This window comes from Hoeflea prorocentri, from assembly GCF_027944115.1.
GTDB lineage: Bacteria > Pseudomonadota > Alphaproteobacteria > Rhizobiales > Rhizobiaceae > Hoeflea_A > Hoeflea_A prorocentri.
In genome coordinates, this window is sequence record NZ_JAPJZI010000001.1 from 1,430,724 (window position 1) to 1,544,274 (window position 113,551).

Annotated in this window: 107 protein-coding genes and 3 tRNA genes (2 of these 110 only partly in view); 64 read left to right on the top strand and 46 right to left on the bottom strand. The window is 57.3% G+C overall.

Features of this window, described 5'->3' with window-relative positions:
* The 3 genes from OQ273_RS06595 to OQ273_RS06605 all read left to right on the top strand — a co-directional run.
* Positions 1-833, top strand: partial view of an O-acetylhomoserine aminocarboxypropyltransferase gene (locus OQ273_RS06595; protein ID WP_267989675.1) — the 3' portion only. The gene continues 451 nt to the left of window position 1, outside the view; the window shows 833 of its 1,284 coding nt (coding positions 452-1,284); its start codon lies off the left edge, out of view; its stop codon occupies positions 831-833.
* A 155-nt stretch (positions 834-988) separates the two neighbouring features.
* Positions 989-1,144, top strand: coding sequence for a DUF5993 family protein (locus OQ273_RS06600; protein WP_267989676.1), 156 nt, complete (start codon positions 989-991; stop codon positions 1,142-1,144).
* A 10-nt stretch (positions 1,145-1,154) separates the two neighbouring features.
* A complete protein-coding gene (locus OQ273_RS06605) occupies positions 1,155-1,736 on the top strand; it encodes a disulfide bond formation protein B (protein ID WP_267989677.1) in 582 nt (193 codons plus the stop codon).
* A 12-nt stretch (positions 1,737-1,748) separates the two neighbouring features.
* Here the strand turns inward: OQ273_RS06605 and OQ273_RS06610 are convergent, their stop codons facing one another.
* Both OQ273_RS06610 and OQ273_RS06615 read right to left on the bottom strand, forming a co-directional pair.
* Complete coding sequence (locus tag OQ273_RS06610) at positions 1,749-2,993, bottom strand: cytochrome P450 (RefSeq protein ID WP_267989678.1); 1,245 nt, start codon at positions 2,991-2,993, stop codon at positions 1,749-1,751.
* 154 nt (positions 2,994-3,147) lie between these two features.
* Entirely contained in the window at positions 3,148-4,212 is a 1,065-nt protein-coding gene (locus tag OQ273_RS06615) for a glycosyltransferase family 2 protein (RefSeq protein WP_267989679.1), read from the bottom strand.
* A gap of 272 nt (positions 4,213-4,484) precedes the next feature.
* On the opposite strand from OQ273_RS06615, the gene OQ273_RS06620 reads away from it, so the two are divergent.
* From OQ273_RS06620 to OQ273_RS06640, 5 genes are all read left to right on the top strand, one after another.
* Positions 4,485-5,120: an ATP-dependent Clp protease proteolytic subunit gene (locus OQ273_RS06620; protein WP_267989680.1), complete on the top strand. Its 636-nt coding sequence runs from the start codon at positions 4,485-4,487 to the stop codon at positions 5,118-5,120.
* A 276-nt stretch (positions 5,121-5,396) separates the two neighbouring features.
* Positions 5,397-6,674: an ATP-dependent Clp protease ATP-binding subunit ClpX gene (gene clpX, locus OQ273_RS06625; RefSeq protein WP_267989681.1), complete on the top strand. Its 1,278-nt coding sequence runs from the start codon at positions 5,397-5,399 to the stop codon at positions 6,672-6,674.
* A gap of 405 nt (positions 6,675-7,079) precedes the next feature.
* Positions 7,080-9,494 (top strand): endopeptidase La, encoded by a 2,415-nt coding sequence (gene lon / locus OQ273_RS06630; RefSeq protein WP_267989682.1) that lies wholly within the window; start codon positions 7,080-7,082, stop codon positions 9,492-9,494.
* Between the two features lie 196 nt (positions 9,495-9,690).
* Entirely contained in the window at positions 9,691-9,966 is a 276-nt protein-coding gene (gene hupB / locus OQ273_RS06635; protein ID WP_267989683.1) for a DNA-binding protein HupB, read from the top strand.
* Between the two features lie 180 nt (positions 9,967-10,146).
* Complete coding sequence (locus tag OQ273_RS06640) at positions 10,147-11,553, top strand: MATE family efflux transporter (protein WP_267989684.1); 1,407 nt, start codon at positions 10,147-10,149, stop codon at positions 11,551-11,553.
* A 39-nt stretch (positions 11,554-11,592) separates the two neighbouring features.
* On the opposite strand, the gene OQ273_RS06645 is transcribed toward OQ273_RS06640, so the two are convergent.
* Positions 11,593-11,668 (bottom strand) — tRNA-Val (locus OQ273_RS06645).
* A gap of 212 nt (positions 11,669-11,880) precedes the next feature.
* Here OQ273_RS06645 and OQ273_RS06650 point away from each other — a divergent pair.
* The 22 genes from OQ273_RS06650 (at position 11,881) to OQ273_RS06755 (ending at position 32,114) form a co-directional block, all read left to right on the top strand.
* Positions 11,881-11,957: transfer RNA gene (locus OQ273_RS06650), tRNA-Asp, on the top strand.
* A 263-nt stretch (positions 11,958-12,220) separates the two neighbouring features.
* The gene (locus OQ273_RS06655; RefSeq protein WP_267989685.1) at positions 12,221-13,078 is read left to right on the top strand and encodes a DUF6492 family protein; all 858 of its coding nucleotides are present in this window, start codon (positions 12,221-12,223) and stop codon (positions 13,076-13,078) included.
* A 385-nt stretch (positions 13,079-13,463) separates the two neighbouring features.
* The gene (locus OQ273_RS06660; RefSeq protein WP_267989686.1) at positions 13,464-13,829 is read left to right on the top strand and encodes an NADH-quinone oxidoreductase subunit A; all 366 of its coding nucleotides are present in this window, start codon (positions 13,464-13,466) and stop codon (positions 13,827-13,829) included.
* Positions 13,820-14,401: a NuoB/complex I 20 kDa subunit family protein gene (locus OQ273_RS06665; RefSeq protein WP_267989687.1), complete on the top strand. Its 582-nt coding sequence runs from the start codon at positions 13,820-13,822 to the stop codon at positions 14,399-14,401. The genes OQ273_RS06660 and OQ273_RS06665 overlap by 10 nt, the downstream gene beginning before the upstream one ends.
* 9 nt (positions 14,402-14,410) lie before the next feature.
* Positions 14,411-15,013, top strand: a complete 603-nt coding sequence (locus OQ273_RS06670; RefSeq protein WP_267989688.1) for an NADH-quinone oxidoreductase subunit C — start codon at positions 14,411-14,413, stop codon at positions 15,011-15,013.
* A gap of 23 nt (positions 15,014-15,036) precedes the next feature.
* Positions 15,037-15,495, top strand: a complete 459-nt coding sequence (locus OQ273_RS06675) for a GFA family protein (protein WP_267989689.1) — start codon at positions 15,037-15,039, stop codon at positions 15,493-15,495.
* Complete coding sequence (locus tag OQ273_RS06680) at positions 15,488-16,678, top strand: NADH-quinone oxidoreductase subunit D (protein WP_267989690.1); 1,191 nt, start codon at positions 15,488-15,490, stop codon at positions 16,676-16,678. Before OQ273_RS06675 ends, OQ273_RS06680 begins: the two co-directional genes overlap by 8 nt.
* A complete protein-coding gene (locus OQ273_RS06685; RefSeq protein WP_425493351.1) occupies positions 16,675-16,935 on the top strand; it encodes a hypothetical protein in 261 nt (86 codons plus the stop codon). The genes OQ273_RS06680 and OQ273_RS06685 overlap by 4 nt, the downstream gene beginning before the upstream one ends.
* Before the next feature lie 2 nt (positions 16,936-16,937).
* Positions 16,938-17,903, top strand: a complete 966-nt coding sequence (nuoE, locus tag OQ273_RS06690) for an NADH-quinone oxidoreductase subunit NuoE (RefSeq protein ID WP_267989691.1) — start codon at positions 16,938-16,940, stop codon at positions 17,901-17,903.
* Positions 17,904-17,914: 11 nt separating this feature from the next.
* Entirely contained in the window at positions 17,915-19,216 is a 1,302-nt protein-coding gene (nuoF, locus tag OQ273_RS06695) for an NADH-quinone oxidoreductase subunit NuoF (protein ID WP_267989692.1), read from the top strand.
* A gap of 53 nt (positions 19,217-19,269) precedes the next feature.
* Complete coding sequence (gene nuoG / locus OQ273_RS06700) at positions 19,270-21,351, top strand: NADH-quinone oxidoreductase subunit NuoG (RefSeq protein ID WP_267989693.1); 2,082 nt, start codon at positions 19,270-19,272, stop codon at positions 21,349-21,351.
* 13 nt (positions 21,352-21,364) lie between these two features.
* Positions 21,365-22,417, top strand: coding sequence for an NADH-quinone oxidoreductase subunit NuoH (nuoH, locus tag OQ273_RS06705; protein WP_267989694.1), 1,053 nt, complete (start codon positions 21,365-21,367; stop codon positions 22,415-22,417).
* Positions 22,418-22,434: 17 nt separating this feature from the next.
* Positions 22,435-22,923, top strand: coding sequence for an NADH-quinone oxidoreductase subunit NuoI (gene nuoI / locus OQ273_RS06710; RefSeq protein ID WP_267989695.1), 489 nt, complete (start codon positions 22,435-22,437; stop codon positions 22,921-22,923).
* A gap of 124 nt (positions 22,924-23,047) precedes the next feature.
* Positions 23,048-23,662 (top strand): NADH-quinone oxidoreductase subunit J, encoded by a 615-nt coding sequence (locus tag OQ273_RS06715; protein WP_267989696.1) that lies wholly within the window; start codon positions 23,048-23,050, stop codon positions 23,660-23,662.
* A 16-nt stretch (positions 23,663-23,678) separates the two neighbouring features.
* Entirely contained in the window at positions 23,679-23,987 is a 309-nt protein-coding gene (gene nuoK, locus OQ273_RS06720; protein WP_267989697.1) for an NADH-quinone oxidoreductase subunit NuoK, read from the top strand.
* Positions 23,988-23,994: 7 nt separating this feature from the next.
* Complete coding sequence (gene nuoL / locus OQ273_RS06725) at positions 23,995-25,980, top strand: NADH-quinone oxidoreductase subunit L (protein WP_267989698.1); 1,986 nt, start codon at positions 23,995-23,997, stop codon at positions 25,978-25,980.
* Positions 25,980-27,488: an NADH-quinone oxidoreductase subunit M gene (locus OQ273_RS06730; protein ID WP_267989699.1), complete on the top strand. Its 1,509-nt coding sequence runs from the start codon at positions 25,980-25,982 to the stop codon at positions 27,486-27,488. The genes nuoL and OQ273_RS06730 overlap by 1 nt, the downstream gene beginning before the upstream one ends.
* Positions 27,489-27,505: 17 nt before the next feature.
* Positions 27,506-28,957 (top strand): NADH-quinone oxidoreductase subunit NuoN, encoded by a 1,452-nt coding sequence (gene nuoN, locus OQ273_RS06735; protein WP_267989700.1) that lies wholly within the window; start codon positions 27,506-27,508, stop codon positions 28,955-28,957.
* 4 nt (positions 28,958-28,961) lie between these two features.
* Complete coding sequence (locus OQ273_RS06740) at positions 28,962-29,729, top strand: biotin--[acetyl-CoA-carboxylase] ligase (protein ID WP_267989701.1); 768 nt, start codon at positions 28,962-28,964, stop codon at positions 29,727-29,729.
* 5 nt (positions 29,730-29,734) lie between these two features.
* On the top strand, positions 29,735-31,402 hold the full coding sequence (locus OQ273_RS06745; protein WP_267989702.1) for a ribonuclease J: 1,668 nt from the start codon (positions 29,735-29,737) through the stop codon (positions 31,400-31,402).
* Positions 31,403-31,428: 26 nt separating this feature from the next.
* The gene (mce, locus tag OQ273_RS06750) at positions 31,429-31,833 is read left to right on the top strand and encodes a methylmalonyl-CoA epimerase (RefSeq protein ID WP_267989703.1); all 405 of its coding nucleotides are present in this window, start codon (positions 31,429-31,431) and stop codon (positions 31,831-31,833) included.
* 5 nt (positions 31,834-31,838) lie between these two features.
* Positions 31,839-32,114, top strand: a complete 276-nt coding sequence (locus tag OQ273_RS06755; RefSeq protein WP_267989704.1) for a DUF1467 family protein — start codon at positions 31,839-31,841, stop codon at positions 32,112-32,114.
* Here the strand turns inward: OQ273_RS06755 and OQ273_RS06760 are convergent.
* Complete coding sequence (locus tag OQ273_RS06760) at positions 32,111-32,563, bottom strand: GNAT family N-acetyltransferase (RefSeq protein WP_267989705.1); 453 nt, start codon at positions 32,561-32,563, stop codon at positions 32,111-32,113. The two genes, OQ273_RS06755 and OQ273_RS06760, sit on opposite strands and share 4 nt — an antisense overlap.
* Before the next feature lie 506 nt (positions 32,564-33,069).
* On the opposite strand from OQ273_RS06760, the gene proS reads away from it, so the two are divergent.
* From proS to OQ273_RS06775, 3 genes are read left to right on the top strand one after another with little or no spacing between them, the layout of a single operon-like run.
* Positions 33,070-34,407 (top strand): proline--tRNA ligase, encoded by a 1,338-nt coding sequence (proS, locus tag OQ273_RS06765; RefSeq protein WP_267989706.1) that lies wholly within the window; start codon positions 33,070-33,072, stop codon positions 34,405-34,407.
* Positions 34,404-35,714, top strand: coding sequence for a lipoprotein-releasing ABC transporter permease subunit (locus tag OQ273_RS06770; protein WP_267989707.1), 1,311 nt, complete (start codon positions 34,404-34,406; stop codon positions 35,712-35,714). Before proS ends, OQ273_RS06770 begins: the two co-directional genes overlap by 4 nt.
* A gap of 9 nt (positions 35,715-35,723) precedes the next feature.
* Positions 35,724-36,407, top strand: a complete 684-nt coding sequence (locus OQ273_RS06775; RefSeq protein WP_267989708.1) for an ABC transporter ATP-binding protein — start codon at positions 35,724-35,726, stop codon at positions 36,405-36,407.
* A gap of 324 nt (positions 36,408-36,731) precedes the next feature.
* Here the strand turns inward: OQ273_RS06775 and OQ273_RS06780 are convergent, their stop codons facing one another.
* Positions 36,732-37,883 (bottom strand): benzoate/H(+) symporter BenE family transporter, encoded by a 1,152-nt coding sequence (locus OQ273_RS06780; protein WP_267989709.1) that lies wholly within the window; start codon positions 37,881-37,883, stop codon positions 36,732-36,734.
* Between the two features lie 201 nt (positions 37,884-38,084).
* Here OQ273_RS06780 and dnaE point away from each other — a divergent pair, with 201 nt between their 5' ends.
* Positions 38,085-41,576 (top strand): DNA polymerase III subunit alpha, encoded by a 3,492-nt coding sequence (dnaE, locus tag OQ273_RS06785; protein WP_267989710.1) that lies wholly within the window; start codon positions 38,085-38,087, stop codon positions 41,574-41,576.
* Positions 41,577-41,591: 15 nt separating this feature from the next.
* Here the strand turns inward: dnaE and OQ273_RS06790 are convergent, their stop codons facing one another.
* The 3 genes from OQ273_RS06790 to OQ273_RS06800 all read right to left on the bottom strand — a co-directional run bounded on the left by OQ273_RS06790 (position 41,592) and on the right by OQ273_RS06800 (position 43,955).
* Positions 41,592-42,941 (bottom strand): DNA polymerase IV, encoded by a 1,350-nt coding sequence (locus tag OQ273_RS06790; RefSeq protein ID WP_267993040.1) that lies wholly within the window; start codon positions 42,939-42,941, stop codon positions 41,592-41,594.
* Positions 42,942-43,002: 61 nt separating this feature from the next.
* On the bottom strand, positions 43,003-43,653 hold the full coding sequence (locus tag OQ273_RS06795) for a hypothetical protein (protein ID WP_267989711.1): 651 nt from the start codon (positions 43,651-43,653) through the stop codon (positions 43,003-43,005).
* Positions 43,650-43,955: a DUF3572 domain-containing protein gene (locus OQ273_RS06800; protein ID WP_425493352.1), complete on the bottom strand. Its 306-nt coding sequence runs from the start codon at positions 43,953-43,955 to the stop codon at positions 43,650-43,652. The genes OQ273_RS06795 and OQ273_RS06800 overlap by 4 nt, the downstream gene beginning before the upstream one ends.
* 122 nt (positions 43,956-44,077) lie before the next feature.
* On the opposite strand from OQ273_RS06800, the gene OQ273_RS06805 reads away from it, so the two are divergent.
* Both OQ273_RS06805 and OQ273_RS06810 read left to right on the top strand, forming a co-directional pair.
* Positions 44,078-44,449 (top strand): response regulator, encoded by a 372-nt coding sequence (locus OQ273_RS06805; protein ID WP_267989712.1) that lies wholly within the window; start codon positions 44,078-44,080, stop codon positions 44,447-44,449.
* A gap of 20 nt (positions 44,450-44,469) precedes the next feature.
* Positions 44,470-45,840: a PleD family two-component system response regulator gene (locus OQ273_RS06810; RefSeq protein ID WP_267989713.1), complete on the top strand. Its 1,371-nt coding sequence runs from the start codon at positions 44,470-44,472 to the stop codon at positions 45,838-45,840.
* Positions 45,841-46,248: 408 nt separating this feature from the next.
* On the opposite strand, the gene rpmG is transcribed toward OQ273_RS06810, so the two are convergent.
* The 9 genes from rpmG to OQ273_RS06855 form a co-directional block, all read right to left on the bottom strand.
* Entirely contained in the window at positions 46,249-46,416 is a 168-nt protein-coding gene (gene rpmG, locus OQ273_RS06815) for a 50S ribosomal protein L33 (RefSeq protein ID WP_267989714.1), read from the bottom strand.
* Between the two features lie 132 nt (positions 46,417-46,548).
* A complete protein-coding gene (locus OQ273_RS06820) occupies positions 46,549-47,301 on the bottom strand; it encodes an NUDIX hydrolase (protein WP_267989715.1) in 753 nt (250 codons plus the stop codon).
* Complete coding sequence (locus OQ273_RS06825) at positions 47,291-47,731, bottom strand: DUF983 domain-containing protein (RefSeq protein ID WP_267989716.1); 441 nt, start codon at positions 47,729-47,731, stop codon at positions 47,291-47,293. The genes OQ273_RS06820 and OQ273_RS06825 overlap by 11 nt, the downstream gene beginning before the upstream one ends.
* Before the next feature lies 1 nt (position 47,732).
* On the bottom strand, positions 47,733-50,024 hold the full coding sequence (gene rnr, locus OQ273_RS06830) for a ribonuclease R (protein ID WP_425493353.1): 2,292 nt from the start codon (positions 50,022-50,024) through the stop codon (positions 47,733-47,735).
* Positions 50,021-52,648: a type I DNA topoisomerase gene (gene topA, locus OQ273_RS06835; protein ID WP_267989718.1), complete on the bottom strand. Its 2,628-nt coding sequence runs from the start codon at positions 52,646-52,648 to the stop codon at positions 50,021-50,023. The genes rnr and topA overlap by 4 nt, the downstream gene beginning before the upstream one ends.
* A 256-nt stretch (positions 52,649-52,904) precedes the next feature.
* Positions 52,905-54,059: a DNA-processing protein DprA gene (gene dprA / locus OQ273_RS06840; protein ID WP_267989719.1), complete on the bottom strand. Its 1,155-nt coding sequence runs from the start codon at positions 54,057-54,059 to the stop codon at positions 52,905-52,907.
* Positions 54,059-54,673: a glycerol-3-phosphate 1-O-acyltransferase PlsY gene (plsY, locus tag OQ273_RS06845; protein WP_267989720.1), complete on the bottom strand. Its 615-nt coding sequence runs from the start codon at positions 54,671-54,673 to the stop codon at positions 54,059-54,061. Before plsY ends, dprA begins: the two co-directional genes overlap by 1 nt.
* 115 nt (positions 54,674-54,788) lie before the next feature.
* Positions 54,789-56,066, bottom strand: a complete 1,278-nt coding sequence (locus OQ273_RS06850; RefSeq protein ID WP_267989721.1) for a dihydroorotase — start codon at positions 56,064-56,066, stop codon at positions 54,789-54,791.
* Complete coding sequence (locus tag OQ273_RS06855; protein ID WP_267989722.1) at positions 56,063-57,001, bottom strand: aspartate carbamoyltransferase catalytic subunit; 939 nt, start codon at positions 56,999-57,001, stop codon at positions 56,063-56,065. The genes OQ273_RS06850 and OQ273_RS06855 overlap by 4 nt, the downstream gene beginning before the upstream one ends.
* 149 nt (positions 57,002-57,150) lie before the next feature.
* On the opposite strand from OQ273_RS06855, the gene OQ273_RS06860 reads away from it, so the two are divergent.
* A complete protein-coding gene (locus tag OQ273_RS06860) occupies positions 57,151-58,803 on the top strand; it encodes an acyl-CoA dehydrogenase family protein (RefSeq protein ID WP_425493355.1) in 1,653 nt (550 codons plus the stop codon).
* On the opposite strand, the gene OQ273_RS06865 is transcribed toward OQ273_RS06860, so the two are convergent.
* The gene (locus OQ273_RS06865; protein ID WP_267989724.1) at positions 58,785-59,720 is read right to left on the bottom strand and encodes an AEC family transporter; all 936 of its coding nucleotides are present in this window, start codon (positions 59,718-59,720) and stop codon (positions 58,785-58,787) included. The two genes, OQ273_RS06860 and OQ273_RS06865, sit on opposite strands and share 19 nt — an antisense overlap.
* Positions 59,721-59,960: 240 nt before the next feature.
* On the opposite strand from OQ273_RS06865, the gene OQ273_RS06870 reads away from it, so the two are divergent.
* Positions 59,961-60,320: a DUF6105 family protein gene (locus OQ273_RS06870; protein ID WP_267989725.1), complete on the top strand. Its 360-nt coding sequence runs from the start codon at positions 59,961-59,963 to the stop codon at positions 60,318-60,320.
* Here the strand turns inward: OQ273_RS06870 and ruvX are convergent.
* Positions 60,269-60,751, bottom strand: a complete 483-nt coding sequence (ruvX, locus tag OQ273_RS06875) for a Holliday junction resolvase RuvX (RefSeq protein WP_267989726.1) — start codon at positions 60,749-60,751, stop codon at positions 60,269-60,271. The two genes, OQ273_RS06870 and ruvX, sit on opposite strands and share 52 nt — an antisense overlap.
* A 95-nt stretch (positions 60,752-60,846) precedes the next feature.
* Between ruvX and OQ273_RS06880 the strand changes: the two genes are divergently transcribed.
* The 5 genes from OQ273_RS06880 (at position 60,847) to OQ273_RS06900 (ending at position 65,653) form a co-directional block, all read left to right on the top strand.
* The gene (locus OQ273_RS06880) at positions 60,847-61,554 is read left to right on the top strand and encodes a metal-dependent hydrolase (RefSeq protein WP_267989727.1); all 708 of its coding nucleotides are present in this window, start codon (positions 60,847-60,849) and stop codon (positions 61,552-61,554) included.
* Positions 61,555-61,662: 108 nt separating this feature from the next.
* Complete coding sequence (gene gatC / locus OQ273_RS06885; protein WP_267989728.1) at positions 61,663-61,950, top strand: Asp-tRNA(Asn)/Glu-tRNA(Gln) amidotransferase subunit GatC; 288 nt, start codon at positions 61,663-61,665, stop codon at positions 61,948-61,950.
* A 54-nt stretch (positions 61,951-62,004) separates the two neighbouring features.
* The gene (gene gatA / locus OQ273_RS06890; protein ID WP_267989729.1) at positions 62,005-63,486 is read left to right on the top strand and encodes an Asp-tRNA(Asn)/Glu-tRNA(Gln) amidotransferase subunit GatA; all 1,482 of its coding nucleotides are present in this window, start codon (positions 62,005-62,007) and stop codon (positions 63,484-63,486) included.
* A gap of 50 nt (positions 63,487-63,536) precedes the next feature.
* Positions 63,537-63,953 carry a PaaI family thioesterase gene (locus OQ273_RS06895; RefSeq protein ID WP_267989730.1) on the top strand — a complete coding sequence of 139 codons (417 nt, stop codon included), beginning with the start codon at positions 63,537-63,539 and terminating at the stop codon, positions 63,951-63,953.
* Positions 63,954-64,123: 170 nt separating this feature from the next.
* Positions 64,124-65,653: an ankyrin repeat domain-containing protein gene (locus OQ273_RS06900; RefSeq protein ID WP_267989731.1), complete on the top strand. Its 1,530-nt coding sequence runs from the start codon at positions 64,124-64,126 to the stop codon at positions 65,651-65,653.
* 45 nt (positions 65,654-65,698) lie between these two features.
* On the opposite strand, the gene yghX is transcribed toward OQ273_RS06900, so the two are convergent.
* On the bottom strand, positions 65,699-66,604 hold the full coding sequence (gene yghX / locus OQ273_RS06905; protein ID WP_267989732.1) for a YghX family hydrolase: 906 nt from the start codon (positions 66,602-66,604) through the stop codon (positions 65,699-65,701).
* A complete protein-coding gene (locus OQ273_RS06910) occupies positions 66,601-67,533 on the bottom strand; it encodes a DUF1194 domain-containing protein (RefSeq protein WP_267989733.1) in 933 nt (310 codons plus the stop codon). Before OQ273_RS06910 ends, yghX begins: the two co-directional genes overlap by 4 nt.
* A gap of 39 nt (positions 67,534-67,572) precedes the next feature.
* Between OQ273_RS06910 and OQ273_RS06915 the strand changes: the two genes are divergently transcribed.
* Positions 67,573-69,465: a PhoX family protein gene (locus OQ273_RS06915; protein ID WP_267989734.1), complete on the top strand. Its 1,893-nt coding sequence runs from the start codon at positions 67,573-67,575 to the stop codon at positions 69,463-69,465.
* Between the two features lie 140 nt (positions 69,466-69,605).
* Complete coding sequence (locus OQ273_RS06920; RefSeq protein WP_267989735.1) at positions 69,606-70,016, top strand: GFA family protein; 411 nt, start codon at positions 69,606-69,608, stop codon at positions 70,014-70,016.
* 7 nt (positions 70,017-70,023) lie between these two features.
* Here the strand turns inward: OQ273_RS06920 and sigJ are convergent, their stop codons facing one another.
* The 3 genes from sigJ to OQ273_RS06935 all read right to left on the bottom strand — a co-directional run bounded on the left by sigJ (position 70,024) and on the right by OQ273_RS06935 (position 72,359).
* On the bottom strand, positions 70,024-70,899 hold the full coding sequence (sigJ, locus tag OQ273_RS06925) for an RNA polymerase sigma factor SigJ (protein ID WP_267989736.1): 876 nt from the start codon (positions 70,897-70,899) through the stop codon (positions 70,024-70,026).
* Between the two features lie 2 nt (positions 70,900-70,901).
* Complete coding sequence (locus tag OQ273_RS06930; protein ID WP_267989737.1) at positions 70,902-71,345, bottom strand: carboxymuconolactone decarboxylase family protein; 444 nt, start codon at positions 71,343-71,345, stop codon at positions 70,902-70,904.
* 111 nt (positions 71,346-71,456) lie between these two features.
* Positions 71,457-72,359 (bottom strand): hydrogen peroxide-inducible genes activator, encoded by a 903-nt coding sequence (locus OQ273_RS06935; RefSeq protein WP_267989738.1) that lies wholly within the window; start codon positions 72,357-72,359, stop codon positions 71,457-71,459.
* A 186-nt stretch (positions 72,360-72,545) separates the two neighbouring features.
* Here OQ273_RS06935 and katG point away from each other — a divergent pair, with 186 nt between their 5' ends.
* Entirely contained in the window at positions 72,546-74,708 is a 2,163-nt protein-coding gene (katG, locus tag OQ273_RS06940) for a catalase/peroxidase HPI (RefSeq protein ID WP_425493408.1), read from the top strand.
* Between the two features lie 81 nt (positions 74,709-74,789).
* On the opposite strand, the gene OQ273_RS06945 is transcribed toward katG, so the two are convergent.
* The gene (locus OQ273_RS06945; protein WP_267989740.1) at positions 74,790-75,620 is read right to left on the bottom strand and encodes a hypothetical protein; all 831 of its coding nucleotides are present in this window, start codon (positions 75,618-75,620) and stop codon (positions 74,790-74,792) included.
* A gap of 203 nt (positions 75,621-75,823) precedes the next feature.
* Positions 75,824-77,230, bottom strand: coding sequence for a 1-acyl-sn-glycerol-3-phosphate acyltransferase (locus tag OQ273_RS06950; RefSeq protein WP_267989741.1), 1,407 nt, complete (start codon positions 77,228-77,230; stop codon positions 75,824-75,826).
* 222 nt (positions 77,231-77,452) lie between these two features.
* Between OQ273_RS06950 and OQ273_RS06955 the strand changes: the two genes are divergently transcribed.
* On the top strand, positions 77,453-77,752 hold the full coding sequence (locus tag OQ273_RS06955; RefSeq protein WP_267989742.1) for a hypothetical protein: 300 nt from the start codon (positions 77,453-77,455) through the stop codon (positions 77,750-77,752).
* Here OQ273_RS06955 and OQ273_RS06960 read toward each other — a convergent pair.
* A complete protein-coding gene (locus OQ273_RS06960; protein WP_267989743.1) occupies positions 77,749-78,210 on the bottom strand; it encodes a CAP domain-containing protein in 462 nt (153 codons plus the stop codon). The two genes, OQ273_RS06955 and OQ273_RS06960, sit on opposite strands and share 4 nt — an antisense overlap.
* A gap of 306 nt (positions 78,211-78,516) precedes the next feature.
* Here OQ273_RS06960 and OQ273_RS06965 point away from each other — a divergent pair, with 306 nt between their 5' ends.
* The 3 genes from OQ273_RS06965 (at position 78,517) to OQ273_RS06975 (ending at position 80,819) form a co-directional block, all read left to right on the top strand.
* Positions 78,517-78,993, top strand: coding sequence for a DUF302 domain-containing protein (locus OQ273_RS06965; protein ID WP_267989744.1), 477 nt, complete (start codon positions 78,517-78,519; stop codon positions 78,991-78,993).
* 114 nt (positions 78,994-79,107) lie between these two features.
* A complete protein-coding gene (locus OQ273_RS06970; RefSeq protein ID WP_267989745.1) occupies positions 79,108-79,881 on the top strand; it encodes an SDR family NAD(P)-dependent oxidoreductase in 774 nt (257 codons plus the stop codon).
* A gap of 446 nt (positions 79,882-80,327) precedes the next feature.
* Positions 80,328-80,819, top strand: a complete 492-nt coding sequence (locus OQ273_RS06975) for a hypothetical protein (protein ID WP_267989746.1) — start codon at positions 80,328-80,330, stop codon at positions 80,817-80,819.
* Positions 80,820-80,851: 32 nt separating this feature from the next.
* On the opposite strand, the gene OQ273_RS06980 is transcribed toward OQ273_RS06975, so the two are convergent.
* On the bottom strand, positions 80,852-81,508 hold the full coding sequence (locus tag OQ273_RS06980; RefSeq protein WP_267989747.1) for a hypothetical protein: 657 nt from the start codon (positions 81,506-81,508) through the stop codon (positions 80,852-80,854).
* Between the two features lie 484 nt (positions 81,509-81,992).
* On the opposite strand from OQ273_RS06980, the gene OQ273_RS06985 reads away from it, so the two are divergent.
* A complete protein-coding gene (locus tag OQ273_RS06985; protein WP_267989748.1) occupies positions 81,993-82,832 on the top strand; it encodes a methionyl-tRNA formyltransferase in 840 nt (279 codons plus the stop codon).
* Positions 82,833-82,926: 94 nt separating this feature from the next.
* Here the strand turns inward: OQ273_RS06985 and OQ273_RS06990 are convergent, their stop codons facing one another.
* The 3 genes from OQ273_RS06990 to OQ273_RS07000 all read right to left on the bottom strand — a co-directional run bounded on the left by OQ273_RS06990 (position 82,927) and on the right by OQ273_RS07000 (position 85,313).
* A complete protein-coding gene (locus tag OQ273_RS06990; RefSeq protein ID WP_267989749.1) occupies positions 82,927-83,643 on the bottom strand; it encodes an META domain-containing protein in 717 nt (238 codons plus the stop codon).
* 53 nt (positions 83,644-83,696) lie between these two features.
* A complete protein-coding gene (locus tag OQ273_RS06995; protein ID WP_267989750.1) occupies positions 83,697-84,461 on the bottom strand; it encodes an amidohydrolase family protein in 765 nt (254 codons plus the stop codon).
* 177 nt (positions 84,462-84,638) lie between these two features.
* Positions 84,639-85,313, bottom strand: a complete 675-nt coding sequence (locus OQ273_RS07000) for a metal-binding protein ZinT (protein ID WP_267989751.1) — start codon at positions 85,311-85,313, stop codon at positions 84,639-84,641.
* A gap of 323 nt (positions 85,314-85,636) precedes the next feature.
* Here OQ273_RS07000 and OQ273_RS07005 point away from each other — a divergent pair, with 323 nt between their 5' ends.
* From OQ273_RS07005 to OQ273_RS07015, 3 genes are all read left to right on the top strand, one after another.
* Positions 85,637-86,983: a hypothetical protein gene (locus OQ273_RS07005; protein WP_267989752.1), complete on the top strand. Its 1,347-nt coding sequence runs from the start codon at positions 85,637-85,639 to the stop codon at positions 86,981-86,983.
* A 181-nt stretch (positions 86,984-87,164) separates the two neighbouring features.
* A complete protein-coding gene (locus OQ273_RS07010) occupies positions 87,165-87,416 on the top strand; it encodes a DUF1344 domain-containing protein (protein WP_267989753.1) in 252 nt (83 codons plus the stop codon).
* Positions 87,417-87,535: 119 nt separating this feature from the next.
* Positions 87,536-88,180, top strand: a complete 645-nt coding sequence (locus OQ273_RS07015; protein ID WP_267989754.1) for a cyclic nucleotide-binding domain-containing protein — start codon at positions 87,536-87,538, stop codon at positions 88,178-88,180.
* 9 nt (positions 88,181-88,189) lie between these two features.
* Here the strand turns inward: OQ273_RS07015 and OQ273_RS07020 are convergent, their stop codons facing one another.
* Positions 88,190-89,032 carry a sulfurtransferase gene (locus tag OQ273_RS07020; protein WP_267989755.1) on the bottom strand — a complete coding sequence of 281 codons (843 nt, stop codon included), beginning with the start codon at positions 89,030-89,032 and terminating at the stop codon, positions 88,190-88,192.
* A gap of 230 nt (positions 89,033-89,262) precedes the next feature.
* Here OQ273_RS07020 and trhA point away from each other — a divergent pair, with 230 nt between their 5' ends.
* Complete coding sequence (gene trhA / locus OQ273_RS07025) at positions 89,263-89,937, top strand: PAQR family membrane homeostasis protein TrhA (protein WP_271292093.1); 675 nt, start codon at positions 89,263-89,265, stop codon at positions 89,935-89,937.
* Between the two features lie 82 nt (positions 89,938-90,019).
* Here the strand turns inward: trhA and OQ273_RS07030 are convergent, their stop codons facing one another.
* The gene (locus tag OQ273_RS07030) at positions 90,020-90,301 is read right to left on the bottom strand and encodes a hypothetical protein (RefSeq protein WP_267989757.1); all 282 of its coding nucleotides are present in this window, start codon (positions 90,299-90,301) and stop codon (positions 90,020-90,022) included.
* A gap of 451 nt (positions 90,302-90,752) precedes the next feature.
* Between OQ273_RS07030 and OQ273_RS07035 the strand changes: the two genes are divergently transcribed.
* Positions 90,753-91,352: a hypothetical protein gene (locus tag OQ273_RS07035; RefSeq protein WP_267989758.1), complete on the top strand. Its 600-nt coding sequence runs from the start codon at positions 90,753-90,755 to the stop codon at positions 91,350-91,352.
* 51 nt (positions 91,353-91,403) lie between these two features.
* Here OQ273_RS07035 and OQ273_RS07040 read toward each other — a convergent pair whose 3' ends face one another.
* Genes OQ273_RS07040 through OQ273_RS07050 form a run of 3 tightly spaced genes read right to left on the bottom strand, consistent with a single transcriptional unit; the run spans position 91,404 to position 94,562 of the window.
* A complete protein-coding gene (locus OQ273_RS07040; RefSeq protein WP_267989759.1) occupies positions 91,404-92,087 on the bottom strand; it encodes an STM3941 family protein in 684 nt (227 codons plus the stop codon).
* A gap of 36 nt (positions 92,088-92,123) precedes the next feature.
* Entirely contained in the window at positions 92,124-92,798 is a 675-nt protein-coding gene (locus OQ273_RS07045) for a transposase (protein ID WP_267989760.1), read from the bottom strand.
* A gap of 27 nt (positions 92,799-92,825) precedes the next feature.
* Complete coding sequence (locus tag OQ273_RS07050; RefSeq protein WP_267989761.1) at positions 92,826-94,562, bottom strand: hypothetical protein; 1,737 nt, start codon at positions 94,560-94,562, stop codon at positions 92,826-92,828.
* Positions 94,563-94,764: 202 nt separating this feature from the next.
* Here OQ273_RS07050 and OQ273_RS07055 point away from each other — a divergent pair, with 202 nt between their 5' ends.
* The gene (locus tag OQ273_RS07055) at positions 94,765-96,495 is read left to right on the top strand and encodes an AIPR family protein (RefSeq protein WP_267989762.1); all 1,731 of its coding nucleotides are present in this window, start codon (positions 94,765-94,767) and stop codon (positions 96,493-96,495) included.
* Positions 96,496-96,547: 52 nt separating this feature from the next.
* Here OQ273_RS07055 and OQ273_RS07060 read toward each other — a convergent pair whose 3' ends face one another.
* The 4 genes from OQ273_RS07060 to OQ273_RS07075 form a co-directional block, all read right to left on the bottom strand.
* The gene (locus OQ273_RS07060) at positions 96,548-100,300 is read right to left on the bottom strand and encodes a vitamin B12-dependent ribonucleotide reductase (protein WP_267989763.1); all 3,753 of its coding nucleotides are present in this window, start codon (positions 100,298-100,300) and stop codon (positions 96,548-96,550) included.
* 637 nt (positions 100,301-100,937) lie between these two features.
* Positions 100,938-101,852 (bottom strand): haloalkane dehalogenase, encoded by a 915-nt coding sequence (locus tag OQ273_RS07065; protein WP_267989764.1) that lies wholly within the window; start codon positions 101,850-101,852, stop codon positions 100,938-100,940.
* A gap of 80 nt (positions 101,853-101,932) precedes the next feature.
* Complete coding sequence (gene gpt, locus OQ273_RS07070) at positions 101,933-102,430, bottom strand: xanthine phosphoribosyltransferase (protein ID WP_267989765.1); 498 nt, start codon at positions 102,428-102,430, stop codon at positions 101,933-101,935.
* Between the two features lie 191 nt (positions 102,431-102,621).
* On the bottom strand, positions 102,622-103,461 hold the full coding sequence (locus tag OQ273_RS07075; protein WP_267989766.1) for a universal stress protein: 840 nt from the start codon (positions 103,459-103,461) through the stop codon (positions 102,622-102,624).
* A 294-nt stretch (positions 103,462-103,755) separates the two neighbouring features.
* Between OQ273_RS07075 and OQ273_RS07080 the strand changes: the two genes are divergently transcribed.
* Positions 103,756-103,908, top strand: coding sequence for a DUF1127 domain-containing protein (locus tag OQ273_RS07080; protein ID WP_276562306.1), 153 nt, complete (start codon positions 103,756-103,758; stop codon positions 103,906-103,908).
* Between the two features lie 85 nt (positions 103,909-103,993).
* Here OQ273_RS07080 and OQ273_RS07085 read toward each other — a convergent pair whose 3' ends face one another.
* A complete protein-coding gene (locus OQ273_RS07085) occupies positions 103,994-104,743 on the bottom strand; it encodes a competence/damage-inducible protein A (protein ID WP_267989767.1) in 750 nt (249 codons plus the stop codon).
* A gap of 399 nt (positions 104,744-105,142) precedes the next feature.
* Between OQ273_RS07085 and OQ273_RS07090 the strand changes: the two genes are divergently transcribed.
* Positions 105,143-105,751 (top strand): GNAT family N-acetyltransferase, encoded by a 609-nt coding sequence (locus tag OQ273_RS07090; protein WP_267989768.1) that lies wholly within the window; start codon positions 105,143-105,145, stop codon positions 105,749-105,751.
* Positions 105,752-106,134: 383 nt separating this feature from the next.
* Here the strand turns inward: OQ273_RS07090 and OQ273_RS07095 are convergent, their stop codons facing one another.
* A complete protein-coding gene (locus OQ273_RS07095; RefSeq protein ID WP_267989769.1) occupies positions 106,135-106,419 on the bottom strand; it encodes a hypothetical protein in 285 nt (94 codons plus the stop codon).
* Between the two features lie 61 nt (positions 106,420-106,480).
* On the bottom strand, positions 106,481-106,921 hold the full coding sequence (locus tag OQ273_RS07100; RefSeq protein WP_267989770.1) for a helix-turn-helix domain-containing protein: 441 nt from the start codon (positions 106,919-106,921) through the stop codon (positions 106,481-106,483).
* A 237-nt stretch (positions 106,922-107,158) separates the two neighbouring features.
* Here OQ273_RS07100 and OQ273_RS07105 point away from each other — a divergent pair.
* A tRNA-Leu gene (locus OQ273_RS07105) sits at positions 107,159-107,245 on the top strand.
* Between the two features lie 68 nt (positions 107,246-107,313).
* On the opposite strand, the gene OQ273_RS07110 is transcribed toward OQ273_RS07105, so the two are convergent.
* A complete protein-coding gene (locus OQ273_RS07110; protein ID WP_267989771.1) occupies positions 107,314-107,997 on the bottom strand; it encodes an SOS response-associated peptidase in 684 nt (227 codons plus the stop codon).
* 98 nt (positions 107,998-108,095) lie between these two features.
* Here OQ273_RS07110 and OQ273_RS07115 point away from each other — a divergent pair, with 98 nt between their 5' ends.
* The 3 genes from OQ273_RS07115 to OQ273_RS07125 all read left to right on the top strand — a co-directional run bounded on the left by OQ273_RS07115 (position 108,096) and on the right by OQ273_RS07125 (position 111,045).
* Positions 108,096-108,305 (top strand): hypothetical protein, encoded by a 210-nt coding sequence (locus tag OQ273_RS07115; protein WP_267989772.1) that lies wholly within the window; start codon positions 108,096-108,098, stop codon positions 108,303-108,305.
* A 222-nt stretch (positions 108,306-108,527) separates the two neighbouring features.
* Positions 108,528-109,775 carry a threonine ammonia-lyase IlvA gene (gene ilvA / locus OQ273_RS07120; RefSeq protein ID WP_425493409.1) on the top strand — a complete coding sequence of 416 codons (1,248 nt, stop codon included), beginning with the start codon at positions 108,528-108,530 and terminating at the stop codon, positions 109,773-109,775.
* An 82-nt stretch (positions 109,776-109,857) separates the two neighbouring features.
* Positions 109,858-111,045 (top strand): MFS transporter, encoded by a 1,188-nt coding sequence (locus OQ273_RS07125; protein WP_267989774.1) that lies wholly within the window; start codon positions 109,858-109,860, stop codon positions 111,043-111,045.
* Here OQ273_RS07125 and OQ273_RS07130 read toward each other — a convergent pair.
* Both OQ273_RS07130 and OQ273_RS07135 read right to left on the bottom strand, forming a co-directional pair.
* A complete protein-coding gene (locus OQ273_RS07130) occupies positions 111,042-112,037 on the bottom strand; it encodes an alpha/beta hydrolase (RefSeq protein ID WP_267989775.1) in 996 nt (331 codons plus the stop codon). The two genes, OQ273_RS07125 and OQ273_RS07130, sit on opposite strands and share 4 nt — an antisense overlap.
* Positions 112,038-112,080: 43 nt before the next feature.
* Positions 112,081-112,551 (bottom strand): Lrp/AsnC family transcriptional regulator, encoded by a 471-nt coding sequence (locus OQ273_RS07135; RefSeq protein WP_267989776.1) that lies wholly within the window; start codon positions 112,549-112,551, stop codon positions 112,081-112,083.
* 157 nt (positions 112,552-112,708) lie between these two features.
* Between OQ273_RS07135 and ald the strand changes: the two genes are divergently transcribed.
* Positions 112,709-113,551: the 5' portion of an alanine dehydrogenase gene (gene ald / locus OQ273_RS07140; RefSeq protein ID WP_267989777.1), read on the top strand. 276 nt of this gene lie beyond the right edge of the window; the window shows 843 of its 1,119 coding nt (coding positions 1-843); the start codon lies at positions 112,709-112,711; the stop codon falls past the right edge of the window.

Sequence of the window (113,551 nt, forward strand, 5' to 3'; positions counted from 1 at the left end):
CCATTTTCATCGAGAGCCTTGCCAATCCCGGCGGGACGTTTGTCGATATCAAGGCGATTGCCGATATCGCACACAAGCACGGTATTCCGCTGATCGTCGACAACACCATGGCCAGCCCCTATCTTCTGCGGCCGATTGAGCACGGCGCCGATATCGTGGTCCACTCCATGACGAAATTCATCGGCGGGCATGGCAACTCCATGGGCGGCGTGATTATCGACGGCGGCACATTCGACTGGTCGGCCACTGCCAACTATCCGATGCTTTCGGAGCCGCGTCCCGAATATGGCGGCCTCGTGCTGCACGAAACCTTTGGCAATTTCGCCTTCGCTATTGCCTGCCGCGTGCTGGGCCTGCGCGACCTCGGACCATCCATTGCCCCGATGAATGCCTATCTGCTTTTGACCGGTGTCGAGACGTTGCCTTTGCGGATGCAAAAGCACTGCGACAATGCGCTGGAAGTCGCGCGCTGGCTGAAGAACCACGACAAGGTTGCATGGGTTTCCTATTCCGGTCTTGAGGATGATGAGAACCATGCCCTTATGAAGGCCTACTCGCCCAACGGGGCAGGTGCAGTCTTCACGTTCGGGCTCAAAGGTGGCTACGATTCAGGCGTCAAGTTCGTGGATGCGCTTGAGGTCTTCTCGCATCTTGCCAATATTGGCGATACGCGCTCCCTTGTCATTCATCCGGCGTCCACAACCCACCGCCAGCTCTCGCCGGAACAGCAGGTTGCTGCCGGTGCAGGGCCCGATGTGGTGCGCCTTTCGATCGGCATTGAAGATGTCGCCGACATTATTGCCGATTTGAGCCAGGCGCTGGACAAGGCCTGACCCTCATTTTTCAATTGCCCGAAAGGCCCGGCCGCGCTTGTCGCGCGCCGGGCCTTTTACGTTGATCTGGAGCTACGGTGCGACCCCAGGGTTCTGACTTGCGGGCGACTCGGCTAGTATCAGGAGCGTGACGCCTGTTTGACGGAGGCTGACTGATGATTGCCCTGCTTTTTGCACTCCTTGCCATCGCCATGGTCCTGGCCTGGGATGACCGCTGGCGCTGGTCCTTCGTTGTGTTTGCCATCGTTCTGGTCATGAGCATCTACTGGCTGGATTTTCATGCGACCACACCGCTGAAGATCAAATTGTGAGGGTGCGGTCATGATTGTAGCGCCACATCCGTCCAGAACCCTCAACGCCATCGGTCTCCTGGTTATCTGCGGTGTGTTGATTGCCGCCTACGTCTTCCAGTTCACGCTGGACGAACTGCCATGTCCGCTTTGCCTGCTACAACGTGTCGGGCTTGTCATGGTCGGCTTCGGACTGTGCCTTAATCTTGTCTACGGAGCCAAACCGCACCACTACGGGATCATGCTGATCGGAGGCCTTTACGGTCTTTCGGTCTCCGTTCGGCAGATACTTCTGCACATCGTGCCGGGGACGGGGGCCTATGGCTCGCCGGTCCTTGGGCTTCATTATTACACCTGGGCGGGGATTTGTTTTTTCCTTGTACTGGTCGGAACGGCGATCATGTTGTTGTTTGAGGGGCAATATAAAAGTCTGGTCGATGAACCCGGACACGAAAAATTCGGCGGCCACCGGCTCGCCAAGTTCGCCTTTTTCCTGATGCTTGCACTGACAGCCGGAAACGCCGTCTCCACGTTGCTTGAATGCGGCCCGACCGTGTGTGCCGATCCGCCGACGCAATACAAGCTTATCGAGGATTTGGAAAAGAGCGGTTAGTGCGGATTTGCTCTAGGCGGGCAACCAGGCAAGATCCAGCCGTTCCAGGCCGTGAAAGTGATAGGCATCGCGATAGCGTGGTTCACCTTCGAGCCTCAGTCCCGGAAGCCGTTCGAACAGGATCGGCAGCGAAACCTGCAACTCGAGCCGCGCAAGCGGGGCGCCGATGCAAAAATGGATACCCGCGCCGAAGGTGACATTGGCTTGTCCGGGCCTGTCCGCCATGAAAGAGGCAGCGTGATCAAACTGCTTCGGGTCGCGGTTGGCAGCGCCGAGCATCAACCCGATCTGCTCGCCTTTCCTGACGGTGATGCCGGTTTCAAGGTCCAAATCTTCCAGCGCGTAACGGGTGAACATGTGAAGCGGCGCATCATAGCGCAGGGCCTCTTCGATCGTGGCTGCCGTTGAGGCGTCGTCCTTGAAGAGCTTCCTGTGATCGAGGCCGTTTTCAAGGATTGCCTTGACCGCATTTCCGGTCTGGTGGACCGTTGCCTCATGTCCCGCGTTGAGCAGAAGGACGCTGGTTGAGATTAATTCGTCGTCGCTCAAACGGTCGCCCTTGCGGTCCGAGAGGATCATGTGGCTGATCAGATCGTCGGCGGGGGCTTTGCGCCGCTCGGCGATCAGTTCGCGCAGACAGGCGGCAAAATCGCGGGCCGCCGTGTTCGCAGCGTTGACGGCATTCGTATCGGCATCGAACATGTACATGCGTACCATGGCGTGCGACCAGTCAAGAAGATCATCGCAACGTTCCTGAGGCACGCCAAGCATGCGGGCGATCACCGAGACCGGGATCGGTTCGGCAAACGCCTTGATCAGTTCCACATGACCATCGGCGGCAAAACGATCGATCGTGCGGTGGGTGAGGGCGGCGATCTCCGGGCGGAGCTTTTCGACCTGTCGGGACACGAACGCCCTGTTGACGAGCGTTCGCAAGCGCGTGTGCGCGGGAGGTTCCAGCTCCAGCAGCGAATGCGCCTCTACCGCATTGAAATCCTCAAGATCGGGATTGGGAACGGCCAATCCGAGCTCTTCGCGCGTTGCGACATGCAGGATCTGACGACCGAAGCGCTTGTCGCGCAAAAGTCGGTTGACCTCGGCAAAACCGGTGAAGCACCACATGCCGTAGTCGTTCCAGTAGACAGCCGGTCCGCAAGCCCGCATCGCATCATAATGCGGATAGGGGTTCAGATAGAATTCCGGGTCCCGCGGATTGAGGTCAATCGCGGTCGATTGCTGTCGGCTGTTGACTGGCACTGCGAAGGTATCCCCTGGTGTGTTTTCGGATTCTGGCGATATTGATGCGAATATGGTTTTAACTCAACAGATCCTTGGGGGATCGCCTCGCACCGTTGCGATTGCATCGGAATTCACGACTTGACCACGTTACGCCAGCGTCTGTCGTATACACTTACTCTTCCATGGACAGCAGATAATCGCTTGTTTCTTTGGAGATATGCGCAAGTCCGGCTTTATAGAGGTCTTGCATGCCTTGAAATCTGATTGAGCGGGCGTTGGCGAATACGGTTTCCGGCAAAGTGTCCAGGCTGCTTTTGTAAGACGCATATTCGATGGAACCCTTGTGGTGCTGCTTGCGTTCGACGGCGGTACGCACCTTTTGCTCAAAGTCCTGCAGGAACTTGAAATGCAGTACGGTACAAAGATCCTCACCAATACGGCACGATCCTCGTAACCTGTGCGCCCCCTTGTCAATCGAGTATCCTTCTTTCCAGCGCAAAAGAGGTATTTTACACAGTTCCGGACTATCCGGATCCGGGATTTTTCTAAGCAGTTGGCGGACGATTCTGTAGAGCAGGTTCTTCCGGAAAGGATAGGGATGCATTCCCGGGGAAAGCATGGCGTTTCTGAACCTGGTCTTGAACTTATCCTGATTTGGCCAGAACAAACGCTCCCGCACGCCTCCTTTAAGCGAGAAGTTCGGATGTTGGCCGTTGTCGTCAGACCAGACACCGGCAAGATAATAGCTGTCACCGTCAAAGCAGGAGCATGTGTCCAGCAACGGTGTGCCAGGTTCATAGGCGATATTTTTGAACGGCAGGTGCGAATAGAGATCAACCAAAGTTGCCGCCAGGGCATCAATTCCAAGGCGGTTCCAGTGATCCGTCAGGGCGGCCAGAGATTTGTCCGGCCAACCGGGATATACGAACTGTTCATCTGCATCCACGAACAAAGTCCACCGGCCAACCGCGTATCGGTTTGCAATCTCATTGTACCAAAGAGACTTGTAATCTTTGAAGGGCTGGCTTGACGGAAGGCATGTGACGTCTGCCTGTTGTGTCAAAAATTCTCCTGTTCCGTCAGTGGACCCGTTGTCGACAACAAAAAAATGCTTGATGCCGATCGATCTGTGATGCGCCAGCAATGACTCCATGCGAAGCATTTCATTGTGAACAGCGAGGATCGCTATCGGACCGTTGGCAACATCCACGCATGGGGGAGGCTGAAGATCAAACATCACGTCTTCCACGCTTTTGAAGTCCGTGGAGGCGGCCTATGTTGGATATTCCTGGCATTGGCGGCTTCTACTGGTCTCTGTTTCATTGAGGGATTGTTGATGTTCGGAGAACCGGTCCAGCCTTAACCATCTTGACTGCAATAGGCAGCGTAAAGGCCCTTGATTGTCAACATCTCTTGAACCGCCGGGCCAACGCATTTTATGTAGGCAGTAAGAAATGTCATCCGATTCTCGATCGCCACCAGATCGGGACAGCACAAAAAGGCTAACTAATGTCCAATCCCGTCGATACCGCGCTGTCGCTTGTTCCCATGGTCGTTGAGCAGACGAACCGGGGCGAACGTGCCTTTGATATCTTTTCGCGGCTTCTGAAAGAGCGCATCATTTTCATCACCGGTCCGGTCGAGGACAATATGGCGATGCTGGTGTGCGCGCAGCTTCTTTATCTGGAAGCCGACAATCCGAAAAAAGAGATCGCGCTGTACATCAATTCGCCGGGCGGTGTCGTGACGGCCGGCATGGCGATCTACGATACGATGCAGTTCATCAAGCCGGCGGTTTCAACGCTGTGCATGGGGCAGGCGGCCTCCATGGGGTCACTGTTGCTGTGTGCCGGACACAAGGATATGCGCTTTGCCACGCCGAATTCCCGTATCATGGTTCACCAGCCATCGGGCGGCTTTCAGGGACAGGTGTCCGACATCGAACGCCATGCTCAGGACATCATCAAGCTGAAACGCCGGCTCAATGAAGTATATGTGGCGCATACAGGGCAGGACTACGAGACGATCGAGAACACACTGGACCGTGATCATTTCATGACCGCTGACGAGGCCATGGAATTTGGCCTTATCGATCGGGTGATTTCCACGCGCGAGGCCATGGAAGGGGAAAGCAAGGACGACTAGTTCGCCGTCAGATCAACACATTGGTGCTGCAAAACGGCAACAGATTGGCCTATTTGGGGCTGGAAGACGCGCTCTGGAACGTTAATTTCGAGCGTTAAGGTTATTTTCAAGACAAAGCGCATAGCTTTGTTTTTGGTGCTCTGTATATTGGCGTTGGGATATATCCTGTGGGCACCGTCTTGAGGTGTCCTGATTTGGCCGCTTTCTGGCCGGATCAAGGCAGGTGGCATGGAGAACGGGCCTGGTGTCAGTACGGGCCTTTGGAAGGAATTGAATATGAGCAAGGTCAGCGGTGGTAGCGGCGGCGACTCAAAGAACACGCTCTACTGTTCGTTTTGCGGCAAAAGCCAGCATGAGGTTCGCAAGCTGATCGCAGGTCCGACCGTCTTCATCTGCGATGAGTGTGTCGAGCTGTGTATGGACATTATCCGCGAGGAAAACAAATCCTCGATGGTGAAGTCGAGCGATGGTGTTCCGACACCGCAAGAAATCATCGATACGCTTGATGAGTATGTCATCGGTCAAGGACAGGCCAAACGCGTCCTGTCGGTTGCCGTGCACAACCACTACAAAAGGTTGGCGCATTCGAGCAAAAGCAATGATATCGAGCTGGCCAAGTCCAATATCATGCTTGTCGGGCCCACTGGTTGCGGCAAGACCTATCTGGCTCAGACGCTGGCGCGTATTATCGATGTGCCGTTCACCATGGCCGATGCGACAACGCTGACGGAAGCCGGTTATGTCGGTGAGGATGTCGAGAACATTATCCTGAAATTGCTTCAGTCGGCGGACTACAATGTCGAGCGCGCCCAGCGCGGCATCGTCTATATTGACGAGGTCGACAAGATTTCGCGCAAGTCCGACAATCCGTCGATTACCCGTGACGTATCGGGTGAAGGCGTCCAGCAGGCGCTTTTGAAAATCATGGAAGGAACGGTTGCGTCCGTGCCGCCCCAGGGTGGACGCAAGCATCCGCAGCAGGAGTTCCTGCAGGTCGATACAACAAACATCCTGTTCATCTGCGGCGGCGCCTTTGCGGGCCTCGACAAGATCATTTCGGCCCGTGGTGAAAAAACATCGATTGGTTTCGGTGCGACCGTGAGAGCGCAGGACGAACGCCGTGTTGGTGAAATTTTGCGTGAGCTTGAGCCGGAAGACATGGTCAAGTTCGGTCTCATTCCGGAATTCATCGGTCGTCTGCCGGTGATTGCGACGCTGGAAGATCTTGATGAAGACGCGTTGATTTCGATCCTGTCGGAGCCGAAAAACGCTCTTGTGAAGCAATATCAGCGCCTGTTCGAGATGGAAGATGTCGAGTTGACTTTCCATGAGGATGCATTGCGCGGCATCGCCCGCAAGGCAATCGCCCGAAAGACGGGTGCGCGTGGCTTGCGGTCGATCATGGAGAAAATCCTGCTCGACACAATGTTCGAGTTGCCGTCACTTGAGGGTGTTCAAGAGGTTGTGATCTCGGATGAAGTCGTGTCCGGGTCGGCTCGCCCGCTCTACATCTACTCAGAGCGGGAAGAGGAAAAGGGTAATGCGACTGCGTAAGCCTGTGTGAGAAAACGACGAATTTAGAAGAACCCGCCATGAGGCGGGTTTTTTTGCTTTCAGGGTGCAAGGAAGCGCCTCAACACGCCGTTTTTGCTGCTCTAGCGGTCGATTGGCTTGACTCCGACAGAACCTGATCCCTAGAACGCGTTGCCAATTCTCCACAGTCGGAACGGTTCTGCAAGCTGGCTGGGGTTAATCAATTTGCCTGTTTGACACAGCGTTTTACCGGGCTAATGCTGAGGTAAGACACTGGTTGAGATTCGCCTGTTACGCGTTGGTCCGCGCATTCCTACCTCTTTCATGCGGGCTTGAAACGACAATTTGAACACTCCACTTAGGAGACAAGTGAAGTGTGGGCCGTTGGGCACCGGTTTTCGCCGGTGGAGGCCGAAAGGAAACAAGATGAATGAAATAACCACCCAACCCAACGATGCAGCCACCTATCCGGTGCTGCCGCTGCGCGATATTGTGGTCTTTCCTCACATGATCGTGCCGCTGTTCGTCGGGCGGGAAAAGTCGATACGGGCGCTGGAAGAGGTGATGGGCGCGGACAAGCAGATTCTGCTTGCAACCCAGATCAACGCCGGCGACGACGATCCCGAGACCGAAGACATCTATGATGTCGGAACCGTTGCCAATGTGCTGCAACTGCTGAAACTGCCGGACGGAACCGTCAAGGTTCTGGTCGAAGGCAAGGCGCGTGCACGGATCACCGGTTTCGAGCCGAATGAAGAATTCTATTCAGCCTTTGCCGATACCCTGCCGGAGCCTGATGAGGACCCGGTGGAGATTGAGGCGCTTTCCCGCTCGGTCGTTTCCGAGTTCGAGAACTACGTCAAGCTGAACAAGAAGATATCGCCTGAGGTTGTCGGTGCTGCCAGCCAGATTGATGATTATTCGAAGCTTGCAGATACCGTGGCGTCGCATCTTTCGATCAAGATTCCCGAAAAGCAGGAAATGCTGGCAACCGTCAGCGTCCAGGAACGGCTTGAACGGGCGCTCGGCTTCATGGAAGGCGAGATCTCGGTCCTGCAGGTCGAAAAACGCATCCGTTCGCGCGTCAAGCGGCAGATGGAGAAGACGCAGCGCGAATATTACCTCAATGAGCAGATGAAGGCGATCCAGAAGGAGCTCGGTGACGGCGAAGAGGGCCGTGACGAGATGAGCGAACTGGAAGAGCGCATCGAAAAGACAAAGTTGTCCAAGGAAGCCCGGGAAAAGGCCGATGCAGAGCTGAAAAAGCTCAAGCAGATGAGCCCGATGTCCGCAGAGGCGACGGTGGTGCGCAACTACCTCGACTGGTTGCTGGGTATTCCGTGGGGCAAGAAGTCCCGCATCAAGGTCGACCTGAACAAGGCCGAGGGCATTCTCGAAGCCGACCATTACGGGCTTGAGAAGGTCAAGGAGCGGATCCTTGAGTATCTTGCCGTGCAAAGCCGCTCCAACAAGATCAAAGGGCCCATCCTTTGTCTTGTCGGACCTCCGGGCGTCGGCAAGACGTCTCTGGCCAAGTCGATTGCCCGGGCAACGGGGCGCGAATATGTTCGCATGGCGCTTGGTGGCGTCCGCGATGAAGCGGAAATCCGCGGCCACCGGCGGACCTATATCGGATCGATGCCGGGTAAGGTCATCCAGTCGATGAAAAAGGCCAAGAAGGCCAATCCGCTGTTCCTGTTCGACGAAATCGACAAGATGGGCATGGATTTCCGCGGTGATCCGTCTTCGGCGCTGCTGGAGGTTCTGGACCCGGAACAGAATTCGACGTTCATGGATCACTACCTCGAAGTTGAATACGACCTGTCCAACGTGATGTTCATCACCACGGCGAACACGCTGAACATTCCAGCGCCGCTGATGGACCGTATGGAGATCATCCGGATTGCCGGCTACACGGAAGACGAGAAGCTGGAAATCGCCCGTCGGCACCTCCTGCCAAAGGCCTTGCGTGACCATGCGCTGCAGGCGAAGGAGTTCTCCGTCAGCGATGATGCGCTTCGCGAGATCGTGCGGCGTTATACCCGTGAAGCCGGGGTCCGTAATTTTGAGCGTGAGTTGATGTCGCTGGCGCGCAAGGTGGTGACCGAGATTCTCAAGGAAGGCGTTGAGGCCGTCGATGTGACCGACAAGAACCTCGACAAATATCTGGGTGTTCCGCGGTTCCGCTACGGCGAAGCTGAGCGCGACGACCAGGTTGGTGTCGTGACCGGTCTGGCATGGACCGAGGTTGGCGGCGAACTGCTGACGATCGAAGGCGTCATGATGCCGGGCAAAGGCAAGATGACGGTGACCGGAAATCTGCGCGACGTGATGAAGGAATCGATTTCCGCGGCAGCATCCTATGTGCGTTCGCGGGCTGTCGATTTCGGCATCGAGCCGCCATTGTTCGACCGCCGCGATATTCACGTCCACGTGCCGGAAGGGGCAACGCCGAAAGACGGTCCGTCGGCCGGTGTCGCCATGGCGACCTCGATCGTGTCCATCATGACGTCGATCCCGGTTCGCAAGGACGTAGCCATGACCGGTGAAATCACCTTGCGTGGACGCGTCTTGCCGATCGGTGGATTGAAGGAAAAACTTCTTGCCGCATTGCGTGGTGGTATCAAGACCGTTCTTATTCCTGAGGAGAACGCTAAGGATCTGGCCGACATTCCGGACAATGTTAAGAACGAACTGGAAATCATCCCGGTCTCGCGTATGAGCGAGGTGCTTGAAAAAGCCCTGACGCGGCAGCCTCAGCCGATTGAATGGGATGCGACTGACGCACCCATTCCGGCGGATCAAAGCGGCGATGATGCCAATACATCGGTTGCGCACTGATTCTGTAAAAATCTACTGGTGAAGCGGTTTGGAAGCGGGCGAAAGCCCGCTTCCTGCATTTTCCGGGGTAAAAACCTAAAAAAACGCCGCAATCGCGGGGTTTTCTGCACTCAATCGTTGTGATTTTGCGTTAGCGACGTACAATTCCCTGCGACTTCGTACTGAGTCGTTTCTTACACACTGAGAGGGTTGGAAAATGAACAAGAACGAACTGGTGGCTGCCGTGGCTGACAAGGCAGGTATGAGCAAGGCCGATGCCGGCTCTGCGGTGGAAGCAGTCTTCGACACCATCACGTCCGAGCTGAAAGGGGGCGGGGACGTTCGTCTGGTGGGTTTCGGAAACTTTTCCGTTTCGCATCGCGATGCTTCTAAAGGGCGCAATCCAATGACTGGCGCGGAAGTTGATATTCCAGCCCGCAACGTTCCGAAATTTTCGGCAGGCAAGGGTCTGAAGGACGCTGTTAACAGCTGATCCATCACTGACATCTAGCTGTTTTGACATGAAAAGCCCGGCACATGTGCCGGGCTTTTCCTTTGCCCGTGCGTCGCAACCATGCGCGATGATTGCCGCAGTTGCCTGTTTGCACTATGGATGAATCCAAAGCAGGCAAATTTCTGTGCCGCGAACAAACGCTCTGCGGATTGGTGAATTATGGACGTCACGCACGACCCGGACGGGAAGGGCAGTGCAGCCCCGCTTTCCTGGCTCGGTCATACCCGGGCCACTTTGGTGCTGGGCGTTCCGCTGATCGGGGCGCAGCTGGCTCAAATTGCCATCAATGTGACCGACACGATCATGATCGGTTGGCTCGGGGCACCCGAGCTTGCCGCCGGCGTTCTGGCAACCCAGACCTTCTTCCTGTTCTTCATCTTTGGTTCCGGGTTTTCGCTTGCAGTCATGCCGCTTGCCGCACAGGCGCATGGCCGGGACGACGTGCGGGGTGTCAGGCGTTCGGTGCGGATGGGGATGTGGGTGATCCTCTGCTACAGCGCCATTGTGATGGTTCCGCTGTGGATGACGGAATCGATCCTGTTATTGCTTGGTCAGCCGGCGGAGACCGCGGCACTTGCAGGGGATTATATGCGTGTCGCGCAATGGGCGATGGCCCCGGCCTTGATCATCATGGTATTCCGCTCGTATCTGAGCGCGCTGGAGCGCGCGCAGGTGGTGCTTTGGGCAACTGTGGCCGGAACGATTGCCAATGCCTTTCTCAACTACATGTTCATCTTCGGCAATTTCGGCGCACCTCGTCTCGGCGTGGTGGGGGCGGCGGTTGCCTCCCTTGGCACCAGTACCGTTACCTGCCTGCTCCTTGTCCTTTATGCCGTGACCAAGAAGGAGCTTGTCCGCTACGAGCTGCTGGTTCGGTTCTGGAGGCCGGACTGGCAGGCGTTCAATGAGGTTCTCAGGCTTGGGTGGCCGATAAGCACCACCATTCTGGCTGAAGTCGGCCTGTTTGCAGGAGCCTCGGTCATGATCGGATGGATCGGTACGATCGAACTTGCCGCCCACGGGGTTGCGATCCAGCTTGCCGGGATTGCATTCATGTTTCCGCTAGGCCTTTCAAGCGCTGCGACCGTCAGGGTCGGCAAAGCCTATGGCCAGGGTGATTGGGTCGGCCTTGGGCGAGCCGGCAACGTGGCGCTGCTTCTTGCTGTTGCAATCACGCTCCTCCTGGCGATTGTATTCTGGACTGTACCGGAAGTCCTTGTCGGCTGGTTTCTGGACGAGAGGAACCCCGATGCTTCGCTGGTTCTTCAGCATGCGGTACCGCTGCTGGCTGTCGCGGCGGCCTTTCAGCTTTTTGACGGACTTCAGGTTATGGGCTCCGGACTGCTGCGCGGGCTGAAAGACACGAAGGTGCCGATGTTCTATGCCGTGATCAGCTACTGGGCCATGGGGATGACGGCTGCCTATTTCCTTGCCTTCTGGGCTGGGCTCGGCGCCGTTGGCGTGTGGTGGGGGCTTGCTCTCGGCCTTGCCGTCGCGTCGGTTCTGATGAACTGGCGCTACTACCGGCGCGAGAAACTCGGTCTCGTTGGCGCCGTGCCGGCCTGATGCCGAAAACGGCGAAGTCTGTATCATCCGGGAGATTGATGGTGGGCGGTGAGAGACTCGAACTCCCGACATCCTCGGTGTAAACGAGGCGCTCTACCAGCTGAGCTAACCGCCCCCTGAAAAATCTTGGCACCGTTTAGGCGCTTCGCTGGCCGAGTGCAAGGAAAAAGACGTGCGCGTGCGCAAGTTTTTGGCGATTATGAGCGCATTGGCGGCAATCTGATAATTTGTCGAAGGATTGTCGTAAAAGCGTCTGATCGGCGCTTGACAGGTTGCGGGGAACAGCTTAATTGACCGCTCACGTTTTGCAGCAATGCAAGGCCTCGCGCGGGTGTAGCTCAGTTGGTTAGAGTGCCGGCCTGTCACGCCGGAGGTCGCGGGTTCGAGCCCCGTCACTCGCGCCATTTTTTCAACAACTTATGTCGCCGACGCATCCGGAAATATGAAGCCGGAGGCGGGTGTTTGAGTTTATGTACCGGTCTGCCTGCCCCAAAGGGGTAGCGTTGGCCGTTTTCCACTTCTGAAACCGGAAAATCATCAAAAACTGCCTGTCTAGTCTCGCTGATTTATTTATGTAATATCGGCGATTACTTTGTAATGTTCACATTGCATCTGTATCTCGGCCTTATAGATGGTCGGATACTCAGTTTCAGCAGGCAGACGGGTGATGACCGATATTGATCATGTTGTTTGTGTCGCCTCCCTGTCGGATTTGGACATCTGGCGGCATTCACATCACTACATACTGAATCATATCGGTGCGCGCCATTACACTGTTTATGTACCGGCAGCAGACCTTTTGGAGTTTCGCGCGGCGACGGATGCCAGGTTTGGTGTAAGCTGTGAGCTTGAAGTTCTTGACGGCGAAGACAAAACATCGATCGCGTCCAGATTGCCCGATATGCTGAAACCGCGTGCCGGCTGGTATCTACAGCAATTCGTGAAGTTGAGAGCGCTCAGGCAAGGTGGAGAAGATGCGGTAAATCTGATTTGGGATGCCGATACGCTTCCGGTCAGAAACCTGCAGTTCGTAACCGAAGGGCGACTTTTGGTTTACAAGGCTCGTGAATATCATCAGCCCTATTTTGACACGATCCAACGTCTCACCGGCCTGCATCGCACCGTTGATTACTCTTTCATCGCCCAGTGTCTGGCGGTCAAAAAACACTGGGTCGACGACCTTTGTCACTTGATTGAAATGAGAACCGGAATGGATTTGATCGAGGCGGTGATGTCCAATCTCGACCATAAGAGCGGCTCTGAATTCAGCGAGTATGAAACGCTGGGGACCTACATGTCCGTTCGGCATGAAAAAGAATACACGCTGACCGACCATCAATGGGAACGCTATGGTTACTCTCTTTTCAATGGTCCACAGAAGCTGAGTGCCCGCAAGGTTAAGTGCCTGAGCAAATATGTTGATTTTGTAGCATTTGAGAAGTGGGACCGGCGCAAACGACTTCATAGCCGGATAGCGCGCCGCGCCGTATCGCCATATTGGTACAAGACCGTATTCGCTGCGTGAAGCTTGGGCCCCGTCAAGCGGGGTCTTACGCAGGTCGAGAAGATTTCCTGAAATGGTTTCGTTTCAGTCGCGAAATGAGATTGCCGACGACCGAACGCGGATAGCTATAATTGGGGCGGTGGCCCAAAGTTGACTCGCGTGCAGCCTCGGAGACATTTGCCAACACCGTCTTTCGATGCTGTGCTAGTTTGCAAAGGGGCTGATTCCGGCTGTTCGAGGGGCAGGGCAGTTTGAGGAGATTTCCGTTGCGGCGGGGTCTCGGTCAATTCGTCGCATTTATGTGTTTCCGAACCGCCATTTGCGTTGACTGCATCGGCTTAATGTGTAAACCCGCACATTGGAATTGTTCGCAACCGCACGGGTGCGAAAATGCAAGGAAACCAAGATGACTGAACTGCTCAGTTCATACCTTCCCATTGTGGTTTTTCTCGGAATTTCGCTGGTTATCGGTTTGGCGCTCCTGATTGCGCCCTTCGCAGTCGCCTACAAGGCGCCCGATCCGGAAAAGCTGTCGGCCTATGAATGCGGGTTTAACGCATTTGACGATGCGAGAATGAAGTTCGACGTACGCTTTTATCTGGTTGCGATCCTGTTCATCATCTTCGATCTGGAGGTTGCATTCCTCTTCCCCTGGGCTGTTTCTTTCAACGATGTGGGCTGGTTCGGATTCTGGTCCATGATGGTTTTTCTGGGAATCCTTACGGTCGGCTTTATCTATGAATGGAAGAAGGGAGCTCTGGAATGGCAGTAGGCGACCGACATTCGACGCTGGTGGCTCAGCAGCCCCGCGGCATCCTTGATCCGGCGACCGGCAAGCCGGTTGGAGCGGACGATCCGTTTTACGGTGAGATCAACAACGAACTTGCCGACAAGGGTTTTCTGGTCACATCCACAGACGAGCTGATCAACTGGTCACGCACCGGTTCGCTTATGTGGATGACGTTCGGTCTTGCATGCTGCGCCGTTGAAATGATGCAAATGTCGATGCCGCGCTACGATGCCGAACGCTTCGGCTTTGCGCCACGCGCATCGCCGCGCCAGTCGGACGTGATGATTGTCGCAGGTACATTAACGAACAAGATGGCGCCTGCGCTGCGCAAGGTCTACGACCAGATGCCCGAACCCCGTTACGTCATCTCCATGGGATCCTGCGCCAATGGCGGCGGCTACTATCATTATTCCTATTCGGTCGTCAGGGGTTGTGACCGGGTTGTGCCGGTCGACATCTATGTTCCTGGCTGCCCGCCGACGGCCGAAGCTCTGTTGTACGGCGTTCTTCTGCTTCAAAAGAAGATACGCCGCACCGGAACAATCGAGAGATAGGGGTGGCAGATGAGCGAAGCGCTTGAAGAACTGGCCTCTTATCTGGAGGAGCGCAAGGGTGAAGCCATCACGGGAACCCAGCTTGCCTTCGATGAACTGACAATCGGCACCACCGCGCAGCAGGTGATATCGCTGCTTACCTTCCTGCGCGACGATGCGCAGTGCCAGTTTGTCAATTTTACCGATTTGTGCGGTGTCGACTGGCCTTCGCGGGTGCGGCGCTTCGATGTCGTTTATCATCTGCTCTCTCCGCGCCAGAACTTGCGCATTCGCGTGAAGCTAGAGGTTGGCGAAGACGAAACAGTACCCTCCGTTACGCCGGTTTATCCCGGCGCAGACTGGTTCGAGCGGGAAGCCTATGACCTTTACGGCATCCTGTTTACAGGCCATCCGGACCTGCGGCGCATTCTCACGGACTACGGGTTCGAGGGGCATCCGCTGCGCAAGGATTTTCCGACCACCGGGTTTGTCGAAGTGCGCTATGACGATGAGGTCAAGCGTGTGGTTTACGAGCCGGTTCAGTTGAAGCAGGAGTTCCGCAACTTCGATTTTCTGTCGCCGTGGGAAAGCGCCGAATATGTGCTGCCCGGTGACGAAAAAGCGAGTGAATAAGAGAGATTGGACCAACAGGCGCAATGACCGAGACACATTCTTCATCTGACGGCGAGAGACTGAGCGCGCGATGCCTTTGTGGCAGCGTACGGTTTTCGGCTGCTCCCGTGAAGGCGGAAACGGGTGTGTGTCATTGCGGCATGTGTCAGCGCTGGGCGGCCGGGCCTTTCTTTGCGGTTGATTGTGGCGACAGCGTTGTTATCGAGTCCGGCGACGATCTTGAGCGTTACGGCTCGTCCGAATGGGGTGAGCGTGGGTTTTGCCGCAAATGCGGTGCGTCCCTTTTCTGGAACATGAAGGGCCATGGCGCCTACCAGGTTTCACTGGCCGCTTTCGAGACGCGGCCTGACGTCCGGTTCACGTCCGAAATCTTTATAGACGAGAAGCCGCACTGTTACGATTTTGCCAACGATACCGAGAAGCTGACCGGAGAGCAGGTGTTCGCGCTGTTCGCCGCTGGGCAGGAAGAATCTCATGACTGAGCACAGCGTACGCAACTTCAACATCAATTTCGGTCCGCAGCACCCGGCTGCGCATGGTGTTCTGCGGCTGGTGCTGGAGCTTGACGGTGAGATCGTCGAGCGGGTGGATCCGCATGTCGGACTGCTTCATCGCGGCACAGAGAAGCTGATCGAGACGAAGACCTATCTTCAGGCCGTTCCCTATTTCGATCGCCTCGACTATGTGGCCCCAATGAACCAGGAACATGCCTTTGCGCTGGCGGTGGAAAAACTTGCCGGCGTTGAAGTGCCGAAGCGCGGGCAGCTCGTGCGTGTTCTTTATTCCGAGATCGGCCGCATCCTTTCGCATCTTCTCAATGTGACGACGCAGGCGCTCGATGTCGGCGCGCTGACCCCGCCGCTGTGGGGTTTTGAGGAACGCGAAAAGCTGATGGTGTTCTATGAGCGGGCATGCGGCGCGCGGTTGCACGCCGCCTATGTGCGGCCCGGCGGCGTTCATCAGGATATTCCGGATCAACTCGTTGAGGATATTGGCAATTGGTGTGATCCGTTCCTCAAGGTGGTCGATGAAATTGAAGCCCTGTTGACCGGCAACCGAATTTTCAAGCAGCGCAATGTCGATATCGGCGTGGTCGAGCTTGACGATTGCTGGGCCTGGGGATTTTCGGGTGTGATGGTTCGTGGATCGGGCGCGGCCTGGGATCTACGCCGCTCCCAGCCCTATGAATGCTACAGCGAGCTGGATTTTGACATTCCGATTGGCAAGAACGGTGATTGTTACGACCGCTATCTCATTCGCATGCAGGAGATGCGCCAGTCCGTCAGGATCATGAAACAGTGTGTCGAGCGTCTTCTCGGTGCTGAAAAGACCGGACCCGTAACATCTATCGACGGCAAGATCGTGCCGCCCAAGAGAGGTGAGATGAAGCGCTCCATGGAAGCGCTGATCCACCACTTCAAACTTTATACCGAAGGCTATCACGTGCCGGAAGGTGAGGTTTACGCCGCCGTTGAAGCGCCCAAGGGCGAGTTCGGCGTCTATCTCGTTTCCGACGGAAGTAACAAGCCATATCGATGCAAGATCAAGGCGCCGGGCTATGCTCATCTGCAAGCCATGGACTTCATCTGCCGCAACCACATGCTGGCTGATGTGTCCGCGATCCTTGGCTCGCTCGACATCGTGTTTGGGGAGGTGGACCGATGATCATCAGAACGTTGTTTACGGCAGTGTTGAGCGTTGTTATGGGATTTGGCGCGGTGCAGGTCGCGGCGGCACAGTCAAGCAGTGGCAGTGGTGTTTCGATGCGGACACTGCTGCAACGCGGATTTGAGATCAAGGCGGCCGCTCCGAATGGCAGCCAATATGTGGTTTTCCTGCAGAAGGGAAAAGCCGCTTATGCATGCGAATTCAAGACTTTAACGTCCTCGCGCTGCGGTGCGATCAATAGCGAGAGCGAATAAGAATGTCCGTACGCCGTCTTGCCGAGGATTCCATTCAGCCAGAGCAGTTCCGGTTCAGCCGGGAAAATGCCGCGTGGGCCAAGGCAACGATCAAGAAATACCCAAAGGGCCGCCAGCAGTCGGCCATTATTCCATTGCTGATGCGGGCGCAGGAACAGGATGGATGGGTCACCAAGGCCGCCATCGAATCCGTCGCCGATATGCTGCAGATGCCGTATATCCGTGCCCTGGAAGTTGCGACGTTCTACACGCAGTTCCAGTTGAAGCCGGTTGGCACGCACGCTCATGTGCAGGTTTGTGGAACAACGCCCTGCATGCTGCGTGGTTCGGAAGACCTTATCAAGGTCTGCAAAAACAAAATCAGCGAACATCAATTTGAAACCAATGAGGCCGGAACGCTCTCTTGGGAAGAGGTTGAATGTCAGGGCGCATGCGTGAATGCGCCGATGGTGATGATCTTCAAGGACGCGTATGAAGATCTGACACCGGAACAACTGGCCGACATTATTGACAGGTTCGAGGCCGGTGAGGGCGAAAACGTTACTCCGGGACCGCAAAACGGACGCCATCTCTCCGCGCCCATTGGCGGCTTGACTACCTTGACCGACGGCAAGGCCAATGCTGGCGCCAAATCAAACGGCAAGGCCGCTGTGAAAGCCCCGAAGAAGCCGAAAGAAGTTGCCGCTTCCGACGGCGTTAAGCCTGCGGCAATGGAAGAGCCGGACGAAAAGGACGATCTGAAGATGCTCTCAGGCGTCGGGCCGAAAATCGAGGGTGTGCTGAACTCGATCGGCATCTTCAAATTCGAGCAGGTTGCTGCCTGGAAAGAGGCGGAATGCGCGTGGGTCGATGGCTTCCTGAAATTCAAGGGGCGCATCGAGCGCGAACAATGGGTCAAGCAGGCCGAAGCGCTCGCCAAAGGCGGCGTTGAGGAATATGTCCGCGTATTCGGCAAGAAGCCGAGGTAGAGGGGATCGTCATGCTGAAAGACAAGGATCGGATCTTTACCAATATCTACGGCCTTAAGGACAAGAGCCTGAAAGGCGCCATGTCGCGCGGGCACTGGGACGGCACCAAGGCGCTGATTGAAAAGGGCCGCGACTGGATCATCGACGAGATGAAGACATCTGGTCTTCGCGGACGCGGCGGCGCCGGTTTTCCGACCGGCCTGAAATGGTCCTTCATGCCGAAGGAATCTGATGGGCGGCCTCACTATCTCGTTGTGAACGCGGATGAATCGGAGCCTGGTACCTGCAAGGACCGCGATATCATGCGCAACGATCCGCACACGCTGATCGAAGGGTGTGTGCTTGCCGGTTTCGCCATGGGTGCTCACACGGCCTACATCTATATTCGCGGCGAATATATGCGCGAACGCGAAGCGTTGCAGGCCGCGATTGACGAATGTTATGACGCGGGACTTCTCGGCAAGAACAACAAATGCGGATGGGACTTTGACGTCTATGTCCACCACGGCGCGGGCGCTTATATCTGCGGCGAGGAAACGGCACTGCTTGAAAGCCTCGAAGGCAAGAAGGGCCAGCCGCGCCTGAAGCCGCCATTTCCGGCCAATGTCGGTCTTTATGGCTGCCCGACCACCGTCAACAATGTGGAATCCATTGCCGTTGCACCAACGATCCTGCGGCGCGGCGGGGCTTGGTTCGCCGGGTTCGGGCGCCAGAACAACCACGGCACGAAGCTCTTTTGTGTTTCCGGGCACGTCAATCAGCCGGCAACCTTCGAGGAAGAGATGTCCATCCCGTTCCGCGAAATGATCGACCGTCACTGCGGCGGCATTCGCGGCGGCTGGGATAATCTGCTTGCCGTTATTCCGGGTGGTTCTTCGGTCCCGTGCGTGCCTGCCGACCAGATTATCGACTGCCCGATGGATTTTGACAGCCTGCGGGATCTGCAATCAGGTCTTGGGACGGCTGCAGTGATCGTGATGGATCGCTCGACCGATATCATCAAGGCGATTGCGCGGCTTGCCTATTTCTACAAGCACGAAAGCTGCGGCCAGTGCACACCTTGCCGAGAGGGCACTGGCTGGATGTGGCGGGTGATGGAGCGCATGGCCATCGGCAATGCGCAGAAAAAAGAAATCGACATGCTGTTTGACGTGACCAAACAGGTTGAGGGACACACGATCTGTGCGCTCGGGGATGCTGCGGCCTGGCCGATCCAGGGTCTTATCAGGCATTTCCGCCCGGAGATTGAAAAGCGCATCGACGAATACACGCACAATGCCGGAAAGGCTCCGGCGCTTGAGGCAGCCGAATAGGCTGTTGCCGACGGAGTAAGGGGTAGGCGGGAAACCGCGGAACTGGACGAAACATGGCGAAAATCAAGGTAGACGGGAACGAGGTCGAGGTGCCGGATCACTACACGCTTCTTCAGGCGTGTGAGGAAGCCGGCGCTCAGGTTCCGCGTTTCTGTTTTCACGAGCGGCTGTCGATCGCTGGCAATTGCCGCATGTGCCTCGTCGAGGTCAAGGGCGGGCCGCCGAAACCCGCCGCATCCTGCGCCATGGGTGTGCGTGATCTGCGCCCCGGACCGGACGGCGAGCCGCCGGAAGTCTTCACAAATACGCCGATGGTCAAAAAGGCGCGCGAAGGCGTGATGGAATTCCTCTTGATCAACCATCCGCTTGACTGCCCGATCTGCGACCAGGGCGGTGAATGTGACCTGCAGGATCAGGCGATGGCCTTTGGCGTCGATTCCTCGCGCTTCCATGAGAACAAGCGTGCGGTCGAAGACAAATATATCGGGCCGCTGGTCAAGACCATCATGACGCGCTGCATTCATTGTACGCGCTGTGTCCGGTTCACAACGGAAGTTGCGGGTATCTCGGAGCTCGGTCTTATCGGCCGGGGCGAAGACGCTGAAATCACCACCTATCTGGAACATGCGATGACGTCCGAACTCCAGGGCAATGTCATCGACCTTTGCCCGGTGGGTGCGCTGACGTCGAAGCCCTACGCGTTTCAGGCGCGTCCATGGGAACTCGACAAGACTGAAACCATCGATGTGATGGATGCCTGCGGCTCGGCCATTCGTGTCGACACGCGCGGCAGGGAAGTCATGCGCATCATGCCGCGCGTCAATGAGGCCATCAATGAGGAATGGATCTCCGACAAGACGCGCTTTGTCTGGGACGGTCTGAAGACACAGCGGCTGGACCGGCCATTCGTCAAGCGGAACGGGCGGCTTCAGCCTGCGAGCTGGCAAGAGGCGTTTGCGGCTGTCAAACAGGCGGTCGACGGTACATCAGGCGAGAAGATCGGCGCCATTGCCGGTGATCTGTCGACGGTCGAAGAGATGTTTGCGCTCAAACAACTGATGGCCGCGAGCGGATCGCACAATGTCGACTGCCGCCAGGACGGATCGGCTCTCGCCCCGGCAAATGGCCGCGCCAGCTATATCTTCAATCCGACGATCGAGGGCATCGAGGATGCCGATGCTCTTCTCATCATCGGTGCGAACCCGCGGTATGAAGCGTCAATTTTGAATGCGCGTATCCGCAAGCGCTGGCGGATGGGCGATTTCCCGATCGCTCTGATCGGCGAGCAGGTCGACCTTCGCTACGACTATGAGTATCTCGGCGCTGGACCGGAAACGCTGTCCGAGCTCATTGCCGGCAGCAACAAGTTTGCTGCCAAGCTCAAGCGGGCCAAGAAGCCGATGATCATCGTGGGGCAGGGAGCCCTGGCACGCGCCGATGGGGCAGCTGTTCTTTCGCAGGCCGCCAACCTTGCGGAAACAGTCAAGGCGGTTTCCGGTGACTGGAACGGTTTTGCCGTTCTGCACACGGCTGCCAGCCGGGTTGGCGGGCTGGATGTCGGCTTCGTTCCGGGAGAGGGCGGCAAGGATGCAGCGTCGATGCTGACCGACATGGACGTGCTGTTCCTTCTGGGTGCGGATGAGTTGGATATGACGAAACGCACATCCGGCTTTACCGTCTATATCGGCAGCCACGGCGATGTTGGCGCCCATCATGCCGATGTGATCCTGCCGGGTTCGACCTATACCGAGAAGTCGGGCATCTACGTCAATACAGAAGGGCGCGTCCAATATGGATCGCGCGCTGCTTTTGCGCCCGGAGAGGCCAAGGAGGACTGGGCCATTCTAAGGGCGCTTTCGGACGTTCTTGGCAAAACATTGCCGTTTGACTCGCTTTCTCAACTGCGTACCGCGCTCAACGAGGCCTATCCGCATTTTGCCGATGCGGATCAGGTTGCTCCGGCGGATGCGGCAGACATTGGAAAACTTGCTGCCAGCGGCGGCAAGATGGATGCGGCCGGTTTTCAGTCGACCGTTTCCGATTTCTACCTGACCAACCCGATAGCCCGTGCTTCAGCGGTCATGGCCGAGTGCTCGTCACTTGCCCGCGACGCCGGCAAGGTCGCAGCCGAATAGGGACACGGACGAGATGACCTTCGACGCATTTGTCACAAACTATGTCTGGCCCGGGCTGATCATGATCGGTCAGTCGCTGCTTTTGCTGGTGGCGCTGCTGATTTTCATCGCCTACGTCCTTTATGCTGACCGCAAGATCTGGGCGGCCGTGCAAATGCGGCGCGGACCCAATGTTGTTGGCCCCTGGGGTCTCTTCCAATCCTTTGCGGACCTTCTGAAGTTCGTCTTCAAGGAGCCGATTATCCCGGCCGGCGCCAACAAAGGTGTGTTCTTGCTGGCGCCGCTGGTTTCGGTGACCCTGGCGCTCGCCGCCTGGGCCGTTATTCCGGTGGCGGAAGGTTGGGCGGTTGCCTCCATCAATGTCGGCATTCTCTATGTCTTTGCCATCTCATCGCTTGAGGTCTACGGCGTCATCATGGGCGGCTGGGCCTCCAACTCCAAATACGCCTTCCTCGGGGCGCTGCGGTCGGCGGCGCAGATGGTGTCCTATGAAGTCTCCATCGGTTTTGTCATCATCACGGTTCTGCTGTGTGTCGGTTCCCTGAACCTGACGGAAATCGTGCTGTCGCAGCAAACCGGTCTCGGTACGATGCTTGGGCTGCCGAACAGTTTCCTTGACTGGCACTGGCTGGGACTGTTCCCGATGTTCATCATCTTCTTCATCTCAGCGCTTGCCGAGACAAACCGGCCGCCCTTCGACCTGCCGGAAGCGGAATCGGAACTGGTTGCGGGTTTCATGGTCGAATACGGCTCCACTCCGTACATGATGTTCATGCTCGGTGAATATGCAGCCATCGTCCTGATGTGCTCCCTGACCACCATTCTTTTCCTCGGTGGCTGGTTGCCGCCGGTCGATTTCTGGCTGCTCAACTGGGTTCCGGGCATTGTCTGGTTTGTCCTCAAAGTCTGCTTTGTCTTCTTCATGTTCTCCATGGTGAAGGCGTTCGTCCCGCGCTACCGCTACGACCAACTGATGCGGCTTGGCTGGAAGGTCTTCCTTCCGATCTCGCTGGCCATGGTCGTCATCGTGGCTTTTGTACTCAAACTGACCGGCTGGTCCGCCTGAAGGGAAGGATAGGGACAATGTCACTCGCACAAGCCGCCAGATCGGTTTTCCTGAAAGAGTTCGCAGAGGCGTTCGTTCTTTCGATGCGCTATTTCTTCCGGCCAAAGGCGACGGTGAACTACCCCTATGAAAAGGGGCCCGTGAGCCCGCGCTTCAGGGGAGAGCATGCGTTGCGGCGTTATCCGAACGGCGAAGAGCGCTGCATTGCCTGCAAACTTTGCGAGGCGATCTGTCCGGCGCAGGCCATCACCATCGAAGCCGGCCCGCGCCGCAACGACGGAACACGCAGAACCGTGCGTTACGATATCGATATGGTCAAATGCATCTATTGCGGCTTTTGCCAGGAAGCCTGTCCGGTGGATGCGATTGTCGAGGGGCCGAACTTCGAATTCGCGACGGAAACCCGCGAAGAGCTGTACTACGACAAGGACAAGCTGCTTGAAAACGGTGACCGGTGGGAGCGGGAAATCGCTCGCAATATTGCAATGGACGCTCCCTATCGGTGAGCGTCCGGCTGCGCCGCCGAGGGGCGGGGCGGCAAATTAAGTCTCACGCCGGTCCACTCCGGCGGTTCAATTCGGAAACCGGCACACCCAAGCTGGTTTCGGGGGAAACGAAAAGGCACAGATCATGGGTCTCCAGGCTCTGTTTTTCTACCTGTTCTCGGCGATCGCCATCGCGGCGGCGTTTATGGTCATATCGGCACGCAATCCGGTGCATTCGGTGCTGTTCCTGATTCTGACTTTCTTTAATGCCGCCGGGCTGTTCCTGCTGGCCGGCGCCGAGTTTCTGGCGCTCATCCTTGTTGTCGTCTATGTGGGCGCTGTTGCGGTGCTCTTCCTCTTTGTCGTCATGATGCTCGACATTGATTTTGCCGAACTTCGCTCCGGTGTCATGGAATATGCGCCGGTCGGAGCGCTGGTGGGTTTCATCCTGGCGGCCGAGCTTGTGCTGGTACTGGCCAGCAATGCTTTCACGGTCGAGCCGGTGGCCAATGCAACGCAGCCTATCCCCGATCTCAACGAGGTCCCCAACATCCAGGCTCTAGGAGACATTCTCTATACGGATTATGTCCACTTCTTCCAGGCCGCGGGCATGATCCTTCTTGTTGCAATGATCGGCGCCATCGTCTTGACGCTGCGCCACAAGGAGAATGTGAAGCGGCAGGATGTGTCGGCGCAGGTGGCCAGAACGCCGGAAACGGCGATCGAGGTCGTCAAAGTGAAGCCCGGGCAGGGCATATAGGCGGTTAGGAACAAGCATGGAAATCGGACTTTCCCATTATCTGACGGTCGGTGCCATCCTGTTCACGCTCGGCGTGTTCGGCATCTTCCTGAACCGCAAGAATGTCATCGTCATCTTGATGTCGATCGAGTTGATCCTGCTCGCCGTGAACCTGAACTTCATCGCGTTCGCCCAGCATCTCAACGATCTGGTCGGGCAGATATTCGCGCTGTTCGTTCTGACTGTCGCTGCGGCCGAAGCGGCCATCGGGCTGGCGATCCTTGTTGTCTTCTACCGTAATCGCGGCTCGATTGCCGTTGAAGACGTAAACATGATGAAGGGCTGAGCGGGCGATGTATCACACCATTGTTTTCTTCCCTCTGCTGGGAGCAATCATTGCCGGGTTTTTCGGCCGCTCCATAGGCGCGCGCGCCTCGGAATACGTGACCTGCGGCATCATGGTCATAGTCGCTTTTTTGTCCTGGATCGCTTTTTTCCAAGTGGCACTCGGCCATGGTGACATGATCCAGATCGAAGTCCTGCCATGGATCGTGGCCGGCACGCTCGACATCGACTGGGCGCTTCGCATCGACACGCTGACGGCGGTAATGCTGGTGGTTGTCAATACGGTCTCCTGTCTGGTGCATATTTATTCGATCGGATACATGCATCACGACCCGCACCGCCCGCGCTTTTTTGCCTATCTGTCGCTGTTTACCTTCGCCATGCTCATGCTGGTGACGTCGGACAATCTGGTCCAGATGTTCTTCGGTTGGGAAGGTGTTGGCCTCGCGTCCTATCTGCTGATCGGCTTCTGGTATAAAAAGCCGTCCGCCAATGCGGCGGCTATGAAGGCCTTTATCGTCAACCGCGTGGGTGACTTCGGCTTTTCACTTGGTATCTTCGGTATCTTTGTGCTGTTCGGCTCGGTGTCGATGGATGTCATCTTTGCCGGCACGGCGGACTTCCTGCCGGGCGCCGAAGCAAGAACGTCTGATGCATTCTTCGAGTTTTTCGGCATTGAGATGAACAAGGCCGATGCACTGACGACAGTCTGTATCCTGCTCTTCATCGGCGCCATGGGCAAATCCGCCCAGTTCCTGCTGCACACATGGCTGCCGGACGCCATGGAAGGCCCGACACCTGTTTCGGCGCTCATCCACGCTGCGACCATGGTCACCGCAGGCGTCTTCATGGTGGCGCGTATGTCGCCGATCTTCGAGCTTTCGACCGACGCTCTGACAGTGGTTGTGATCATCGGTTCGATAACCGCGTTCTTTGCCGCAACGGTGGGGCTCGTTCAAAACGATATCAAGCGGGTCATTGCCTATTCAACCTGTTCGCAGCTTGGATACATGTTCGTGGCACTGGGCATCGGGGCCTATGGCGCGGGCATATTTCACCTGTTCACGCACGCCTTTTTCAAGGCGCTGTTGTTCCTCGGCGCCGGTTCAGTCATCCACGCTGTGTCCGATGAGCAGGACATGCGCCGTATGGGCGGTCTACGGAAACATATTCCAACGACCTACTGGATGATGATCATCGGCACGCTGGCGCTCACCGGGTTCGGCATACCGTTCACGGCGCTCGGAACGGCGGGCTTCTTCTCCAAGGACGCCATCATCGAATCGGCCTTCGTCGCGCACAGCCCGGCTGCCGGCTTCGCCTTCGTCATGCTCGTCATCGCCGCGACATTCACCAGCTTCTATTCCTGGCGTCTGATCTTCATGACGTTCCATGGCAAACCGAGAGCTTCGTCTGATGTCATGCACCACGTACATGAATCACCCATGGTGATGCTGGCACCGCTCTTCATCCTGGCGGCGGGTGCCTTGTTTGCAGGCATGCTCTTTATCGGAGACTTCTTCGGTCACCACTATGAAGCCTTCTGGAACGGGGCACTGTTTACACTGCCCGACAATCATATTGTTCATGAGTTCCACAACGTGCCGGCCTGGGTGAAGCTGAGTCCGTTCACAGCCATGGTCGTCGGCTTTGCATTTGCCTGGCTTTTCTATATCCGCTCGCCTGAAATCCCGAAAGAACTGGCGGTACAGCACCGCGGCCTCTATCAGTTCCTGCTCAACAAATGGTATTTCGATGAGCTCTACGACATCCTTTTCGTACGCTCCTCCAAGTGGCTCGGCCACTTCCTTTGGACGAAGGGCGACGGGTGGCTTATCGATGGGTTCGGGCCAGACGGGATCGCAAAACGCGTTCAACAGATTACCGGCCGCATCGTGCGACTGCAGACCGGATACCTCTATCACTATGCCTTCGCGATGTTGATTGGTGTTGCTGCACTGATCACGTGGATGATGCTCGGGAGTAACGTGTGATGATTGACTGGCCGATTCTCTCAACGGTCACATTTATTCCGCTTGTCGGCGTACTCCTGATTCTGCTGATCCGCGACGACGGCGAAACAGGCCGCCGCAACATACGCAATGTGGCATTGATCGTTACCTCCTTTAACTTCCTGCTCTCGCTGGTGGTCTGGGCGGCTTTCGACGACTCGATCGTCGGCTTCCAGATGGTGGAGAAGGCGCAGTGGCTGGATTCCGGCATCTCGTATCACATGGGCGTCGACGGCATTTCCATGCTGTTCGTCGTCCTGACCGCTTTCCTCATGCCACTATGTGTGCTGGCGAGCTGGGAAACCATCCAGACACGCCTCAAGGCCTATATGATCGCGTTTCTGATCCTGGAAACGCTGGTTATCGGTGCCTTCTGTGCGCTCGACATCGTTCTCTTCTACGTCTTCTTCGAAGGCGGCCTTATTCCGATGTTCATCATCATTGGCGTCTGGGGCGGCCAGCGCCGGATCTACGCGGCCTTCAAGTTCTTCCTCTATACGCTGGTCGGATCGGTGCTCATGCTGCTGGCCATCATGGCCATGTACTGGAATGCCGGCACGACCTCGATCCCGGAGATGCTGGCGCATAATTTCCCGGTCGGGATGCAGCATTGGCTGTGGCTGGCCTTCTTCGCATCCTTTGCTGTCAAGCTGCCGCTCTGGCCGGTTCATACCTGGCTGCCGGATGCGCACGTCGAAGCGCCGACGGCAGGGTCGGTCATTCTGGCCGGCATCCTGCTGAAGCTCGGCGGTTACGGTTTCATCCGCTTCTCGCTGCCGATGTTCCCGGTCGCCTCGGTTGATCTTTGGCCCCTGATCTTCACGCTGTCGGTTGTCGCCATCATCTGGGCTTCACTCGTCGCGATGATGCAGCAGGATATCAAGAAGCTGATCGCCTATTCCTCCGTTGCCCATATGGGCTACGTCAAGATGGGTATCTTTTCAGCGAACGCGCAGGGCGTGACCGGCGCGATATACACCATGCTCTCGCACGGTCTTGTGTCTTCGGCGCTCTTCCTTTGCGTCGGCGTCATCTATGACCGCGCTCATACGCGCGAAATCGCTGCCTATGGCGGGCTGGTCAACAACATGCCGAAATACGCCGTGGTGTTCATGGTCTTCGCGATGGCGAATGTCGGATTACCGGGGACCTCCGGGTTTGTCGGGGAATTCCTTGTGCTTATCGGTGCGTTCCAGATCAGCAGTTGGATTGCCATCTTCGCGACCCTCGGGGTTATCCTCTCGGCGGCCTATATGTTGTGGCTCTACCGGCGGGTAATCTTCGGAGCACTGGAGAAGGAAAACCTCAAATCCTTGCTGGATCTGTCGACCCGCGAAAAGGTGATCCTTTATCCGCTGGCGATCCTGATCGTTTTCTTCGGCGTCTATCCGCTTCCGGTCTTCGATGTAACTGCCGTGACTGTCGACGCGCTGATCAACAACTACAATGCCGCGCTTGAGGCCGCCAACGGCCTGGCGCTCGCGGACTGACGAAGGGTGCTTGCGAAATGACTCCTGAACTCCTCGTAGCAAGCCTGCAGCTGACGATACCGGAATTGATGCTTGCCGTCGGCTCGATGGTCCTGTTGATGATCGGGGTCTTTTCCGGCAATCGTTCGTCGACGATGGTGACGGGGCTTGCCGTTGCGCTTCTCATTATTTCCGGTTTGTGGCTGGTTCTTGTGTCCGGCGAAGGTCTGGCCTTTGGCGGTTCGTTCCTTCAGGACCCGTTTGCCCGGTTCATGAAGGTGCTGACCCTGATCGGGTCCATTACTGCGATGGTGATGGCGGTCGGTCATGCGCAGGAGGAGCAGATCGACCGGTTTGAGTTCCCGGTCCTTATCGTACTCGCCACGCTCGGCATGATGCTGATGATCTCGGCGAATGACCTGATTGCGCTTTATCTTGGCATCGAGCTGCAGTCCCTGGCCCTTTATGTCATCGCAGCGATCAACCGTGACAGTGCCCGTTCAACGGAGGCCGGACTGAAATATTTTGTCCTCGGCGCCCTGTCATCGGGCATGCTTCTTTACGGCGCGTCGCTGATTTACGGGTTCACCGGACATATCGGATTTGAGGAAATTGCTGAAACGCTGGCGAGCGGCGATCGCTCCCTCGGCGTGATCTTCGGCCTTGTCTTCCTGCTCGCCGGTATCGCGTTCAAGATTTCCGCGGTTCCGTTCCACATGTGGACGCCGGATGTCTATGAGGGCGCGCCGACACCGGTCACTGCTTTTTTTGCAGCTGCACCCAAAATCGCGGCCATGGCCATGCTGGTGCGTATCGTCATCGAAGCCTTTGAGCCGGTCGCGTTGGACTGGCAGCAGATCATCGTCTTCATCTCGATCGCCTCCATGGTGCTTGGTGCGTTTGCCGCGATCGGTCAACGCAACATCAAACGGCTGATGGCTTATTCGTCGATCGGCCATATGGGCTATGCGCTTGTCGGTCTGGCAGCCGGCTCCCAGGTTGGCGTGCGGGGTGTCGCCATCTACATGCTGATTTACATGGTGACCACCCTCGGCACTTTTGCCTGCATATTGGCCATGCGGCGTAAGGAAGAGGGCAATGTCGAGCAAATCGATGACCTCTCCGGGCTTGCGTCGACCAATCCGCTGATGGCGACCGTGTTGACCGTTTTCATGTTCTCGCTGGCAGGCATTCCGCCGCTTGCCGGATTCTTCGCCAAATATTTCGTCTTTCTTGCTGCGATCGAATCCGGCCTTTATGCGCTGGCTGTGATCGGCGTGCTGGCCTCTGTTGTGGGTGCCTACTATTACCTGCGCATCGTCAAAATCATGTGGTTTGACGAGGCAGGGGAGAGTTTTGTTCCCGTTTCGGGCGAATTGCGTCTGGTGATGGGCGTGTCGGGCCTGTTTGTCATCGGTTATGTACTGGTCGGTGGACCGATCGGGCAGGCGGCCGGGGTTGCGGCCAAGACGCTGTTTATAGCCGGGTGACGGATTGAACGACCCGTCTTCCGAATTCAGGCATATTGCGCTCGGAGACGTCGATTCGACAAATCTGGAATGCTTGCGCCGGGCTCGTGAGGGTGACCCAGGCGGATTGTGGGTCACCGCCAACCGGCAGGTCAAAGGCCGGGCACGGCGTGGACGCGGCTGGGTATCGGAGCCGGGCAACCTTTATTCATCGCTTTTGCTGATTGATCCTGCCGACCCCGCAGCACTCGCCAGCCTGCCGTTGGTCATTGCGGTTGCTGCTCACGCAGCCATCTCGAGAGTGTTGCCGCCGGGCGCTGCAAAACCGACAATCAAATGGCCGAACGATGTGCTGATCAACGGCGCCAAGGTGTCCGGTATCCTGCTGGAGGGTGAGAGGCTGGCAGATGGCCGTATGGCGGTTGTGATCGGCTGTGGCATAAATGTGGCCCATGCACCCGAAGGTGTTATATATCCCACGACAACTCTTCAGGCACAGGGCGCGTCTGTCTCTGCTGAAGAGCTCTTTGCAAGACTTTACCAATCGATGGGCGAGGGCCTTGCGGCCTGGAACAGGGGGCGCGGCATCTCGTCCATAAGACAGGCTTGGCTTGAGAATGCCGAAGGTTTAGGAAAGACAATCACGGTCAATCTGCCGGCGGAGTCCATCGTCGGCACATTCAGGGACATCGATCAGTCCGGTTGCCTCGTGCTTGTCGACAAGGACAACAGAATTAAAACGATTGCGGCCGGGGATGTGTTCTTTGGTCAGTCGAACTCAAACGCGCTGTAGATAACATGGCATCCAAGGACGAACTCGTATTCCTGCCGCTTGGCGGCGTTGGCGAAATCGGCATGAACCTTGCGCTTTACGGCTTCGGGCCGAAGGGGAAGCGTGAGTGGCTGATGGTCGATTGCGGTGTCACGTTCCCCGGGCCGGATCTTCCGGGTGTCGACCTCGTTCTGCCGGATATCCGCTATATCGAAGATGAAAAGATAGATCTCAAAGCCATTGTGATCACCCATGCGCATGAGGATCACTACGGTGCGCTGGCGGACCTTTGGCCCTATCTCGGCGCTCCGGTCTATGTCACACCGTTTACGGCGGGCATGCTGGAAGCCAAGCGGGCTTATGAAGGCAATGTCGAGGCCGTACCTGTCAAGACATTCAATGCTGGCGATACGTTTCAGGTCGGGCCGTTTTCCATTGAAGCGGTGGCGGTCAGCCACTCCATCCCGGAGCCCGTTTCGCTTGTTATCACAACACCTGTCGGACGTGTGGTCCACACGGGAGACTGGAAAATCGACGATGCGCCGTCACTTGGTCCGCTGGCCGACGAAGAGCGGTTCCGGGCCGTCGGCGACGATGGTGTTCTTGCGCTCATTTGCGATTCGACCAATGCGCTGCGCGATGGCGTCTCACCTTCGGAAGAAGATGTCGGGCACAGTCTTCAAAGCATTATCAGCGCTGCGCGGGGCCGGGTTGCCATCACCACGTTTTCTTCAAATGTGGGGCGCATTCGCTCTGTTGCTGAAGCCGCGAGGGATGCAGGCCGCAGGGTTCTGCTGCTGGGCAGTTCGATCAAGCGTGTTGTCGATGTCGCCACGGGCCTTGGCTATATGGATGGGCTTCCTCCCTTTGTCGATGAAGACGAATTCGACCTAATTCAGCGCGACAAGATCGTGATTATCCTGACCGGCAGCCAGGGTGAATCGCGTGCGGCTCTGGCCAAGATGGCCCGTGACGAGATGCGCCGGGTCATGCTCAACGCCGGCGACACGGTCGTCTTTTCCTCGCGCACCATACCAGGCAATGAAAAGCCCATCCTCGATATCAAGAACGCACTGATCGATCAGGGTATCGACATAGTCACCGATGACGACGCGCTGGTGCATGTCTCGGGTCATCCGAGACGCAACGAACTGCAGCGGATGTATGATTGGACCCGCCCGCAGATTGTCGTTCCGGTTCACGGCGAAGCGGCGCATCTGGTTGCCCAGGCTCAATTTGCCCGTGAGTGCGGCATCGAGACCGTTCCACCCGTTCGCAATGGCGACGTGCTCAGGCTTGCACCCGGGCCGGCCGAGATCATTGATGAAGCGCCTCATGGGCGGATTTACAAAGACGGCGATCTGATCGGCGATTTCGAAGAAATGGGTGTTGGGGAACGGCGCAAGCTCTCCTTTGTCGGACATATCGCCGTCAGCGTTATCCTCAGCAACAAGCATGAGATCATCGGAAACCCTTCAGTGAAACCTTTCGGCCTGCCGGAGGTTGATGAAAACGGAGACCTGCTGTCGGACAGGCTGGAGGAAGCAGCGGTAAGCGCGATCGAGAGCATACCGAGGGTTCGCCGGCGCGATCTTGATGTCGTACGCGAATCCGTGCGGCGTGCGGTTCGGGCTGCCGCCCGGGATGTCTGGGGCAAGAAGCCTGTCATGACTGTGTTTGTTTCCAGGGTATAGAGCCGAACTTAAAGGGGGCAGCCAAGATGATCGGCAGATTGAACCACGTGGCGATTGCCGTGCCTGACCTTGAGAAGGCGGCGGCGGTTTACCGGGCGGCCCTGGGCGCGGCGGTGTCCGACGCGATGGCGTTGCCTGACCACGGCGTGACGGTGGTGTTTGTCGAACTCGACAACACCAAGGTCGAACTGCTTGAACCGCTGGGCGAGAATTCGCCGATCGCCTCCTACCTGGAAAAGAATCCTGCCGGCGGCATGCATCACATCTGCTACGAGGTGCCCGACATTCTAGCGGCGCGCGACCGTCTCAAAGCGGACGGCGCGCGTGTTCTCGGCGATGGAGAGCCAAAGATCGGTGCGCATGGAAAGCCGGTGCTGTTCCTTCATCCGAAGGATTTTTGCGGCACGCTCGTTGAACTGGAGCAGGTCTGAGCAAGATGACCATACTGACGGCCATTGCAGTTTATTTCATAATCTGGTGGATCACGCTGTTTGCCGTCCTGCCGATCGGTGTGCGCACGCAGGCGGATGAAAGCGATGTGACGCTGGGAACAACGGAAAGCGCGCCGTTGCGATTGCAGATGCGCAAAAAACTCGTGCTGACGAGTATTGTCGCGGCGATTATTTTCGCCATCTACTTTGTGTTGACCGAAGCTTTCGGCATTTCAGTCGATTCCATTCCGCGCATCGTACCTGATTTTTCCGAGCGCTAGGTTGTTTTGACGGCTTTTTCGAAAAAGACGCGATCGAAACCCTTCTCGTTCTTCCTGCCGATTTCCCGATATCCCAAAGCCGGGTAAAGCGTCAGGTTCCTCCTCATCTTTTCATGGGTGAAAAGTCGCACGGCCCGCAGCTTTTGTCTGGCTGCCTCTGTCTCCACATAGTCCATCAGTTGCCGTCCATAGCCGCGGCCATGGTGTGCCGGATCGACAGCGACGCTCCATAGAAGCATGCAATCGTCCTGGCGGTAAAAAACGACATGGCCGCGCGGGCGTGGATCGCAAATGAGGAAGACGTTTTGCTTAGCGATGAAATCAGCGTAGTCGGCGTCCATGGGGGCCGGCTTGCGGCCGATAATATCGATGTAGTGCTCGTAGGCCTTGCGGGCGCAATCGACAACGGAATTGAGATCCGCCGGAGTGGCAAGACGGATGTCGGCCATGGTGCAGCATCCTCTTTCTTATTGGTCTAACGGACGGCGGCCTGGGGTTGGTTAAAAGCACCCGTAAGTCTGATTCAATGCTTTGATCCCCGTGGTTATCCGGTCTCCGGGTTGCAGCAGGGCAAAAAAAAACAAGGCACGGAGCCTTGTATTTTAATTATCGCGTCGATCGTTTACCGATTGCTCGGCGGCTGCAGGTCAAACCGCGCCTTAGATCCATCCTCCCAAGACTTTGACCGCGAAACGGACAGAGGTCATTTGCCTCTGTCTCATTGGTGGTGGAAACTAGACCATTGTTTGCGTGCTGTCACCTGAAAAGTGACATTTTTATCGCGGTCGAGAATTTTTTTGTCGGACGCTTGATTTCAACTTTGTCGCAGCCGGAACGGGCCGTTCGCAAACTCTTCGGGTTTCCTTCTAATCACCGAGCCGCTAATACAACTATCGTTCCACCGCTATTTCGCCTGATTCCCTAGTTAGGCGAGTTTCCTGACACGGATTTAGAGATGCGCCTCTCCCGCTTTTTCCTGCCCATTCTCAAAGAGAACCCCAAAGAGGCCGAGATCGTCTCGCACCGGCTGATGCTTCGCGCCGGAATGATCCGCCAGCAATCGGCGGGTATCTATTCCTGGCTGCCGCTTGGAAAACGGGTGCTTGAAAAGGTTAACGATATCATTCGGGATGAGCAGAACCGCGCCGGTGCGATTGAAATTCTTATGCCGACTATTCAATCGGCCGAGCTGTGGCAGGAGAGCGGGCGCTACGACGATTACGGGCGGGAGATGCTTCGCATTGCGGATCGTCAGGAGCGGCCCATGCTCTACGGTCCGACCAATGAAGAAATGGTCACCGACATCTTCCGCAGCTATGTGCGCTCCTACAAGGATCTGCCGCTAAACCTTTATCATATCCAGTTGAAGTTCCGGGACGAGATCCGTCCGCGTTTCGGCACGATGCGTTCGCGCGAATTCCTGATGAAGGATGCCTATTCCTTCGACATCGATCAGGATGCTGCCCGCCACGCCTATAACAAGATGTTCGTTGCCTATTTGCGCACGTTTGCCCGCATGGGCATATCCGTTGTGCCGATGCGCGCCGATACCGGGCCTATCGGCGGCGATTTGAGCCACGAGTTCATCATTCTTGCCGATACGGGTGAATCGGAAGTCTTTTGTCATCGGGATTATCTGGATTTCGAGGTCCCCGGAGCGGACACGGATTTTGATGATGTTGCCGGATTGCAGGGTATTGTCGACAAGTGGACATCGCTCTACGCCGCGACATCGGAAATGCACGATGAAAAGGAATTTGCGCGGGTCGAGGACGGTGCGCGGCTTTCCGCGCGCGGCATTGAGGTCGGGCATATCTTTTATTTCGGAACCAAGTATTCTGAACCGATGGGTGCGAAGGTCATGGGGCCTGACGGAAAGGAACATCCGGTCCATATGGGGTCCTACGGCATCGGTCCAACACGTGTGGTGCCGGCCATTATCGAAGCGTCCCATGACGATGCCGGTATTATCTGGCCTGAGAGTGTTGCGCCTTTTGATCTTTCGATCATCAACATGAAAGCCGGCGATGAAGCCTGCGACGGAGCGGGCGACACGCTTTACGACGCGCTGACCGGGGCAGGCCGTGATGTTCTTTACGATGATCGCGATGAGCGGGCGGGAGCCAAGTTTGCGACGGCCGATCTGATCGGCGTTCCGTGGCAGATCGTTGTCGGTCCGCGGTCAATCGCCAATGGCGAAGTCGAGGTCAAGAACCGACGGACCGGCGGTCGTGAAAATCTCACTGTTGAAGCGGCGATCAACCGTTTCTCCTCTGGCGACGATCAAGGATGAGCAACGACATAGTAGAAGCGCAAGCAACGACGAGAAGCGGTAAAAAACCGGCGTCAGGCCCGTTCTGCGCCTATGAGCGGATGATTGCCTGGCGGTATCTCCGTTCAAGGCGGCGCGAGGCCTTCATTTCCGTCATTGCCGGTTTCTCCTTTCTCGGCATCATGCTTGGCGTTGCAACGCTGATCATCGTCATGGCCGTGATGAACGGCTTCCGCGGCGAGTTGATCGACCGCATTCTTGGCGTTAACGGCCACATCATGGTTCAGCCGATTGACGAGCCGTTCAATGACTATAATGCGCTGGCGGAAAAACTCGCAGCCGTTACGGGCGTCAGGGCTGCCATACCCATGATCGACGGGCAGGCACTTGTTTCGGGATATCGCGATGTCGGGACCGGCGCGCTGATACGCGGCATTCGCGCCGACGACCTTCCGAAGCTGGGTGGCGTGTCGGATAATATACTGTCCGGAGATCTTATCGGGTTCGCGGCAGGCGAGGGGCTATTGGTCGGTTCGCGTCTGGCGTCCAATCTCGGTCTCGGTGTCGGTGATACAATCAAGCTCATTTCCCCGGAGGGCGATGTCACTCCGCTTGGCGTAACGCCGCGCATCAAATCCTATCCGGTTTCGGGCATATTCGAGATCGGAATGTCGGAATATGACGCGTCGATGATCTTCATGCCACTCGGCGAGTCCCAGCTCTATTTCAATTCGGACGGGCTGGTGCAGTCGATCGAGCTGTTTATTGACGACCCCGACAGTGTCGACGCGCTTCGTCCGCTGATTGAGGCTGCTGCCGGGCGGCAGGTCTATATCAGCGATTGGAGACAGCAGAACCGCACATTCTTTTCCGCCCTCGAGGTCGAGCGCAATGTCATGTTCATGATCCTGACGCTGATCGTGCTGGTCGCCGCGCTCAATATCATTTCCGGCCTGATCATGCTGGTAAAGGACAAGGGGCACGACATTGCCATTCTTCGCACCATGGGTGCGACGTCCGGTGCGGTCTTGAGGATTTTCTTCATGACCGGCGCGGCCATCGGGGTGACAGGTACGCTGGCGGGCTTCCTGCTCGGTGTCATTGTCTGCTGGAACATTGAATCGATAAGGCAGTTCTTTTCCTGGCTATCGGGCACGACCCTTTTCGATCCGGAGCTCTATTTTCTCAGCCAGTTACCGGCGGATATGAATGCGGGCGAAACCGTTGCAGTGCTGATCATGGCGCTGGTGCTTTCGTTCCTGGCGACCCTTTTCCCTGCCTGGCGCGCCTCGCGGCTCGATCCGGTCGAAGCGCTGCGTTACGAGTAGGATGCGATAATGAGCGGTGATGCGGTCCTTCGGATTGAGGGTGTGGAAAAAAACTACGAGCAGGGCGGCAATATCCTGTCGATCCTCAAGGGTGCGGACTTCACTTTGAATCGGGGTGAGACGGTTGCTTTGGTCGCGCCTTCGGGCGCCGGCAAATCGACACTCCTTCACGTGGCCGGGCTACTGGAACATCCGACCGCAGGTGAAGTCTTTGTGGCCGGCAAGGCCTCCAGCGGGCTCGGCGATGACGCACGGACAGCCATGCGCCTTTCCGATATCGGCTTCGTCTATCAGTTCCATCACCTGCTGCCCGAGTTCACGGCGCTTGAGAATGTCATGATGCCGCAAATGATCGCGGGGCTTTCGCATGCGGATGCGTCGGAACGGGCGCGTCAGTTGCTGGACTATATGCGGATCGGGCACCGCGCGGAACACAGGCCGGCCGAGTTGTCGGGCGGAGAACAGCAGCGCGTGGCGATCGCGCGGTCTGTATCCAACGCGCCGCTGGTTCTCCTGGCTGATGAACCCACCGGCAATCTCGATCCGGTGACGGCGGGTTATGTGTTTGAAGCGCTGAATGCACTTGTGCGCCAGTCGGGCCTGGCTGCGCTGATTGCGACTCACAACCACGATATCGCTGCGATGATGGACCGGCGGGTGACGTTGGACGAAGGCAAGGTTGTCGAAACCTGAGTGAGTCGCGGGCTTGGCTCACCAGAATTACTTCATGAAATGACTGCGGGTTTTCAGCGGATTTGTGCCGGTTTGCCGGCTTTGTCCGGTTAACGTTGCAGGCGCCATAGGCGATCCCGTTTACCGGTCCTTAATCACGATACGCTATTCGCTTGACTGCGGAACAAGAAAGGAACAAAATACAAACATAGACGGAATAAGGAGGAACATATGTTCGACTTTGCCAAAGACTGTGCTGCCCTTGCTTCCATGCTGTTGTTTGTAACCAGCCTGACAATCGTGTTCACATCGTTCTGAAATGGGTGATCTTTATGCTGTGAAATTCTACCGCGCGATCCGCCGGTAGACGCGGTCCACACCATAGATGAGAAGCCCCGCCGCCAATCCCCAGAAAGCCGATCCGATACCGAACGCCGAAAGGCCGGAGGCGGTGACGGCGAAGGTGGCAACGGCGACGAAGCGGTCCTTTTCTTCAGCTAAGCCTGCGCCAAGTGAGGCCGCGAGGGCGCCGATGAGGGCTATGCTTGCAATCGTCGCAATAAGCGCTGAGGGAAAACTTGCAAACAATGCAACGAGCGAAGCGCCGAACAGTGCAATGATGACGTAGCCTGCGGCGTAGACCGGGCCGCACAACCAGCGCTTTTTCGGATCTGGGTGAGCATCGGGACCGGTGCATATGGATGCGGTTATGGCGGCGAGATTTGTCGTGTGTGCACCGAAACCGGCACTCGCAAGCGATGCCAGTCCCGTCACTGCCAGGACGGGGCGCGACGGCGGTGTAAATCCCGATGCTTTCAAAACGGCAAAACCCGGCAGGTTCTGTGATGCCATGGTGACGAGATAGAGCGGCAGACCAAGCCCGATGAGCGTATCGATCCTGAACTGTGGTGTGATCCACTCGAGGTTGGAGATGCGCAATCCCGGCGGCGGTTCGGCAAGTCCCAGCACATAGGTCAGGATGATCCCGCACAGCAGGACAGACAAAACCGCCCAGATGGGTGAAAAGACCCGGATCAGGACGAAGAGAAGCAGAAGCGGCAGGACAAGCTCCGGGGCGGTCTTGAGATGCGTAAAGACGCCAAGGACGAAACTGAAGAGGATGCCGGCAAGCATAGCCGCGGCAACGGATGCCGGTATGCGTTCAATCAACGCCGCGAGCGGCCGGAAAGCGGCCGTCAGAAGCGTCAGCAGTGCAGCGAAGATGAACGCGCCGACAGCTGTTTCGATGCTTTCTCCGGTGGATTGTGCGATGAGCGCTGCGCCCGGTGTCGACCAGGCTGCGACGATCGGCATCTTGTAGCGCAGGCTGAGAATGAGTGTGATGGCAGCGGTCGCCAGGCAGATTGCCGCGATCCAGGACGATGTCTGTGCAGCATTGGCGCCGACTGCCGAGGCGGCGGCAAGAACAATTGCAACAGAACTTCCAAAGCCGACCAGCACGGCAACAAGTGCGGATATGACGATGGAAGCTGGCATGGAATCATCCCCGGTGTGCCGGGAGGCTACCGCCAATTGCAGCGTTTTGCCAGCATGTGGTCAACCGGGTTGCCGTCAGGAAGGGCACCGTTTTGTGTGTGGATTGCAGGGTTCCCGAGCACACAGCCGCGCGTTTGCTGATAGGATTGGCGCTTGAATTGGAATCGGACTGGTTACGGCGCGTAAAGAGGCGGCAGGTTTATGGACGGAAACGAACAAAAGACACCTTCCATGGGATCAAAAGGGCCCGGCTTTGTGCATTTACGCGTTCACTCCGCCTATTCGCTTCTGGAAGGCGCGCTGCCGCTCAAGACCGTTATCTCAAAGGCTGTTGAGGATCGCCAGCCGGCACTGGGCATCAGCGACAGCAACAACCTGTTTGGCGCATTGGAGTTCTCCGTCAAGGCGGTGGAACAGGGGCTTCAGCCGATCCTTGGCTGTAAACTCGACATCGATATGGAAGATGAAGGTGTGGGCGGGCGCAGCCAACGCGATCGCCTCGCCGAGCGGTCCGCCGTCGTTTTGATCGCGATGAATGAGGAGGGGTACGCGCGGCTCGTCGAGCTGGTGAGCCGTGCCTATCTGGACGGGTCAGGTACCGATACGGCCCATCTTGCCTTGTCCTGGTTTTCGCAGACCGGCACGGATGGCCTGGTGTGCCTGACCGGCGCCACGGACGGTCCCGTGGATCAGGCCGTTCAAAATGATGCCGGCCCGTTGGCGGCCGAACGCCTTGAGCGCTTGCAGACGCTGTTTGGTGACCGCCTTTATGTGGAACTTCAGCGCCCGACAGGTTTCGATCGCACGCATGAAAATCGGATGCTGGATCTCGCCTATGAGAAGTCTGTTCCGATCGTTGCGACCAACGAGGCGTTTTTCCCTTCACCCGATGATTTTGACGCCCATGATGCCTTGATGGCGGTTGCACACAATGCGGTCGTATCCGACGACAGCAGGTTTCGTCTGACGCCGGACCATTATCTGAAAACCCGCGACGAAATGTGCGCGTTGTTTGCCGACCTTCCCGAGGCGCTGGAAAACTCGGTCGAAATTGCCAAGCGCTGTTCGCATATTCTCGATACGCGCGCACCTATCCTGCCGCGGTTTACCGGCGCGTCGGATGATCCCGAGGAGGCAGAGCGTGCAGAGGCAGCGGAATTGCGCAGGCAGGCCGAGGAAGGTCTGGATCACAGACTGGAAGAACTCGGGCTTGCGGAGGGTTTTTCAGAAAGTGACTATCGCGACCGGCTCGATGTCGAGCTTGGCATTATCGAACGCATGGGCTTCCCAGGATACTTCCTGATTGTTGCCGACTTCATCAAATGGGCGAAGGCCCACGACATTCCCGTCGGGCCGGGCCGAGGTTCGGGTGCCGGCTCTCTGGTTGCCTACGCGTTGACGGTAACCGATGTCGACCCGTTGCGCTTTTCGCTGCTGTTTGAGCGCTTTCTCAATCCGGAACGCGTGTCCATGCCGGACTTTGATATCGATTTCTGTCAGGACCGGCGGGACGAGGTCATCCGTTACGTCCAGGAAAAGTACGGCCGGGAGCAGGTGGCGCAGATCATCACATTCGGATCGCTGCAGGCCCGGGCGGCGCTGCGCGATGTAGGGCGTGTGCTGGAAATGCCGTACGGGCAGGTGGACCGGATCTGTAAGCTCGTTCCAAACAATCCTGCCAATCCCACGCCCTTGCACAAGGCGATCGAAGAAGAGCCGAAACTGAGGGAAGAGGCGGAAAAGGAACCGGTCGTCTCGCAGCTTCTGGATATCGCGCAGAAGATCGAAGGTCTTTACCGCCATGCGTCAACCCACGCGGCGGGTATCGTTATCGGAGACCGGCCGCTTTCAAAGCTTGTTCCGATGTATCGCGATCCGCGTTCCGATATGCCCGTTACCCAGTTCAACATGAAATGGGTGGAGCAGGCGGGTCTGGTCAAGTTTGACTTTCTCGGACTTAAGACGCTGACGGTGCTCAAAACCGCCGTGGATTTTGTTCAGGAGCGCGGCGTTGATATCAACCTCGCCGCGCTGCCGCTTGATGACGAGGAAACCTACGACATGCTCTCGCGGGGCGAGACGGTGGGTGTGTTCCAGGTGGAAAGTGCCGGCATGCGCAAAGCGCTGATCGGTATGCGGCCTGACCGGATCGAAGACATTATCGCGCTGGTTGCCCTCTACCGGCCGGGGCCGATGGAGAACATCCCGGTTTACAACGCCCGCAAGCATGGCGAGGAAGAAGTCGCCGGGATTCATCCGAAGATCGACTATCTCCTTGAAGAAACGCAGGGCGTGATCGTCTACCAGGAGCAGGTGATGCAGATCGCGCAGGTGCTGTCTGGCTATTCGCTCGGCGAGGCGGACATGCTGCGGCGCGCGATGGGCAAGAAGATCAAGGAGGAGATGGACAAGCAACGTAGCCGCTTCGTCAGCGGTGCGGTTGATAATGGCGTGACCAAACCCCAGGCCGATCTGATCTTCGATCTCCTGGCAAAGTTCGCCAATTACGGTTTCAACAAATCGCACGCGGCCGCCTACGGTATTGTTTCTTATCAGACCGCCTATCTGAAGGCGCATTATCCAGTTGAGTTTCTGGCGGCGTCGATGACGCTCGACATGTCAAATACCGACAAGATCAATGACTTCCGTCAGGACGCGGCCCGGTTGGGCATCGAGGTTGTTCCGCCTTCGGTGCAGACGTCGCACAGGATTTTCAAGACCGGCGAGAACCGGATTTACTACTCCCTGGCCGCGATCAAGGGCGTGGGCGAAGCGGCCGTTGACCATATTGTCGAGGTGCGCGGAGACAAACCGTTTGAAAGCATTGAGGATTTCTTCCTTCGCGTCGATCCGAAGCTCATCAATCGCCGGGTGCTTGAGCATCTCATCTGCGCTGGTGCATTCGACTGTTTCGGGCGCGACCGCGCCGAACTGGTGGGCGGGACAGACCGGCTTTTGGGCTTTAGCCAGCGGGCAATGGAAAACCGTATCAGCGGGCAGTCCGACATGTTCGGCAGCGGCGCGGCGACGGGGCCGGAAACGATTCAATTCAACAGCGTAACGCCCTGGGTTCCTTCGGAAAAACTTCACCGGGAATATCAGTCTCTTGGCTTCTACCTGTCAGCGCATCCGCTTGATACCTATAGTGAGCTTCTAGAGAAGATGCGGGTCCAGACGTTTGCCGACTTTGCCAATGCAGTCCGACAGGGCGCCACAGCCGGACGGCTCGCCGGAACCGTGACGTCAAAGCAGGAGCGCAAGACGCGTACCGGCAACAAGATGGGCATCATCGTGTTTTCCGATTCCTCCGGCCAGTATGAAGCCGTGCTGTTTTCGGAAGGGCTTGCGCAATATCGGGATCTTCTGGAGCCCGGAAAATCGCTGGTCATAACGGTCGATGCCGAGGAGCGTCCGGAAGGGATCAGCCTTCGCATTCAAACCGTCCAATCGCTTGAAGAGCGGGCCGTGCAGACGCAGAAGGCCCTGCGGATTTTCGTGCGCGACAGCATGCCGGTTCAACAGATCGCCGGACATCTGAACACGAAGGGCGACGGGCAGGTCTCATTCGTGGTGATCAAGGATGACGGGCGCAGGGAAGTGGAAGTCGAACTGCCTGAGCGCTATCGCATCTCACCGCAAATCGCCTCGGCGCTGAAAACCGCCAAGGGTATTGTCGACGTGGAACTGGTCTGATTTTCGAAAGGGCGCTCAGCCTGCTTCGCTGTCACCCTTTTCCGGATCAACGGCATCCATGTCGCGCTGCGGACGGGCGCGTTCGTTCTTGCCGAACGTATAGCCTGTCTCGACCGCGTGGCGGCCGAACCGGTCGCGGACCTTGTCGATGGCGCGCTCGGCGACGGCCCTCTTTGCCGCATCGGTATCCACCAGATCCGGCGGATCGGCGAGATCTGCATTCGTCAGGTCGGAGACGCCGATGCCGAGCAGCCGGTATTTTGTCCCGTCCAGTTCACGCTCAAGCAAGGACAGGCCGGTATGAAAGATGCGGTCCGCCAGGCAGGTCGGGTCCTCAAGACGCCGGTTGCGTGTGCGGATTTTGAAGTCTGTGGTTTTCAGCTTCAAAACGACTGTGTGACCGGCGATATCGTTTTTCTTCAGCCGGCGCGCCACCTTTTCCGATAAAGAACGCAGCACTGCGGCCAGTGTGTCCCGGTCCGCGTGATCGCTGTTAAAGGTGGTTTCAGCCGACACGCTCTTGGCGCTGTCGCGCGTGTGCACCTGCCGGGCATCCTGACCGCGCGACAGGCGGTAAAGGCGCTGACCGATGACGCCGTAACGGCGCATGAGATCGCTTTCCTCCATCTCCTGCAGTTGTCCGATCATGGTGATTCCGTCCCGCTCCAGCGTCGCCGCGAAAGCCTTTCCGACGCCCCAGATGGTCGTCACGGGCATGGACTTGAGAAAATCGACTGCCTCGGCTTCGCCGATGACGGAAAATCCACGCGGCTTTTCAAGATCCGAAGCAACCTTGGCGAGGAACTTGCAGTAGGACAGGCCGACGGAAACGGTGATGCCGATTTCTTCCTCGACGCGCTTGGCAAATGCCGCCAGAGTGCGGGCAGGCGGGTTACGGTGCAGCGCCTCGGTTCCGGCAAGTTCGAGAAATGCTTCATCGATGGAAATCGGCTGCACGAGCGGTGTCAGCTCCTGCATCATCTCGCGGACCTGACGGCCAACGCGGCTGTACTTTTCCATATCGGGTTTGATCACGACGGCTTGCGGGCAGGCTTTCAGTGCCTTGAACATCGGCATGGCTGACCGGACGCCATGGATGCGGGCAAGATAGCAGGCCGTCGAGACAACGCCGCGCCTTCCGCCGCCTATGATCACAGGTTTGTCGGCAAGCTCCGGATTGTCGCGTTTTTCGACCGTTGCGTAAAAGGCATCGCAGTCGATATGGGCAACGGTCAGATCATAAAGTTCCCGGTGATGCAAAACACGGGGGCTGCCGCAATGAACACAGCGGTGCTCCGGAACCTCCTGATAGGTCAGGCAGTCACGGCAAAAGCCGGTATTCGGATCCTGTTTGCTGATCCGCATCATGCCACCACACTAGAACAAAGATCGAACACATACGGTTTACGCCTCGGCCGCGGCCCGATCAAGTATCCAATTCTAGACGTATGATTTCCTCGATATGCGGCCAATCGCTCGCGACGATAATGTCATCGCCGGGGTCGGGCGCCATCGAGCGGAAAACATCGTTGCTCATATACTGGATCGCCGTAGCGAAAGGTGCGTGTTTTCTGACCGAATGCAGATTGAAGATCAGGTCGTCGATGAACACGAGGGGATGATCACGGCCGCTGTGAATCCGGTTCAGAACCGGTCCCTTATCACCTTCGAGGGCGATGAGGGGGTAGTTCAGTCCGTGACGGTCAAGGAGTGAACGCCGCACCTCGTAGTGACGTGTCGGCATTGAGGTCAGAAAGACGATGTCGGCGTGGTCGGCAAGGCTGGCAAGGACTTTGCCCGAGCCGGCAGCTGGTGTCTGCCAGTCCATTTGTTCGGCAAAAAAACTGTCAAGCATCAGGTTTACCGTTTCGCTGGAGGCCTCCTGATGCCGGTCCAGCGAAACAATGTTGCCGGTCAGCCGGAACGACCGGGGAAGCAGTTCATAACCGTTCGCCCGCAAATAGGCTGAAAACGGATTCAGAAACTCAAGCGCCACCTCGTCGACGTCGCACACGATCAACGGCCTCTCGCTGAGGCTTATTTCGTCGTGCCCGATAACGTCAGAATTCTCGGTCATATGCTTGTTTCATAATGCGAATCGCCACCCAGTGCCCGCCATGCAGAGGCCACGGTTTCCGGCTCGATGCCGCGCGCTTCACAATAGGCAAGCAAGCTTGGTTCGTGGGCGGTCAGGAATCCGACCACACCGGCCAGAAAGCCAGGTTCATTGGCGGCCTCGCGCAGATTTTCGACGCTGAGGCCGGAAATTGCCAGAAAACGGTTCATCATGTCGTCATCCGAGGCAATCCATGACAGGATGTCGACGGCCAGCATCTGTGTTTTATCGTTCGTTTCGGAATTGCTTTGATTTGCTTTCACGAAATTTGCTTTTCCTCAACCAAATTGGACTAGTCTGTTCTCGAGCTATGGGAGACTCGACCTGCCGGAAGCATAATCGTTGCCGGCGGTAGGGCAAGTTAGAACGGGGCTGGGTACGGCAAATGCCGAAACGGGTTATGATCGTGGAAGACAATGAGCTTAACATGAAGCTCTTTCGTGATCTCATCGAAGCATCGGGATATGAAACCGTCCAGACCCGCAATGGGCTGGAGGCGATGGAACTAGCACGCCAGCACAAACCCGACCTCATCCTCATGGACATTCAGTTGCCGGAGGTCTCGGGTCTGGAGATCACCAAAAGGCTGAAAGCCGACGACGAACTGCATACTATTCCGGTCATCGCAGTCACGGCATTTGCCATGAAGGGTGATGAGGAGCGGATACGACAGGGTGGCTGCGAGGCTTATATGTCCAAGCCGATATCGGTGCCCAAATTTGTCGAAACGATAAAGAACTATCTGGGCGACGGATAAACCACCGAGGAAAAGATAATATGACTGCCCGCATATTGGTCGTTGATGATATTCCAGCAAACGTAAAACTGTTGGAAGCGCGGCTTCTGGCCGAGTATTTCGATGTTGTTTCGGCCACCAATGGTGAGGACGCCCTGGCGATTTGCAACGAGGGCAACATCGATCTCGTGCTTCTGGACATCATGATGCCAGGCATGGATGGATTTGAAGTCTGCGAAAGGCTGAAATCCAACAGTGCGACGACCCATATTCCCGTAGTCATCGTGACAGCGCTGGATCAACCATCCGACCGGGTGCGCGGCCTGCGGGCCGGAGCAGATGACTTTCTTACAAAACCGGTGAACGACCTGCAGCTTCTTGCCAGGGTCAAAAGCCTGGTGCGTCTTAAAGCGCTGACCGACGAGTTGCGTATCCGGGCCCAGGCAGCACAGGATATCGGTCTTGAAACTCTGCTTGGCAACCGGGCAATTGATGATGTGCGGGGCAAGGCACTGCTGGTCGATCAGCGGAAGAATTCACAGGACCGGATTATTCAGATTCTGCGCAAAAGCGCTGATCTCAAGGTCCTGTCGGACCCTCAGGCCGCATTGTTCGACGCGGCTGAAAACGGTTATGAGCTCATAATGGTGAGCACGAATTTCAGCGATTACGATCCTCTGCGCCTTTGCTCACAACTGCGTTCGCTGGACCGGACACGGTTTATCCCGATCCTTCTCGTATGTGAACAGGGTGAAGAGACAATCATCAATCGGGCGCTGGAGCTTGGCGTCAATGATTATATTATCCGGCCGCTTGATCCGAACGAGCTGATTGCCAGGTGCAATACCCAGTTCCGCCGTAAGCGATACAATGATTACCTGCGGTCCAGCGTTCAGCATTCCATCGAGCTGGCGGTTACCGATCCACTGACCGGACTTTACAATCGCCGGTATCTTGATTCCCACATGCAGATTCTGGTTGAACGCTCCATTGCGCGCGACCGGGTTTTGTCAGTGCTGGCAATTGACCTCGACCGTTTCAAGGCTGTCAACGACACGCATGGGCACGATGTTGGCGATGAGGTGCTGCGGGAGTTCGCCAATCGTGTCCGCAAGGCTATCAGAGGCATAGATCTGGCCTGCCGTCAGGGTGGCGAGGAGTTTATTATCGTATTACCCGATACCGATGGACCGGTTGCCGAATCAATTGCCGAAAGGCTGCGCGGCGAAATAGCCGACGTTCCTTTTGTCATCGGATCTGACGGGCTGGAGCTTTCAATCACCGCTTCTGTTGGAGTTGTGACACTCTCGAGTGCGGGCGAATCACCAGAAGTCCTTTTGAAACGGGCAGATAAAGCTCTGTTTGAGGCCAAGGCGAAGGGCAGAAACCGGGTTGTGGCCATAGCAGCCTAGTTGCAGGGGTTTTTGAGGCCCGCGGACCTGTTTATGCACCGTCTTGATGGCAAATCAGCGCTTCGCGCCACAAAAGTCTGATTCTTAACAAATATCACAGATTCGGTATTTGCGGCCGTTTACCATGACATCAATTGCGTCGGCAAAACGGTTAAGAAATCGTTGATTTTTTTGTTATGATGGGCAAATGTTGTGGATAGGGGTAAGTGCAGGCGGATTGCCGCTCTGAACTATTACCCAAGAAATCGTCTACCCCATGGTGCTCAGGTCCGCCGCATCTCCTGGGTCGTGGGGTCGGCTGGTCGGCGCCGGAAATGTGGCCTCCTCGTACCGCAACCTGTGCTGACCAGCCCCCAATAAAAAAGGCCGCTTCAAAATGAAGCGGCCTTTTTTGTGCGTTTTGATCAGTTATTTGATCTTGGTTTCCTTGAATTCCACGTGCTTCTTGGCAACCGGATCATATTTGGTCTTGACCATTTTTTCGGTCATCGTGCGGCTGTTCTTCTTTGTCACGTAGAAATAGCCGGTATCTGCAGTCGACTGCAGCTTTATCTTGATTGTCGTGGCTTTTGCCATTTTGTACCTGCCTTGCAAAAACGAAGCCGTGGAAAGCCGGAAAGGCTCCACGGCGAAATTCTGGGCGGAACCTACAAATCGCGGCGAAAAAGTCAAGACCGCATCATCGAAAAGCAGCGGCTTTGCGGCTTGCTACAGCAACTCGCGTATGAAGCGGCCATGGCGTGCCTGGTAAAAGGGAACCGGCCGCCCGAAGGGAAGCGAGGCATCGCGTTCCAGCTCGCTGGCAAGCTCGGTTATGATCGCCTGGGTGATGCGGGGCATATCGACTGACGGGACCTCCGAGAGGCCTACCCATCTCAGATCAAGCAGTTCATTGCTGGATTCTGCTTCTGCCGGTCCGATTTCATCACGGAAACAGGCAAAGAAACGCGTATCAAAGCGCCGGGTGCGCCCCGGCGGTGTAACCGCCCGGGCAATGTATCGCAGCGGGGAGAGGCGCGGTGCGAGGCTCTGCCTGGCGAAGGCATTCCAGTTCTGGTGGCTGCTGACCGGTCCGGGGCCGGCGACCAGTATACCGACTTCCTCATGGGTCTCGCGGATCGCAGCCACCGCGAGCGCGCGGGCCCGTGCACTTGCCGGCTTGGCCATTCTGCGCATCAGCCTGTCTTCGACCTCGGGATGCAGCTCATCACTGACCGGTATGCGCCAGTCATCGCGGTCGCGCCGGCCACCGGGAAAGACATAGGTATCTGGCATGAATGCATGGGCCGTGTGCCGTTTGCCCATCAGTAATGCCGGTTCCGATCCTGAACGATCGATCAAAATGAGCGTCGCGGCGTCTTTTGGACGCAGAAGCGGACCATCGGCGGGCCCGCGTTTTGCTTCCTTGTTCAGGTCGCCATCGCCCTTGTCGGCGGTATCTGTTTGGGTATTACCGGCCACCGTAAATCTCGACGGCGTCGTCTTCGTCTCCGCCGAAGCCGTGCATGTAATTGGCCCATTGCAGGCCGATGACAGCCCCCTTGATCGGCTGGATCATCGTCAGCGCCATAACAAGCGTGACCGGGATCCACAATGCCAGATGCTGCCAGCTGTTCCAGTCGACAAACGGTTCGGACAGCATGTAGCCGGCAACAACGATATGCCCGACAATGAAAATCACAAGATAGGGCGGCAGATCATCTGCACGATGGTGATGCATTTCCTCACCGCAAGCCGAGCAGGTATCCACGGGCTTGAGAAATGCACGGAACAGTTTTCCTTCGGCGCAGTGCGGACAGCGGCCCGACCAGCCTTTTGCTATCGAGCGCCAGAGATCGCGTGGCGGGCGAATGGTCCGTGCACGGACAGGAGCGGTCTCTTGGTCCACCATATCAGTATCCTCTGCGTTTTCTTTTCCGGGCGCCGTTCTGACGGGATGCGCCTCTTTTGGCTTTATGAAACGATCGTGTGGCCGTCGGCAGTTTGCGGCCTTCGCTCAGCATTTCAAATCGAAGTGCACCGGCGAGCGGCACGGCTTCGGCAAGCCTTATCTCGACACGGTCGCCAAGTCGATAGCCAAGGCTCGTCTTCTCACCCACCAGCGCCTGATGCGTTTCGTCATAAATATAGTAGTCGAGCCCCAGTGTGGAAACCGGAATAAAACCGTCTGCGCCAAATTGCTGCAGGGAAACAAAGAGCCCGGCTTTTGTCACTCCGGAAATCCGGCCGTCAAATTCATCGCCGATCCGATCGGCAAGATGGTGGGCGACCAGCCGGTCGACTGTCTCGCGCTCTGCCGCCATGGCGCGGCGTTCAAAGGTCGAAATCTCAGCCGCGATCTCCTCAAGCGCGTGTTCTTCCTCTTCTGTTATACCGCCTTCGCCAAGGCCAAGGGAGCCGATCAGGGCCCGGTGGACCACAAGGTCGGCATAGCGCCGGATCGGAGAGGTGAAATGGGCGTATTTCATCAGGTTCAGACCGAAGTGCCCGAGATTGTCCGGACTGTAGTTTGCCTGGCTCTGCGAGCGCAGCACCATTTCGCTGACCATGACCTCGTAAGGTTTATCCTTTGCCTTGGCCAGGACGCCATTGAAGCTGTTGGCCCGGAGATGCCCGCCCTTGGCGAGCGGAATATTGAGCGTTTTCAGAAAGTCCCGCAGCGTTTCCTGCTTGGCAAGCGACGGGGTGTCATGCACCCGGTAGATGAGCGGCTGGCGTTTCTTTTCAAGTGTTTCGGCCGCCGCAACATTGGCCTGGATCATGAACTCCTCGATCAGGCGGTGTGCGTCGAGACGGTCCGGCACAACGACCTTGTCAACGGTCCCGTCGTCCTTGAGCAGCAGCTTACGTTCGGGAATGTCGAGGTCCAGCGGCTGACGCCTGTCACGCCCGCGCTTGAGCACCGCATATGCATCCCACAGTGGCCGGAGCACCTCGTCCATGATCGGTCCGGTTTTGTCGTCCGGGGCTCCATCGATGGCTGCCTGCGCCTGCCGGTAGTTGAGCTTGACGAGGCTTTTCATCATCACGCGGTGGAATGTGTGGCTGATCTTCCGGCCTTCTGCTGAAAACACCATGCGTACGGCAAGGGCAGGGCGGTCGACCCCTTCTTTCAAAGAACAGAGCTCATTGGAGATCCGTTCGGGCAGCATCGGGACGACCCGGTCGGGGAAATAGACCGAATTGCCGCGCTTCAGCGCTTCCCTGTCCAGATCCGAGGCCGGCCGCACATAATGCGAGACGTCCGCGATCGCGACATAGGCGATGACACCGCCTTTGTTGGCCGGATTTTCGTCCGGTTCGGCAAAAACGGCGTCGTCATGGTCCTTGGCATCAAACGGGTCGATGGTCACCAGCGGAAGCTCTCGCCAATCCTCGCGCTTTGCCATGGGCGCGGCGCGTGCGGTCTCGGCTTCCCTAAGGGCACCGGCCGGGAATATGTGCGGGATGCCATGGGCGTGGATTGCGATCATGGAAATCGCTTTTTCACTGGCAACGGAGCCAATAACGTTCAGGACCTTGCCGCGCGCCATGCCGTAACGGTTGGAGCGGCTGCGTTCAACTTCGACAAGATCGCCATCCTGCGCCTTGCCGGTGTCGTCCTCGTCGATGATGATTTCCTTATCGCGCCGGTCGATGGGATCCATCCGTCCGCCACCGCCCGGTGTCGCACGGAACACACCCAGTTGCGCGCCGCGCTGCTTGTCCAGCACCTTCATCACGCGGGCCGAATGGGCCGGACCTGTATCGCTGTCGGACTGGAATATGCGTGCAAGGACACGATCGCCGATACCCGCCGCGACAGTCTTTGCCTTTCCCTTGCGAACGGGGCGGATCAGGACGGCCGGCGGCGGCGTGCCATTGTCCGGCCATTCGGCGGGCCTTCCGATCAGGTCGCCATCATCGTCACGCGAGGTTATGTCGAGAACAGTTACGGGCGGAAGCGCACCGGGGCGCACGAGGGTCTTGCGCCGGCGCTCCAGCAGGCCTTCATTTTCAAGGTCCTTCAAAAGCGCCTTGAGCTCGATACGGTCATGACCGCGGACGGAAAAGGCCTTGGCGATATCCCGTTTTGACGCGCGTGAGGGATGCTCGGCGATGAAGCGAAGGACCGTTTCCCGATCGGGCACACCGCCCGTTGCCTGCTTGCGCCCGCCGGGAGCCGATTTCTTCTTCAATCTCACTCCTCGGCTTTGACAGTCTTGGCCTTAGCCTTGGTCTTGCGGGTTGTCGTCGCTTTCTTGGTGGTTTTCTTGCGCGTCGTCTTCGCTTTGGCCTTGGTCTTGCCGCCCTTTGCCGCCTTTTCCGCGATCAATTCAAGCGCCTTTTCAACGGTAATCGACTGTGGGTCCGCGCCCTTGGGCAAAGTTGCATTGATCTTGCCCCAGTTGACATAGGGCCCGTATCGTCCGTCCCGAACCGTTATGGCGCCGCCGTCGGGGTGATCGCCAAGTTCCTTCAAGGCAGCCGGTTTGGCGCGTCTGCCCGGACCCTTGGCCATCTTCTCCGCCAGCACCGTGACGGCGCGGTTAAGGCCGATGGAGAACACGTCTTCGATCGACTCCAGATTGGCGTATGTCCCGTCATGCAAAAGGAAAGGTCCGTAACGGCCGAGCCCCGCCGATATCATTTTGCCGGTTTCCGGATGGGCGCCGACGTCACGCGGCAAGGACAGGAGCGCCAGTGCCTTCTCGTGATCGACATCCTCAGGTTTCCATCCCTTCGGAATACCTGAGCGTTTGGCGCCCTTGCCTTCGCCTCTTTGGACATAGGGGCCGAAGCGGCCCGTGCGCAGGGTAATCGGTTCATCGGTATGCGGGTCTTTTCCAAGATCCTGCGGATCATTCGACGCTGCCGCATCGTCGGCGGCGCCATCGGCCGAGAGCTGACGTGTGTATGCGCACTCGGGATAGTTGGAACAGCCGACAAACGCCCCATAGCGGCTGAGCTTCAGCGACAGATTGCCGGAGCCGCATTTCGGGCAGATCCGCGGATTGGATCCGTCTTCGCGGGTCGGAAAGACCAGCGGCGCGAGCTCTTCATTCAACGCATCCAGCACATTGCTGATCCGCAGTTCCTTGGTGCCTTCAATGTGGTTGAGGAAATCACGCCAGAAATCGCGCAGGACATCCTTCCACTTCAACTCGCCGGCGGAAATACGGTCCAGTTTCTCTTCAAGGTCGGCGGTGAAATCATATTCGACATACCGGTCGAAGAAGTTTTCCAGAAACGCTGTAACCAGGCGTCCCTTTGCTTCAGGCATCAGTTTCCGGTTGTCGATCGTCACATATTCACGATCGCGCAACGTGGCAAGGGTCGCCGCATAGGTGGATGGACGGCCGATGCCGAGTTCTTCCATCTTCTTGATGAGCGATGCTTCGGAATAGCGCGGCGGCGGCTCGGTGAAGTGCTGGGTCGCATCGATCTTTTCGCGGGCCAGGTCTTCCTTTGCGTTTATCGCGGGCAGGCGGCGGCTGTCATCGCCGTCGTCAGCAGATTCTGTATCGTCACGCTGATCCGTATAGGCGGCAATGAAGCCATCGAAGCGGATCACCGACCCGGTGGCACGCAGACCTGCGCGCTCGCCATTGTTGTCGGCAGTGATCTCGACGGTCGTGCGTTCGATCTCCGCCGGCGCCATCTGGCTCGCGATCGCCCGTTTCCAGACAAGGTCGTAGAGCCGGAACTGATCGCTATCGAGATGCTGCTTCACCGATTCCGGCGTGCGGCTGAAATCCGTCGGCCGGATGGCCTCGTGCGCCTCCTGGGCGTTCTTGGCCTTGGTCGAATAGTGGCGCGGCTGGTCCGGCCGGTAGCGCTCGCCGAAATGCGACGCGATGACAAGGCGCGCGCCGTCGATGGCTTCTGTGGCCATCTGCACGCCGTCGGTACGCATATAGGTGATCAGACCGACGGTCTCGCCACCGATATCCAGTCCTTCATAGAGACGCTGCGCGACCTGCATGGTGCGCGAGGCATTGAAGCTGAGTTTGGACGAAGCGGCCTGTTGCAAGGTCGAGGTCGTGAAGGGCGGCGCGGGATTGCGGCGGGTCGGTTTTGCCTCAACGCTGTCGGCGATGAAGCTGGCACCTTCCAGCAGTTTTTTGAGCCGCGTGGCGTCTTCCTCATTGCCGATGGACAGTTTCTGCAGACGTTGCCCGTCTGCCGAAACCAGGCGTGCCTCGAAGCCTTCACCTCTCGGGGTTTTAAGGTGTGCGGCCAGCTGCCAGTACTCGTCCGATATGAAGCGCTCGATCTCGCTTTCACGATCGCAAACCAGACGCAGCGCAACCGACTGAACGCGGCCGGCGGACCGTGCGCCCGGCAGTTTGCGCCACAGAACGGGCGACAGGTTGAAGCCGACGAGATAGTCAAGCGCACGGCGGGCGAGATAGGCATCCACCAGCGATGCATCGATATCGCGCGGATTGGCCATTGCGTCCAGAACGGCCTGTTTGGTGATGGCGTTGAAGACGACGCGCTTGACCGGCTTGTCGCCGAGCACGCCGCGCTTGTTGCGCAGAACTTCCAGAACGTGCCACGAAATTGCTTCGCCTTCGCGGTCGGGGTCAGTGGCCAGGATCAGGCCGTCGGACGACTTTACGGCATCCGAAATTTCCTTCAGCCGTTTGTTGGATGCCGTGTCGACCTGCCAGGTCATGTCGAAGTCTTCATCCGGATTGACCGAGCCGTCCTTGGCCGGCAGATCACGGACGTGCCCGAAGGATGCAAGGACCTTGTAGTCCGACCCGAGATACTTGTTTATCGTCTTCGCTTTGGCAGGAGACTCAACGACAACTACGTTCATAAATTCACTCTGATGTGGTGTTCAACGGGCTGCTTCTTGCACCCGATTCCCTTAAAAAACAGCAATTCCCGGCCACGAAATGAACATCGAAACGCTGCGGGTCAAGTGCCGCAGGCGGAAAATTCGCCGTGATTACCCGTTTGCAACACCTTGGAAATCAATCGAATCCACCCGTCCTGCTGCCATCGGGTTACGCTGAAATAGTACAATTGGCGACCGGTTTAAACCGCCAGGCGGAAACAATGGACGAACAGGATTAATGGCCAGGTTCCGGTGTCAGGGATACCAAGCCGCCGGGGTGCCGGGCAAGGCGGCCGGCAAGATCGAGTTCAAGCAGGGCAAGATAAATCTGCGCTTGCGGTACGTCGGTATGGCGGGCAAGGTCGTCGATCGAAACCGGCGCCGGTCCCATCGCATCGCTGATATTTGTACGCTGGCTGGCGCTCAGTTCTATTGCGGTGTGGCTGTCAGGCTCATCTTCCCAAAGAGCCGGTTGCGCCACCCTCGGCGGACCTTTGCCGCCAAGCGGCCGTAGCGCTGTTATGACATCCTGCGGTTCGGTTGTGAGGATCGCGCCGTCCTTGATCAGGTCGTTGGTTCCCTTCGCGCGCGGGTCGAGCGGCGAACCTGGCACGGCGAAGACGAGCCGGCCGAGTTCTCCTGCGATGCGCGCAGAGATCAAAGACCCGGATTTCTTGGCCGCTTCGACCACGATGAGTCCGAGGCCCAGCCCGGCAATGATGCGATTGCGGCGGGGGAAGTCTCTCGCCCTTGGTTCCCAACCGAAGGGCATTTCGCTTATTGCGGCACTGGTGCCGCTGGCACAGATATCTTCCAGCAGCGCAATGTTCTGCGGCGGGTAGGGCCTGTCCAGGCCACCGGCGAGCACGGCGATCGTACCCGATTGCAGGGATGCGTCATGGGCGGCGGCATCGATGCCGCGTGCAAGGCCGGAGGCGATGGAATATCCGGCCTTGCCGATTCCATCCGCCAGAACACGGGTTATCTTGGCTCCGATGGCGGATGCGTTGCGTGAGCCGACGATAGATACGCAGGGCTTCTGCAGCGATGAAACGGATCCCCGCAAAGCGATCACCGGCGGAGCGCCTTCAGCAGATGCAAGCGCATCGGGAAACTCCGGATCGCGCATGCAGATCAGCCGGCAACCGAGCCGCTCGGCCAGGTCCAATTCGCGCTGCGCATCGTCTGTCGAGCAAATGCGCAAGGTGCGCGCCTGTCCGCCCTGGCGGGAAAGATCGGGTATTGCATCCAGCGCCGCCTGCGCGGACCCGAACCGGGCGATCAGCTTCCTGAAGGTCACCGGGCCGACATTCTCGCTGCGGATCAATCGAAGCCAGGCAAGGCGCTCATTGTCGTCGAGCGCAGCACCGCGCTCACCCTCATGCTGCATTAGCCGTTATCTCCGATCCGGCTTTCTTCTCCCGACAGCAGGCGTGAAATATTGGCGCGATGTTTGACAATGATGATCGCGCTCATCACGGTGAACAACTCAGCGACCTGAATATAACCCAGAAGGAAGAGCGCAACGGGCACGACAATGGCACAGATCAGAGCAGCCAATGACGAGTAGCGTGTAACCGCAGCCGTCAGCAGCCAGACAACCGCAAATATCACAACGCCCAACGGCAGGAGGCCTAGCAGCACTCCTATATAGGTCGCCACGCCCTTTCCACCGCGAAAGCGCAGCCAGACCGGAAACAAATGCCCAATGAAAGCGCCGAACCCGGCGATCACGGCCATGTCGGGCCCCCAGATGCCGGCGATCAGGACTGCGGCCGTGCCCTTGAGTGCGTCAAACAGCAATGTGGCAACGGCGAGAAACTTGTTTCCGGTGCGCAGGACATTGGTGGCTCCGATATTGCCGGAACCGATCTCGCGCACATCACCCAGACCGGCGGCGCGTGTCAGCAAAAGGCCGAAGGGGATAGAGCCCAGCAGATACCCGAACAGGAGCGCTGAAGTAAAAAAGGGCAGGCTGAGGTGCCAGTTTATCGGATCCGGCATGATGCCCTTCCCATAATGTCTTTTTCGGTTTCAAACTCGTTTTCAAATAAGCGCAATCTAGAGCAAGTCGCGCCTAAATTGAAGCACGATCCCGGTTCGCCAACAGCCGTTCGGTCTAGTCTGCCTCATAGACGAAGCTGCCGGCGACCATGGTCGCCGTCACGCGGCCCTGAAAACGGGCATCTTCGAACGGTGTGTTCTTCGAGCGTGATTTCAGTTCTTCTTTTGACACGATCCACGGCTCGTCCGGATCGACTATTGCAAGGTCCGCCCGGCTACCGGGTTTGAGTGTTCCGCAATCAAGCCCGAAGATGTGGGCAGGGCGGGTCGACATGGCGTCGATAAGCCGGGGCAGTGAAACGTCACCGCTGTGATGAAGGCGTAGGGCAGCGGCAAGCATGGTCTCAAGGCCGACCGCTCCGTCAGCCGCATCGGCGAAAGGATGGCGTTTGGTGTCAACGTCCTGCGGGTCGTGCGACGACACGATGATATCGATATCCCCGCTCGCAATTGCCTCGACCATGGCGCGGCGGTCGTCCTCTCCGCGCAGCGGCGGCGAAAGCCGGAAAAAGGTCCGGTATTCGCCGATGTCATTCTCATTCAGCGACAAATGGTTAATCGACACGCCGCATGTCACGGTCGCGCCGCGGGCACGTGCGGCCCGGATGGTATCGACTGAATCTGATGTTGAGATTTTGGCAGCGTGGTAGTGGGCGCCGGTGAGCGCGGCGAGGCGCAGGTCCCGCTCGAGCGGGATGACCTCTGCCTCGCGCGGCACGCCCTCAAGGCCAAGCCAGCTGGCAAACAAGCCTTCATTCATGACGCCCTGTGCCGCCAGATGCTCATCCTGCGTTTCACAGGCGACCACGAGGCCGAAATCACGCGCATAGGTCATGGCCCGGCGCAGAACCAGCGCATTGCCGACGGGTTGGCGGCCATTTGTCAGCATCACGGCGCCGGCATCCCGCAATAGGCCGAACTCGGTCAGTTCGCGCCCCTCAAGCCGCTTTGTCAGCGCGGCCGACGGGAAGATATTCACACAGGCCTGTTCGCGCGCTGTTCGCAACACGAATTCCACCAGGGCCACATCATCGATCGGCGGCGTGGTGTCCGGCATCATGATCAGGGACGTAACACCGCCGGCGGCGGCGGCGTGGCTGACCGAGGCAATCGTTTCGCGGTGTTCTGCGCCCGGTTCTCCGACAAAGACGCGGGCATCGACAAGGCCGGGTATGACCAGTTTTCCGGTGCAATCAATCTCGCGCGCGTCGGCCGGGATGCTGGCGGAACCGCAGGCCGCGACAAGGCCATCCGCCACGACTATGTCGCCTTGTGCATCGAGGTCCTGCGAGGGATCGACGATACGGGCGTTCTTAAGGGCGATCGCGCTCACTTGGCAGGTTCCTGATTGTCAGACAATAACAGTGTTTCCATAACGGCCATTCGGACGGCAACACCCATCTCGACCTGTTCCTCGATCACGCTTTGCGGACCGTCGGCAATTTCGGAGGCAATCTCGACCCCGCGGTTCATCGGCCCGGGATGCATGACCAGGGCGTCGGGCTTCGCGGCGTTCAGTTTTTGCGCATCAAGGCCGAAATAGCGGAAATATTCGCGCACGGACGGGACGAACGACCCGCTCATGCGTTCGCGTTGAAGGCGCAGCATCATGACGACATCGGCGTCGCGCAAACCCTCTGTCATGTCATGAAACACCTCAACACCCATCCGCTCAATGCCGGCCGGCAGAAGCGTCGACGGCGCGACTACGCGGATGCGGGCGCCGAGCGCACTCAGAAGGATGATGTTCGAACGGGCAACGCGGCTGTGCAGCACATCGCCGCAGATCGCAACGGTCAGGCCTGCGATGCGCCCCTTTTCCCGGCGGATCGTCAAGGCATCCAGCAGGGCCTGCGTGGGATGCTCGTGTGCTCCGTCGCCGGCATTGACGACGGAACAACCCACCTTTTGCGCAAGCAGCGCGCAAGCACCGGCCGAGGCATGACGGACGATCAGGATGTCCGGATGCATGGCATTCAGTGTCATTGCAGTATCGATCAGTGTCTCGCCCTTTTTGACCGACGAATTGCCCACAGACATGTTCATGACATCCGCGCCAAGGCGTTTGCCGGCAAGCTCGAAGGATGCCTGGGTTCGGGTGGAGGCCTCGAAAAACAGGTTGATCTGCGTCAGTCCCCGCAGGGTCGAGGTTTTCTTCTCGCGCTGCCGGCTGAGCTTGACAGCCTGGTCTGCCTTGTCGAGAAGGAACGCGATATCCAATTCTGTCAGCCCGTTGATGCCAAGCAGGTGGCGATGGGGAAAAACCATGGATAGTGCTCGCAAATTTTGTCGATTGGCGCTTCTATAGGCGTCATATTCGAAATGGGCAAGAAATCGACACCTCAGCAGTGGATGATCCCCATCCAATTGCCGGTGTTCGGCCCAACCCCGGGGAAACCCAACAGGAACAGGACCCTATGTCAAAAATGACCGTGAATCGCATGACGCATGAGGTTCTCAATCAGCCAAAGCCCTATGTGGGGATCAATGCATATCAGGCCGACCCGATGTTGTGCGAGGCCGCCGGTCAGATGCCCAAGAAGGTGCGTGATGACATGTCCGCCATCGGCCGCTTTGTCATGAGCCCCGAGGCGCAGGATCTTGCCCGAATCGCCAACCAGTCCACGCCACAGCTGAAGACCTTCGATCAGTCCGGCAACCGGATCGACCAGGTTGAGTTCCACCCGGCCTATCACGCCTTGATGCGGCGCTCATGCGCCAGCGGTCTTCATTCGTCCATTTGGGAAGGCCTGCCGGAAGAAAAGGGCATTGCCCATCAGGCTCGCGGTATTCGTTTTTTCCTGACGGCTGGTCTGGAATGCGGGCATCTTTGCCCTGTCACGATGACACACGCGTCTCTTGCCACCATCCGCATGAACGCGTCCGTTTACAAAATCTGGGCGCCCAAGATCCTTTCGAGAAGCTACGATTCGTCGCAAAAACCCGTCGGCGCCAAAGGCAGCGCGACAATCGGCATGGGCATGACCGAGAAGCAGGGCGGCACGGATGTGCGTGCCAATACAAGCCGGGCGGACAAAGCCGGGGAGGGGGTTTACCGGCTGACCGGGCACAAATGGTTCATGTCCGCACCGATGAGCGATGCATTCCTGATGCTGGCTCAGATGCCTGAAGGTCTGGGTTGCTTTCTGGTGCCGCGCTTTCTTGAGGACGGCAAGACGAACGGCCTTCAGTTCCAGCGGCTGAAAGACAAGCTTGGCAATCGTTCCAACGCCTCTAGCGAGGTGGAGTTTGCCAACTCCTATGGGTACCTGCTTGGCGAACCCGGAAAAGGGGTACGGACAATCCTAGAGATGGTGACGCTGACCCGGCTCGACTGCGCTCTCGCGTCCGCCGGAATCATGCGTGCTTCATTGGCGGAAACCGTTCACCACTGCAGACAGCGGCAGGTCTTCGGCAAGGCGCTGGTCGATCAACCGCTGATGGCGCGCGTTCAGGCCGACATGGCGCTTGACGTAGCGGCGGCCACAGCGCTGGTTCTGCGCCTTGCCCGGGCGTTTGACAATTCCAATCATGATGAACAGGAAGCGGCCTATGCCAGGGTCATGACGCCGGTGGTGAAATACTGGATATGCAAGATGGCGCCGGCCTTGATCTATGAAGCGATGGAATGCCTTGGCGGCAATGGTTATGTCGAGGAACGGGCGCTTGCGCGCCATTACCGCGAAGCGCCGGTGAATGCGATCTGGGAGGGATCGGGCAATGTCATGGCCCTCGATCTCCTGCGCACGCTGAGCAAGGATGGACGCCAGCTTGAGGCTGTTATCGCGGCTATCGCCGGTGACCTTGGGCCGTTTTCGAAGCGGACGGTCGATGTGCTGACGGCGGCGGCGGCACTCTGTCAGCGTGACGAGGGCGCTGCCCGCATGTTCGCAGAGCAACTTGCCTATTCTGCCGCGGCGGCGGAACTCTACCGGCTGGGGGCTGGACGCATAGCGGATGCATTTGCCGAGTCACGCATGGCCGGCGCCTGGCGCACAACCTACGGGATGCTGGATATGCGTTTTGATGCCGGCCAGATTGTCTCTCTCCTTTATCCCGAGGCGAGATAGCCGGCGGCAAACAGGACCAGCGGTATGGTCAGGAAGGCGGCGGCTGTCTGCAACGTGGCGACGGTTGCATAAAGTGTTGCATCGCCGCCCATCTGTCTTGCCAACAGATAGCCGTTCATGGCCGTCGGCACGCTGCCACAGATCGCCAGAAGTATAAGCGTTTCTCCCTGGGCGCCGGCAAGTGCGCCGATCAGGACCATGAGCGCAGGATAGGCGATCAGTTTGAGGAACACCGGCAAGATGGCGATCGGCTTGGGTTTGACAGTGTCGCGGATGCGCAGGCCGGCTCCAACCATCAGCAGTCCCATTCCAAGCGCCGCGCTGGCAATGAGATCGATTCCCTGTTCCAGCGGTTCATAGACCGGAATGGAAAAATAATTGAACAACAATCCCGCCGCGCAGGACAGTATCAACGGATTGGTTGCCAGTTTGCGGGCAAAAACACGCAGATCGCGGCTGGGGCTGACAAACCAGACCAGCATAGCCACGTTGCCGAAATTCAAGGGGATGATCAGCAAGGCCATGACAAGGGCGGTCAGCGCCAACCCCGTATCGCCGTAGAGCTTGTCGGCGACAGCAAGGGCAATAAAGCCGTTCCAGCGGGTCGCGGTCTGGAAAACGGTTGAATAGGCGGCGCCGGAGACACCCCTGTGCCGCAAGACCGGCCAGAGCAGTAACACCAGCGCGAACATCAGAGTAATTGTTGAAAGGGCCGCTATGCTGACTTCTGTGATTTCGAGGCCGCTGAAATCGGCGCGATAGAGTGTCAGGAAGAGGAGGGCGGGAAACAGGACGAAATAGCCGACTTCCTCCAGTCCGTGCCACACATTCCGGTCGACAATGGGCAAACGTTTGAGGACGACGCCAAGTATGACGATCAGAAAGATCGGAAGAATACTCTCGAAGATAGGCAGCATGGGTCAATCGCGGCAGGACAGATAGGGTCTCATAACCGCCGCTGGAAGATGGCACAAGCTGGATAATGGAGGGTTGGAGCGCAAATATTAACCTTAACAAATGGTTTACGTTGCGCTGATCGGCAAATCGCAGCACATTTGAATAGGCGCGTGCGAACCGGCGAAAGAACCGCGGTGGTTAAAGCCGGACAAGGCGCATTTGCCCCTTGTTTGACGGGCTTCGAGGCGAGGACAGACCTGATGAAATGGTTCCTGATATTGTGGTTTGTGCCAATCGCATTGATCACATCCTGGTATGGTCTGTCATATCACGACATGCACTTCGGCATTTTCATGCTGACCCGTCAGGTTCATGACATGGTGTTCCAGCTTTACGGGAATATCCTGGGCATAGCGCCCGAAACCATTCCGCCTCTGTTGTTCAAAGCCATTGCAGTCGACAGTCTCATTGTCCTCGGCATTGCCGCATTTCGCTGGCGCAAGCAGATTGCCGAGTGGATCAGGAAACAGCGGGCACCTTCGGCTACGGAACCGTTGATGGAAACTGCTTATGTCGAGCTGCCTGTCGAAAGAGATGAGAGCCTGTCCAAGGCTCCCTGAAGGATAAAGGCAGCGGCTGCCGAATCGATACGGTCGGCACGCTTTTTCCGGGAAACATCCATCTCCAGAAGTGCCCGTTCCGCCGCGACGGTTGAAAGCCGCTCGTCCCAGAATGCAAATCCCAAATCGGTCTTGTTCTCAAGGTTTCGAACGAACGCACGGGTCGCCTGAGCCCTGGGGCCCTGACTGCCGTCCATGTTGACGGGCAGTCCGATGACGCAGCCGCCGACGCGTTCGGTCTGCAGGATAGCAAGCAGCTTTTCGGCGTCTTTGGTAAATCGGGTTCTGCGCAGTACGTCTCGCGGCGTTGCCAGGGACAAACCGAGGTCGCTTACCGCTATACCGATGGTCTTGGTGCCGAGGTCGAGGCCGGCAAGAACCATCCCCTGCGGCAGGTCCTGCGTCAGTTCCTCCAGCGTCATGACGCTCATAATCACACATCCTTTTTAACCGGGTTGGTTCTTTTCATCATTGCTGTCAACCCATAAGCTGTCGCTTCAACCCCATCATTCAGCGAGGCATATCCATGAAAATACAGTGGCTGGGACATTCCGCATTTCGTTTAGAGACAGCCAAGGCAAACATCCTGATCGATCCGTTCTTTACCGGCAATCCGAGTTTTGAAGGCCAGGATCGCGCCAGTGCAGCCAAGGATGTCAGCCACATCGTTGTTACACACGGGCATGGCGATCATGTCGGCGACACGGCGGAGATCGCGAAGGAAACCGGCGCGACCGTCATCTCGAATTACGATCTGTGCATGTGGCTCGGTCATCACGCCGGTGTGGAAAAGCTTGATCCGACGAATACGGGTGGAACCGTCCACCATGACGGTTTTTCCGTTACCTTCGTCAATGCGCTGCATTCGTCGGCCCATATCACCAGCGACGGCGTGTCTCACTGTCTCGGGAACGCCAATGGCATCGTTGTGCATTTTGACGACGAACCGACGCTTCTCCACATGGGCGACACAGATATCTTCTCCGATATGGCGCTGATCGAGGAGCTGCATAAGCCGGAGATCGGGATCGTGCCGATCGGCGACCGGTTCACCATGGGCGGAGCAGTGGCGGCGCTTGCGTGCCGGCGCTATTTCAACTTTTCCAGCGTCATTCCCTGTCACTTCGGCACGTTCCCGATCATCGACCAGACGGCTGACAAATTCGTAGCGGCAATGGAAGGCGAAGCCGGGAAAGTCCGCACACAGGATGTCGGTGACTGGCTGGAGTTGTAGAGCGAACCCGGGCGGCGGCTTTCCAAGCTGGCAGTTGGACACTTGCCCTCGCGCTGCACCGCGTTTATAGCCTCGGGCTGAAACCCCAATATTCGGAGCGAAATCCCGATGTCTGTCGATCTTGCAACGGTCAAACGTGTTGCCCGTCTCGCCCGCATTGCCGTCACCGATGATGAAGCGGTCAAGATGGAAGGTGAACTCAACACGATTTTGGGCTTTGTCGAACAGCTTAATGAAGTCGATGTCGAGGGCGTGGAGCCGATGACGTCGGTTATGCCCATGCCCATGAAAAAACGCGAGGACGTCGTCAATGATGGCGGCAAGGCCGACGATATCGTCGCCAATGCCCCGCAAACCGACGAGAACTTTTTCCTTGTTCCCAAGGTTGTCGAATAGCCTGATTGTCAAGGCGCCCGACCAGCCGATTGCCTGAAGAGTGATATCAAGACTATGAGCGAACTGACACGCCTGACCATCGCGCAAGCGCGTGAAAAACTAAAGGCTGGCGAAATCAAGTCGACCGAACTGACCGGCGCCTATCTGTCGGCGATCGAGCAGGCAAATCCATCAATCAATGCCTATGTCGCCGTCACGGCGCAGAAGGCTCTGGAACAGGCGGCGAAGTCGGATGATGCGCTGGCCAAGGGTGAGGGCGGTTCGCTTGAGGGAATCCCGCTCGGCATCAAGGACCTTTTCGGCACGGAAGGCGTGCATACGCAGGCATGCAGTCATGTTCTGGACGGTTTCAAACCGCGTTATGAATCCACCGTCACCGCAAATCTTTGGGCCGATGGCGCGGTGATGCTTGGAAAACTGAATATGGACGAGTTCGCCATGGGCTCGTCAAACGAGACCTCCTATTACGGCCCGGTCACGAATCCGTGGCGTGGCAATGATAACAACAAGGCCCTGGTGCCGGGCGGCTCATCAGGCGGATCGGCTGCGGCCGTTGCCGCGCATCTTTGTGCGGCGGCAACTGCGACCGATACCGGCGGTTCTATCCGCCAGCCGGCAGCCTTTACCGGTACGGTCGGTATCAAGCCGACCTATGGGCGCTGTTCCCGCTGGGGCGTTGTTGCTTTTGCCTCCTCGCTCGATCAGGCCGGGCCGATTGCCCGCGATGTCCGCGATGCGGCGATCATGCTGAAATCGATGGCCTCCACAGATCCGCGCGACACGACGTCGGTGGATTTGCCGGTTCCCGATTATGAGGCCGCAATCGGCCAGTCTATCAAGGGTATGCGGATCGGCATTCCCGATGAATACCGTATGGAAGGCATGCCGCAGGAAATCGAGACCTTGTGGCAGAAGGGCATTGCCTGGATGAAGGACGCCGGCGCGGAGATCGTGCCGATCTCGCTGCCGCATACCAAATACGCGCTGCCTGCCTATTACATCGTTGCTCCGGCTGAAGCCTCGTCAAACCTCGCGCGGTATGACGGCGTGCGTTACGGCTTGCGCAAGCCGGGCGACGACATCGTCGACATGTATGAAAATACACGTGCTGCCGGTTTCGGACCCGAAGTCAAACGCCGCGTCATGATCGGCACCTATGTGCTGTCGGCGGGTTACTATGATGCCTATTATCTCAGAGCCCAGAAGGTCCGCACGCTGATCAAACGCGATTTCGAAACCGTGTTCGATCAGGGTGTCGATGCGATCCTGACGCCGGCAACACCGTCGGCGGCCTTTGGCATTGCCGATCAGGATATGGCAGCCGATCCGGTCAAGATGTACCTGAACGACATCTTCACGGTGACGGTGAACATGGCGGGATTGCCGGGGATCTCGGTTCCGGCCGGACTGGACGATAACGGCTTGCCGCTTGGTTTGCAGTTGATCGGCAAACCGTTTGAAGAAGAAACGCTGTTTCGCCTTTCCCATGTCATCGAGCAGGCCGCAGGTCATTTTGAAGCCGACAAATGGTGGTAGCCCGCAGGGGCCTCGATGTGTGCCAATCGGGTCGGTGACGGAGCAGGATCATGCATGCGTCAATCCCTGATGGTTTTGTTCCGATTACCCGCAGCAGCCCGTTTATCGACATGCTCGGTCCGCTTTACTATCGGCTGAGCGATGACGGGCTGGAAATCGGCCTTCTGGCGGAAAAAAAGCATTGCAACTCGCGCGGGATCGTTCATGGCGGGCTTTTGAGCACGGTCGCCGATATCGCGCTTGGATACAGTGCCGGCGGGTACCCCGACGGAAACCGTCCCATGGTCACAACAAGCATCACCATTGACTTTGCCGGCAGCGCAGGCATCGGAGACTGGATTGTCTTCAAGACGGATGTTCAGAAAGTTGGTCGCATGGCCGCCTTCGCCAACACCTATGCGCATGTGGGTGACAGGCGCATCGCGCGCGCCAGCGGTATATTCAGTATTCTCGACGGCAAGGCCTGAAGCCGTTACGCGGCTTGCCTGCAAGAAATCTCTCGGTTAGTCTCACCGTGCCGCGCGAGGCGGCACCCTGATCCGCGGAAAGCTGCATCGGCACCTCGACCAAATATCAGACCATCAATCGGTCGTCTCGAGCCCGGATAGCGGATCGGCGGGCATAAGCGAGGGTACCGATGTCCATCAATATCGACAGATTGCGCCGTGAGGCGAAGACACTGAAACGCGACTTTGCCGCTGGAAATCCGGAGGCGAGGAAGCGGGCCGCAGCGCTCTTCGGCAATACCGATGCGCTCAAACACACTCAGGCGCTGCACATTATCGCCAGGGAGCAAGGTCACAAGAGCTGGCCTCAGCTTAAATTTGCCGCGGAAATCTCAGAAATGAACCGGGAGCAGCGTGCAGACCGGCTTCGTATCGCGCTCTTTTACGGCCAGCACTGGGTCACCCGTGCACTTTTGGCACAGGACCCCGATCTGCCCAGTGGCAATCTTGGCCTGCTGATCGCGCTCTATGACAGGGCCGCCGTGGAAGCGGCCTTGTCGGCCGATCCGGACGCGGGAACCCGGCTGGTCGGCGTTCGCAGTCCGATCCTGCATCTGACTTTTTCCAAACATATTCATGCCGAGCCTGATCGGTCCGACGACATGATCGCCATTGCCGAACTGCTTTTGGGCGCCGGCGCAGATGTGGATGACAGTTTTCCGTTTGAGCAGGGCGGCGAGCATCGGCTTTCCGCGCTCTATGGAGCATTGGGGCATGCCGACAATATGGTCCTTGCGCGCTGGCTGCTGGATCATGGCGCTGACCCGAACGACAATGAATCGCTCTACCACTCGACGGAACTCGGGCATCACGAGGGACTGGCAATGCTTCTGGAGCATGGCGCCAAAACCGATGGAACCAATGCCCTTGCGCGGGCCATGGACTTTGACGATATCGAAGCCGTCCGGCTCCTGCTCGATGCGGGCGCCGATCCGAATGAAGGGGCCTTGCCGCATCCTTCGGGGCAGCCCTCGCTGGCGATTCCGTCCTTGCACCAGGCAGCGCGCCGGATGTGTTCGGCACAAATGGCGGAACTGCTGATTTCCCGCGGGGCGGACGGAACCGTGCCTTATCGCGGACATACGGCCTACGCGCTGGCGCGGATGCGCGGTAATCAGGCAATTACCGGGGCGCTGGAGCGCGCCGGTCAGGCGACACCGCTCGATGCAACAGAGACCCTGCTCGCCGCTGCGGCAGAGGGGCGTGCCGAGGGACAGGTCGACCCGGCCAAGCTTGACGATGAAACCAAACGCATGATGTGCCGGATCATCGGCTTTTCAGGCAGGCTTGAACATATTCAGCGGCTTCAGGCGATCGGCATCGATCCCGACTGGACGGATGAGATGGGCATGCCGGCAATTCACATCGCAGGCTGGGAGGGACATCCCGATGAGGTTGAATGGCTGCTGACCTTCGATCCCGACCTGTCGCACGAGAATGATTATGGCGGCGATCTGCTCGGCACAATCATTCACGGCGCTGAGTTTTCTCCTCATCGAAAGTCGCGCGACCACATCAGCTGTGCGCGGCTGACGCTGGAAAAGGGGGCGCCGCTGAGACAACGCGAGATCGATCTTTGCGGTGTCGAGGAGATGACAGAATTCCTGCTTGATTGGGCGGATGCACACCCTCAGCAGGTCGTCGACGACAGTCCGAAGTAGGAGGATGCTCATAGCGGCGCCGCATTCAAACGGCGCCACCGGCAATCAGTTCAGATGTTGCTTGAAGAACGCGATCGTGCGCTCTTCTGCCAGGGCTGCGGCCTCCTGGTCGTAGCGTGGTGTTGTGTCGTTGTGGAAGCCATGATTGGCGCCGGGATAAAAATGGACGGTGTATGTTTTGCCATTGGTCTTGAGCGCTTCCTCATAGGCCGGCCAGCCCTCATTGATGCGCTGATCCAGCTCGCCATAGTGGATCAGCAAGGGTGCCTGGATGCGGGCAACGTCCCCGGCGCGTGGCTGGCGCCCATAGAAGGGAACGGAGGCGGCGAGTTCCGGGTAGGCGACTGCCAAAGCGTTGCACACGCCGCCACCATAACAAAATCCGACGCAGCCGACCTTACCGGTGCTGTCGTCTCGGGAAACGAGATATTCATAACCGGCGAAAAAGTCGTTCATCAGTTTTTCGCGGTCAACGGTCCGCTGGAGTGCGCGGCCTTCGTCATCGTTGCCCGGATAGCCGCCGACGGATGTCAGCCCGTCCGGCGCCAGCGCCATGAAACCAGCCTTTCCAAGGCGGCGCGTGACGTCCTCAATGTAAGGGTTGAGGCCCCTGTTCTCGTGAACCACGAGAACGGCCGGCAACGGGCCGGACGCGTCCGCCGGCCTGACGAGGTAACCGCGCACTTCGCCGTTGCCATTGGGTGAGCTGTAGGTGACGTATTCGGTGCTTATCGCCGGATCGTTCGGGGCGACTTGCTGTGCCCGCGCATAGTCCGGACTGAGCGTCTTAAGCAGCGCCAGCACTGTGATACCACCAACGGCAAATTTGCCGGCCCGGTCGAGGAACTCGCGTTTTGTGATCAGGCCGTGGGCATAGTAGTCATAAAGATCAAGGAGTTCCTGATCGAAGTCCGCCGCAGTCAATCGTCTTTCTGCTGTCGATATGCTCATTGCCGTTCTCCCTGTTGCAATGCATCGGGGGCATCGTTTGTTCGTGCGTAGCGCGGTTCGGGTGCAAGGCCACCGATTTCGAGCACCAGCTTGCGCCGCACCGCGACAGCAAAGTTAGCAGCGTTTTCCGCCGTAATTGTGAAGGAGCCCGGACCGCCGATGATGCGTTCGGTGAACGCGGCTTCCAGATCGTAGCTGATGGGCCTGCCGCTGCATTGCCGACACAGGATCGCGAGGCCGTTGATGACAATCCCGGCGTCGAGCACCTGCTGCCGCGCCACGCTGATTGGCGGGCCGTTCCAGTTGTTGGCGCTGTCGGCGGACAGATCGATAACCCGCCGCAGCCCTGTCAGGTCGTTATTTTCAATGAGATCCTTGCCGTAAAGGAGCGCCGCGCCGATGGCGTTGCGGCCGCCCGCCCTTCGCGGTGCCGCCATGAGTTTGTCGGCGAAGGATTGCGCGGCCTCAGGACCATCGATGATCGTCCATGAAACAACCACGTCCTGAGAAGTATCGTTTCCCCACTCCACATAGGTTACTGCAATGTTTCCGAGCGCATTGTTGCGGATGGCATTGAGAACCTGCTGGCTGGTGATTGCCTCCGCGTAGCCGCGGCGTTGAAACAGGATCTCCGCGTTGTCAATGGAGCCGGTTGCGTCGGCCAGCAGCACGAGTTCCAGGTCGGTCTCCACCTGCGCTGACGCGGCGGTTGGCCATAGCGACAGGTAGAGCAACAAGACAGTCAGAGCATTTTTCATGGGAATTGAGACTAGGACAAAGAGCGCCTTCCACCAACTCAAACTTAGTTCAAGGAGACCGGCCGCCGCGGGATGAGCGCTTTCCATCAACGGCAACGGCATTTCGTCGCCAGACTGTCGCAAAACTGTAACTGGAATGATTTTAAGTCGAAAGCAGACCGGTTCTACCAATCGGCATGCCGTAATATGTTTAATCGAGAGGAGCCCCGCATGTCTTCACCGCCCAACGAGTCCTTGTCGTTCGACGATTTCGACGAGGAGATCAATCCGCGTCCGACAGAGACCGATTTTGACCGCATTGTCGAGGCGGCTGTCAATCGTCGCGGTTTTCTGGGCGGGGCACTGGCATTCGGAAGTTTTGCGATGCTTGGCGGCACGCTGGTCCCGTCCGGCGTGCAGGCCGCGTCCAACCGGTTTGCCTTTGCCCAGATCCCTGCCAACACCGAGGATGCGGTGACCGTGCCGGAAGGCTACAAGGCTGACATTCTGGTGCGCTGGGGCGACCCGCTCTGGTCCAACGCGCCTGAATTCGATCACGCCTCGCGTGGCACTGCCGACAGTCAGGCGCTCGCCTTTGGCGACAATATCGACGGCATGGAAGTTTATGCAATTGGCGACAAGATGGTGCTTGTTGCCAACAACGAGTACACCAACCGCAAGATTATCTGGGGCAACCGTGAGGAAGGCAAAGCGGCCGAAGCCGACGATTTCAACAAGGGCAAGATGGCCCATGGCGTGTCCGTTGTGGAAATCGCACCTACTGAAAATGGTTGGGCGATAGTCAAGGACAGCCCGCTCAACCGCCGTATTACACCTGATACCGAGATCGAACTGACCGGCCCGGCCGCCGGTCACGCTCTGCTTAAGACAGCCGCAGACCCAACCGGAACCAAGACGCTTGGTACATGGAACAATTGCGGCAACGGCTCGACCCCTTGGGGCACTTACCTTGCCTGCGAAGAAAACTTCAACGGTTACTTCTCCGCCGCCGACGAGGAGCACAAGGTATCGCCGGAGCTCGACCGCTACAGCGTGTCCTCGAAAGACTGGGGTTACGGCTGGGCCAATGTGGATGAGCGTTTTGACGTCTCCAAACATCCGAACGAGCCAAACCGTGCTGGTTATGTCGTCGAGATCGATCCGACCGACCCGAACTCGACGCCGAAGAAGCGCACGGCGCTTGGACGTTTCAAGCACGAGAACGCCGAAGTCGTCATTAACAATGACGGCCGGGTCGTTGTCTATATGGGCGACGACGAGCGCGGCGAGTTCCTGTACCGTTTCGTGTCCGACGGTGTTTTTGCAACGGGCGGCGACACAAGCTCGCTTCTTGACGAAGGCACCCTGTCTGTTGCCAAGTTCTATGACAACGGCACCGGCGAGTGGCTGGAGCTGACGCCGGAGACAACCGGCATGGCCAGCAAGGCCGAGATTTGCATCCATTCGCGCCAGGCCGGTTCGGCTGTCGGAGCCACTACGATGGACCGTCCGGAATGGGTGACGTCCAATCCGAATATCGCTGAGGTCTATTGCGCCCTGACCAACAACAAGAACCGCGGCCTCAAGCCCAATAAAGGCGGTGACGAGACCCCGGTTGGCGGACCCAATCCGCGCGAGGCCAACAACTACGGCCAGATCGTGCGCTGGCGTCCGGCTGATGGCGACCACACTGCCAAGGATTTCACCTGGGATCTGTTTGTGCTTGCCGGCAACCCGGCGGTTCATCAGGATGCCAACAAAGGATCCGACAATGTCAACGCCGACAATATGTTCAACTCACCTGACGGCCTGAAGTTCGATTCCAACGGACTTCTGTGGATCCAGACGGATGGCAACTATTCCAATGCCGAAGGCTTTGCCGGCCATGGAAACAACCAGATGCTGGCGGGCGATCCGGTCACCGGCGAAATCCGCCGTTTCCTCGTTGGTCCGAAAGAATGTGAAGTCACCGGCATGACCTGGAGCCCTGACCGCAAGACCATGTTCGTCGGTATCCAGCATCCGGGTGAGCGAGGTGACAGCCACTGGCCGGAGGGCGGCAATGCGGTTCCGCGGTCTGCGGTTATCGCGATCACCCGCACAGATGGCGGTGTCATGGGCTGATCGCAGCTTAAACCGATCACAACGCAACCCTCGCTCAATTGAGCGGGGGTTTTTTCTGCTTTGGCTCTCCGGCGAGTGTTCGCGGTTTCTGTCGATGGACAGATCAGGGTATGATGCGCGTTGAACAAAGCGGAGCCTTCATGACAGTGACAGTTCAGGCCCAGTGCGGGTGTGGCAGAGTGAAATTCCGATCGGATGCAGAGCCGGTGCTTCAGGCCGTTTGCCACTGCGCCGATTGTCGCAATGCAACCGGCAATGATTATTCGGAGACCGTTTTCTTTGCCGCGAAAGCAACTGAGGTTGCCGGTGAACTGCGGGCGAATCGCTACTTTGCTGCTTCGGGAGCGCAAACGGTCAGGGAGTTCTGCTCGGTATGTGGGACGCCGATGTTTGACAAATCCGACGGGTTTCCGCAGCTCATCGGTGTTTTCGCGCAGACGATATCAGAGCCCTTCCGGTTTGTGCCGGACTGCCATATGTGGACAAAAGGCAAGTTGGCACATGTTCAGATTTCAGACGATCTTCGCACCTATGAGGAAGGCATATCCTGAACGCGGCCTAGGGCGCATTATATGCCGTCAACTTGTCCGGATTACGCATGACAAGGATCCGGGCAATCTGCCCGTCCGTGTCGGTTGAAAGGCTTAGGACTGCGTAGACATGACCGCCATCTATCAACGCAAGTCCGGGTAAGCCGTTGATCTTCGTTTGCTCGATGCTGCCACGTACCCAGTTTTTGCGCCAAAGGCCGGCGAGGAAGCGCGCGACGCGATTTTGTCCGCATACAACGTTCATCGCGGCCAGCACCTTGCCGCCGCCATCGGCCCAGATCTCAGCATCGCGGCTCAACAATGCTTCAAGCGGCTCCAACTCGCCTGTCTTGATTGCAAGAAGGAACTCACCCAGCAATCGCTCGCCGGCATCCGTGTCCGCATCAAACCGCTGGCCTTCGGCGCGGGCGCTCTTTCGTGCCCGTGCAACGAGTTGACGGCAGGCAGGCTCGCGCCGTCCGAGGATGTCGGCGATGCGGGGATAGTCGTAGTCGAACACATCCCGCAGAAGAAGGGCTGCGCGTTCTGCCGGGCTAAGGCGCTCCAGCATGAGGAGAAAAGCCATGGAGAGCGTGTCGGCAAGTTCAATCCCGGCCTCCGGGGAGGCAACCGGTTCAGGCAACCAGGGGCCAATGTAGTCCGTGCGCGCCCGCTTTGCCGCGCGCAGCGCATCGATGGCGATACGGGTGCATGTGCGTACGAGCCAGGCTTCCGGATGTGTTATTTGTGACCGGCCTGCCTTCTGCCAGCGCAAATAGGTTTCCTGTACGACATCGTCGGCCTCTGCCGCCGAGCCAAGCATGCGGTAAGCGATATTCCACAACCGCCTGCGCGCCGCCTCAAAGGGGGCGGCCGGATTTTCCCGCGTGGCAAAAGAGGCCATCGTCAGGCCGCCCGCGTTCCATGCGCGCCTATACCGAGCCTGTTCCAGGCGTTGATGGCAGCAATACAGGCGTTGATTGCGGCAATCTCCTCAATGTCAAAATGGGCTTCGAGATCGGCGAAAATGCGATCGAGATCTGCCCGGCTCGATGCATCCGTCAGGGCTTCCGTCCAGGCGAGCGCTGCGCGTTCTGCGGGGCTGAAGTGAGATGTGTCCCGCCACACAATGACTGCGGCCAGGCGATCCAGTGTGTCGCCCTCCTGGCGGCCTTCACGGCTGTGCATTTCAACGCAATAGGCGCAGCCATTTATTTGCGAAGCGCGCAATTTGATCAGGTGTCTGAGTTTGGGCTCGATCTTCGAGCCGGCAATGGCGGTTTCCATGTCCAGAAGTCCCCGGATGATGTGGGGAGCGCTTTTGCGAATGTTGAAACGTGTAAGGCCCATCGAAATATCTCCGCTGTTGTGATGTTCATACGGTGCGAGACGGCACAACACTAAGACGAACGGGCAGGGCGGTTTGTGACAGGACGTTTTAGAATCCGGCGAGAATTTGCGTCACGGTACGGGCTGGTTTGTGCAGGCGCTTCGAAAAACCTCCGCGATTTGAGTGAGTTGATCGGACAAGGGATTTGTTTTGCGCCAGACGAAACCAACCGTTCTGCTGGCCTTTAGACCGGGCAGGCGGGCGGTAGAAACCGAAGCCGAACGGGTTTCGATCGGCACGGCCATCTCCGGGATGAGGGTGACGCCGATGCCTGCAGCGACCATCTGCACCAGTGTTGAGAGCGAACTTCCCTCCATCAACTCCGTCGGCGATGACAGTGATATGTTGCAAAAGGACAGGGCCTGATCACGAAAGCAGTGACCTTCTTCGAGCAGCAGTAAACGCATTTCGCGCAGCATCTCGGGACGTGGCACGGGCTTATCCGCGTCTTCGACCGGGCGAACCAATACAAACTCTTCGTTAAACAGCGGCAGTTCGTTGAGCAAGGGATCCGAGATCGGCAGGGCGAGTACGGCTGCATCCAGACGCCCGTGCATCAGCTCCATGATGAGCTTCTGGGTGACGGCTTCCCGCGGCATGATTTCCAGACCGGGAAAATGCGCCGTCAGTCCCTTGATGAACGCCGGTAGGGTGTAGGGCGCGACCGTCGGGATGATACCGATGCGCAACTGACCGCCGAGCGGGGTTCTTGACGCGCGGGCGATGCCATCGAGGTCTTCGACGGATTGCAGGATGTTCCTGACATGGTTGGCCAGCTTACGCCCGGTATTGGTCAACTGGATTTGCCGCCCGCCTCTTTCAACAAGCATGACGGAAAGGATCTCCTCCAGTTCTTTGACCTGAACGGACAGCGCGGGCTGGCTGATTGAACATGCTTCCGCCGCACGGCCGAAGTGGCCGTAACGGGCCAGGGAATCGAAATAGCGAAGGTGTTTCATCGATATGTCAGCCATAAGAAATTCTTATCGCATGTTTTAGAAAATACAATTTCTTTTTATTGAATTTTCTATCTATATTGGTTCCAGACTAGGCGCTTTCGATCCAATGCCACTTACTACGAGATGTGCTGCTTCGGGAAGCAGGCGACTGTCGGACGATTGTGACATCCTACCAATATTCTGGAGCTTGATATGAATGAAATGTCTGTTGATACGCGCGGCAAATGTCCGGTTATGCATGGTGGAAACACGATCCTGGGCGACGCCAATGCGGATTGGTGGCCCAATTCGCTGAACCTGGATATCCTCCATCAGCACGACAGCAAAACCAATCCCATGGAGGCTGACTTCAACTACCGTGACGCCGTCCGGGAGCTGGATGTTGAAGCAGTCAAGGCCGATCTCCGTGCCCTGATGACGGACAGCCAGGAGTGGTGGCCGGCTGATTGGGGCCACTATGGCGGTCTTATGATCCGCATGGCCTGGCACGCGGCCGGCACATACCGTTCGGCAGATGGCCGCGGCGGCGGCAACACCGGAAACCAGCGTTTTGCACCGCTCAATTCCTGGCCTGATAATGCAAACCTCGACAAACCCCGGCGATTGCTGTGGCCGATCAAGAAGAAATACGGCAACAAGCTGAGCTGGGCCGACCTGCTCATCCTGGCCGGTAATATGGCTTACGAATCCATGGGCCTGAAAGTGTTCGGCTATGGTTTTGGCCGCGAGGATATCTGGCATCCGGAAAAGGATGTCTATTGGGGCGCTGAAAAGGAATGGCTGACCGATCAACGTTATGAGTCGGCGGACGACCGGGAGTCTCTGGAAAATCCGCTTGCGGCTGTTGTGATGGGACTGATTTACGTCAACCCGGAAGGCGTTGACGGTAAGCCCGATCCGCTGCGCACCGCGCTTGACGTGCGTGAAACCTTTGCCCGCATGGGTATGAACGACGAGGAAACCGTGGCGCTGACTGCCGGCGGGCACACGGTCGGCAAGGCTCACGGCAATGGCGATGCGTCAGTCCTCGGAGCCGAACCGGAAGGCGCGGATGTCTTCGAACAGGGCCTCGGCTGGATCAACCCGAACAAGTCGGGCGTTGGGCGTGATACCGTGACCAGCGGCATCGAGGGAGCCTGGACCACGCATCCCACCAAATGGGACAATGGCTATTTCGATCTTCTGTTCAAATATGACTGGGAACTGAAGAAGAGCCCGGCAGGCGCATGGCAGTGGGAGCCTGTCGATATCGCAGAAGAAGACAAGCCGGTGGACGTAGAGGATCCGTCGATCCGGTATAGCCCGATCATGACCGATGCGGATATGGCAATGATCAAGGATCCGATCTACCGGGAAATCTCCGAGCGGTATCATAAGGATCAGGACTATTTCAGCGAGATGTTCGCGCGTGCCTGGTTCAAGCTGACCCACCGGGACATGGGTCCCAAGGCCCGCTATATAGGCCCGGATGTTCCTGCCGAAGACCTGATCTGGCAAGATCCAATCCCGGCAGGCAATGCGAACTACAATGTAGGCGATGTGAAGTCGCGCATTGAAGCCAGCGGCCTGAGCGTCAACGAACTGGTTACAACGGCCTGGGACAGCGCACGCACATATCGCGGCTCAGACATGCGCGGCGGCGCCAATGGTGCACGCATCCGTCTTGCCCCTCAAAAGAACTGGGAAGGCAATGAGCCTGAGCGTCTTGCAAAGGTGCTCGCGGTTTATGAGGGCATTGCAGCCGACACGGGCGCGAGCCTTGCCGATGTGATTGTCCTTGGCGGAAATGTCGGTGTCGAGCAGGCTGCAAAGGCAGCAGGTTTTGACGTGGCTGTCCCGTTCCATCCCGGTCGCGGCGATGCGAGTGATGAGCAGACGGATGAAGAATCCTTTGCACCGCTTGAGCCGATCCATGATGCCTATCGCAACTGGCTGAAGAAAGACTACGCCACGCCTGTCGAGCAGCTCATGCTCGACCGCACGCAGCTTATGGGCCTGACGGCGGCTGAGATGACGGCTTTGATCGGCGGCATGCGTGTTATGGGAACAAACCATGGCGGCAGCAAGCACGGTGTCTTCACCGATCGCGAAGGGGCGCTTACAAACGACTTCTTCGTCAACCTGACCGATATGGCCTACAATTGGGTCCCGACCGGCGCGAACAGCTACGAGGTGCGCGACCGCAAGAGCGGCGATGTGAAGTGGACGGCGACGCGGGTCGACCTCGTCTTCGGCTCAAACTCGATCCTCAGATCCTATGCCGAAGTCTATGCTCAGGACGACAATCAGGAGAAGTTCGTCAAGGACTTCGTGGCTGCCTGGTCCAAGGTCATGAATGCGGATCGCTTCGACCTGATCGACTGATACCAACGACATGGAAGACCCCGCGCACCGGACGCGCGGGGTTTTTTGTTTCCTGATTTGTTCTTTAGACAATCGCTCCGGCTATTGGGGCAACCAGCCTCGGCTGCTGGCGCGGTATCGCCAGGCCATACATTTGAATGTCGATGTTGTTTTTTCCGATTGGCTCGCGCGTTTGAAGAGTTCTTCTGAATAAAGCTGTTCGTCCCGCGTTAACTCGCCGCCGAGATTGGTCCATGCCACAAGCGCCGTGCGGTCCAGTTCGAAATCGCACCTGTCGGCCATCGTCAAAGCGGTGACGGCGACGGCTATTCTTTCCTTGCGCGCTTCCTTGTCCTGTGCGCCAGCCTGTTTCAATCCACTGCCGGCGGTTTCCGCGCACCAGGTATTGTTCGAGTATCCTTTTTTGATGGCGAGGCCTTCGCTGACCAGGATCGTGCCAAGGTCATGTGCACCGATGGAAAGGAAAGCGTAGGCAGGCTGCCCATCGATGCCGAAATCGCCCGGGTTGGTGGAAAAGGGCTGTGAAGACAGCAACTCACTCAGCCGCTGGCGGGCCTCCTTCGCCAGTTGCCGTTCGGCCTCGCATACGCCGTTTAATCTCGGCGCCTGATAGTTTTTCATGGTGATACGCGTACCCTCGAGGCGGATTGAATTGGCATCAACCACACAAAAGTCGCGGGTGAAAAGGCCGCAGACCGGCATATCGCGGGAATAGGTTCCCAGCCCCGCCATTCCCATTGAGCCGAATTGAACATTGTCCCAGCGCGCCGCGAGCGCCTTGCCGGGTGTAAGTGCATCGGGCTTTGCCCATTGGCCTCCGATCATTGAGATAAGCAGGTAATAGGCAACACCGATTACCGCCATGGTCAGGCCAATCGTTCGAAGCGGGCGGTTTGTATTGTTGGAAGACATGATTTGCCACGCTGGTTGTACATAGTCCTGTATGCATAACCTTAAGCTGTGCCTTTGAGGGGAACAACCAGCTTTCGCGGAAGCTTTGTTTCTTGGTAAATGTGCGTATCTGGTCGGAGGGTTTTTCTTATTCTTTTGTTTTTAAAGAACTAATAGATTTTCCGTTGTCGCGTCAAAGGCGATGTCCGGTATGGTTCAGCGGTTCACAGCAAATGCCGGATGGCGTTGGCGTAATAGGCGACAAGCGGCTCATCGCCCGGCGCGATATGCAATGTGCCATCATCGGCCTCGGTGACGATGCGCCGCAACGTGAGCATGCGCAGGCCGACAGTGACCTCGTAGTCCCGATCCGCTCTTGGAACGTGAACATGGGCGCCGTTTTCGATCAGCCGGTCGATCAGGGCATCAACGCGTGCTTTCAGGCTCAAACGGTCGGGCGGTTCTTTGCCTGCATCGAGCAATGCGACTGCGACAAGCGAGACGGGCAGGGCAGGGATCAGCTTTCCCACATCATCCATAAGCCGTGTGCCGAGGTCTTCGGTGAAACCCGTTTGTTCATTCTTGTCCATCGCAGCCCAATGTTTGACGCCCCTTTCCGCAAGGAATGCGTTGAGCGATACCGGATGACCGAAAGATACGCTGGCGTAACCGAAACGATGCCAGCGTCCTGCGAGGCGCAGTTTCAGGTTCTTCCACAGGAAGGCGAGCGTTGTCGCGGTCTTTTGCGCCGTTGTGCGCGGGGCCTGGCCGCTGTCTGCGACAATGAGTGAGCGGTCTTCCAGCACGCGGTCATAGTTGAGCCCGACCGGAATGAAGACCGTATCGCGTCCGGCCAGCTCCGGTGCGGAGAGAATATAGGACAGGAGGCCCAGCCTGACCGGCCTCAGCCGGCCATCATGGGAAAGGCCGCCTTCAAGGAAAATCGCCTGCGTGACGCCGGATTCGGTCGCCATGCGCACATAGCTGGCGAGCACGCGGCGATAAAGCCGGTTACGGGCGTTGCGGCGGATGAAGTAAGCGCCGGATGCGCGGATAAGGGTTTGTAATACAGGCAGGCGCGCCCACTCCCCGACCGCATAGGAAAGGGCTGTCGATGCCGAGGCAAGATAGGTCATGAGCACATAATCCATGTTGGAACGGTGGTTCATGACGAAGACGACGGAGGAGTCCGCCGGCACGGCCGCGAGTGCTTCGGTGTCCGAATAACCAAGACGTACCCGGTAAATCGCCGTCGACAGCCAGCGGCACAGGCGCGTTCCTATGCGGAAATAGATATAGGCGTTGAAGGCGGGTACGATTTCGCGTGCGTAGCGTTCAGCCATATCCATGGCCACTTCAACGGGCATGCCTTCTTCGCGTGCATGTTCTTCTGCCGCGGCCAGGACGTCCGGGTCGTGCGCCACGCGATCGACGACGATGCGCCGGCCCGTTGTCCCGAACGGGCGGATCTTCAGTTTCAGCCTTGTGTTGAGTTCGTCGATGGCGCGGTTGGCACGCCGATGCAGGAACCAGCGCACGGAAGGCGTCAACAGCCGGTCGATCAGCGCGATCAGCGCCAGAACGCCTGCAAGCACCACAAGCCACAAAGGAAGCTCGATTGTTTCCCCCATCAGCGTATTGTCTGCGAGAGGGATGAGTTTGGCAACCGGACCGGTGTCGGAACCATGTTCGGAAGGAGATCGTAGAAGCCCCTTTCCTGGAAGTGCTCAATCCTGCGAAGACGAAAGACAGGTCGCGAAATTGGCGTGGCACATCGCCCTATTGCCGGTAAAGGCGGGCAGACACATATCGACACACAGGTTTGACATGACTCAAACAGCAGGAGCGGTGCGATGAGAGTTTTAACAATGGCTATTGCGACTTTGACGGCCGGAGCGAGCGGCTTGATGGCAACGGAGTACGCGGCGGCCCAGCAACTGACAAATTCGATGACCTGTGAGATGGCGAAAAGTGTCTATGCCAGTCAGGGACGGGTTCAGACGCGGACACGGTCCGGGGTGGTCTTGCCGATCTATGGCGGGGTTCCAGAGGCCAAGGGCCGCTCGCTTATGTGCGGCCGTGATCGCTCACGCCGACCGGTGCAGGTGATCACCAGCGACAATCCGCGCTGTACGATCGCCTATAAGTGCTAACGCGCCAGGATCATGGTCCAATAGGGCCGGTTTCCAGTTGCGGGATCGCGGGCGACGGCGACACCGACACGGCTGAAGTTGCCAAGCATATTGCGCCGGTGTCCGCGCGAGTTCTGCCATGCGGCGATGACGGATGCGATGTCAGGTTGGCCCATGGCGACGTTTTCTGCCGCCGCGCCTCGTATGCCGAAACTGCGCAGGCGCGACCGGAACTTAGCATGGCTGAGCCGGCCGGATTTCGCCATTGCCTTTGAATGGGCGAGGGCCGCGCGCCCAAGTGCCTGATCGGAGGCGAGGTTGGGGCGTTTTTTGCTGCGCCGATAGGTGTTGACCCGGCCAAGCGCCCTGCCGGTGACGATGCTTGCGGCGGCGTTGGCCGGTACATTTGTCCATGTCAGGGCCGTCAGGCAAAGAGCAGCACCGCCGCCTGTTATCAAAAAACCGCGTCTTTGGATCATCGGTCGTCGTTCCCGGGCTCGTGAGACTGAGTCGCCTTCATACCTGCGATCAGTCATTTGGTGCCGAGGCATCGGTCATTGTCAATTGCGCGTTGCCGAGGGCTCCCTGATCGTCTTTCAAAACAGTATGAAGTTGAGCGTGTAAGCATCTGGCCAAAAACAGGAAACAGGCAGCACTGTCTAGAGTGCAGCGCTCGCGGATATGTGATGGGATTGCGTCAAGTTTGCCGTCCGGCGCTGATCGACCGATTGTAAGGTAGATACCGTGCTCTGCGCGTCATCCTCATAAACCCAGAAGGATAAGCCATGCGTTTTCTGATCTGCGGCCTGATCACCCTGTTCCTGTCATCGGCTCTTGCCAACGCTCAGTCGGTCATGCCGAGGGAAGGCTGGCAGGTGTTTAAGACCGATATTGCCTATTCCGCGCTTATTGAGCGGCTTGCAGCAGCCATCAAGGCGGAAAAGATGGGGCTTGTTACACAGGCAAGCGCTTCTGTGGGAGCGGAGGCGCAGGGTTTCACGATTCCAGGCAACCGTGTGATCGGCGTCTATCGCAACGATTATGCGCGGCGCATGCTCGCCGCCAGTGTTGCTGCCGGTATCGAAGCACCCATCCGCTTTTATGTGACCGAAGATGAAGGCGGTGGGGCGACACTCTCCTGGAAAACGCCGAGCTTCGTTTTCGCGCCCTATATGGATGAAGGCGGGGATGATCTCAAAGCGCTGGCGGCGGAGCTTGACGGGGTCTTTGACAGTATCGCGGAAAGGGCGCTTGGCGACTAAGGGTCTATCCGGGTTTGCTCTGAAGGCTTCTGTTCCTACATTTTAAGCAGGTAACCCGTTGACGGGCGCTTTGTCGTCTGGATCTGCGGCAATAAAACAGGGGAGAGCCAATCCATGTCCAATATCGCCCTCATTACCGGCGCATCGTCCGGCATCGGCGCTGAATTTGCCCGCTACCACGCCTCAAAAGGCGGCGATGTGATCCTTGTTGCCCGGCGTGAAGAGGCGCTCAATCTGCTGAAGGCCGAACTTGAGGAGAGCAGCAAGATCTCCGCTCATGTCCACGCTGCGGACCTTGGCGCCGCGGGCGCGGCCGATCAGCTTTACGAGACCGTCAAGACAGCCGGCCAGCAGGTGAATATCCTGATCAACAATGCTGGGTTCGGCGGTCATGGCGTGCATACAGAGCGCGATCTGGCCGAGGAAATGGCGATGATTGATCTCAACGTTAAAGCCCTTGTGACACTCACATATCTGTTCGCCAAGGACATGGCGGCGCGTGGCGGCGGAAAAATCCTCAATGTGGGCTCGACGGCGGGTTTCATGCCGGGGCCGTTGCAGTCTGTCTATTTCGCCACAAAGGCGTTCGTAAACTCCTACAGCCAGGCCGTGGACCAGGAGTTGAAGTCCAAAGGTGTATCCTGCTCTGTGCTTGCGCCCGGCTATGTGGAAACCGAGTTCGCGCAGGTTGCCAGTCTTGAAGGCACGGATCTCGTAAAGAAGGGCGCGACGGCCAAGGAAGTGGCACAGTTCGGCTATGATGCGATGATGCGGGGTCAACTGGTCAGCATCAATGACAAGCAACTAAGCTTCTTGATGAACTGGATGATCCCGCTGCTGCCGCGCCGCACGGTTCTCAAGATGGTCAACAAGATGCAGGCGAAATAGGGGCGGCTATCCGCACCTGTATCAGGATTGCCTCACGTCATCCGGCGTGTGCTCACGGCTGACAGGGGCCGCCGCGGTAATCATGCCGGCCGCTGGCCGTAACGGACATCACATCTGTCCAGGCGGTGCCCGTATCGGTTACAGTCAGCAGACGCCGCGTATCGATGCCCCTTCGTTGGCAGGCACCGGCCATTACGCCGCTCGGTGCGCGGGGCCTGTTCGCGGCGTTTCCTATCTCACACCGCGACGGATCTGTCATTGCGTCCTCTCTGGTCGTCCCGATGTAGGAGCTGGCTTCCTGCGGACCCGTTGAAGCCCATTGCGTGCCGCAACATCATGGAAGGAGCAGGGCGCTTCTTATCTATTGACGCTTGACCACACCGAGAGCTTTACTGAGGTCGGCGCGGGTATCATGGGGATACAAATGTCGGCAGTGGGGGGACTTTATGGGCAATGAATTCGACGCGCTGAATCAAGCTGTTGTGTATGCTGACAAAATGCTTGATTGGTATGAAACACATGCCTACTGGAAGATGATTGCCTTTCGCACCACGGGCGTAGTGACCATATTGGCGACCATTGCGATCACCTATATTTCTGCGTCTTTAAGCGAGCAATCGCAGACAATCCTGGGTTACCAAAAAAAGCATCTGATCACCGGACTTGCGGTGTTGAGCGCGATTACCGTTGCGCTTCCAGCTTTCTTTGGCTGGCAAAACGCCTGGGAAAGCCACCGGGTGGCGCAGTTTCGGATCGAGGCGGCGATCGTAGAGGCCAAAATCAGGCGGGCTGCCCTGTTGGGGACTGCGCGGCGCACCGAAATGACACTTGAGGCGCAGCATCTGACGCAAACGGTCAGAGACATCGTGCTTTCCGAAACGGACAAGTTTTATCGGGGGATCGGAAAGCCTACCGGCAAACCGCAGCCTGACGACTGATCAGCCGGGCGGCCTGAGAAGATGCACTCTAGTCAGGCTGTCGCCGTTGTTGCCTTCGCATCCTGCTCGACTTGTCCCCAGGCCGTGCGTCGCCGCCGGCTCCGGCCGAGGATCATCGCCAGGACAATCGAGCCTTTCAGGGTGAACAGGTAGACCGGATAGGCAAGCAGGATCGGGTCGAGGCCGCCGACCGACAGCATGGCACAGACTGAGGCGATGAGGGAAACGGCCCAGGTGACCATCGTCTCGCTGCCGGGATCGCGATAGGCTTTGAGAACCGTGGCGCTGCCGCCAAGCAGGCTGATCGAAATCGTGATCGCCAGCGCGTAGGCGGCGTTATCGGTGTTGTACCACAGCAAAAGCCCGGCGGCGGCGCAGGCAAGGATCATGTAGTCGGATCTTTTCAGATAGCCTCCGACGCCGACGCGGATCGACAGGCAGAAAATGATGACTGTTCCCGAGACCTGCACACCGGCGAACCACAAAGATCCGCTTGCGCCTTCATAGACCTGCGAGAAGAACGCGATTGTGCCGAGCACGGACCAAATCAGCCAGGACGCGCGTTGCGGTCTCGTGCGGCGGCGTGAGATGTCCAGAATATAGGGAATGTAGGCGAAGGTGGCGAGGATGCCCGACAGGAGGCCGAGGATTGTCAGGCTTGTCATTGTTTCGAAGAATTCACTGCTCATCTGTGCCGCATGCCTTGACTGGACGGCCCTTCGGCCGCGCTGGATCGTTGCGCATAGGTTCTCCGCTCGCCGGCGGGGTTTGACCCTGCCGGTCGTCTTGCGGTCCCAATGCAATGTCTGTGGGTGGATCCTGTTATTCGTTACCCGGCTTCATTCCTGCGGTATCGCCCTTTGAACCATTCCCGGTGACCGGGGAGAGCCATGGGGACATACTGCAATCTTACATGTTCTATTGAAGCTCTGTTTGCCTGTTTTTTATGTAGTGAAAGCTACAAATACTTCTAAAAACGAGTATTGAAATCGAAATATTAGTAACTATGGGCGATCCGCGTGGACGAATATTGGCAAGCAGCGGGGCGGTTTGCGCGCATCCATTGCGTTGCTGACAGAATCGCGGGACGACCGGGCATGAAACCAAAAGGGGTGTTCGCCGATGGCATTCGCGGCAATAATCAATGCGCGACAATGATCGTATGGGGGCAGGATGAACATCGTCATACTGACTTATGATTTGCCGGAGGCCAATGTCGTCACCCATGAACTGCTTCGCCAACTGGGCGATGAGGTGAAGGGCATTGTCTGCTCGACATCGATGATCGGCGGAAAGAGCGATGCCGAGGCGATCCGCCAGCTTGGACGGCAGATGGGATGGCGCTATGGCGGCGGCTGGCTCATTCATTTGTGGATGGCCAAGCTGGGAGCCTTGAGCCTGAGGCTTCGGGGAAAAACCGCCGGCTTCGGTTCGCTGAAAGCGCTGGCGCGGGAAGCTGGTGTCCCGGTGGTTGCGACCGCCAGGCCTCATAGTGAGCAGGTGCTTGCAAAGATCAGGTCGTGGGCGCCCGATCTGATCGTGTCAAACTATTTCAACCAGGTCATCCGCCAGCCGATCCTTGAGATGCCGCCGCGCGGCACCATCAATATGCATCCGGCGCTGCTGCCGAGGAACCGCGGCCTGATGCCGTGTTTCTGGGCGGTGGCTAATGGCGATGAGACCACCGGTGCGACGGTTCACTGGGTGGATGAGGCACTTGATACGGGGAACATCCTTTCTCAGGGCACCGTTCCGATCGAAAAGGGGGACTCGGTGATTTCCCTGTCGCAGAAATGCAGCGATTGCGGGGCCGGTCTGCTGCTGGAATGCATCGACATGCTTCGCAAGGGCCACGTGCCGGGCCGCCAGCAGGATGAAACGCAAAGGAGCTACTATTCCTGGCCGACCGGTGGCGGCATAAGGCGCCTTTACCGGCGTGGCCACTGCTACGGCTCGCTTGTCGAGATGTGGCGGCAGGTCGGAAGGGCGCAGGCGCGGCTTGCCAAGCGGTGAGGTGCTTGCAGCGGGTGCGCAATCGCGATCGATCAGTCGCCAGGCAGTCTCACAAAGCAGTCCTGGTGGGTTATGGGTTAAGGTCTATCCTGTCCTAGGGACGCAGCGGCGAGAGTCGCAGGGTGACGCCTGTCTGCGGATTGGAAAGCGCCAGCTCATCAGAAAACGGGCTGAACACAATGTCAATCCGGCCCTGAAGCGCGGCGAGGATTGTCTTTTCCTGGGTCGCCAGCGCCTCGTCTGGGCAGGCCTTTCTCGTCATCATGACCGGTCCCTTGATGAACAACGCGTTGCTGTCGATACTGCCAGCGGTTGTGAACTGATTGCAGCCGGTTGATCCGGACACCGAGCCGTCAGGAGCGAAGGTCACAAAGGCTTCTGCGTTCGGGGGCTGCCCGTTGATCTTCAGCAGGGCCCAGCGCACCGGCTCTGAGACCGCCGCGTTCGCGACCGGTTCGGACCCTTCCGTCAGGAACCGTCCGGCAACCCATCCCACGATGCCGTCATAGGCAATCCGGCACCAGACGCGGCGCTCCGACGCATCGCGCTCCGCTTCCGTCGCCTCAAGCCATTCGGCAAAGCTCAGCCCGCCCTCGCATCCAAGGTTCTGGATGCCGTCGCCGTCCGGCGGTATCTCGCCGATCTTCTGTGCCCTCGGGTTCGGCTCAGTGCGGATATTGAGGACATCATTGGCGGCGACATCGCGCACCATGAAAAAATCCGGCCCGTCTGCGGTGGCGTGTGCGCCGGATGCCGCCGCCAGCAGCATGCCGATGCTCAGTGCAATGTTTGCCGCAAATCTGATTTCCATGATTCTGCCTCTTCCCGTGTGTGGCGCGGTATGGCTCAGGAGGCGAACCGACCTCAAGCCGGGCACTGGAGTGAAATGCCGTAAAACCCGGCCGCATTCTCGCGCAGGATGCGCGCTCTGTCCCGGGTTGAGAAATTGTCGAGAACGAGATCGACGTCCTCGACGCGAAACGGTCTCTTGGCCCGGGTGGATGGGAGGTCGGTTCCGAACATAAGCGCATGCGGGTTCTCGTCATGAATTTTGCGCAGTGCGCCCAATGGGTCAAAGTCCAGCCGGCCAAAACCTGTTGCCTTGACCTTTACTCCGCGCTCTACCAAGCGGAGCAGATGCGGCAGGCCGTCCTCGGACAGGCCCAGATGGTCGATGCTGGCTTTCGGCAGGCCTGACAATACCGGCATCAGGTCGGGAAGATCCTTTGCATCGATATAGAGTTCCACATGCCAGCCTGCGAGGTCGAAGACCCGCTGGCCTAGGGGCTCGATCTGGTCAAGCGTTGCCGACCCGCCGCGCCGGACATTGAAACGAACTGCGCGCACACCTTCCCGGTCCAGTGCAAGGATCTCTTCGTCAGTCAGCGAAGGGGGAATCTGCGCCACGCCGACGAAACCGGGCCCCAGATGCGCAAGGGCATGCAAAAGGTAGCTGGTGTCGAAGCCCTGCATCGAACCTGAGACGACCGCGCCTCCGCAGACATGCAGGTTGTTCCGCCATGTGTCATAATTGCTCAAGGTGAAGGGCTGCGGCAGATACCCGTTGTTTTCGTGCATCGGAAAACCGGGTTCGAAGATGTGAAAATGCGCATCGAACAGGTCTGTCATTGCTTTCCCCATGCATAAATCCGCTGACCCGGGCCCTTAGGGCAGTGTCTTGTCGGGGCCGCTTCACTCACAACGTCGTATCACAATCCAGGCCTGATGCTGTAGCTCAAAGCCCCGGCGGCGCGCTACACGTGCCGCCGGGGCCTTTCAGGTCTGTCGCGTATCAGGTTCGGAATATCAGTGGGCCATCATGGCGTGGGCGATGTCGTCGCCGCTCATGCTTACCGGGAAATAGGTCGGCCAGTTGGTGAGTTCCTCAAGGATTTTCGCCCGGTCGTCTCCCCAGTAGAGGTGATAGTGATCCGACTTTTCCGGGGCGATCCTGTGGTCGCTGAACTGGATGTAGAGCGGTGCATCTTCATCGCCCTCAGCCTTCTTGAAGATAAAGCGGACGCCGCGATTTCCCTTCTTGTATGTCAGGATTTCATAGCCGTCATCTTCGTAGCGCGCTTCCAGCGGCTTGCCGTCGCGGTAGAATGTGACGCTGCCGTCCGCAATGACGATGCGGTCCACATCGGTGCGATAGCCGACTTCGTAATAGGCGCGATATTCATCGGCGGTCCTGTCGCCGCCTTCAGCCTTGTGCGCCATGACCTTGTCCAGCGTGCCGTCCTGGAGATGCGGATAAAGGCTCTGCCAGTCGCCTTGCCAGTCGGCAAGGGTGCGGGGTTTGATCTGATCGTCCTCGAAATAGCCTTTGTAGACGGTCTTTTCGTCGCCGTGGTCATGCTTGTGGCTGTGACTGTGGGCTGATGTCTTGTCCTTCGTCTCGGCCGCAACGGGCAGGGCCGTCGTCAGCAGCGCGCCGCCGACAAGAAACGCGCAGGAAATTTTGGCAAAGCTTTTACGCATGATTTTCAACCTCAATTGGTTTTTCAGTAGGTAATGTTACAACATAACATTACGGGATCGGGTCATATTGGAGTTTGGGTGCGCGGGCAAGGGCAAGAATGCGTCCGGGGTCAAATTAACAGCGGCGACGGACTGTTTGGCCCCGTGTGCCATGAGCGAGACCCTCACCGCACTCGGGATTTGGCGCGTTGTCGCCCGTAATCCGGTGCGATCCACGTGCGGGCCTGGTTTCTTGATCCACCGGTTTCGCACCGGTAGTCTTCGGTCTGGGCTGGCCGTGCGGCGGGCCCCAATGCGGAACGCCAACAGGGGCCGAAACGCGCATGAGCCTTGTTCGTCAAGTCACCGACCGCTGGGATGAAGAGCTGGCGAAAGCCGGCGCACAGGACATGGAACGCCTGCTGGCTGCGCAGCGAGACGAACGGCTGCTGATCCGCGACCGTCCGCTCTGCACCGTCGCGCGGCCGCATTTTGTCTCCGGCAGCGAGTTGGAGCGGCACGGTCATGTTGTCACCGTCCTTTCGGGTGCCATTGCGCGCGCCCGCGACCATGTGGTCGCCAACCGTGAGCGGGAGGCCGATCATCTCGGGCGTTTCTATGACTGGATCGGCGATCTCATGCATCTGGAACCGGCGGGCGCCGACCACGGTGCAATCACGCGGCTTGACGGGTTCCGGGCAGAAGCCGGGCTCAACTTCATCGAGCTGAATGCCGATTGCCCGGGCGGCGCCGGCCATAGCGACCGCCTGGCGGCGGTTTTTCAGACGCTGGAGACATTTCAGGCCGTCAGCAGCGATTTTGCGCTCAGGCCGTTAAAGCTTCAGCCGGCCGTGGGCAAGGCGCTGATGGATGCCTGGCGCGATTGGGGCGGCAGCCATGCGCCGACCGTCGGCGTGATCGGATGGTTCAGGAATTTCGGCACCACCGCCAAGGCCGTTGCCGAGGATAATGCCCCGCTGCGCGAGGCCGGGATTGCCGACATTGTCGCGGAGGTGCCTGAAGCGCTGGAATTCGACGGCCATCGCTTGCGCGCCGGCGGGCTAGAGGTCGATCTCGTCTACCGCCTGATGCTGACACGCGATGTGCTGGCCGCGCGCGATACGCTCAAGCCGTTGCTCGATGCGCTCCAGCAAAATGCCGTTTGCATGGTGAACCCGTTCCGCGCCGAACTGATGGGCCACAAGGCGCTTTTTGCCCTCATCACCGATCCGGATGTCGATCTCGGCCTGTCGGCGGCGGAGCAAGCGATTATCCGGGATCATGTGCCCTGGGGCCGGCTGGTGCGGGAGGGCAAGATGCTGGACGCCGAGGGTCGCCGGGTCGATCTCATCGATCATGTGCTTTCCAATCGGGAGAGCCTGGTCTTGAAACCCACCCATGCGGCCAAGGGCGACGGGGTCGAACTCGGCTGGCATCACGATGCCTCGTCATGGGAGGCGGCGGTTCGCGTCGCGCTTGCCGGGGATTTCATCGTCCAGGAACGCGTTCCGACAAAGAGCATCCTCTATCCCGCCGCCGAGCCTGGCCTGCCGCCACGCGCCATGTTCGAAGATACCGACCCGCTGGTCGCGCGCGGCGAACTTGCCGGCTATCTCACCCGCGTCTCGGAAATGGAGATCGTCAATGTGGCGAAACAGGGCAACGTCGTGCCGTCCTTTGTTGTGGGGTGAGGGGCATTTGCGGACGCCGTACCGTCCGGAACTGGGAAACTGGTGAACTGTTACCGTAATTGATTGGCCATGCCGGGGGCGGACGCGTGATGTTTGCGCTTGTCGCGTTTTCGAAACGCGGGCATTGTGGTTGCCGGGGCGAAAAACTGGAGCTGAGAACCAGCCGAGAGGGATCGATCACATGAGAAAACTTCTGATTGTTGCGTCCACCGCCGCGATGATGATGGCCAGCCTGATCAGCGCATGGGCGGCGGAAATCACCGCCAGCATCACCTATATCGACGTTCAGGCGCGGATCATCGTGATCGACCACCGCGCCTTTCATATTCCCAAATCCATCAAAATCGGTGCATTCAAGGTCGGTGATCAGGTCACCGTTGTCTATGAAATCGTCAACGGACAACTGAAGGTCGTTTCGATCAGGGTCGGGTGATCCCCGGCCGGTCGGCCTTTGACGCTTGCAGACGCCCTAGGACCACGCAATAGGCTGGCATAGGATGACCCCACGCAATTCTGTGAGGGGTCGAAAGCATGTTCGGGCTGGATGTCTTGGTGAGCGTCGCCAACGTTGTCTATCTCTTTTCCTATTCGGTCAGGGACATATTGTGGTTGCGCATCCTGACCGTTGCCGGCGCGACGCTGCTCATGCCCTATTATTATTTCCAGGCCGCGCCGCTTTGGGCTCCGATCGGCTGGAATATCGTCTTTATCGCGATCAACATCTTCTGGATCACGAAGCTTGCGCTCGATCGCAGACCCGTGCCCTTTACCGACGAGGAAAGGCGGATATACCAGCTCGCATTCCGCAATATCCGCGAACGCGAGGCTTTCAGGCTGTTTCGCACGGGCACCTGGTCCGTTGTTCCGACCGGCACAAAGCTGCTCAGTCAGGGCGACGCGGTCGAGCATCTCACGGTCATTGTCGACGGGCAGGTCGATGTCGAGATGGACGGGAATGTCGTCGACAGCCTGGGCAAGGGCCGCTTTCTTGGCGGGGCGGCATTCCTGAACAGGGGCAAGGACTACACCGCACCGGTCACCGTCACGGCAAGGGAGGAGAATCGCGTCATCGCCTGGCGGTTTGCGGAGCTGGAAGCCCTGTTCGAGAAAGACCTGCCGCTTGAGGTCGATATCGAGGCGAGCCTCGGGCTGGAGCTCTCACGCTTCCTGCAAACCGCAAGAGCGCGGCTGGTGTGAGCCGCCTTATCAGCCGCTGGTTTCCATCGGGTTGTCCGGGTCTTCAAGCCATTCCTGCAGCGAGCCCATATAGACGGCGACATCCTTGAAGCCGAGGCGCGACATGATGAAGGCATTGGAGGAGGCCATGACGCCCGCGCCGCAATAGGTTATCTGGCGCTCCTGTTTATCCCCGGTGACCAGCTTGGCGAGCGCGTCTTCGGGCAGATACCGGCCGGCTTCGTCGACAAGCGCGCCGGCAAAGAGGTTCGCCGCGCCGGGGATGTGGCCGGGCCGGCCGTAGAGGCTCTCTTCGCCGGAAAAATGCGCCTCCGGCAAGGTGTCGATCAGGCAGGCGCCGCCAGCGGCCACCACCGATTTGACCTCCTCCGCATCGGCCACCAGTCCGGGTCTGAGGTTGAGTGTCAATGTCTGTTCTGGATGCCTGTCGGCATCGGTGGAGAGCGGCCGCCCTTCCACTTCCCAACGGGGAAAGCCGCCGTCGAGGATCGCTGCATTGTCGAAACCGACCCATTTCAGCATCCACCAGACCCGCGCGGCCCAGATCGACATCAGCCCGTCATAAAGCACGACGCGCGAACGGTCGCCGACGCCGAGAGCGCCCATGGCGGCGCAGAATTGTTCCGGAGCCGGGAGCGCAAACGCGCCCGGTCTGTGGGCGACGGAGAGATCGCCCATCAGATCGGCGAAGCCGGCGGAGGGAATGTGCCCCGCGTCATAAGCTGCGCGCGCGCTTTCGCAACGAAAGCCGCTCTCGCCATGGGGCTCCATGTGGACCCGGCAGTCGAGCACAACCAGATCCGGCTCACCGATATTGCGGCTCAACCAGTCCGTTGAAACGAGGCTTTCCATGGGCGGCTCCTTTGTTTGCTGGGCGCATGATCGGGTTCAGGACCGGGTTGTCAATGGCGTGCGTTGCTCCCGGACCAGCCGCCGTGACCTCATGGCCGCTCGCCGGGGCAAGATTGGCCATGGGCATTGAGCAATCCGCCACCCCGTGCCAAGCTGCTTTGCCCGGGCATGAACCGGCATGGAAGACCGGCAATCCTGCCGCTTCCGTAACACGAGACAGAAAGACCATGATGCAATCTTCAGGACATATCCGCCCCGCATACAGCCGCGCCGAGCGGCTTAGCGATGGTGTGGTTCATGTTGTTGGGGTTTTCCTGGCGATGATCGCGGTGCCGTTGCTGATCGTGCTCACGGTCCTGTTCCGTATGGAGCCGGCTCCCATTGTCGGGGTGACGGTCTACGGGGTGACGCTGATCGCGATGCTGTCCTGTTCGGCGCTTTACAACATGGTCGACAGCGCAAAATGGACGGGCCTCCTGCGCCGGCTCGACCATTCGGCGATCTACATGAAAATCGCCGGAACCTATACGCCCTTCGTGCTCGTCTCCGGTGTGTCGGCGACCGGGCTTCTGGCGGGCCTTTGGGGCGCCGCGACCGTCGGCTCGCTTTTGAAGATGCTCGCACCCCACAGGTTCAAATGGTTTTCGTTGATGCTCTATCTCGTCATGGGCTGGGCCGTGCTGCTCGCCGGCGGGCCGATCATCGCCGGGCTTTCCCCGGCGGTCTTCTGGATGGTTGCGGCCGGCGGCATCGTCTACACATTGGGGGTCGGATTTCACCTGGCGGCGCGGTTGCCGTTCCACAACACGATCTGGCACGTCTTCGTGCTGGCCGGCAGCGTGCTGTTTTTCATCGCCGTCGCGGTGCTGATCGCCGGACTGCCGATGGGCGGGAATGTGATCTGAATTGCGGATTTAGTAAACTGTCACCGTAATTCCCAATGGGTGACGGACCGTAATTCGTCTGCTCTTGATGGTTCAGTATTGCTTACAAACGCCCACGGATCACATTCAGGAGCACGGAAGCAAGGAGGCCCAACAAAATGCCGATAATCGTTGTCACGGTGACGACTCCATAGATCCAGAGTGCGCCTATGTGCCCAAAATCGTCACCGGCAGGAATACTCAAGAAGTAGGCGATCGCCAGCACATTGAAGACAGCTGCCGCTATCGCAGCCCCAAAGAGGCCGGATCGCATGGCGACTGCAAAACAAATAATCGCTGGTATGAACAACAGAAATTGCGATAAATGCGCCAATAGGCCAGACATTCAGGAAGCCCGTAACCAAACTGCTTGTGCTAACAACTCCATCAATAGGTTCAACTTAGGCGCGCGGCAAATACCAAAATTCAATTAGGTAAACGGTTTACCAAATGACCGTGCAAGAACGGTGACCGACGGTGCGGATGGACGAAGGTCCGCTGTAGGCCGTCCTCGTCCTACGGAACAAGGATGACATGCACGTGGCTAGGTATCAGGCAGAAGCCCAGACCGCCGGTCGGGGGCGGGCGCTCCTTTCCGCAATACGATTTGGCACGTCTTCGTGCTGGCGGGCAGTGTGCTGTTTTTTATCGCCGTCGCGGTGCTGATCGCCGGGCTGCCGACGGGCGGGTAGAGTCGGGGACTTGGCGGACAGTCTCCGTCGATATAGTTGCAAGTAATAGTTGGGTATGATTAAGGTTGTATAGAGGCGACGAAGTCATTAAACGGGCAGTGAGCCATGAAATCGAGCGCGGATTCAGATGAACTAAAACGCCTGAGCTTCAAGGACAAGTCGGACATCGTCACATCCTGGCTCGGAGTTTTGTCCATCATCATTGCAGCCGTTGCCTTCCTGTACACATATCGCGGGGATCTGGAGGACAGGCGTACCGCGCAGCAGTCTGCATCCTTTGAAATGTTTGATCTCTACACAACCAGTCTGGTTGACGAACGTGAGGCATTCTATGTTGCGCGGCGGAAGGCGAATGATGCCGTCCAACATCTGGCAAACGCAACGCACGGCTCTTCGGGTATTACAGACGCAATTCACAAAGGGCGCCAAGAAGCCTTTTCGGATGCCGTGAAGGAAAATGGTCGCGGTGCGAAAATTGACCTGCTTGTGGTTTTCTTTGACAGCCTTCATGCCTGTAACTCTACGCAGCATTGCGATGAAGAACTGTCCGTCGCGCTATTCGGAATTGAATCAGAAACCATCTTCGAATTTTTGGCCACGCATATTCAGGAGCGACGCAAGGTTCAACCCAAATATGGAGATGGAATGATGAAGCTGCGATGCCAATATCTGAAGCGCGCGCAATCTGATAAGAACTGCGGTTGAACTCTTTGTGGCGGGAATTTAGTAAACTGTCACCGTAATTCCTTGACTGTTTTAGCTTATGGTCGAAGCGCTTGCGCTCGCCAGTGCCCGGTAGTACTCAGCGTACTCGTCAATTTGCCGCTTTATTTCGTCTGTTTTCTGGTCAATCAACCCATTTGATATCGAAAATCCGTAGCCGTTTTTCCAACAGTCAAAGTGCATGTATCTTGCAAGAACATCAGACTTAGTTAACCTGTTTTTGAGACCGTCGAGATCTTTCACGCGAATGCCGATTAGTCTGTGTTTGTAGCTGTTTGTGTAGATTTCGCAGCTAGCAAACTCGGACCAGTTGATCGTCACAGGTTTGCCAACTGCGTAACCCTCGTATTCAATACCTCGGGAAGACAAGACAAGGACATTGGTCAAAAATATCGAGCGCTTCAAGAAATAGATTGAAAGTAGCGCAAAAAAAGGTAGCCCAACGTGGCTGACCACAACGGCGGGCCGGTACATTATGGTCGATGTGCCACCGGTCAGCCCTTGAAAAAACAACAAGTCCCATCCGTATTCATGACTTAGTATTCCGAGCATCATGCATACACCGATCGTAAAAAAGCACAGAATTGCTATCGCTTTCCCTCGGAATGCTGGAAAAACCTTATTTTCAATTGCTGGGTCGTTTGTTCCGGCTGGCGAATTCAATGTCTTTGACGGACTTAAGGATTGTCCCTGCAGTTTACTGACGTTGCGAGCCACTTCAACCCATGGTTTGCAAACAATCACGGTGACAGTTTACTCAATCCCTTTTTTCATTGGTTTTCTGCCCCGCTTGCGCGCAGAAAGCGTCCGTCCAGTCTGCTGCTCAAGCCTCTTTAGCCAATCAGTATCTCCGATCGGTCGGCCGACGGTTTCGGCGCGGCGCAAGGCGCCATAGGCTTTTGCCTCATCGACCGGTTCATCCAGAAATGCCTTGAACCTGCCGGTTCGCTCAAGGACAGGGGCAACGGTGACGACATCATCGTCCTTTCCCGCAAGATGAGCCCTGGCGCTTGACCATTTCCAGTCCCGGGCACGCTTGACGAGCTTTGCCCGTACGGGATTGAGCGTCACATAGCGGACAGCATTCAGCAGGTGTCCTTCATCCATGACCACGGAGCCATAGCGCCCCTGCCACAGATGGCCGGTGACACGCGCCCGTGCATTGATGAAACCGGTGTAGCGGCGATGCAGATCGGCGAATGTGCGGCGTAGTCCGTACTCGTCCGACGGCACCAAAATGATGTGCACATGATTGGGCATCAGGCAGTAGGCCCAGACCTTTGTTTGGGCTCTGGCGCTGCTTTCAGCGAGAAGATCAAGATAGAGCGCATAGTCGCCGTCTTCGAAGAACGTCCTCTCCCGCTTGTTGCCCCTTTGGGTGACGTGATGGGGAAGACCGGGAACGACGATGCGAGCGAGGCGTGCCATAGGTGGAGTTTGATCTAAATTGGAGATTTAGTAAACTGTCACCGTAATTAATTTAGATATGAGCAATAGAAGGTATGGGTTTGTGAGGAAACAGATAGCTTCATGTAGATTTCCAAAGAACTTGAGAACACCCAGTAGATCGCGTCCTTTGTCTGATACTGTTACCGAATCAATTCGTGCATATGGCAGTTTCCCGTGATGAGATTTGTACTCGGCCTTTGTATTTGGGTGTTGCATCCTTAGTGCTCGGCAGAATGCATCGATGTCCTGAGGGATTCTAATAACTGGGCGTCTCCATTGCGGATCATCCCAAAGGCAAAGTTCCCCTCTTTCAGTTGGCCGTAAAGTCGGGCGAAGGGCCATATGACGTTGCCCGTGGTTTTCGACTTCTATGGCGTTGTGAAGTGCAAGTCGCCGCGGAAACATCCATCGATGGATAATATTGGAAAATCTACTGTGGTCCTCAGTACGTTCGATGCTTAAATCGCAGAACCAAGCGCCAACTGTGACGGGACTAAGCGGAAATTCTTCTGTGTGCTTGGGCTTCGTACATGGAAGATCTACCTCGTTTTGCTCAATGCGGACTGTTGCGGTATTTCGATAGTGCTGCCAACTCCATGCTTGCCACAGGAAATGGCTGTGCCGATATTTGGTTCGGGGATTTGTTTTGGAAAGTGGCTCGAAAACATCGGGAGCTGCCATTTTGTCGCTGGACGACATTACATGGCCACTGTTTTTAATGTTATTTGAGATTGTTTTGAGTTGCTCTGCGTCAACGGAACTTGACACAATCCGTATGTGCGATGCGCCGTTACCGCGCAAACGACGCATATTTGTTGCGCCGCTACACAGTTGCTCTATCCAGGGTGGTAGCCCATGCTGAAATCGCGATTTATCAAAACGAAATATTTGATTACTTCTGAAGGTGTCCAAAGATGCATATCTGTGAATCGCGTTCCAAAATAGAATGCGGTCTTCGGCGCAATCTCCAACAACAATGGTGAGTTGTTCCTCCCAGCTAGTGTCGTATTCCTGTAGTATGTTCAAATATGGACAAAACATGTCGGACATTTGAGCGGGTACGTGAATTTGACGATCACTAGCAAGGCGATTTTCAAGCTCCTCTACATCAGAGATATATGAGATTACATCATCCCCATTGAAACGCGGTGCATATCTCTCGTTTCCACGTTGTCGGAAGCTTAGTCTTTTAGCGTATGGAGACAGCCTGATATCGACCATCGAGTTGCTCAGAAACCCGAAAGAGTCAATCAAATCCCTCCCTAACTCGCTTCCTCTTTCCTTGTCTAAGGCTAAAATTGTTGAGCCGCCCCCGATTTCTTGATTTCTCGAAATCTGAGGAAGGACCGATACCGACTTTAGTGCCCATCTAAGTTCATCAGCTTCAGGTCGGTAGCTCCGATGGTCATTTAGTTCGTCAACAGCTGGATGTACTTTGATCGAATAGGGAGACAGGCAGTATGCAATTCTGTCGTGAAGCTGGTCTTCAAGCGTAACATAACTGTAGATGATATCAGCGTCCCATAAGTCGAGAAGAGTCCATTCAACATCTCTGATAGTTGCACCATCTGTTATGATTACTGGTGTTCTCCGACCACCCCATCGAGACATCGACTCATCAAAAATGGTATCCAGAAGTGTGTGGTCAGGATTTGAAGGCACTAGGTAAGCTACACGGAGTGGACGAGGAGAGATTCTAGCTCTGCGCGTTTTGTCTGTGGTCCACATTGATTCAGTACCCAAATCCACTCAAAAACTGGTTCATCGTTGCTTCGGTTAAATGCAAAGCTGTTGACATTCTGCAGGAATGCGAATTCGAAATGCGCCTGCTCGAAAAGAGCCTTTGGCAACCGGTACCGCGCTTCTACTTCCACGTCGCTGTTAAACTATAAGCTGTAGTGCTAATTATGAGAAACAGGTATCTGAAACTCGGAGGTGCGGCAAAATGGATTCCGTCACACGGTCTTTGGTAAAAGAGTTTTCGGATAGCAACAATTTTTCTGAATTAGGTGCCGGTAAACAATTCGAGCATTTCGCGGCTTTCAGTATCTTATTCGCTCGATTTCCTGACGAAATCGCAACCGAAGAACATGTGGTCGGTGACGGTGGTGATTTGAACATTGATGCTTACGCGGTCAAGGTCAACGGAAGGTTGGTGCTTGATGCGGAGAATGTGGATGATCTGCTCGAGTTAAATGGCTCATTAGATGTTGAGTTCATAATCATTCAGGCAAAATCATCGGATAGTTTCGATGGTGCTGCAATACTGGCGTTGGGTGACAATCTAGCAAAGGAGGTTTTCTCGGAAAGTCCCAACCTGCCTGTTAATGACGATGTTAGGCGGTTTATGGAGATAAAAAATAGGGTGTTCGAAAACGCCGCTAAACTCAAAGACAATCCTATATGTAGGGTCTTTTACGCCTGCACTGGAAACTGGAAAAACGATGACTACCTGACGAAAATTATTGACCGTAAAAGGGACGAAATACTCGATACCAATTTGTTCTCTGAAGTCTCATTTGAGCCCCTTGGGGCGCGTGAATTACAACAGCTATTTAGGCGTACAAAAACAAGTATATCTCGTACAATTCGCATCGACAGCTTGGTTACTCTTCCGACGATTAAAGACGTGGAAGCCGCCTATCTTGGCATATTGCCAGCATCGGAGTTCTTGAAGTTACTCATCGACGATGATGGTGACATAATGAAGTCAGTGTTTGTTGACAATGTCAGAGATTTTCAAGGGCAGAATCCAGTAAATTTGGACATTGCTAAGACGATTCAAGAGGGTGATTTCGACCAATTCGTGCTTCGAAATAACGGCATAACCATCGTCGCGAAGAGCATCAGACCGACATCTAGTCAGTATCGTCTCGAGGAGTATCAGATTGTAAATGGTTGCCAAACGAGTCATGTGATTTACGAAAACAAAGAGATACTTGGCGACGGGCTTTTTGTTCCGGTTAAACTGATCCACACTGAAGATGAAGAAGTAGCCCAAGCAATTGTAAAGTCTACTAATAAGCAGACCCTTGTGGACGAAAACGACCTACTGGCCTTCACTCCGTTTCAACATGGTTTGGAAGACTTTTATGGATCTATGGATTCTGAATATAAGCTATACTACGAGCGTCGAGGCAAGCAATTTGCTCGAACCGAGGGAATTGAGAAAGGTCGCATCGTTACCAAGGGTATTCAGTTGAAGACATACGCTTCAATGTTCTGTGACTTGCCTCATCAGGCTGGGAGATACCAAGGAACTCTTTTGAAGACGGTCAGGGATCGTGTATTCCGGGAAGATCATCGACCCGATGCCTACTATACCTCGGCTTTCACAAATTATCGATTTGAGATTGCAATCAGACGACTCCCAATCGATGAGAGGGTTATTCGATCATTCAAGTTCTATCTTTTACTCGCATTTCGATATCGTTTTGAAAGACAAATGTTCCCAGGTGCAGGGAACAGAAAATCTGACGCTTATTGCAGGGAGTTACTAGAAAACCTGGGTACCGTCACCAGCTCGAAAGAGGCGTTTGATGAATGTGTCTCGATTATTCAACAGTCATTGAAGAATCTTGGCATTCCTTTTGAGCGAGACAGTGCAAAGTCGCGGCCTTTAGTTGATGAGGTCATGTGTGTTGCTAAAAATCGAAATCCAATTTATTGCGAATGAATAACCCCCACGTTGCCGTGGGGGTTTCTTCTTTACTGCATTCAGCACCGGATCAACTACACCCGCTCGTGCTCCCGCACGTGTCGCACTTCAGACACGTCCCGTTCCGCACCATCGTGAAGTTGGAGCACTCAGAACAGGCATCGCCCGTATAGCCCTGCATGATCGCCTTGGCGCGGCGGTCGGCTTCGACGCTCTTGGCATCGGCGCGGGCCTCTTCCGCCGTGTCAGCGTCGAAGAGTTCGTCGGTGTCTTCCTCGGCGATTTCCTCTGAGAGCTGTTTGGCGCGTTCTTCGTAGTCGCGTTTGAAGGCGGTGGCTTCTTTGGCGTTGGCCTGGGCGACGGCTTCGGAGACGACGGCTGCGCCGCCGGAGATCGCCGTCACGTTGGAGCCGCCGCTGCCGGCCGGTGCGCCGCCCATGGGCTGGCCGCCGGGGGCGATGAGTTCCAGCTTGTGGCCGCGGGTCCAGCCTTTTGAGACAGGCGCGGTCTTGCCTTCCTTGATGCCCTTGCCCAATGCCGTGTTGGAGAAATCCGACGTGTCGATATGGGCAAGGTCGTGGCGCTCCAGATAGGAGACGGCAAGCTCGCGGAACACATAGTCGAGGATCGACGTCGCGTTCTTGATCGCGTCATTGCCCATGACCATGCCGGCCGGCTCGAACTTGGTAAAGGTGAAGGCCTCCACATATTCGTCCAGCGGCACGCCATATTGCAGGCCGAGCGAGATGGCGATGGCAAAATTGTTCATCATGGCGCGGAAGGCGGCGCCTTCCTTGTGCATGTCGATGAAGATCTCGCCGAGGCGGCCATCGTCGAATTCGCCGGTGCGCAAATAAACCTTGTGTCCGCCGACCACGGCCTTCTGGGTGTAGCCCTTGCGCCGGTTGGGCAGCTTCTCGCGGTCGCGGATGACCTTCTCGACCACGCGCTCGACGATCTTCTCCGTCACGGCAACGGCCTTGGCGGCGGCGGGGGCCTCGAGCAGTTCCTCGAGCGCATCCTCGTCCTCGTCGTCCTCGATGAGCGAGGCGTTGAGCGGCTGGGAGAGCTTTGAGCCGTCGCGGTAAAGCGCGTTGGCCTTCAGCGCCAGTTTCCAGGAGAGCATATAGGCGGATTTGCAATCCTCGATATCGGCCTCGTTGGGCATGTTGATCGTCTTGGAGATCGCGCCCGAGATGAAGGGCTGGGCCGCCGCCATCATGCGGATGTGGCTGTCGGTGGAAAGATAACGCTTGCCGATCTTGCCGCAGGGGTTGGCGCAATCGAAGACGGCGAGGTGCTCGTCTTTGATATCCGGCGCGCCTTCCAGCGTCATCGCACCGCAGATGTGGATATTGGCGGCGTCGATGTCCTGCTTCGAAAAGCCGAGGAATTCCAGCATGTTGAACTCCATGTCGTTCAACTGCTCATCGGAAATCTCCAGCACCTCCTTGCAGAAATCCGCGCCCAGGGTCCACTGGTTGAAGGCGAATTTGATGTCGAAGGCGGAGGCGAGCGCGCCGTTCAGCGCCTCGATCTTCTCGTCGGTGAAGCCCTTGGCCTTCAAGGAGCCGGGATTGACCGCCGGGGCTTGATTGAGATTGCCGTGGCCGACGGCATAGGCCTCGATCTCGCCGATCTGGCTTTCCGAATAGCCGAGGGTGCGGAGGGCTTCCGGCACGGCGCGGTTGATGATCTTGAAATAGCCGCCGCCGGCGAGCTTCTTGAACTTCACCAGCGCGAAGTCGGGTTCGATGCCGGTGGTGTCGCAGTCCATGACAAGGCCTATCGTGCCGGTTGGCGCGATGACGGTGGCCTGGGCGTTGCGGTAGCCGTGTTTCTCGCCGAGTTTGACGGCGTTGTCCCAGGCGGCGGTGGCGTGTTCGACCAGCTCCGCATCCGGGCAGTCGTCGTGAATGAGCGCGACCGGGTTGGTCGAGAGCTTCTCATAGCCCGCCGTTTCGCCATGGGCGGCGCGGCGGTGGTTGCGCATGACGCGCAGCATGTTGGCCTTGTTGGGCTTATAGCCGGGGAAGGGGCCGAGCTCGCCCGCCATCTCGGCGGAGGTGGCGTAGGAGACGCCGGTCATGATGGCGGTGATGGCGCCGCAGATGGCGCGGCCGGCATCGGAATCGTAAGGGATACCGGAGGTCATCAAGAGGCCGCCAATATTGGCGTAGCCGAGGCCGAGCGTGCGGTATTTATAGGAGAGTTCGGCGATCTGTTTCGACGGGAACTGCGCCATCATCACCGAGATTTCGAGCACCATGGTCCAAAGGCGCACACCGTGTTCGAATTCACCGACGAGGAACTTGTTGGTCTTCTTCTCCATGAACTGAAGCAGGTTCAGCGAGGCAAGGTTACAAGCCGTATCGTCGAGGAACATATATTCCGAGCACGGGTTGGAGGCGCGGATCGGGCCGGCCGCCGGGCAGGTGTGCCAGTCGTTCATCGTGGTGTTGAAATGGAGGCCCGGATCGGCGGAGGCCCAGGCGGCGTGGCCGATACTGTCCCAAAGCTCGCGGGCCTTGACCGTCTTCGTCACCTTGCCGTCGATGCGGCCGATCAGGTCCCAGTCGCCATCGGCCTCGACGGCGTTGAGGAAATCGTCCTTGATCGAGACCGAGTTGTTGGAGTTCTGGCCGGAGACGGTGAGGTAAGCTTCCGAATCCCAGTCGGTGTCATAGGTGGTGAACTCGATATCCTTGTGGCCCTGGCGGGCGAACTGGATGACGCGCTTGACGTAGTTCTCCGGAACCTGCGCCTTCTTGGCGGCGCGGATCTCGCGTTTCAGGGCCGGGTTCTTTTTCGGGTCGAAGCAATCGCCGTCCGGGCCTTCGCAGTTGACGCAGGCCTTCATGATGGCTTTGAGGTGGGTGTTGACGACCTTGGAGCCGGTCACCAGCGCGGCGACCTTCTGCTCTTCTTTCACCTTCCAGTTGATATAGGCCTCGATATCGGGGTGGTCGATGTCGACGACGACCATTTTGGCGGCTCTACGGGTGGTGCCGCCCGATTTGATGGCGCCGGCGGCGCGGTCGCCTATTTTCAGGAAGGACATGAGGCCGGAGGAGCGGCCGCCGCCCGACAGCGTTTCGCCTTCGCCGCGCAGATGCGAGAAGTTGGAGCCGGTGCCGGAGCCGTATTTAAAGAGACGCGCCTCGCGGACCCAAAGGTCCATAATGCCGTTCTCATTGACGAGATCGTCCTCGACCGACTGGATGAAGCAGGCATGGGGCTGCGGGTGCTCGTAGGAGGATTTCGATTTCACCAGCTTGTTCGTGAACGGGTCGACATAGAAATGGCCCTGGCCGGGACCGTCAATGCCATAGGCCCAGTGCAGGCCGGTGTTGAACCATTGCGGGCTGTTGGGCGCGACGCGCTGGGTGGCGAGCATATAGGCAAGCTCGTCATAGAAGGCGCGGGCGTCTTCCTCACCCTCGAAATAGCCGCCCTTCCAGCCCCAATAGGTCCAGGTGCCGGCAAGGCGCGAAAAGACCTGGCGCGCATCGGTCTCGGAGCCGTAGCGCTCATTCTCGGGCAGCTTTTCAAGCGCCTCAAGGTCGGCGGTCGAACGCCAGAGCCAGGACGGAACGTCGTTTTCCTCAACTTTTTTCAGACATGCGGGGACGCCGGCCTTGCGGAAATATTTCTGCGCAAGGATATCGCTCGCCACCTGCGAGAACTGAACGGGGACGTCGATGTTTTCCAGGCGGAACACCACGGAGCCATCAGGGTTCTTGATTTCGCTCGTCGCCTTGCGAAACTCGATTGCCGCGTATGGCGATTTTCCTGCTTTTGTAAAACGACGCTCAATGCGCATGCTTTTTCCTCGTTTCCTACCGCCCTGCCGCCGCCCATTGCCGGCAAGGCGTAATTTCCCCGTTCCCGCGTGCCTCGCATGTGCAGCAGGTCTCGAACTTCATGTCAGCGTTTTCGCGATGTCCCCTCGCTAATGACGCTATATCTTGTGCCGATATTTGCTGCAAACACTAAAGATAGTATTAACAGCCTTTTTACGCCAATCACATTTTTCCAGCAGAAACGCTGCAAACCGCGCGGAATTCCCCTTCATCCCGTACAAGAAAAACCACCTGCAAGGGACTTCATGTCCTGACGCTTTACAACTGAGTGGGATCTGACAGAAACGCACAGACCGCGCTGCTGGAACAACGTTCGCACAGTAGAACGCGACTCGTTTTCGACCGTCAAGGGATTGTTTGCGTCAGATTTGTGAACACCAGATGTTGTGGGTCGCAAATGTGGAAACTGGGGAAAGCGCAATGCCTTGAAAAGCCCGCACTTAGCTGTGCGTCAAGCAAAAATGCCCGTCGATGTGTTGGTCGAAAAAAATTCGTGACGCATCCGTTGCGTCCGCGCACTTGACAGGCAATTCGTGATTCGCGGCGAATCGGCCGGTTGCCGATTCGACTTATTGGGGCGAAGACGGGGCGGGCTCTTCACTCTTTGCGCGCAAATGAAACGAGTTTTTCGGCAAGCAGCGGTCCGGCATCCTCCTGCAGGAAGTGGCCGGCGTTCTCGGTGATGAAATGATTCTCACCGGCAGCACCGGGAATCAGCTTCTTGAATACCTTCTCGCCGCCGCGCATGATCATGTCCTTGTCGGAAAAACAGGTCAGGAACGGTTTTTCGAATCGCCGCAGGCTTTCCCAGGCGGCGCGCTGGGCGGCCGTTGCCGGATCGTCGGGGCTCGCCGGCACCAGCATCGGAAAGGCGCGGGCGCCGGCCTTGTATTCTTCTGAGGGGTAGGGCGCGTCATAAGCGGCCGCCACGGCCTCATCCATGCCACGCGCCGTTCCGCGCGAGACGATGCCGCCGATGTTGAAAGTCGGCGTCGTCTGACTGTATTCGCGCCATTGCTTGAAGGCCTCGCCGAGATCCTGATCGCCGGTCGGAAGGCCGGTATTGCCGATCATGACGCGGGCGAAGAGATCCGGCGCCTCGGCGACGAGGCGCAGGCCGATAAGCCCGCCCCAGTCCTGACCGAAATAGGTGATGGCCTTCAGCCCCAGCCTGTCGATAAAGGCCTTCATCCAGTTCACATGGGCAAGATAGGAATAGGCCCCGCGCTCGGCGATCTTGTCGGACTTGCCGAAGCCGATGAAATCCGGCGCGACGACACGCATGCCGGCCGCGGTGATCGGCGGGATCATTTTGCGGTAGAGAAAAGACCAGGTCGGCTCGCCATGCAGCAGAAGGACCACAGGCCCGTCCTTCGGTCCTTCGTCGACATAGTGCATGCGCAAGGGGCCGTATTCGCCGCCGTCGACGGTCTCGTAATGGGGTTGGAAGGGGTAATCCGGCAGATCGGCAAAACGCTCCTCCGGCGTGCGCAATACCTTTTCATGAGCCATGACTGTCCTCCCGCAACTTGTTCAAGCCTGAAACGATAGGCCGAAACGATACGTGATGCCAGCCTGTGTCTGGCGAGGTGTCAGCCGGCCGGGTCCTTGTTGATGGGTTCCTGATAGGTAAAGCCCATGTCCCAGGGAAAGTAGATCCAGGTGTCCTGGCTGACCTCGGTGATGAACGTGTCCACCAGCGGGCGGCCCTTCGGTTTGGCGTAGACGGTGGCAAAATGGGCTTTCGGCAACATGGCGCGTACGACTTCGGCTGTCTTGCCGGTGTCTGTCAGGTCGTCGACGATGAGGACATCCTCGCCTTCCGAGGCAAGCAGCTCTTCATTGACTTCCTTGATGACCGACATTTTCCCCTGGTTGGCGTAGTCATGATAGGACGCAACGCATACGGTCTCGATGAGACGGATATTGAGTTCGCGTGAGACGATGGCCGCCGGCACGAGGCCGCCGCGCGTGATGCAAACAATGCCCCGCCACTCCTTGTCGGATCCTGCAATGCGCCAGGCAAGGGCCCTGGCGTCACGGTGAAACTGATCCCAAGAGACGGGAAAGGCTTTGTCTGGAAGGGACATTGGTGCGGGTACTCCTTGCGGGCCGATCATGCGGCGTGTGTTCCTGCAGCATCTTCGTACTGCTCGCCGGCGGTCATAGCTGGGCCAGGCATTGCAATGCAAGAGGGCGGGTGATGCAAGGGGTGGACAATGAAAAGGGCGGTCATGCCAACTGCGCGACCACCCTTTGATGCCGTCTTCTGCGTGATGGATCAGCGAGACATCAGCGTCAGGTTCGGCATGGATTGAAGCATGGTTCGGGTGACGCCACCGAACAGGTATTCGCGGAGGCGTGAGCGGCTGTAAGCACCCATGACCAGAAGATCGGCGCCGGTGTCGGCAAGCCGGTTCTGGATGATCGCGGCGGCGGGAAGCCCGTCGGATATCTCCGTTTTGATCGACACTTTGATGCCGTGGCGGGTGAGGGCGGATGCGACCTCGGCGCCGGCCATGGACTTGCTCTGCTCGGCATTGTCCTCCGGATCAACACACAAAATTTCGACTTCGTCGGCAGACTTCAGAAGGGGCAGAGCATCAAACACGGCGCGCGCGGATTCGCGTGTGGCATTCCAGCCGATGATGGCGCGCTTAATCGGGCTTGCTTTGCGGGCAACATAGGGAACGAAAAGAACCGGCCGTCCGCTTTCAAGCACGAGGGCTTCAAGATCGGTGAAATCGTCTTCCTTTTCCTCTTCATTCTGACGCACCACAACGAGGTCCGCACAACGGGCGCTCGATAGCGCTGACAAGGCATTGTCGCCGGACAGCGAGCGTATCGGGCGCCATTCCCAGGATACGCCCCGGTGCTCGCTTTTGTGCTTGAAGGCTTCCGCGACGTCCATCATACGCAGATCGACGTCTTCCTGATCCGATTTGAAAACGGCCGCATCCGGTATTTCGATGGGCGCTGCATAGGAAACCTTCATTGCAGGTTCGGCATGCAGCCCTATCAGGTGACTGTCAAAGGCCTCGGTCAATAGCAGCGCCGTATCGAGAACATTCTCGCAGTCTTTCTTGTTGCGCAGTACGGCCAGGATGGTCTTGTAGGACATGCTTGTCTCCATCGGTCTTTGAATTCAGCCGGCGCCTCTCATCCTGCCAGCCCTGTAACAAGGCCACTATGGCAGGCCGGCGGCGGCCCGGCGTTGATTTCCATCAAATGAACGTCCGTTCGTATAATGCTTTCGTCGAATGGGGCTTCCTGCCGGGATGATCCTGTCTGCCGGTCATTGTGCATTGCAATATTGCAAGGCTCCAATGCTTAATTGTCACTTTTCCCGGGCGCCGCCATCACCATATGCGAGTGGCAAGAAAGCAAACATGTCCTCTGTATGTGGAGCGAGATAATGAAATCTGTATTTAAGACACTGCAAGCAAGCCGGGCGCACAGCAAGGCATGCAACGAACTCAGCCGGCTTTCCGATCGGGAACTCGCCGATCTGGGAATCTATCGCGCTGATATTCCGAGCGTTGTCGCCGGGCACAGACGCCTGGACTAGATTTCACTCCTCCCGATCCTGTTTTGCAGACGCAGGCGGTCTCCCGGTTTTTCCGGGGACCGCTTTTTTGTGCCTGTGGCGAGATTTACGCCGGGTTTTCTTCCGCTATCTCAACAAGCATGGCATTGACTGCTTTGACGGCGCGCTGAATGGCTTGCGTGTCGCGGCTGCGCACAACGATCTGGGTTGAGTAGTTCTTACCGTCAAATTTCGGATAAGAACCGATGACGGTATCGGGATGGGCGTTTTGTATGTCTTCCAGTCCTTCTCCAACGGTACCTTCGCCATAGGGGCAGTCGACGGTTTCGGAATGAATGATCGCTCCGGTTTCAAGACGGGGTAGCAGCCAGTCGAGCATGGCCTGGAATATGGACGGCACGCCGGCCATGACATGCACATTGCCGATTGTGAAACCCGGCGCGACCGACACACGGTTGCGAATATGACTGGCGCCGCGTGGCATGCGCGCCATTCGCTTTCGAGCGTCGGTAAACTCGATGTTTCGGGACTGGAAAACAGCGCCCAGCATGTCGAGGGCTTCCCGGTCGTGTTCGCAGGGCAGATCAAACGCCCTGGAAATCGCGTCCGCCGTTATGTCGTCATGTGTCGGGCCAATCCCGCCTGACGTAAACACGTAGGAATAGCGTGTCCGCAATGCATTGACGGCTTCGACGATGGCGTCCGTTTCGTCTGCGACGATGCGCACTTCCTTCAGCTCAATACCCGCCGTTGTCAGCATGTCGGCGAGATGGGCGATGTTCCTGTCCTTGGTCTTGCCGGACAGAAGTTCGTCGCCAATCGCAACCATTCCCGCCGTGACAATTTTTTCCGACATGCCCTGACCTCTTCAACCGTTCGACCCACAGGTAGCGCGCAACGCAATCAGCTGCAAGGCGCGCACTGACACCCCGGCCGCATGGACTTTCGACGATGGCAGGCTTTTCACACCGGTCCCCCACACCGGTTTTCCTAACGCAATACATCAAATTGAAACCATTGTGTTTTCTATGCATTGTGCATAATCAAGCTTAACTTCAAGCTTTAACGCGGCGGAAATTGTCTGTGTGTAGGCCTCTGACTATACTTTTGGCGTACACATACGGAAGAGATTATGCACGAATTTCTGGAACCGATGAACCGCGTCGCGGCGCACTATCGAGCAAAGATCGAGAGCAAGGACCTCGAACTACGGCATTCGACGGACTTTCACTTGCTTGACGAGGAAACCGAGGCGATGGGCTTTGAGGTCACACCGCACTTTTCACCGCGTTTCAATGCGTTTTTTCGTGACGAGGCCTTTTGGGTTGGCATCTATGACCGGGCAAAATGCGTTGCAACAGCTGCCTGTAAACGGCAACCGCTCGGTTCGGAAACATTGGCAAGCTATGCCAAACGCTCGTGGATTCGTTATTACACGCCTGATTCGGAAAACCCGGTCGTGTTCCACAATCAGCAAAAACCGTTCCTGGAAAGGACCGGAGGCAATCTTTGCTATTGTGGTGAATACCGCGTTCTGCCGAAATACCAGAAGCAGGGGATTGGCCAGTTGCTTGCAGCCTATGTCAAGCCGGCGGCCTGGATAAGGTGGCCCGATACCGATCTGTTTTACATCTATATGGAAAACAAGGATGTGCGCAGCGGCCTGATGGCGGCGATCGAGCTGACTACGCAGATAAAGAATGCTTTGCAATGGGTGCAGCATCCGAGCCAAGCAAAACATGACTACTGGCTTGGCGCGATGAGCCGGGGCGAGTTTTCAGGCTGGTTGAAGGACGAAGTGCGTAGTCAAGCTGTTCAAGCTCCGAGTATGTCGCCAGAAATGGAAAACCTTTTGGTGTCTTGACCATCAGCACAAGCCGTTTGTAGGCAAGCTGAACCTGCTTGCCGTTGCGGCTTGTCTCGTAGGTTACATGCTCAAGAACCGGCTCCCCATCGCATGCCTTCAGGTAGGCCGCGGCAACGGCATCGTTGCCGCCTGCCGCCTGAAGATCCGTGCGCCAGCCCGTTCCCATAACCCGACCTGCCAACGAGCGGGCGCCGACATGGGTTATATCCGGAATTGCGGACTGGTGCGGCATACCGAATAAGACGAGTTCGTCGGCCATGTGAAGCAGGTTTGCGTGAAGCCGCTCATCTGCCTGGCCGCCGGCCAGTTCCCACGCCCTGAACAGCAATTGCTGGGTCGCGGAAACGTCCGGCGTGTCGAACACGCTGTCATCCAGAATTTTAGTGTGAACGGCCATACCCGGCTTCTTCGGCAGCGACAAATTGTGCGATCACCCTGCCGAACAACGCTGCGAATCTGTCCCACTCTTCAGTGGTGAAATGATCGACATCGGTGTGGTTGGCGACGGTGACAGCGATGATATCCCGGGACAGATGGCAGCCATAGTGCTCGCACATGGCGTGAAGGTATTCCCGGTCATTGGCGTAGCGGTCGGGCGCATCGATAATCGACTGAACGGATGGAAGGTCAATGCCGACCATGTTCAGGTTTATCGTTTTCATCATTGATTGTTCTTCCCCTGATTCTTGCAATGATTGCATTCACGCCTGGATTGTATCGTGTTTTCTAGCCTTTGTCCTTAACAAGATTCTTGGACTTCAAGGCGCGCAGCCGATGGTATTGCTGCTGTATCAGTTTGTGCCGTTTTTCAAGGGATACCTGCCGGCCGTAATCCTCAATGATCATGTCTGCAGCCTGCGTGGCCTGGTCGAACAGATCGAGGTCGAGTTCCATATCCGGGTTCTTTGACGAAACAAGAGTGGTGTTGGTTTGGGGCAGCACATCATCATCATCGGGGCCGCCACCTCTGCCGGAAAGCAGCCAGTCTGTGGTGACCTTGAACCGTTTGGCATATTGCGTAAGGGCCGGACGGCTGACACCGCGCGAGCCGTTTTCATGCGAGGCGTATGTGGAGTAGCTGACACCAAGAGCCTCCGCCGCTATTGTCGCGGTCCTGTAACCGGCTGCTTCCCTTGCTGCTTTCAGTCTGGAGCTAAGATGTGCCATGGCGGAATTATGAAGCTCTCGATTATACAGTTGGCGTTCGCATGAGATTACACATTATGCATATCCTATGCACAATAATCGGCGATGTAAATTATAATAACCAGTCGTTTTCGACAAATATCCATAGATTCTTATGGTGCCTATGCCGGTGCAGTGATCTCAACGGCATGATCCGAATAGCACGTGCAAAGCCAAAGGGCTTGCATTCTGCAACGGGATATTTACCAGTAAGCGCGTGCCCCCTTGGCGAAATTGGTATACGCAACAGACTTAAAATCTGTCACCCGAATGGGTTTGCCGGTTCAAGTCCGGCAGGGGGCACCAGCTTGTATTCTCGTTTGTGTTCTTGTTGGCTGTATTCGCGACATCCGCAGCCGGGTTCGGTGCTGACATCATAAGGCCGCCACGGGCTCTATGAGGTCCGGCTGCTTGTTCTTCACGCTCCCGACTTCTTGACTGACTGCATAAAACTCAAGATCCGAACCCCGGTTTTTCTGAAGTAGTGCCAGCGCGTCCTCTTTTCCCGTTTCCTTATCCATCCATGTTTTCAGTACGTCCGGTTTCAGGATTGCGGGCACGCGACTGTGAATGTGCTTGATATTGTCTGTTGCGGGCAGGGTGATAATGGCAAATGTTGTCGTGTCGAGTTTCTCGTTGCGTGACATGATGCCGGCGAACGTGAAAGGCTCAAACAGCGGCATTTCGCCTGGCAGATGAATAAGCCAGGGCTGCTTGTCTCCCTTCGATCCTGTCCATTCGTAATAACCGGTGGCCGCAATCAGGCAGCGATTGTGTTCGAAGCCTGCCTTGAAGAACCCGGAACCCTCGGCAAGCTTTTCAACGGTCGCGTTTATGGACCTGAATTTCGCTTCTTTTGCCCATAGGGGAATGAAACCCCATTCCACCGGCTCGATGCCGATCTGACCGTCATGGCTTGTAATGATGTCGAGCGTGGACGTAGGCGCAGTGTTGTAGTTCGGCTCCGGTCCGTTGAGCTTTTCTATTTCCGGCGGAAGTATTGACATATATTTCCGATATTCGGCCCAAGTCCCGGTTGTGATAAATCGACCGCACATCCGCTGATCCCTTCACGTGTAAACAATCGTATACTAAATCGCGGTGAGGGCACGGCGGCAAGTACTGATTCTCTGTCGGGGAGAAAGACAGGTGTTAGATGTCCAAAGGCCGAAGGTCCGCATTCTGCAAGGAAGAAGTGCTTGATAAACTGCGCGTTGGCCGCGATGGCGCAATGATGGTTTGTGCCGGCGCACAGCCATTCAAGGATCGCTACAACAAGGCAAATGCCATACTCAGGTCTATAGATGACCTTACTGAAGACCTTACCGGTGACCGTGAGTATTTCTGGGTAAAACCTCACGGGTAGACGTCTGTGAGACGCTGACATTGGCCCATGTTGCAGGCTTCGGCATATTCAGCCGGAGCGAAGTGAGAACAGCAACGGTGTTGTTCTTGGCTTTGTTTTTGTAACTTGGATGTAAGACCCATTTGCCCGGGGGGACGACAAGATTGGACAGAGATTTGTTATGATAGGGGGCATAGACAAACGGTTTGGGATTCGGGTTGATTTGAGGTCCTGAAAGCCATGATGAAAAATGCTGTTGATCATTCCGCGGAGGTGCTGCGTTCACTGTTTCCGCCCACGCCGCTTCAGCACAATGTACATCTGAGCGACACGTACGGTGCGCGCATATTCCTCAAACGGGAGGATCTTTCGCCCGTGCGTTCTTACAAGATCCGCGGTGCGTTCAACTTTTTCCGCAAGGCTCTGACCGGCGAACAGCAGACGGAGCGCTTTGTTTGCGCGTCCGCTGGCAATCATGCCCAGGGTTTCGCCTTTGTCTGCCGTCATTTCAAGAAGCCGGGTGTTGTCTTCATGCCGGTTACGACGCCGCCACAGAAGATCGGTAAAACCGAATCCTTCGGGGCAGGCTTTATCGAGGTGCGGCTTGTCGGCGATATTTTCGACGACTGCTACGCCGCCGCGATGGCTTATGCAGACGAAACGAACGCGTTGATGGTGCCGCCTTTCGACCATGACGACATCATCGAGGGCCAGGCGACGGTGGCTGCCGAGATCGTCAGCCAACTGCCGGAGCGCGCCGACGTCGATCTCGTGGTCATACCGGCAGGCGGAGGCGGACTGGCGGCTGGTATGACCAGTTATCTGGCAGGGCGCGTGGATCGCGATGCATTCCTTTTTTGCGAGCCGGAGGGGGCGCCGAGCCTCAAGCGAAGCCTGGAAGAGGGCAAACGCGTCAAACTCGAACGGGTCGACAACTTTGTCGACGGGGCGGCTGTTGCCCAGATCGGCGAACGTAACTTTGACGCGCTGAAGGGGTTTCGGGCCGATCAGGTCATGCTGGTGCCGGAAAATGCGGTCTGTGTCACGATTTCTGAACTGCTCAATATAGAGGGCATGGTGCTGGAGCCGGCCGGGGCATTGGCGATCAGTGCACTTGATCGGCTGGATAAGGTGCGTCTGGCGGGCAAGACCATTGTGGTCGTTGTCTCCGGCGGCAATTTCGACTTCGAGCGCCTGCCTGACGTGAAGGAGCGGGCGATGCGCTATTCCGGGGTCAAGAAATACTACATTCTGCGTATGGCGCAGAGGCCGGGCGCACTACGCGATTTTCTCAATATGCTGGGCCCTGAGGACGATATTGCGCGGTTTGAGTATCTGAAGAAATCGGCGCGCAATTTCGGATCCGTGCTGATCGGCATAGAGACCAAGCGGCCGGAAAATTTTACCGCTCTGACCCGTGCCTTCGAGGCGGCGGGTTTGCGCTATGAAGACATTACCGATAATGAAGTTCTTTCCAGCCTGATTATCTAATGGCGGCATTCCATATTTCGGAGGGGAACTGCATGCTCAGCAACCGGACTGCGGCGCAAACAGCGCTGCCCGCCAGCATATGATGGCCGGCATTGCCGCGCTTGCCGCGGCCTATATCTTTTCGCAGTTCTACCGGTCTTTCCTTGCGGTGCTGACACCGGTGCTGATCGAGGAGCTGGGAGCCGGCAAGGCGGATCTCTCGGTTGCTTCGGGTATATGGTTTCTGACATTCGCTCTCATGCAGTTCGTTGTCGGCATATCGCTGGACCGGTTTGGTCCGAGGCGTACGGCGGCCTTCCTTTTTGCGGCGGGAACCGGGGGTGGCGCCCTGCTTTTTGCGATTGCCACCACGCCGCTCGAAATCATCATCGCCATGGCGATGATCGGCATCGGCTGTTCGCCGGTCCTGATGGCTGCATTCTTTATTTTCGCCCATCACTTCCCGGCGGCCCGATTTGCCATTGCCTCGTCATGGTTCGTCGCCCTCGGAACAGCCGGCAATGTCATCGGCGCAAAACCGCTGGCCATTGCTGTGGAGAGTTTCGGCTGGCGTGAAACCATGCTTGGTCTTGGTTTGGTGTCATTGCTGACCGCCCTTGCAATCTACCGGTTTGTAAAGGACCCCGAGATCGAAAGGACAGACGCCCCGGACAGTGGCCTGTCTGGATATTGGGCGCTGCTGAAAATGCCGGCATTGTGGCTGATTATTCCGCTGATTGCGGTCAATTATGCGCCGGCGGCTGGTGTGCGCGGATTATGGGCCGGGCCGTATCTGGCGGATGTTTTCGGTGCATCAACGCAGTTGATTGGAACGGTCACGCTGTTCATGGCCATCTCCATGATAATCGGCAGCGTGATCTACGGGCCACTCGATACGCTGTTCAAGACCCGTAAATGGGTTGCATTTGTCGGCAATTGTGGCGGCGCAATCGCGCTCTTTGCCCTGGCGCTCTATCCGATTCAGCCAATCTGGCAGGTGACGGTGCTGCTTTTCGCGGTCGGTTTGTGCGGTGCCAGCTACGGGGTGCTGATGGCTCACGCGCGCGCTTATTTCCCCAAACACCTGACAGGGCGTGGCGTTACGCTGATGAACTTTTTCACGATCGGCGGCGTCGGATTCTTTCAATTCATCACCGGGCAGATGGCCGAGGCGAGCTACAATCCGGCTATGCCGGAAGAAACTTATTCGCTGCTGTTTGGAACTTATGCGGTTTTGTTGACGGTGACCGTGATCATCTATCTGTTTTCCACCGACCGCAAACCGGACTAACGGCTTTCGGGAAGCTGCCCGATCCATTCGGCGATGGCGTCGGCCACGCGTTGGGTGTTCGATGGTGACAGTGCGTCTCCGGCGACAACGTGATTGTCCTTGTCGTCGCTCTCCTCGATCAGAACGGTCCGGACATCCGCGCCCCATGTGGCGGCTATGATCTCAGTTTCTTCCGCGCGCACAATCCGGTCGTCAGGCGAGTAGATAAAGAGTGCGGGAATATCCGCTTGCCCGAGATCGGCCTCGCGCGTGATCCTGACGATTTTGGCCATCGGCAGCAGTGCCTGCGACGGGTATTCGTAGGTCCAGTTGTGACGGTGATAGTCGTTGACCGTTTCAAAAGAGCGCCTTTCGCCCATCACCAGCCCCAGAACCTGCTTTGCCCAGGGAATAGTCAGCAAAAAGGAGCCGGCGGCGTTGACGCCGAAATTGGGCGAGATGTTTACAATGCCCGCGACATCATCCGTCAGGCCGGGCTGGGTGGCGGCCCATGAAATCAGGGTTCCGCCGGTAGACGTACCGACGAGTACGACCTTTTCTCCCAGTTCACGGCCGACCGCGATCGCCTCGGCCACGTCATTGACCCAGGCTTCGACCGTTGCCTCGCCCATGGCGTCACTGCTGCGGCCGTGGCCGGCGAGGCGGGTATAATAAAGATTGGCGCCGAGATCGCGTGCGACAATGTCCATAACAGGGCGGATTTCGCCGGAGGATGCGGAAAACCCGTGTATGTAGACCAGCGAGACCGGTGTGCGTGCCCTTGAGTTTGGATAGGCCCAGACAATCTGTTTGCCGAGCCCTTCGCGTATGTCCGAATAACGAGCCTCGACACGATCGAGATAGGCTTCAACGTCGTCTCCGATTGCTGCGGGATCGAACCGGATTTGTGTTGAGACGGCGGTGCGCGGACCAATATAGAAGATGATGGCTGCCGCACAGATGAGCAGCAGAATAAGGTAGACCAGTCTGCGCCGTTTGAACCGTTTTGCCATCGAATGCTCCGCCTTCACAATATGTGCAGCCTATGCCCGAAGGTCACCGCATATCAATGTCGATGTTCGGGCGGTCGATCACCTCGCGAAGCGCGAAGGACGAGTTGATGCGGACCACATGGGGAAGGGCCGATAGCCATTCCTTGTGGATGCGTTCATAATCCTGCAGATCCCTGGCTGCGACGCGCAGGATGTAATCATATTCGCCTGACATGAGATAGCAGACCAGCACATTCGGGCAGCGTTTGACCGCGGCCTCGAATTCGCTGAGGGTTTTTTCGAACTGGCCCGACAGCGAGATATGGACAATCGCCGTCATCTTATGGTCCAGCGCCTTGTTTGACAGGCGCGCGTGATAACCTCGGATTACACTTGATTTCTCGAGGATATCGAGCCGTCTGGAGCAGGCTGACGGAGACAGGCCGACCCGCTCCGCCAGGTTCGCATTGGAGATTCGACCATTTTCCTGAAGCGTCTTCAGAATAGCGATATCAATCGTATCAAGGTTTTCCATTCGAATATTCTTCTGTTTATTTCCACATTACGCAATTTTATACGAAATCTGACGGTGATTCAATTCGACTTCGCAAGGACATTTCGCGACCTGTGTGTTGAAATGATTGCAACAATGAATTGCGCCTTCGGGCGCATCTTATTTTGGAGAAACGCCCATGCGTGTCGGATGTCCGAAGGAAATCAAGAACAACGAGTACCGGGTAGGACTGACGCCCGGTTCCGTGCGTGAATATATCGCGCACGGTCACGAGGTGATTGTCGAGACCAATGCCGGCGTCGCGATCGACGCCGATGACGGTGTCTATCAGGCTGCAGGCGCAAAGATCGTGCCGACGGCGAAGGATGTGTTCGACCAGTCGGACATGATCGTAAAGGTGAAAGAGCCGCAGCCGAGCGAATGGGCGATGCTGCGCGAAGGGCAGATCCTTTATACCTATCTGCACCTGGCGCCTGATCCCGAGCAGACCAAGGGGCTGGTTGAGTCGGGCTGCACGGCGGTCGCCTATGAAACAGTGACGGATGACCGGGGCGGTCTGCCACTGCTAGCTCCGATGTCAGAGGTTGCCGGGCGGCTTTCCATTCAGGCCGGTGCCACCGCCTTGCAAAAGGCAAATGGCGGTCGCGGCGTCCTGCTTGGCGGCGTTCCCGGCGTTCTTCCCGGCAAGGTGACGATTATCGGCGGCGGTGTCGTCGGCATCAACGCGGCGAAAATGGCCGTCGGGCTTGGCGCGGACGTGACGATCCTCGACCGTTCGATTCCGCGGCTTCGCCAATTGGACGATATCTTCAACGGTCGCATTCACACCCGCTATTCGACGATTGAAGCACTGGAAAACGAGGTATTCTCAGCCGATGTTGTTGTTGGCGCGGTCCTTATTCCGGGTGCGGCAGCCCCCAAACTCGTTACACGCGAGATGCTTTCGGGCATGAAGAAGGGCGCCGTGATCGTTGACGTGGCGATCGATCAGGGCGGCTGCTTTGAGACGTCGCATGCAACC

Excerpts from the sequence above, each read along its gene's own strand:
- OQ273_RS06600 (WP_267989676.1), top strand. The coding sequence starts at position 989 with ATGATTGCCCTGCTTTTTGCACTCCTTGCCATCGCCATGGTCCTGGCC.
- OQ273_RS06605 (WP_267989677.1), top strand. The coding sequence starts at position 1,155 with ATGATTGTAGCGCCACATCCGTCCAGAACCCTCAACGCCATCGGTCTC.
- OQ273_RS06615 (WP_267989679.1), bottom strand. The coding sequence starts at position 4,212 with ATGTTTGATCTTCAGCCTCCCCCATGCGTGGATGTTGCCAACGGTCCG.
- OQ273_RS06620 (WP_267989680.1), top strand. The coding sequence starts at position 4,485 with ATGTCCAATCCCGTCGATACCGCGCTGTCGCTTGTTCCCATGGTCGTT.
- clpX (WP_267989681.1), top strand. The coding sequence starts at position 5,397 with ATGAGCAAGGTCAGCGGTGGTAGCGGCGGCGACTCAAAGAACACGCTC.
- lon (WP_267989682.1), top strand. The coding sequence starts at position 7,080 with ATGAATGAAATAACCACCCAACCCAACGATGCAGCCACCTATCCGGTG.
- hupB (WP_267989683.1), top strand. The coding sequence starts at position 9,691 with ATGAACAAGAACGAACTGGTGGCTGCCGTGGCTGACAAGGCAGGTATG.
- OQ273_RS06640 (WP_267989684.1), top strand. The coding sequence starts at position 10,147 with ATGGACGTCACGCACGACCCGGACGGGAAGGGCAGTGCAGCCCCGCTT.
- OQ273_RS06655 (WP_267989685.1), top strand. The coding sequence starts at position 12,221 with ATGACCGATATTGATCATGTTGTTTGTGTCGCCTCCCTGTCGGATTTG.
- OQ273_RS06660 (WP_267989686.1), top strand. The coding sequence starts at position 13,464 with ATGACTGAACTGCTCAGTTCATACCTTCCCATTGTGGTTTTTCTCGGA.
- OQ273_RS06665 (WP_267989687.1), top strand. The coding sequence starts at position 13,820 with ATGGCAGTAGGCGACCGACATTCGACGCTGGTGGCTCAGCAGCCCCGC.
- OQ273_RS06670 (WP_267989688.1), top strand. The coding sequence starts at position 14,411 with ATGAGCGAAGCGCTTGAAGAACTGGCCTCTTATCTGGAGGAGCGCAAG.
- OQ273_RS06675 (WP_267989689.1), top strand. The coding sequence starts at position 15,037 with ATGACCGAGACACATTCTTCATCTGACGGCGAGAGACTGAGCGCGCGA.
- OQ273_RS06680 (WP_267989690.1), top strand. The coding sequence starts at position 15,488 with ATGACTGAGCACAGCGTACGCAACTTCAACATCAATTTCGGTCCGCAG.
- OQ273_RS06685 (WP_425493351.1), top strand. The coding sequence starts at position 16,675 with ATGATCATCAGAACGTTGTTTACGGCAGTGTTGAGCGTTGTTATGGGA.
- nuoE (WP_267989691.1), top strand. The coding sequence starts at position 16,938 with ATGTCCGTACGCCGTCTTGCCGAGGATTCCATTCAGCCAGAGCAGTTC.
- nuoF (WP_267989692.1), top strand. The coding sequence starts at position 17,915 with ATGCTGAAAGACAAGGATCGGATCTTTACCAATATCTACGGCCTTAAG.
- nuoG (WP_267989693.1), top strand. The coding sequence starts at position 19,270 with ATGGCGAAAATCAAGGTAGACGGGAACGAGGTCGAGGTGCCGGATCAC.
- nuoH (WP_267989694.1), top strand. The coding sequence starts at position 21,365 with ATGACCTTCGACGCATTTGTCACAAACTATGTCTGGCCCGGGCTGATC.
- nuoI (WP_267989695.1), top strand. The coding sequence starts at position 22,435 with ATGTCACTCGCACAAGCCGCCAGATCGGTTTTCCTGAAAGAGTTCGCA.
- OQ273_RS06715 (WP_267989696.1), top strand. The coding sequence starts at position 23,048 with ATGGGTCTCCAGGCTCTGTTTTTCTACCTGTTCTCGGCGATCGCCATC.
- nuoK (WP_267989697.1), top strand. The coding sequence starts at position 23,679 with ATGGAAATCGGACTTTCCCATTATCTGACGGTCGGTGCCATCCTGTTC.
- nuoL (WP_267989698.1), top strand. The coding sequence starts at position 23,995 with ATGTATCACACCATTGTTTTCTTCCCTCTGCTGGGAGCAATCATTGCC.
- OQ273_RS06730 (WP_267989699.1), top strand. The coding sequence starts at position 25,980 with ATGATTGACTGGCCGATTCTCTCAACGGTCACATTTATTCCGCTTGTC.
- nuoN (WP_267989700.1), top strand. The coding sequence starts at position 27,506 with ATGACTCCTGAACTCCTCGTAGCAAGCCTGCAGCTGACGATACCGGAA.
- OQ273_RS06745 (WP_267989702.1), top strand. The coding sequence starts at position 29,735 with ATGGCATCCAAGGACGAACTCGTATTCCTGCCGCTTGGCGGCGTTGGC.
- mce (WP_267989703.1), top strand. The coding sequence starts at position 31,429 with ATGATCGGCAGATTGAACCACGTGGCGATTGCCGTGCCTGACCTTGAG.
- OQ273_RS06755 (WP_267989704.1), top strand. The coding sequence starts at position 31,839 with ATGACCATACTGACGGCCATTGCAGTTTATTTCATAATCTGGTGGATC.
- OQ273_RS06760 (WP_267989705.1), bottom strand. The coding sequence starts at position 32,563 with ATGGCCGACATCCGTCTTGCCACTCCGGCGGATCTCAATTCCGTTGTC.
- proS (WP_267989706.1), top strand. The coding sequence starts at position 33,070 with ATGCGCCTCTCCCGCTTTTTCCTGCCCATTCTCAAAGAGAACCCCAAA.
- OQ273_RS06770 (WP_267989707.1), top strand. The coding sequence starts at position 34,404 with ATGAGCAACGACATAGTAGAAGCGCAAGCAACGACGAGAAGCGGTAAA.
- OQ273_RS06775 (WP_267989708.1), top strand. The coding sequence starts at position 35,724 with ATGAGCGGTGATGCGGTCCTTCGGATTGAGGGTGTGGAAAAAAACTAC.
- OQ273_RS06780 (WP_267989709.1), bottom strand. The coding sequence starts at position 37,883 with ATGCCAGCTTCCATCGTCATATCCGCACTTGTTGCCGTGCTGGTCGGC.
- dnaE (WP_267989710.1), top strand. The coding sequence starts at position 38,085 with ATGGACGGAAACGAACAAAAGACACCTTCCATGGGATCAAAAGGGCCC.
- OQ273_RS06790 (WP_267993040.1), bottom strand. The coding sequence starts at position 42,941 with ATGCGGATCAGCAAACAGGATCCGAATACCGGCTTTTGCCGTGACTGC.
- OQ273_RS06795 (WP_267989711.1), bottom strand. The coding sequence starts at position 43,653 with ATGACCGAGAATTCTGACGTTATCGGGCACGACGAAATAAGCCTCAGC.
- OQ273_RS06805 (WP_267989712.1), top strand. The coding sequence starts at position 44,078 with ATGCCGAAACGGGTTATGATCGTGGAAGACAATGAGCTTAACATGAAG.
- OQ273_RS06810 (WP_267989713.1), top strand. The coding sequence starts at position 44,470 with ATGACTGCCCGCATATTGGTCGTTGATGATATTCCAGCAAACGTAAAA.
- rpmG (WP_267989714.1), bottom strand. The coding sequence starts at position 46,416 with ATGGCAAAAGCCACGACAATCAAGATAAAGCTGCAGTCGACTGCAGAT.
- OQ273_RS06825 (WP_267989716.1), bottom strand. The coding sequence starts at position 47,731 with ATGGTGGACCAAGAGACCGCTCCTGTCCGTGCACGGACCATTCGCCCG.
- topA (WP_267989718.1), bottom strand. The coding sequence starts at position 52,648 with ATGAACGTAGTTGTCGTTGAGTCTCCTGCCAAAGCGAAGACGATAAAC.
- dprA (WP_267989719.1), bottom strand. The coding sequence starts at position 54,059 with ATGCAGCATGAGGGTGAGCGCGGTGCTGCGCTCGACGACAATGAGCGC.
- plsY (WP_267989720.1), bottom strand. The coding sequence starts at position 54,673 with ATGCCGGATCCGATAAACTGGCACCTCAGCCTGCCCTTTTTTACTTCA.
- OQ273_RS06855 (WP_267989722.1), bottom strand. The coding sequence starts at position 57,001 with ATGGTTTTTCCCCATCGCCACCTGCTTGGCATCAACGGGCTGACAGAA.
- OQ273_RS06860 (WP_425493355.1), top strand. The coding sequence starts at position 57,151 with ATGTCAAAAATGACCGTGAATCGCATGACGCATGAGGTTCTCAATCAG.
- OQ273_RS06865 (WP_267989724.1), bottom strand. The coding sequence starts at position 59,720 with ATGCTGCCTATCTTCGAGAGTATTCTTCCGATCTTTCTGATCGTCATA.
- OQ273_RS06870 (WP_267989725.1), top strand. The coding sequence starts at position 59,961 with ATGAAATGGTTCCTGATATTGTGGTTTGTGCCAATCGCATTGATCACA.
- ruvX (WP_267989726.1), bottom strand. The coding sequence starts at position 60,751 with ATGAGCGTCATGACGCTGGAGGAACTGACGCAGGACCTGCCGCAGGGG.
- OQ273_RS06880 (WP_267989727.1), top strand. The coding sequence starts at position 60,847 with ATGAAAATACAGTGGCTGGGACATTCCGCATTTCGTTTAGAGACAGCC.
- gatC (WP_267989728.1), top strand. The coding sequence starts at position 61,663 with ATGTCTGTCGATCTTGCAACGGTCAAACGTGTTGCCCGTCTCGCCCGC.
- gatA (WP_267989729.1), top strand. The coding sequence starts at position 62,005 with ATGAGCGAACTGACACGCCTGACCATCGCGCAAGCGCGTGAAAAACTA.
- OQ273_RS06895 (WP_267989730.1), top strand. The coding sequence starts at position 63,537 with ATGCATGCGTCAATCCCTGATGGTTTTGTTCCGATTACCCGCAGCAGC.
- OQ273_RS06900 (WP_267989731.1), top strand. The coding sequence starts at position 64,124 with ATGTCCATCAATATCGACAGATTGCGCCGTGAGGCGAAGACACTGAAA.
- yghX (WP_267989732.1), bottom strand. The coding sequence starts at position 66,604 with ATGAGCATATCGACAGCAGAAAGACGATTGACTGCGGCGGACTTCGAT.
- OQ273_RS06915 (WP_267989734.1), top strand. The coding sequence starts at position 67,573 with ATGTCTTCACCGCCCAACGAGTCCTTGTCGTTCGACGATTTCGACGAG.
- OQ273_RS06920 (WP_267989735.1), top strand. The coding sequence starts at position 69,606 with ATGACAGTGACAGTTCAGGCCCAGTGCGGGTGTGGCAGAGTGAAATTC.
- sigJ (WP_267989736.1), bottom strand. The coding sequence starts at position 70,899 with ATGGCCTCTTTTGCCACGCGGGAAAATCCGGCCGCCCCCTTTGAGGCG.
- OQ273_RS06930 (WP_267989737.1), bottom strand. The coding sequence starts at position 71,345 with ATGGGCCTTACACGTTTCAACATTCGCAAAAGCGCTCCCCACATCATC.
- OQ273_RS06935 (WP_267989738.1), bottom strand. The coding sequence starts at position 72,359 with ATGGCTGACATATCGATGAAACACCTTCGCTATTTCGATTCCCTGGCC.
- katG (WP_425493408.1), top strand. The coding sequence starts at position 72,546 with ATGTCTGTTGATACGCGCGGCAAATGTCCGGTTATGCATGGTGGAAAC.
- OQ273_RS06945 (WP_267989740.1), bottom strand. The coding sequence starts at position 75,620 with ATGTCTTCCAACAATACAAACCGCCCGCTTCGAACGATTGGCCTGACC.
- OQ273_RS06950 (WP_267989741.1), bottom strand. The coding sequence starts at position 77,230 with ATGGGGGAAACAATCGAGCTTCCTTTGTGGCTTGTGGTGCTTGCAGGC.
- OQ273_RS06955 (WP_267989742.1), top strand. The coding sequence starts at position 77,453 with ATGAGAGTTTTAACAATGGCTATTGCGACTTTGACGGCCGGAGCGAGC.
- OQ273_RS06960 (WP_267989743.1), bottom strand. The coding sequence starts at position 78,210 with ATGATCCAAAGACGCGGTTTTTTGATAACAGGCGGCGGTGCTGCTCTT.
- OQ273_RS06965 (WP_267989744.1), top strand. The coding sequence starts at position 78,517 with ATGCGTTTTCTGATCTGCGGCCTGATCACCCTGTTCCTGTCATCGGCT.
- OQ273_RS06970 (WP_267989745.1), top strand. The coding sequence starts at position 79,108 with ATGTCCAATATCGCCCTCATTACCGGCGCATCGTCCGGCATCGGCGCT.
- OQ273_RS06975 (WP_267989746.1), top strand. The coding sequence starts at position 80,328 with ATGGGCAATGAATTCGACGCGCTGAATCAAGCTGTTGTGTATGCTGAC.
- OQ273_RS06980 (WP_267989747.1), bottom strand. The coding sequence starts at position 81,508 with ATGAGCAGTGAATTCTTCGAAACAATGACAAGCCTGACAATCCTCGGC.
- OQ273_RS06985 (WP_267989748.1), top strand. The coding sequence starts at position 81,993 with ATGAACATCGTCATACTGACTTATGATTTGCCGGAGGCCAATGTCGTC.
- OQ273_RS06990 (WP_267989749.1), bottom strand. The coding sequence starts at position 83,643 with ATGGAAATCAGATTTGCGGCAAACATTGCACTGAGCATCGGCATGCTG.
- OQ273_RS06995 (WP_267989750.1), bottom strand. The coding sequence starts at position 84,461 with ATGACAGACCTGTTCGATGCGCATTTTCACATCTTCGAACCCGGTTTT.
- OQ273_RS07000 (WP_267989751.1), bottom strand. The coding sequence starts at position 85,313 with ATGCGTAAAAGCTTTGCCAAAATTTCCTGCGCGTTTCTTGTCGGCGGC.
- OQ273_RS07005 (WP_267989752.1), top strand. The coding sequence starts at position 85,637 with ATGAGCCTTGTTCGTCAAGTCACCGACCGCTGGGATGAAGAGCTGGCG.
- OQ273_RS07010 (WP_267989753.1), top strand. The coding sequence starts at position 87,165 with ATGAGAAAACTTCTGATTGTTGCGTCCACCGCCGCGATGATGATGGCC.
- OQ273_RS07020 (WP_267989755.1), bottom strand. The coding sequence starts at position 89,032 with ATGGAAAGCCTCGTTTCAACGGACTGGTTGAGCCGCAATATCGGTGAG.
- trhA (WP_271292093.1), top strand. The coding sequence starts at position 89,263 with ATGCAATCTTCAGGACATATCCGCCCCGCATACAGCCGCGCCGAGCGG.
- OQ273_RS07030 (WP_267989757.1), bottom strand. The coding sequence starts at position 90,301 with ATGTCTGGCCTATTGGCGCATTTATCGCAATTTCTGTTGTTCATACCA.
- OQ273_RS07035 (WP_267989758.1), top strand. The coding sequence starts at position 90,753 with ATGAAATCGAGCGCGGATTCAGATGAACTAAAACGCCTGAGCTTCAAG.
- OQ273_RS07045 (WP_267989760.1), bottom strand. The coding sequence starts at position 92,798 with ATGGCACGCCTCGCTCGCATCGTCGTTCCCGGTCTTCCCCATCACGTC.
- OQ273_RS07055 (WP_267989762.1), top strand. The coding sequence starts at position 94,765 with ATGGATTCCGTCACACGGTCTTTGGTAAAAGAGTTTTCGGATAGCAAC.
- OQ273_RS07060 (WP_267989763.1), bottom strand. The coding sequence starts at position 100,300 with ATGCGCATTGAGCGTCGTTTTACAAAAGCAGGAAAATCGCCATACGCG.
- OQ273_RS07065 (WP_267989764.1), bottom strand. The coding sequence starts at position 101,852 with ATGGCTCATGAAAAGGTATTGCGCACGCCGGAGGAGCGTTTTGCCGAT.
- gpt (WP_267989765.1), bottom strand. The coding sequence starts at position 102,430 with ATGTCCCTTCCAGACAAAGCCTTTCCCGTCTCTTGGGATCAGTTTCAC.
- OQ273_RS07075 (WP_267989766.1), bottom strand. The coding sequence starts at position 103,461 with ATGTCCTACAAGACCATCCTGGCCGTACTGCGCAACAAGAAAGACTGC.
- OQ273_RS07080 (WP_276562306.1), top strand. The coding sequence starts at position 103,756 with ATGAAATCTGTATTTAAGACACTGCAAGCAAGCCGGGCGCACAGCAAG.
- OQ273_RS07085 (WP_267989767.1), bottom strand. The coding sequence starts at position 104,743 with ATGTCGGAAAAAATTGTCACGGCGGGAATGGTTGCGATTGGCGACGAA.
- OQ273_RS07090 (WP_267989768.1), top strand. The coding sequence starts at position 105,143 with ATGGGCTTTGAGGTCACACCGCACTTTTCACCGCGTTTCAATGCGTTT.
- OQ273_RS07095 (WP_267989769.1), bottom strand. The coding sequence starts at position 106,419 with ATGATGAAAACGATAAACCTGAACATGGTCGGCATTGACCTTCCATCC.
- OQ273_RS07100 (WP_267989770.1), bottom strand. The coding sequence starts at position 106,921 with ATGGCACATCTTAGCTCCAGACTGAAAGCAGCAAGGGAAGCAGCCGGT.
- OQ273_RS07110 (WP_267989771.1), bottom strand. The coding sequence starts at position 107,997 with ATGTGCGGTCGATTTATCACAACCGGGACTTGGGCCGAATATCGGAAA.
- OQ273_RS07115 (WP_267989772.1), top strand. The coding sequence starts at position 108,096 with ATGTCCAAAGGCCGAAGGTCCGCATTCTGCAAGGAAGAAGTGCTTGAT.
- ilvA (WP_425493409.1), top strand. The coding sequence starts at position 108,528 with ATGAAAAATGCTGTTGATCATTCCGCGGAGGTGCTGCGTTCACTGTTT.
- OQ273_RS07125 (WP_267989774.1), top strand. The coding sequence starts at position 109,858 with ATGGCCGGCATTGCCGCGCTTGCCGCGGCCTATATCTTTTCGCAGTTC.
- OQ273_RS07130 (WP_267989775.1), bottom strand. The coding sequence starts at position 112,037 with ATGGCAAAACGGTTCAAACGGCGCAGACTGGTCTACCTTATTCTGCTG.
- OQ273_RS07135 (WP_267989776.1), bottom strand. The coding sequence starts at position 112,551 with ATGGAAAACCTTGATACGATTGATATCGCTATTCTGAAGACGCTTCAG.